The 115,343-nt window shown below is 41.6% G+C and carries 100 protein-coding genes, 1 tRNA gene, 11 pseudogenes and 1 riboswitch (1 of these 113 running past the window's edge); of the genes and pseudogenes, 79 read left to right on the top strand and 33 right to left on the bottom strand.

All coding sequences use genetic code 11. The features are described from left to right. Positions 1 to 644: the 3' end of an immunoglobulin-like domain-containing protein gene (locus PRIP_RS09915; RefSeq protein ID WP_036101034.1), read on the top strand. 1,546 nt of this gene lie to the left of the window's left edge; the window shows 644 of its 2,190 coding nt (coding positions 1,547-2,190); the start codon falls outside the window, past its left edge; its stop codon occupies positions 642 to 644. A gap of 243 nt (positions 645 to 887) precedes the next feature. Here the strand turns inward: PRIP_RS09915 and ltaS are convergent, their stop codons facing one another. After that, positions 888 to 2,873 carry a lipoteichoic acid synthase gene (gene ltaS / locus PRIP_RS09910; RefSeq protein ID WP_036101033.1) on the bottom strand — a complete coding sequence of 662 codons (1,986 nt, stop codon included), beginning with the start codon at positions 2,871 to 2,873 and terminating at the stop codon, positions 888 to 890. A gap of 326 nt (positions 2,874 to 3,199) precedes the next feature. Between ltaS and PRIP_RS09905 the strand changes: the two genes are divergently transcribed. The 11 genes from PRIP_RS09905 (at position 3,200) to PRIP_RS09855 (ending at position 20,707) form a co-directional block, all read left to right on the top strand. Beyond that, complete coding sequence (locus PRIP_RS09905; protein ID WP_036101049.1) at positions 3,200 to 3,862, top strand: class A sortase; 663 nt, start codon at positions 3,200 to 3,202, stop codon at positions 3,860 to 3,862. Positions 3,863 to 4,208: 346 nt separating this feature from the next. Further along, a complete protein-coding gene (locus PRIP_RS09900) occupies positions 4,209 to 4,391 on the top strand; it encodes a hypothetical protein (protein ID WP_036101032.1) in 183 nt (60 codons plus the stop codon). Between the two features lie 158 nt (positions 4,392 to 4,549). Then, on the top strand, positions 4,550 to 8,164 hold the full coding sequence (locus PRIP_RS16310; RefSeq protein ID WP_052008851.1) for an SdrD B-like domain-containing protein: 3,615 nt from the start codon (positions 4,550 to 4,552) through the stop codon (positions 8,162 to 8,164). Between the two features lie 586 nt (positions 8,165 to 8,750). Beyond that, complete coding sequence (locus PRIP_RS09890; RefSeq protein WP_036101031.1) at positions 8,751 to 9,482, top strand: MBL fold metallo-hydrolase; 732 nt, start codon at positions 8,751 to 8,753, stop codon at positions 9,480 to 9,482. A 14-nt stretch (positions 9,483 to 9,496) separates the two neighbouring features. Continuing rightward, positions 9,497 to 10,492 (top strand): lipoate--protein ligase, encoded by a 996-nt coding sequence (locus PRIP_RS09885; protein ID WP_036101030.1) that lies wholly within the window; start codon positions 9,497 to 9,499, stop codon positions 10,490 to 10,492. A 251-nt stretch (positions 10,493 to 10,743) separates the two neighbouring features. Beyond that, positions 10,744 to 12,675: a 1,4-alpha-glucan branching protein GlgB gene (gene glgB / locus PRIP_RS09880; RefSeq protein WP_241434148.1), complete on the top strand. Its 1,932-nt coding sequence runs from the start codon at positions 10,744 to 10,746 to the stop codon at positions 12,673 to 12,675. Positions 12,676 to 12,709: 34 nt separating this feature from the next. Then, positions 12,710 to 13,852 (top strand): glucose-1-phosphate adenylyltransferase, encoded by a 1,143-nt coding sequence (locus PRIP_RS09875; protein WP_036101029.1) that lies wholly within the window; start codon positions 12,710 to 12,712, stop codon positions 13,850 to 13,852. Next, positions 13,842 to 14,993 (top strand): glucose-1-phosphate adenylyltransferase subunit GlgD, encoded by a 1,152-nt coding sequence (glgD, locus tag PRIP_RS09870; protein WP_036101028.1) that lies wholly within the window; start codon positions 13,842 to 13,844, stop codon positions 14,991 to 14,993. The genes PRIP_RS09875 and glgD overlap by 11 nt, the downstream gene beginning before the upstream one ends. Next, positions 14,990 to 16,417 carry a glycogen synthase GlgA gene (gene glgA, locus PRIP_RS09865; protein ID WP_036101027.1) on the top strand — a complete coding sequence of 476 codons (1,428 nt, stop codon included), beginning with the start codon at positions 14,990 to 14,992 and terminating at the stop codon, positions 16,415 to 16,417. Before glgD ends, glgA begins: the two co-directional genes overlap by 4 nt. Positions 16,418 to 16,471: 54 nt before the next feature. Further along, positions 16,472 to 18,880, top strand: a complete 2,409-nt coding sequence (locus PRIP_RS09860; protein ID WP_036101026.1) for a glycogen/starch/alpha-glucan phosphorylase — start codon at positions 16,472 to 16,474, stop codon at positions 18,878 to 18,880. Positions 18,881 to 18,898: 18 nt separating this feature from the next. Further along, positions 18,899 to 20,707, top strand: a complete 1,809-nt coding sequence (locus PRIP_RS09855) for a glycoside hydrolase family 13 protein (protein ID WP_036101025.1) — start codon at positions 18,899 to 18,901, stop codon at positions 20,705 to 20,707. 46 nt (positions 20,708 to 20,753) lie between these two features. On the opposite strand, the gene PRIP_RS09850 is transcribed toward PRIP_RS09855, so the two are convergent. The 6 genes and pseudogenes from PRIP_RS09850 to PRIP_RS09825 form a co-directional block, all read right to left on the bottom strand. Next, positions 20,754 to 21,317, bottom strand: coding sequence for a hydrolase (locus PRIP_RS09850; RefSeq protein ID WP_077912975.1), 564 nt, complete (start codon positions 21,315 to 21,317; stop codon positions 20,754 to 20,756). Then, complete coding sequence (locus PRIP_RS09845; protein ID WP_036101023.1) at positions 21,317 to 22,543, bottom strand: multidrug efflux MFS transporter; 1,227 nt, start codon at positions 22,541 to 22,543, stop codon at positions 21,317 to 21,319. Before PRIP_RS09845 ends, PRIP_RS09850 begins: the two co-directional genes overlap by 1 nt. Positions 22,544 to 22,622: 79 nt before the next feature. Beyond that, a complete protein-coding gene (locus PRIP_RS09840) occupies positions 22,623 to 23,453 on the bottom strand; it encodes an AraC family transcriptional regulator (RefSeq protein WP_036101022.1) in 831 nt (276 codons plus the stop codon). After that, a complete protein-coding gene (locus tag PRIP_RS09835; protein ID WP_036086210.1) occupies positions 23,440 to 24,063 on the bottom strand; it encodes a TVP38/TMEM64 family protein in 624 nt (207 codons plus the stop codon). Before PRIP_RS09835 ends, PRIP_RS09840 begins: the two co-directional genes overlap by 14 nt. Positions 24,064 to 24,196: 133 nt before the next feature. Beyond that, positions 24,197 to 25,176: pseudogene (locus PRIP_RS09830) on the bottom strand (glycosyltransferase family 2 protein). Positions 25,177 to 25,190: 14 nt separating this feature from the next. Further along, positions 25,191 to 27,278, bottom strand: coding sequence for an ArnT family glycosyltransferase (locus PRIP_RS09825; protein WP_479494821.1), 2,088 nt, complete (start codon positions 27,276 to 27,278; stop codon positions 25,191 to 25,193). A gap of 255 nt (positions 27,279 to 27,533) precedes the next feature. On the opposite strand from PRIP_RS09825, the gene PRIP_RS09820 reads away from it, so the two are divergent. The 6 genes from PRIP_RS09820 (at position 27,534) to PRIP_RS09795 (ending at position 31,593) form a co-directional block, all read left to right on the top strand. Continuing rightward, a tRNA-Gly gene (locus PRIP_RS09820) sits at positions 27,534 to 27,604 on the top strand. A gap of 229 nt (positions 27,605 to 27,833) precedes the next feature. Further along, on the top strand, positions 27,834 to 28,958 hold the full coding sequence (gene queG / locus PRIP_RS09815) for a tRNA epoxyqueuosine(34) reductase QueG (RefSeq protein WP_149023810.1): 1,125 nt from the start codon (positions 27,834 to 27,836) through the stop codon (positions 28,956 to 28,958). A 5-nt stretch (positions 28,959 to 28,963) separates the two neighbouring features. Further along, a complete protein-coding gene (gene trmL, locus PRIP_RS09810; protein WP_036101021.1) occupies positions 28,964 to 29,473 on the top strand; it encodes a tRNA (uridine(34)/cytosine(34)/5-carboxymethylaminomethyluridine(34)-2'-O)-methyltransferase TrmL in 510 nt (169 codons plus the stop codon). Between the two features lie 12 nt (positions 29,474 to 29,485). Then, entirely contained in the window at positions 29,486 to 30,223 is a 738-nt protein-coding gene (gene nfsA / locus PRIP_RS09805) for an oxygen-insensitive NADPH nitroreductase (protein WP_036101020.1), read from the top strand. Positions 30,224 to 30,396: 173 nt separating this feature from the next. Then, positions 30,397 to 31,221, top strand: a complete 825-nt coding sequence (locus PRIP_RS09800; RefSeq protein WP_036101019.1) for a hypothetical protein — start codon at positions 30,397 to 30,399, stop codon at positions 31,219 to 31,221. Positions 31,222 to 31,245: 24 nt separating this feature from the next. After that, positions 31,246 to 31,593, top strand: coding sequence for a DUF3139 domain-containing protein (locus PRIP_RS09795; protein ID WP_036101018.1), 348 nt, complete (start codon positions 31,246 to 31,248; stop codon positions 31,591 to 31,593). A gap of 69 nt (positions 31,594 to 31,662) precedes the next feature. On the opposite strand, the gene PRIP_RS09790 is transcribed toward PRIP_RS09795, so the two are convergent. From PRIP_RS09790 to PRIP_RS09780, 3 genes are read right to left on the bottom strand one after another with little or no spacing between them, the layout of a single operon-like run. Beyond that, positions 31,663 to 32,136: a low molecular weight protein-tyrosine-phosphatase gene (locus PRIP_RS09790; protein WP_036101017.1), complete on the bottom strand. Its 474-nt coding sequence runs from the start codon at positions 32,134 to 32,136 to the stop codon at positions 31,663 to 31,665. A 1-nt stretch (position 32,137) separates the two neighbouring features. After that, positions 32,138 to 32,875 (bottom strand): SMI1/KNR4 family protein, encoded by a 738-nt coding sequence (locus PRIP_RS09785; RefSeq protein ID WP_036101016.1) that lies wholly within the window; start codon positions 32,873 to 32,875, stop codon positions 32,138 to 32,140. A 56-nt stretch (positions 32,876 to 32,931) separates the two neighbouring features. Continuing rightward, positions 32,932 to 33,360 carry an Rrf2 family transcriptional regulator gene (locus tag PRIP_RS09780; RefSeq protein WP_036101015.1) on the bottom strand — a complete coding sequence of 143 codons (429 nt, stop codon included), beginning with the start codon at positions 33,358 to 33,360 and terminating at the stop codon, positions 32,932 to 32,934. A gap of 189 nt (positions 33,361 to 33,549) precedes the next feature. Here PRIP_RS09780 and PRIP_RS09775 point away from each other — a divergent pair, with 189 nt between their 5' ends. From PRIP_RS09775 to PRIP_RS09730, 10 genes and pseudogenes are all read left to right on the top strand, one after another. Next, complete coding sequence (locus PRIP_RS09775; protein ID WP_036085977.1) at positions 33,550 to 34,023, top strand: Dps family protein; 474 nt, start codon at positions 33,550 to 33,552, stop codon at positions 34,021 to 34,023. Between the two features lie 62 nt (positions 34,024 to 34,085). Continuing rightward, positions 34,086 to 34,703: a hypothetical protein gene (locus PRIP_RS09770; RefSeq protein ID WP_036101014.1), complete on the top strand. Its 618-nt coding sequence runs from the start codon at positions 34,086 to 34,088 to the stop codon at positions 34,701 to 34,703. A 143-nt stretch (positions 34,704 to 34,846) separates the two neighbouring features. Beyond that, positions 34,847 to 35,149 carry a HesB/YadR/YfhF family protein gene (locus PRIP_RS09765; protein ID WP_036101013.1) on the top strand — a complete coding sequence of 101 codons (303 nt, stop codon included), beginning with the start codon at positions 34,847 to 34,849 and terminating at the stop codon, positions 35,147 to 35,149. Positions 35,150 to 35,273: 124 nt separating this feature from the next. Then, positions 35,274 to 36,395 carry an MBL fold metallo-hydrolase gene (locus PRIP_RS09760; RefSeq protein WP_149023806.1) on the top strand — a complete coding sequence of 374 codons (1,122 nt, stop codon included), beginning with the start codon at positions 35,274 to 35,276 and terminating at the stop codon, positions 36,393 to 36,395. 10 nt (positions 36,396 to 36,405) lie between these two features. Further along, the gene (locus tag PRIP_RS09755; protein WP_036101011.1) at positions 36,406 to 36,633 is read left to right on the top strand and encodes a DUF3006 domain-containing protein; all 228 of its coding nucleotides are present in this window, start codon (positions 36,406 to 36,408) and stop codon (positions 36,631 to 36,633) included. A gap of 81 nt (positions 36,634 to 36,714) precedes the next feature. After that, a riboswitch (SAM riboswitch) is annotated at positions 36,715 to 36,824 on the top strand. Positions 36,825 to 36,957: 133 nt separating this feature from the next. Beyond that, a complete protein-coding gene (locus PRIP_RS09750; protein WP_036101010.1) occupies positions 36,958 to 38,013 on the top strand; it encodes a methionine ABC transporter ATP-binding protein in 1,056 nt (351 codons plus the stop codon). Beyond that, positions 37,973 to 38,624, top strand: a pseudogene (locus PRIP_RS09745) (methionine ABC transporter permease). The gene PRIP_RS09750 and the pseudogene PRIP_RS09745 overlap by 41 nt, the downstream one beginning before the upstream one ends. 28 nt (positions 38,625 to 38,652) lie before the next feature. Continuing rightward, positions 38,653 to 39,507, top strand: a complete 855-nt coding sequence (locus PRIP_RS09740; protein ID WP_036101009.1) for a MetQ/NlpA family ABC transporter substrate-binding protein — start codon at positions 38,653 to 38,655, stop codon at positions 39,505 to 39,507. Beyond that, positions 39,503 to 40,723, top strand: a complete 1,221-nt coding sequence (locus tag PRIP_RS09735; RefSeq protein WP_036101008.1) for a M20 family metallopeptidase — start codon at positions 39,503 to 39,505, stop codon at positions 40,721 to 40,723. The genes PRIP_RS09740 and PRIP_RS09735 overlap by 5 nt, the downstream gene beginning before the upstream one ends. 138 nt (positions 40,724 to 40,861) lie before the next feature. Beyond that, entirely contained in the window at positions 40,862 to 42,514 is a 1,653-nt protein-coding gene (locus PRIP_RS09730; RefSeq protein ID WP_036101007.1) for a peptide ABC transporter substrate-binding protein, read from the top strand. A gap of 26 nt (positions 42,515 to 42,540) precedes the next feature. Here the strand turns inward: PRIP_RS09730 and PRIP_RS09725 are convergent. After that, positions 42,541 to 43,759, bottom strand: a pseudogene (locus PRIP_RS09725) (CynX/NimT family MFS transporter). Positions 43,760 to 43,776: 17 nt separating this feature from the next. Further along, positions 43,777 to 44,445 (bottom strand): FadR/GntR family transcriptional regulator, encoded by a 669-nt coding sequence (locus PRIP_RS09720; protein WP_036101006.1) that lies wholly within the window; start codon positions 44,443 to 44,445, stop codon positions 43,777 to 43,779. 162 nt (positions 44,446 to 44,607) lie between these two features. Here PRIP_RS09720 and PRIP_RS09715 point away from each other — a divergent pair, with 162 nt between their 5' ends. Continuing rightward, on the top strand, positions 44,608 to 45,666 hold the full coding sequence (locus tag PRIP_RS09715; protein ID WP_052008849.1) for an AI-2E family transporter: 1,059 nt from the start codon (positions 44,608 to 44,610) through the stop codon (positions 45,664 to 45,666). A 42-nt stretch (positions 45,667 to 45,708) separates the two neighbouring features. On the opposite strand, the gene PRIP_RS09710 is transcribed toward PRIP_RS09715, so the two are convergent. Together PRIP_RS09710 and PRIP_RS09705 are read right to left on the bottom strand one after the other, a co-directional pair. Then, entirely contained in the window at positions 45,709 to 46,596 is an 888-nt protein-coding gene (locus PRIP_RS09710) for an alpha/beta hydrolase (protein WP_036101005.1), read from the bottom strand. 6 nt (positions 46,597 to 46,602) lie between these two features. Beyond that, complete coding sequence (locus tag PRIP_RS09705) at positions 46,603 to 47,427, bottom strand: alpha/beta hydrolase (protein ID WP_036101004.1); 825 nt, start codon at positions 47,425 to 47,427, stop codon at positions 46,603 to 46,605. Between the two features lie 167 nt (positions 47,428 to 47,594). On the opposite strand from PRIP_RS09705, the gene PRIP_RS09700 reads away from it, so the two are divergent. The 3 genes from PRIP_RS09700 to PRIP_RS09690 all read left to right on the top strand — a co-directional run bounded on the left by PRIP_RS09700 (position 47,595) and on the right by PRIP_RS09690 (position 49,235). Further along, positions 47,595 to 48,053 (top strand): DUF4064 domain-containing protein, encoded by a 459-nt coding sequence (locus PRIP_RS09700; RefSeq protein WP_036101003.1) that lies wholly within the window; start codon positions 47,595 to 47,597, stop codon positions 48,051 to 48,053. Between the two features lie 291 nt (positions 48,054 to 48,344). Then, entirely contained in the window at positions 48,345 to 48,911 is a 567-nt protein-coding gene (locus tag PRIP_RS09695; protein ID WP_036101002.1) for a sugar O-acetyltransferase, read from the top strand. Between the two features lie 117 nt (positions 48,912 to 49,028). Next, complete coding sequence (locus tag PRIP_RS09690) at positions 49,029 to 49,235, top strand: hypothetical protein (protein ID WP_036101001.1); 207 nt, start codon at positions 49,029 to 49,031, stop codon at positions 49,233 to 49,235. A 69-nt stretch (positions 49,236 to 49,304) separates the two neighbouring features. On the opposite strand, the gene PRIP_RS09685 is transcribed toward PRIP_RS09690, so the two are convergent. Then, entirely contained in the window at positions 49,305 to 49,556 is a 252-nt protein-coding gene (locus tag PRIP_RS09685; protein ID WP_052008848.1) for a DUF3116 family protein, read from the bottom strand. A 669-nt stretch (positions 49,557 to 50,225) separates the two neighbouring features. Here PRIP_RS09685 and PRIP_RS09680 point away from each other — a divergent pair. The 9 genes and pseudogenes from PRIP_RS09680 (at position 50,226) to PRIP_RS09640 (ending at position 58,691) form a co-directional block, all read left to right on the top strand. Further along, a complete protein-coding gene (locus PRIP_RS09680) occupies positions 50,226 to 50,525 on the top strand; it encodes a lmo0954 family membrane protein (RefSeq protein ID WP_036101000.1) in 300 nt (99 codons plus the stop codon). A 29-nt stretch (positions 50,526 to 50,554) separates the two neighbouring features. Next, a pseudogene (locus PRIP_RS09675) lies at positions 50,555 to 51,425 on the top strand (PspA/IM30 family protein). 465 nt (positions 51,426 to 51,890) lie between these two features. Further along, a complete protein-coding gene (nagA, locus tag PRIP_RS09670) occupies positions 51,891 to 53,027 on the top strand; it encodes an N-acetylglucosamine-6-phosphate deacetylase (protein WP_036100999.1) in 1,137 nt (378 codons plus the stop codon). Between the two features lie 16 nt (positions 53,028 to 53,043). Continuing rightward, positions 53,044 to 53,748 (top strand): glucosamine-6-phosphate deaminase, encoded by a 705-nt coding sequence (locus PRIP_RS09665; RefSeq protein WP_036100998.1) that lies wholly within the window; start codon positions 53,044 to 53,046, stop codon positions 53,746 to 53,748. A 122-nt stretch (positions 53,749 to 53,870) separates the two neighbouring features. Next, positions 53,871 to 54,593, top strand: a complete 723-nt coding sequence (locus tag PRIP_RS09660; protein ID WP_036085941.1) for a GntR family transcriptional regulator — start codon at positions 53,871 to 53,873, stop codon at positions 54,591 to 54,593. Positions 54,594 to 54,714: 121 nt separating this feature from the next. Continuing rightward, on the top strand, positions 54,715 to 56,328 hold the full coding sequence (locus PRIP_RS09655) for a copper resistance CopC/CopD family protein (protein WP_159101535.1): 1,614 nt from the start codon (positions 54,715 to 54,717) through the stop codon (positions 56,326 to 56,328). Between the two features lie 3 nt (positions 56,329 to 56,331). Beyond that, positions 56,332 to 56,983, top strand: a pseudogene (locus tag PRIP_RS09650) (YcnI family copper-binding membrane protein). A 550-nt stretch (positions 56,984 to 57,533) separates the two neighbouring features. Then, positions 57,534 to 58,196 (top strand): MOSC domain-containing protein, encoded by a 663-nt coding sequence (locus tag PRIP_RS09645; RefSeq protein WP_036100997.1) that lies wholly within the window; start codon positions 57,534 to 57,536, stop codon positions 58,194 to 58,196. Positions 58,197 to 58,274: 78 nt separating this feature from the next. Then, on the top strand, positions 58,275 to 58,691 hold the full coding sequence (locus tag PRIP_RS09640) for a VOC family protein (RefSeq protein WP_036100996.1): 417 nt from the start codon (positions 58,275 to 58,277) through the stop codon (positions 58,689 to 58,691). Positions 58,692 to 58,731: 40 nt separating this feature from the next. On the opposite strand, the gene PRIP_RS09635 is transcribed toward PRIP_RS09640, so the two are convergent. Together PRIP_RS09635 and PRIP_RS09630 are read right to left on the bottom strand one after the other, a co-directional pair. Beyond that, entirely contained in the window at positions 58,732 to 59,445 is a 714-nt protein-coding gene (locus tag PRIP_RS09635) for a potassium channel family protein (protein WP_277620090.1), read from the bottom strand. Between the two features lie 92 nt (positions 59,446 to 59,537). After that, positions 59,538 to 60,455, bottom strand: coding sequence for a COX15/CtaA family protein (locus PRIP_RS09630; RefSeq protein ID WP_036100995.1), 918 nt, complete (start codon positions 60,453 to 60,455; stop codon positions 59,538 to 59,540). 318 nt (positions 60,456 to 60,773) lie between these two features. Here PRIP_RS09630 and cyoE point away from each other — a divergent pair, with 318 nt between their 5' ends. From cyoE to PRIP_RS09595, 7 genes and pseudogenes are all read left to right on the top strand, one after another. After that, complete coding sequence (cyoE, locus tag PRIP_RS09625) at positions 60,774 to 61,682, top strand: heme o synthase (RefSeq protein WP_036100994.1); 909 nt, start codon at positions 60,774 to 60,776, stop codon at positions 61,680 to 61,682. 126 nt (positions 61,683 to 61,808) lie between these two features. Beyond that, on the top strand, positions 61,809 to 62,861 hold the full coding sequence (locus PRIP_RS09620; RefSeq protein WP_036100993.1) for a CAP domain-containing protein: 1,053 nt from the start codon (positions 61,809 to 61,811) through the stop codon (positions 62,859 to 62,861). A 68-nt stretch (positions 62,862 to 62,929) separates the two neighbouring features. Continuing rightward, positions 62,930 to 63,379 (top strand): YlbF/YmcA family competence regulator, encoded by a 450-nt coding sequence (locus PRIP_RS09615; protein ID WP_036100992.1) that lies wholly within the window; start codon positions 62,930 to 62,932, stop codon positions 63,377 to 63,379. 18 nt (positions 63,380 to 63,397) lie between these two features. After that, complete coding sequence (locus tag PRIP_RS09610) at positions 63,398 to 63,679, top strand: DUF2129 domain-containing protein (RefSeq protein ID WP_036064215.1); 282 nt, start codon at positions 63,398 to 63,400, stop codon at positions 63,677 to 63,679. Between the two features lie 76 nt (positions 63,680 to 63,755). After that, complete coding sequence (gene rsmD, locus PRIP_RS09605) at positions 63,756 to 64,328, top strand: 16S rRNA (guanine(966)-N(2))-methyltransferase RsmD (RefSeq protein ID WP_036100991.1); 573 nt, start codon at positions 63,756 to 63,758, stop codon at positions 64,326 to 64,328. Beyond that, positions 64,321 to 64,812, top strand: coding sequence for a pantetheine-phosphate adenylyltransferase (gene coaD / locus PRIP_RS09600; protein ID WP_036100990.1), 492 nt, complete (start codon positions 64,321 to 64,323; stop codon positions 64,810 to 64,812). The genes rsmD and coaD overlap by 8 nt, the downstream gene beginning before the upstream one ends. Positions 64,813 to 64,817: 5 nt before the next feature. After that, positions 64,818 to 65,866: pseudogene (locus PRIP_RS09595) on the top strand (SepM family pheromone-processing serine protease). Positions 65,867 to 65,880: 14 nt separating this feature from the next. On the opposite strand, the pseudogene PRIP_RS09590 reads toward PRIP_RS09595, so the two are convergent. Beyond that, a pseudogene (locus PRIP_RS09590) lies at positions 65,881 to 67,079 on the bottom strand (nucleotidyltransferase). Between the two features lie 398 nt (positions 67,080 to 67,477). On the opposite strand from PRIP_RS09590, the gene PRIP_RS09585 reads away from it, so the two are divergent. From PRIP_RS09585 to PRIP_RS09575, 4 genes and pseudogenes are all read left to right on the top strand, one after another. Continuing rightward, entirely contained in the window at positions 67,478 to 68,005 is a 528-nt protein-coding gene (locus PRIP_RS09585) for a YceD family protein (RefSeq protein WP_036100989.1), read from the top strand. A gap of 96 nt (positions 68,006 to 68,101) precedes the next feature. Beyond that, positions 68,102 to 68,279, top strand: a pseudogene (gene rpmF / locus PRIP_RS16770) (50S ribosomal protein L32). 276 nt (positions 68,280 to 68,555) lie between these two features. Then, entirely contained in the window at positions 68,556 to 69,443 is an 888-nt protein-coding gene (locus PRIP_RS09580) for a 2-dehydropantoate 2-reductase (RefSeq protein WP_036100988.1), read from the top strand. Beyond that, positions 69,440 to 69,823 (top strand): DUF3397 domain-containing protein, encoded by a 384-nt coding sequence (locus PRIP_RS09575; protein WP_036100987.1) that lies wholly within the window; start codon positions 69,440 to 69,442, stop codon positions 69,821 to 69,823. The genes PRIP_RS09580 and PRIP_RS09575 overlap by 4 nt, the downstream gene beginning before the upstream one ends. A 3-nt stretch (positions 69,824 to 69,826) precedes the next feature. Here PRIP_RS09575 and PRIP_RS09570 read toward each other — a convergent pair whose 3' ends face one another. Continuing rightward, positions 69,827 to 71,557, bottom strand: coding sequence for an ABC transporter substrate-binding protein (locus tag PRIP_RS09570; protein ID WP_077912972.1), 1,731 nt, complete (start codon positions 71,555 to 71,557; stop codon positions 69,827 to 69,829). A 100-nt stretch (positions 71,558 to 71,657) separates the two neighbouring features. Between PRIP_RS09570 and PRIP_RS09565 the strand changes: the two genes are divergently transcribed. Then, positions 71,658 to 72,908 (top strand): MDR family MFS transporter, encoded by a 1,251-nt coding sequence (locus PRIP_RS09565; protein ID WP_036100986.1) that lies wholly within the window; start codon positions 71,658 to 71,660, stop codon positions 72,906 to 72,908. 46 nt (positions 72,909 to 72,954) lie between these two features. On the opposite strand, the gene PRIP_RS09560 is transcribed toward PRIP_RS09565, so the two are convergent. After that, positions 72,955 to 73,689 (bottom strand): ankyrin repeat domain-containing protein, encoded by a 735-nt coding sequence (locus PRIP_RS09560; protein WP_173400782.1) that lies wholly within the window; start codon positions 73,687 to 73,689, stop codon positions 72,955 to 72,957. Positions 73,690 to 73,956: 267 nt separating this feature from the next. On the opposite strand from PRIP_RS09560, the gene mraZ reads away from it, so the two are divergent. The 21 genes and pseudogenes from mraZ (at position 73,957) to PRIP_RS09455 (ending at position 95,988) form a co-directional block, all read left to right on the top strand. Then, positions 73,957 to 74,388, top strand: a complete 432-nt coding sequence (mraZ, locus tag PRIP_RS09555; RefSeq protein WP_036085917.1) for a division/cell wall cluster transcriptional repressor MraZ — start codon at positions 73,957 to 73,959, stop codon at positions 74,386 to 74,388. Between the two features lie 16 nt (positions 74,389 to 74,404). Beyond that, the gene (rsmH, locus tag PRIP_RS09550; protein ID WP_036100985.1) at positions 74,405 to 75,340 is read left to right on the top strand and encodes a 16S rRNA (cytosine(1402)-N(4))-methyltransferase RsmH; all 936 of its coding nucleotides are present in this window, start codon (positions 74,405 to 74,407) and stop codon (positions 75,338 to 75,340) included. An 11-nt stretch (positions 75,341 to 75,351) separates the two neighbouring features. Next, positions 75,352 to 75,723 carry a cell division protein FtsL gene (ftsL, locus tag PRIP_RS09545; RefSeq protein ID WP_036100984.1) on the top strand — a complete coding sequence of 124 codons (372 nt, stop codon included), beginning with the start codon at positions 75,352 to 75,354 and terminating at the stop codon, positions 75,721 to 75,723. Beyond that, on the top strand, positions 75,720 to 77,966 hold the full coding sequence (locus tag PRIP_RS09540) for a penicillin-binding protein (RefSeq protein ID WP_036100983.1): 2,247 nt from the start codon (positions 75,720 to 75,722) through the stop codon (positions 77,964 to 77,966). Before ftsL ends, PRIP_RS09540 begins: the two co-directional genes overlap by 4 nt. A 222-nt stretch (positions 77,967 to 78,188) precedes the next feature. Further along, positions 78,189 to 79,670: a UDP-N-acetylmuramoyl-L-alanyl-D-glutamate--2,6-diaminopimelate ligase gene (locus PRIP_RS09535; protein ID WP_036101038.1), complete on the top strand. Its 1,482-nt coding sequence runs from the start codon at positions 78,189 to 78,191 to the stop codon at positions 79,668 to 79,670. A 56-nt stretch (positions 79,671 to 79,726) separates the two neighbouring features. After that, the gene (gene mraY / locus PRIP_RS09530) at positions 79,727 to 80,704 is read left to right on the top strand and encodes a phospho-N-acetylmuramoyl-pentapeptide-transferase (protein WP_036100982.1); all 978 of its coding nucleotides are present in this window, start codon (positions 79,727 to 79,729) and stop codon (positions 80,702 to 80,704) included. Positions 80,705 to 80,737: 33 nt separating this feature from the next. Continuing rightward, positions 80,738 to 82,105, top strand: coding sequence for a UDP-N-acetylmuramoyl-L-alanine--D-glutamate ligase (gene murD / locus PRIP_RS09525; RefSeq protein ID WP_036100981.1), 1,368 nt, complete (start codon positions 80,738 to 80,740; stop codon positions 82,103 to 82,105). Beyond that, positions 82,102 to 83,196, top strand: a complete 1,095-nt coding sequence (gene murG, locus PRIP_RS09520; RefSeq protein ID WP_036100980.1) for an undecaprenyldiphospho-muramoylpentapeptide beta-N-acetylglucosaminyltransferase — start codon at positions 82,102 to 82,104, stop codon at positions 83,194 to 83,196. The genes murD and murG overlap by 4 nt, the downstream gene beginning before the upstream one ends. A 24-nt stretch (positions 83,197 to 83,220) precedes the next feature. Continuing rightward, the gene (locus tag PRIP_RS09515) at positions 83,221 to 84,003 is read left to right on the top strand and encodes a cell division protein FtsQ/DivIB (protein ID WP_036100979.1); all 783 of its coding nucleotides are present in this window, start codon (positions 83,221 to 83,223) and stop codon (positions 84,001 to 84,003) included. 345 nt (positions 84,004 to 84,348) lie between these two features. After that, a pseudogene (gene ftsA, locus PRIP_RS09510) lies at positions 84,349 to 85,625 on the top strand (cell division protein FtsA). Positions 85,626 to 85,672: 47 nt separating this feature from the next. Continuing rightward, entirely contained in the window at positions 85,673 to 86,827 is a 1,155-nt protein-coding gene (gene ftsZ, locus PRIP_RS09505; protein WP_036100978.1) for a cell division protein FtsZ, read from the top strand. Positions 86,828 to 86,857: 30 nt separating this feature from the next. Next, the gene (locus PRIP_RS09500; protein WP_036100977.1) at positions 86,858 to 87,535 is read left to right on the top strand and encodes a YggS family pyridoxal phosphate-dependent enzyme; all 678 of its coding nucleotides are present in this window, start codon (positions 86,858 to 86,860) and stop codon (positions 87,533 to 87,535) included. Positions 87,536 to 87,554: 19 nt separating this feature from the next. Next, positions 87,555 to 88,049, top strand: coding sequence for a cell division protein SepF (locus tag PRIP_RS09495; RefSeq protein ID WP_036100976.1), 495 nt, complete (start codon positions 87,555 to 87,557; stop codon positions 88,047 to 88,049). A gap of 14 nt (positions 88,050 to 88,063) precedes the next feature. After that, on the top strand, positions 88,064 to 88,351 hold the full coding sequence (locus tag PRIP_RS09490) for a YggT family protein (protein WP_052008846.1): 288 nt from the start codon (positions 88,064 to 88,066) through the stop codon (positions 88,349 to 88,351). A gap of 133 nt (positions 88,352 to 88,484) precedes the next feature. Then, complete coding sequence (locus PRIP_RS09485; protein WP_036100974.1) at positions 88,485 to 89,261, top strand: YlmH family RNA-binding protein; 777 nt, start codon at positions 88,485 to 88,487, stop codon at positions 89,259 to 89,261. A 143-nt stretch (positions 89,262 to 89,404) separates the two neighbouring features. After that, entirely contained in the window at positions 89,405 to 89,941 is a 537-nt protein-coding gene (locus PRIP_RS09480; RefSeq protein WP_036085903.1) for a DivIVA domain-containing protein, read from the top strand. Positions 89,942 to 90,100: 159 nt separating this feature from the next. Next, positions 90,101 to 90,352 carry a hypothetical protein gene (locus tag PRIP_RS17410; RefSeq protein WP_036100973.1) on the top strand — a complete coding sequence of 84 codons (252 nt, stop codon included), beginning with the start codon at positions 90,101 to 90,103 and terminating at the stop codon, positions 90,350 to 90,352. Positions 90,353 to 90,870: 518 nt separating this feature from the next. Beyond that, positions 90,871 to 93,630 carry an isoleucine--tRNA ligase gene (ileS, locus tag PRIP_RS09470; protein WP_036100972.1) on the top strand — a complete coding sequence of 920 codons (2,760 nt, stop codon included), beginning with the start codon at positions 90,871 to 90,873 and terminating at the stop codon, positions 93,628 to 93,630. A 75-nt stretch (positions 93,631 to 93,705) separates the two neighbouring features. Continuing rightward, complete coding sequence (dapF, locus tag PRIP_RS09465) at positions 93,706 to 94,692, top strand: diaminopimelate epimerase (RefSeq protein WP_036100971.1); 987 nt, start codon at positions 93,706 to 93,708, stop codon at positions 94,690 to 94,692. Between the two features lie 20 nt (positions 94,693 to 94,712). Then, positions 94,713 to 95,405: a phosphatase PAP2 family protein gene (locus PRIP_RS09460; RefSeq protein WP_036100970.1), complete on the top strand. Its 693-nt coding sequence runs from the start codon at positions 94,713 to 94,715 to the stop codon at positions 95,403 to 95,405. Between the two features lie 382 nt (positions 95,406 to 95,787). Next, positions 95,788 to 95,988: a cold-shock protein gene (locus PRIP_RS09455; protein ID WP_036064277.1), complete on the top strand. Its 201-nt coding sequence runs from the start codon at positions 95,788 to 95,790 to the stop codon at positions 95,986 to 95,988. Between the two features lie 67 nt (positions 95,989 to 96,055). Here the strand turns inward: PRIP_RS09455 and budA are convergent, their stop codons facing one another. The 10 genes and pseudogenes from budA to ilvD form a co-directional block, all read right to left on the bottom strand. Next, entirely contained in the window at positions 96,056 to 96,781 is a 726-nt protein-coding gene (gene budA / locus PRIP_RS09450; RefSeq protein ID WP_036100969.1) for an acetolactate decarboxylase, read from the bottom strand. 147 nt (positions 96,782 to 96,928) lie between these two features. Further along, positions 96,929 to 98,198, bottom strand: a pseudogene (gene ilvA / locus PRIP_RS09445) (threonine ammonia-lyase). 20 nt (positions 98,199 to 98,218) lie between these two features. Then, positions 98,219 to 98,800, bottom strand: a complete 582-nt coding sequence (gene leuD, locus PRIP_RS09440; RefSeq protein WP_036100968.1) for a 3-isopropylmalate dehydratase small subunit — start codon at positions 98,798 to 98,800, stop codon at positions 98,219 to 98,221. Continuing rightward, positions 98,778 to 100,175, bottom strand: a complete 1,398-nt coding sequence (gene leuC / locus PRIP_RS09435; protein ID WP_036100967.1) for a 3-isopropylmalate dehydratase large subunit — start codon at positions 100,173 to 100,175, stop codon at positions 98,778 to 98,780. The genes leuD and leuC overlap by 23 nt, the downstream gene beginning before the upstream one ends. 2 nt (positions 100,176 to 100,177) lie before the next feature. Beyond that, positions 100,178 to 101,248: a 3-isopropylmalate dehydrogenase gene (gene leuB / locus PRIP_RS09430; RefSeq protein WP_036100966.1), complete on the bottom strand. Its 1,071-nt coding sequence runs from the start codon at positions 101,246 to 101,248 to the stop codon at positions 100,178 to 100,180. Further along, positions 101,226 to 102,764 carry a 2-isopropylmalate synthase gene (locus PRIP_RS09425; protein WP_036100965.1) on the bottom strand — a complete coding sequence of 513 codons (1,539 nt, stop codon included), beginning with the start codon at positions 102,762 to 102,764 and terminating at the stop codon, positions 101,226 to 101,228. Before PRIP_RS09425 ends, leuB begins: the two co-directional genes overlap by 23 nt. 65 nt (positions 102,765 to 102,829) lie before the next feature. After that, positions 102,830 to 103,825 carry a ketol-acid reductoisomerase gene (gene ilvC / locus PRIP_RS09420; protein ID WP_036085892.1) on the bottom strand — a complete coding sequence of 332 codons (996 nt, stop codon included), beginning with the start codon at positions 103,823 to 103,825 and terminating at the stop codon, positions 102,830 to 102,832. Positions 103,826 to 103,890: 65 nt separating this feature from the next. After that, a complete protein-coding gene (ilvN, locus tag PRIP_RS09415) occupies positions 103,891 to 104,373 on the bottom strand; it encodes an acetolactate synthase small subunit (RefSeq protein WP_036085891.1) in 483 nt (160 codons plus the stop codon). Beyond that, positions 104,374 to 106,083, bottom strand: a complete 1,710-nt coding sequence (ilvB, locus tag PRIP_RS09410; protein WP_036100964.1) for a biosynthetic-type acetolactate synthase large subunit — start codon at positions 106,081 to 106,083, stop codon at positions 104,374 to 104,376. An 18-nt stretch (positions 106,084 to 106,101) separates the two neighbouring features. Continuing rightward, a complete protein-coding gene (gene ilvD, locus PRIP_RS09405) occupies positions 106,102 to 107,793 on the bottom strand; it encodes a dihydroxy-acid dehydratase (protein WP_036101036.1) in 1,692 nt (563 codons plus the stop codon). Positions 107,794 to 108,430: 637 nt separating this feature from the next. Here ilvD and PRIP_RS09400 point away from each other — a divergent pair. After that, positions 108,431 to 108,964, top strand: coding sequence for a GNAT family N-acetyltransferase (locus tag PRIP_RS09400; RefSeq protein ID WP_036101035.1), 534 nt, complete (start codon positions 108,431 to 108,433; stop codon positions 108,962 to 108,964). Next, the gene (locus tag PRIP_RS09395; RefSeq protein ID WP_149023804.1) at positions 108,931 to 109,410 is read left to right on the top strand and encodes a DUF6884 domain-containing protein; all 480 of its coding nucleotides are present in this window, start codon (positions 108,931 to 108,933) and stop codon (positions 109,408 to 109,410) included. The genes PRIP_RS09400 and PRIP_RS09395 overlap by 34 nt, the downstream gene beginning before the upstream one ends. Here PRIP_RS09395 and PRIP_RS17310 read toward each other — a convergent pair. The 3 genes from PRIP_RS17310 to zwf form a co-directional block, all read right to left on the bottom strand. After that, on the bottom strand, positions 109,407 to 109,547 hold the full coding sequence (locus PRIP_RS17310) for a hypothetical protein (protein WP_173400781.1): 141 nt from the start codon (positions 109,545 to 109,547) through the stop codon (positions 109,407 to 109,409). The genes PRIP_RS09395 and PRIP_RS17310 overlap by 4 nt on opposite strands. Positions 109,548 to 109,562: 15 nt before the next feature. Then, the gene (locus PRIP_RS09390) at positions 109,563 to 110,000 is read right to left on the bottom strand and encodes a YueI family protein (RefSeq protein ID WP_036100962.1); all 438 of its coding nucleotides are present in this window, start codon (positions 109,998 to 110,000) and stop codon (positions 109,563 to 109,565) included. 344 nt (positions 110,001 to 110,344) lie between these two features. Next, positions 110,345 to 111,814, bottom strand: coding sequence for a glucose-6-phosphate dehydrogenase (gene zwf, locus PRIP_RS09385; protein ID WP_036100961.1), 1,470 nt, complete (start codon positions 111,812 to 111,814; stop codon positions 110,345 to 110,347). Positions 111,815 to 112,150: 336 nt separating this feature from the next. Here zwf and rnz point away from each other — a divergent pair. The 3 genes and pseudogenes from rnz to dinB all read left to right on the top strand — a co-directional run bounded on the left by rnz (position 112,151) and on the right by dinB (position 115,071). After that, positions 112,151 to 113,066: pseudogene (gene rnz / locus PRIP_RS09380) on the top strand (ribonuclease Z). Between the two features lie 18 nt (positions 113,067 to 113,084). Continuing rightward, entirely contained in the window at positions 113,085 to 113,873 is a 789-nt protein-coding gene (locus PRIP_RS09375) for an SDR family NAD(P)-dependent oxidoreductase (protein ID WP_036100960.1), read from the top strand. A gap of 127 nt (positions 113,874 to 114,000) precedes the next feature. Continuing rightward, a complete protein-coding gene (dinB, locus tag PRIP_RS09370; RefSeq protein WP_036100959.1) occupies positions 114,001 to 115,071 on the top strand; it encodes a DNA polymerase IV in 1,071 nt (356 codons plus the stop codon). Positions 115,072 to 115,343: the final 272 nt, after the last annotated feature.

The following is a 115,343-nucleotide window of genomic DNA, read 5'->3' as shown; positions in this document are numbered from 1 at the left end:
ATGGTGGAGAATATCAATACTATGCAAGTGGTAAGATTTTATCTGCCAGTGATAATGTTACAATGGTAGCCTACGATGCAAAAGGCAAAGAACTTGATCGTGCGGTAGTGAGTGTAACTGCTCCACAAGGAACAATTGCTGTAGATGCGTATCAAGTAGGTGGCTCAGATGCATACATTCACGGTACAGCCACAGGTGATGTGAAGAAAGTCCAATTGATTGTCAATGGCGCTGAACAAGGGGTAGCATTTGTTCAAGCAGATGGCACATTTAAATATTATGCAAAAGCTGTAACCTCTCCTTCAGATCAAGCCGTAATAGTTGCACTTGATGAACGCGGACGTGAACTAGATCGTAAAACTGTCACATTAACCAACGCAACAGGTACTGTCAAAGCTGATACATTTACTGTTGGCGGTTCGGATCGTTATATTCACGGAACAGCGACAGGTGCAGTCACTAAAGTAGGTATAGAAGTCAATGGTGTAGTAGGTACATCACAAGCATTTGTTCAAGCAGATGGCACCTATAAATACTTTGCAGGTAGCCAAATCGGCTCATCTAGCGATGTTGTCTATGTAATAGGTTATGATGGAAAAAGCAAAGAAATTGCACGTACACCCTTATCACTTCAATCCAATTAAATCAATCAATAGCAAAGCCGTTTTGAACTAGGAATAACAATAAGAGAACGAGATTAATGGCTTTCTGAACTATAAAATACGTATCAAAAATCTGAAACTAGATTTTTGATACGTATTTTTCATAACGCTATATATCATCTTTAATAGATTCGTTTTTAGAGGAGTTAGACACCTATATTACTATTGCAAAAAAAGTAGAGACTCGGGATTGTCCAAGTCTCTACTAATCTTCGTATGTTTCATTTAATTTTCAGTAGTTGCCTCATCTGTGCTAGAACTATCGGTTGTTGTTGACTTGTTCTTGTTATTATAGTTATACTTCGAAGGATCGGTTTTCTTGAAGCCTTCTGGTGTGTAGAAACGAAGTAAGTCGCCTTGCAAGACTTCATCAGAGAGTTCGAGTTCTTTTGCAACATTGTCTTTCGTTGCTTTCATCTGGTCTGTTGTCGTCGTAATTTCTTCGCCTGTCTTCTGATTGTAGAACTTGCCGCCAATCATCGAGTAAGCAGGTGTAATGAAATCACCGTTTCGGAATGGAACGACTTGTTTCACATCTTTAGAAAGCAAATCACTGCCAAGTTGTACGTAATTCTTCGTATCTGTACCGAGCAAGTGTAGTAGGGTTGGTAAAACATCAATTTCACCACCATACGTATCTTTTATACCACCTTCAACGCCTGGAACGTGAATCATAAATGGAACACGTTGCGCTTGTGCATTTTGATAAGCATTATAATCTGTACCAAGGATTTTGCTCATTGCTTGTGCGTGGTTATCAGAAATACCGTAGTGATCACCATACATAACAATCACTGTATTGTCATACAAACCGCTATCTTTCAAATATTGCACGAAACTTTTCACAGCTTCATCCAAATAACGAGCAGTCTGGAAATAGGTATCCACTGAAGTGTCGCCCGTGTCAGCTGGTTGAATCGTTGCCTCATCAGAAGCAATCGGATACGGGAAGTGATTTGTTAACGTAATGAATTTCGCATAAAACGGTTGTTTCAATGTTTGTAGATATTTCTCAGACTCAAGGAAGAACGGTTTGTCTTTCAACCCATAGTTAGAAACGTCTTTATCATTCATATCATAGTAGCTAGCATCAAAGAAATGATTATAGCCGAACTGTTTGTAAATTTCGTCGCGATTCCAGAAACTCTTATAGTTCCCGTGGAAAACCGCTGAATCATAGCCTTGCTGGCCTAAAATAGCTGGCGCTGATTGATACGTATTCTTTCCTTTTGTTGAGAATGCCGAACCTTGTGGAAGACCGAATAATGAATTTTCCAGCATCATTTCGGCATCGGAAGTTTTCCCTTGCCCTGTCTGATGGAAGAAGTTCGTGAAGCTAATCGTGTTCTTATCTTTAAAGAATGAGTTAATAAAAGGTGTAACTTCTTGTCCATGTAGCTTATAGCCAATCAGGAATTGCTGGAAACTTTCTAAATGGATGTAAATAACGTTCTTACCTTTCGCTTTACCAAAATACTCTGGGTTTGGCTGCGCGTAATTCGATTTGGTATAGTTTAGCACAGCGTTGACATCGCTACTATCCGCAAGCGCACGCTGTGTTGAGTTTTGCGTGCTTTTAACAGCATCATAAATTTGGAAGTTCGTCATTCCAAGATATTTCACAATATAAGTACGGTCAAAAGTTCGCGTTAATAGTTCTGGACGATCGATTTCCGCAAGGCCTAAGTTCGCGAAGAACATGGCAACACCAAGCGTTAGAACACCAACTGTTTTACGAGCACGAATACGCGCTTCTTTATTTGGTTTTACAATGCGGAAAATAAGTAAGGCAATTAAAAAGAGTATATCCACAAAATAGAGAATATCGCTCCAGTGCATAAGCGCACCAAGACTACCACTTTGCTCTCCTAGACTACCAATTTCTCTAATATTCGGCAACGTAATAAAATCACTGAAAAAGCGATAATAAACCGCGTTTGCATACAGGCCAAATGAAAGTATAAAATCAATAACGATTATCCAAACAAAAGACCTTCTTCCTTTTGCAAATAAGGCTAGTCCCATGAAAAACACTGCAGAACTTAGCGGATTAATCAATAATAAAAATTGTTGCATGGGATTCTCAATTCCCAAATTAAATGCGACGTTATAAGCAATGTACGATTTTAGCCAAAATAGTATGACGGCTAGAATAAAAAATCCATAGTTCTTACTTAAGAAACCTAGGACCTTTTCTTTCCATGCGTTCATAATTCATCTCTCCTAACACTCTGTGTGAGTAAGTACTGTTTCATTTTTTAAGACAAAAAAGAATAAAAAAAACCGGGTTACTATGTAAAGAGCTTTTCGCTATTTCTAAACCCAAGTTAATCTAATAGTAACATAACTTTAACAAAAACGAAACTAAAAAACATGCGTCGCAAGCCTGAGTTATTTTTAAAACCTTGGTGTAGAAGGGATAAGACGGATATAGAATACGATGAGGCAGGCAGGCTTTTTTTTTTCGCGTAGTTTTATCGTTGCTTTTGGAAAGGTTCCTACTATATAATCGAGAGAGAACTGCAAGGGGGCTTAGTATATTGAAGAAAACAATAGCAATTATCATTTTAATTATCGGGCTACTGCTCGTGCTTTCACCATTTATCAAGAGTGGTGTTGTAAAATATTTAAGCGGACGTGATTCTGTAACGAATTATACTGCGGAAACGATTAATAAAAACAATAGTAAAGATGCCACATTTGACTTCGCGAGCGTAGAACTTCCATCAATGACTTCTGTTGTGAAAGGTGCAGCGAATTACAACAAAGATGCAGTCATTGGTTCCATTGCGATTCCAAGTGTTGATCTTGATTTAATGGTCTTAAAAGGAACGAATACGGCGAACTTATTAGCGGGTGCAACAACCATGCGTGAAGATCAGGTAATGGGTAAAGGAAATTATCCACTCGCAGGCCATCATATGAGAAACCAGTCGATGTTATTTGGCCCAATCATGGATGTCAAAGAAGGCGCCAAAGTGTACCTAACAGATTTAACGAATCTATACACATATGAAGTCACAAGTACAAAAATCGTGAAAGATACCGAAGTTGGTATTATCGATAACACCAAGGAGCCACAAATCACGCTGATTACATGTGATGTGGCAACAGAGACAAACAAGCGATTCGTGGCAATTGGCAAGCTGATATCGACGGAGAAACTAACCAAGGATAAAGAAGATAAGTATTTCAAATAATGGCATGAGAAAACGCCTTGTACGGAATGAGAATTCTGTGCAAGGCGTTTTTTTTGTGCATAAGCTACCTATATTAGAAAAATGTTCACAATTTTTCTGAAATAAAAGGCTCTTCGTGACGTATACTTTCCATCTACATAAAAAACTACATGCTAAGATAAAAATATTAGCGGCGCAAAAAAGAGTGGTTTTACAAAGGCATACATAAATCCGTAAGTAGTTAAAAAAATCAGATTATAATCCGATTTGCTAAGGGGGAAGACACATGATAAACGCATACCAACCTGATACAAGTTAGTCTTGAGAAAAGTCAGGTTAAAAATCAACTTAGAGAGGAGGCAAAACAATGAGTCAAGGCGGAAATTTAAATCCATTAGTCCCAATGACGGGAGGTGGTCCAATTATCGGTGCAGCAATGCTTCAAGGCTACCCGTTAATGGCAGCAACTATAGGCATAGGAATGGCGGTAGTGGTAGCTGTTCTTTTATTTGCAAATAATAAAAAGAAGCAGCACAATCACATATCATAACGCCAAACAAGTAATTGTGACGAAAAGTACAAAATAAAGTTTTAAAAAGTTTCAAGTTGCTGTTTTTATTTTGAACACAATTCAATAATGTAGACAATGAAATAGTTAAAATGATGTAGACTATTTCGATTTTAAATGATGAGGGGATGAATTTATTTATGAGTAAAAAAGGTATGAAAAAGTGGGGGATAGGAGCTATAACAGGTGTGTTAGTTCTAGGAAGCTTAACACCGATTATCCAACCCTACACAACAGTATCTGCAGCAGAAAATACAATCAAACAACTAAAAGCATCTGGTGAAGGCAGCATTAGTGATGTGATGTTCGAAGACTTAAATGGAAATGCCGTACAAGATAGCAATGAAACGACAGGCGTAGCGGGCATTAAAGTCGAACTTTACAGTGACCAAGGAATACTGATAGGAACGGCAACAACAGGAACAGACGGTAGATATACATTCTCAAACGTTCCAGACGGGACTTACTATTTACACGTAGACATGTCGACCTTACCTTCTGATGAAAAACTTTATACAACGAAGGGCATCAACGGTTCAGACGGTAACTCAAGCTATTTCACAATTTCTGGTGGCAATACCATCACAGGTTACCATTTCGGCTTTTATCCAGAACAAGGAGCTATTCAAAGCTTTGTCTATAATGATGCCAATGGGAATGGACAAAAAGATAGCGGAGAAGCAGGAATAAGCGGTGTTCATGTAGCATTGTACAGTGAAGTAGGAGCAAAAGTAGCCGACGCAACAACAGATAGCACAGGTGCTTATAGCTTTAACGCCATAAAACCTGGTAGATACTACGCAAAAGCTGATATTCCAGCTAACTACAAATATCAGTCAAGCACATACTTTGGAAGCGATGGCGCTACAAATTACTTCACAGTTGCGAGCGAACAGACACTTCGTAACGAGCTGAATTTAGGTTTAGTTGCAAAAAATAATTCTGCCATTAGTGGCCTAGTAACAGATGCAACAACGAGTACTGGAATCGCGAATATACGTGTAGAATTACATGATGTACAAGGCAATCTGATTACTACTGTGCAAACAGATTCTAGCGGCCGTTATGGTTTTGAAGGATTAGCAGCAGGAAATTACTATACAAAAGTAATCATTCCAAGTAACTACAATTTCGTAAGCAGCAACGGCTACGGCAGTGACGGCAACAGTAACTACATTAGCTTAACGGGTAGCAACACGGCATCTAGCTACTCCATTTCACTAAGAAAACAAGCGAATACAACGATTTCCGGTGTAATAAATACACCAAGTGGTCAAGGAGTGAGCGAAAATGTCTCCCTTTATAATGTAGACGGGACACTTGTGAAAACAGTGACAACAAGCACCCAAGGAAACTTCAGCTTTACTGGTATCGCAGCAGGAAACTACTATGTAAAAGCAACAATACCAGAAGGCTACACATTTGATTCTTCCCAAGGGTTTGGTAGCGACGGAAATAGTTACTACCTACAAGCAGACGGCACAACCAACATCTCCAATCTCCGTTTGACACTAGCACAAAAAACAGGTCAAATTCGTTCCACAGTCTTCAATGACTTAAACAAAAATGGTACGCAAGAAGTTGGTGAATCCGGTGTCGCTGGAGTATCTGTAACACTTTACAGCAATACGGGTGCAGTGATAGAAACAACAACGACAGATGCCAATGGTCTGTATAAATTTGAGACGGTTACACCAGGAACTTACTATGTCAGAGTGACGCCGCCAACAGGATATAAAAACTTAGCTAACACAGCATTTGGTAGTGACGGTGTTTCTGGCTACATCAGCGTAGCTGCACAACAAACACGTACAGATATGAATGCCGCGCTCATTTCAACAGCAATCGTAGCAACAGACTTAACACTTAATACAACAGATATCAATACAACAGTAAATGCAACAGGCAAAATTGATGCGACTGTACAGCCAACAGACACAACGAACAAAACATTAAGCTATACACCGGCCGACTCCAGTATCATTTCTGTAGATGCAAACGGAAACTGGACAGCGAAAAAAGCAGGAACAACAACGATTGCAGTGAAAACAACAGATGGCTCGAACATCACAAAAACAGTCAATGTGACAGTAACAGATCCAAATGCAGTATCAAGCATGAAGTGGATTTACCAAAATGGATGGGCTCCAGATACAAACATTGCGAATGGCGATAATATTACGGTGTCAAACACTTACAAAGACGGTTATGGAAATGATCAAATTGATGTAGCAATGTATAACAGTGCAGGAACGCAGTTAGACCAAGATCAATTCACCTACACGTTATCAAATCCTAGCTTGTTATCCGTGAGAAAAGCGACATGGCTCACTGTATTTGGACACACAGAACAAACAGGAAGCACTTTAGTAACAGTGAAAGACGCAAAAGGAAACACAGTGCGGACATTTACAATCAACATCACAGGACCAGCAAACATTCCAGCAACAGGAATCGACCTAACAACAGCAAATATTAATACAACAGTAGGTAAAACAGGTACCATCGCAGCGACAGTACAACCCGCGAATGCGACGAATAAAACACTAAGTTACACACCAGCCGATTCCAGCATCATCTCTGTAGATGCAAACGGCAATTGGACAGCGAAAAAAGCAGGAACAACAACGGTTCAAGTCAAAACAACAGACGGCACAAACATCACGAAAACTGTTAACGTAACAGTAACAGATCCAGTCGTACTAGCAACAGACATTAATCTAGCAACAACGAACATTAACACAACTGTCGGTACAACAGGTGCAATTAGTGCAACAGTCCAACCAAGTAACACAACGAACAAAACATTGACTTACACACCAACAGATTCCAGTATCATTTCTGTAGATGCAAACGGCAATTGGACAGCAAAAAAAGCAGGAACAACAACGATTGCAGTGAAAACAACAGATGGCTCGAACATCACGAAAACAGTCAATGTAACAGTAACAGATCCAGTTATACTAGCGACAGACATCACATTAGCAGCAACTAACATTACAGCAGACGTTAACGACACAGGTAAAGTTGATGCAACAGTACTGCCAACGAACGCAACCAATAAAAAACTAACCTACACATCGAATGACACAAACATCATTACAGTAGATGCAAATGGCAACTGGGTAGCTAAAAAAGGTGGCGGAACAACTATCACGGTGACTACAACAGATGGTAGTAACATCAGCAAAACAATCACGGTTAGAGTCAATGGCGAGAACATGATTGTCAACCCAGAGTTTAACGGATTAGGCCAATGGGGCGAAACCGCATATACAGGGGCAATAGGAACACAAGCAGATAACCTGTATAACTATAGTGGCGCAGTCGGTACTTGGACGACTGTAAGCAAAGGAATATTAGGCCCACAAATGGATATTAAACCAAATGGTAACGGCTCTGTTGACATGAAATCGGGCGCAAATCATGCAGGTTTACTGGCACAGACAGTAGCCACCATTCCAGGACACCAGTATAGCTTTAAATATGTAGCGACAGACGGTGGGCATGGCTATTACAACGCCACTGTTATATCTGGTTCGCAAATATCCACAGGGCAAACATTGGCAGCCGATAGAGGAACATTAACTGGTGGTTGGAAACAACCTACAGGAACACTGACTACACTAAATTTCACGGCCACCACAACAAGTACTACGGTATACTTTGTAGAGCTAGGCGGTTATGGTCTGCTAACTTCAGGTATTGTTAATTTCTCTAACATATCTTTAGTAGATGTTACAGGAATTAACTAGAAATTAGATTTATGGTGTGCAAAGAAGCGCAAGGACGATATAATTGTTCTTGCGCTTTTTTTGCGTATAGATTTAAGTTGAATTACTTTTATTTTGGTTAATTTACGAAATCAAATGTTAGATTGTTGAAAATAGAACAGCTAGAAGGTGAGAAACATATCCATTATTCGATAGAGAAATATTAGCTGTAGAAGCCGGTAATTTTAATGAAAAAATCGGTGGATAAATGAAACGTATTATAATCCACCTAGAAAAAAAGATTTAGAGGATGGTACAACATTTAAAATCACGTGGGAGAAAGATGGAGAAGTGGCGTCTGAACTGCTTGACTTAAAATGGAAACGAAGAATGTTTGTGAAACCATTGATTTAACAAAGTATAATAGCTTAAAATGATGGAACGTTTTATGCACACGCAAGTTTCTTATATTACGTTTCGGTTAGTGAGAGTATTCATATAAAGCGTCTACAAAATAAAGCGTATCTCCAGAAATGGTGTGCGCTTTTTTTAGTCGCAAAATCTGTTATCTGTGCTGATTTTAGTGTATGATAAACTAGTAAACCAATTCGAGAGAGGACGTGGGGTCATGAAGTTGACTGTGTTTGGTCATTGGGGCGGTTATCCGAAAGTGGATGAAGGGACGTCTAGTTACTTATTAGAAGAGGACGGATTTAAGTTATTGATTGATATTGGTGCTAGCGCCGTTTCTATTATGCAAAATTATGTGGACCCAAATACGATTGATGCGGCGATTATTTCGCATTATCATCCGGATCATGTGGCGGATGTCGGGATTTTGCAGCATTATCGGTTGATTGGTGGGATGAACGAAGATGTGCCCGTGTTGCCGATTTATGGACATGATGAAGATGCTCGTGGGTTTTCTTATTTATCTATGCCGAACGTGTCGGAAGGCATTGCGTATGATCCGAGCAAGGAGCTTAAGGTTGGCCCTTTTACGATTACGTTCTTAAAAACGGTGCATCCGGTTGTTTGTTATGCAATGCGAATTGAGGCGAACGGGAAGACATTTGTATTTACGGCGGATTCGGCGTATCAGGAGGCGTTTACTGCTTTTGCGAAGGATGCGGATTTGTTGATGACGGATACGAATTTCTATCAGGATTTGGCTGGGAAAAGTCAGATTCATATGGCGAGCACGGAAGTTGGCAAGCTTGCGCATGATGCGGGCGTGAAGACATTGTTGTTAACGCATTTACCGCAGTTTGGCGAGCTGGCGACATTGAAAGCTGAGGCTGCATCGGAATATAAAGGACAAATCGTATTGGCTGAAAAAGGCCTGATTATCGAGTTTTAAGGAGGAAGTAAGGCGTGTATTTTATAGATAATAAGAATGTGAAAGATCCAACGATTAATTTGGCGGTGGAAGAATTTATTTTGACGGAGCTTGATTTGGACGAGCCGGTGTTGCTTTTTTATATTAACCAGCCGTCGATTATTATTGGGCGCAACCAGAATACGATTGAAGAAATTAATACAGAATATGTTGCTAAAAATAATATTAAAGTCGTGCGACGCCTATCTGGTGGTGGTGCGGTGTACCATGATGAAGGGAACTTGAATTTCAGCTTTATTACGAAAGATGACGGCGATTCGTTCCACAACTTTGCCAAATTTACACAGCCAATTGTGGAAGCATTGAAAAAACAAGGCGTGAATGCAGAGTTGAAAGGTCGAAATGATCTTTTGATTGATGATTTTAAAGTGTCTGGGAACGCCCAATTTGCAACGAAAGGCAAGATGTTCTCGCATGGGACGTTGATGCTTGATTTGAACTTGGATAATGTCGTGGCCTCACTCAAAGTACGCAAGGATAAGATTGAGTCGAAAGGCATTAAATCGGTGCGTAGCCGCGTCGCTAACATTTCGGAATTTATGGAGCAAAAAATGACGACCGAAGCATTTCGGGATTTATTGCTGCTTGATTTGTTCAATGTGGAAAATGTGAAAGATGTTAAGGAATACGTGTTGACGGAGGCCGATTGGGAGAAGATTCTTGCCATCTCTAAGAAACGATATAATAACTGGGACTGGAATTATGGGAAGTCACCAAAGTTTAATTTAGAACGAACGAAACGTTTTCCAGTCGGTGGTATTGATGTGCACTTAGATGTTGTTAAAAGTGTGATAGCGGACGTGAAGATTTTTGGTGATTTCTTTGGTGTCGGCGATGTGACGGAGATTGAGGATAAGTTGCGCGGTGTGAATTATGACCGAAAAGCTATCGAAACGGCGTTGCAAGGTGTAGATATTAAGCACTATTTTGGAAATATTACGTTGGAAGATTTCCTAGATTTAATTTATTAAATAAGATGAAATGAGCGTGGGCCAAGTGGTTTGCGTTCTTTCTTTTTGATATGTAGCAGAGAACGTGATTATAAAAGAGCAAATGTTAATTTTATTACTAGAGGTATTATTTTCAAATGGAGTGAAAATCTGGTATATTAGATGTATGGAAAACAATGCTTTGTTTCCTGAAAACTTCTTCAGAATGCGGCATAAGCGGTGATAGCTTCGATAAGATGAATAGACAGACTATTCAAAAAGGGTGTGATGAAGTGAGCAATAAATTGCTGATTGGAAACATGTCAGAGGCGGATACATATTTATTTAATACTGGGAGTTACTTTCAAAGTTATCAGCTAATGGGATGTCAGTTTGCAAGAGATAAGGAAGGCAATGAGGGATTTTCGTTCCGTGTTTGGGCGCCGAATGCCAAGGGAATTGCGATTGTTGGCGATTTTTGTAATTGGGATACGGGTTTTTCATTGACATTGCTTGGGGAGACTGGAATTTGGGAAGGGTTTTCGACGGATGCGAAGCCGGGACAGCATTATAAGATTCTGGTGGAGGATGCGAAAGGTAATCGGAAATTGAAGATGGATCCGTATGGTTTTGCGTTTGAGTTGCGCCCTAAAGATGCGGCTGTGGTTACGAAGTTGCCTGATTTTAAGTGGACGGATGGGCGCTGGATGGCGAAACGGAAGCGAAGAAGTGTATACGCGTCGCCACTCAATATTTATGAGGTGCACGCAGGTTCGTGGCGGAAGCCAAAAGGTGACGGGGAGCAGGAGTTTTATAATTTTGCGGAATTGGCGGGGTTGTTGATTCCTTATGTTGTGGAGATGGGATATACACATATTGAGTTTATGCCATTGATGGAACACCCGTTAGACGCATCTTGGGGGTATCAGATTACGGGATATTATGCGCTTAGTGCGAGGTACGGGACGCTTGAGGAGTTCATGGGGTTTGTGGATGCGTGTCATGCGGCTAATATTGGCGTAATTATGGACTGGGTGCCGGGACATTTTTGTCGGAATGATAATGCGCTTGCTTATTTTGATGGTACGCCTCAGTTTGAGTATTGGAAATCGTTTCAGGCGGATAATGTTCGTTGGGGGACGCTGAATTTTGATTTATCGAAGGCAGAAGTGCATAGCTTTTTGATTTCGAACGCGCTGTTTTGGATTGAGATGTGTCACTTGGACGGATTGCGTGTGGATGCGGTGTCGAACATGATTTATTTGGATTATGATGACGGGTATTGGGAAGCGAATGAGGACGGAAACAATTTGAACAAGGCAGGCATTGCTTTTGTGCAAAAGTTGAACACGGAAGTATTTAGGCGGTATCCCGATATATTGATGATTGCAGAGGAAAGTACGGCATACCCGAATGTGACGAAGCCTGTGGAGGCAAATGGGCTTGGCTTTAATTACAAGTGGAACATGGGTTGGATGAACGATATTTTGGAGTTTTTTGAGATGGATCCATTGTTTCGTAAGGACCATTTTAATCTGGTGACATTTTCATTTATGTATATGTTTAAGGAAAATTATATTTTGGCATTGTCACATGATGAAGTGGTGCACGGTAAGAAGTCCATGATGCATAAGATGCCAGGTGATCGTTATAACCAGTTTGCAGGATTGCGGACGCTTGAGGCGTTTTTGATGACGCATCCGGGGAAAAAGTTGAACTTTATGGGTAATGAAATAGGACAGTTTTTGGAATGGAAGTTCGCGGAGGAGTTGGAATGGGCTGATTTGAATCAAGATTTGAATCACCAATATCAGTTTTTTGTGCGGACGTTAAATGCTTTGTATATGAGTCATAAGGCGCTTTTTGAACAAGATCATCAGCCAGAAGGAATGGCTATTTTAGACGCGGATAATCGGGATGAGTCGATTTTGACATTTATTCGTCAAGGTGTGAAACCGCGGGATTTCCTAGTAGTGGCTTGTAATTTTGTGCCAGTGGAGCGGCAGCGTGTGCGCATTGGCGTTCCATACGAGGGGATTTATGAGGAGTTACTGAATACGGAGGCGCGAGATTTCGGAGGAACATGGGATTTTGCACAACCGGAAATGAAAACGAGCATGGAAGGTCATAATGGCTTACCTTACAGTATTGAAGTTATTTTGCCAGCAATGAGTGTACTTATAATTAAGCCAAAGAGAATAAAAGGATATCATAAAGGGCGGTGAGAGGGTTTCGTTGTAATGACGAACCCAATGGATTATGAAAAATGACATGATTGCAATGATTTTAGCAGGTGGACAAGGTTCAAGGCTTGGAGATTTAACAAAAACAATGGCTAAACCAGCTGTTTCATTTGGGGGGAAATACCGTATTATCGATTTCTCATTGAGTAATTGCTCGAATTCGGGTATTGATACAGTTGGCGTTGTGACGCAATATCAGCCACTTGAGTTAAATGACCATATTGGGGACGGCTCGTATTTTGATTTAGATTATAAAAGTGGTGGTGTGACGATTTTACAACCGCATCTTAGTTTGGAAGGTGAGAAGTGGTTTAAAGGAACGGCGCATGCGATTCACCAAAATGTGGGCTTTATTGATAGCCATAATCCGGAATATGTTTTGATTTTGTCAGGTGACCATATTTACAAAATGGATTATGAAAAAATGTTAGATTACCATAAGGAAAAAAATGCGGCGCTCACGGTTGCTGTTATTGAAGTGCCAATCGAGGAAGCTTCACGGTTTGGCATTATGAATGTGGATAGCACAGATCGCATTATTGAGTTTGAAGAGAAGCCTGCAACGCCGAAGAGTAATTTGGCGTCGATGGGAATTTATATTTTTAAATGGAGTTTGTTGAAACAGTATTTGAAAGAAGCGCAGACGAAAGACATTGATATGAGTGACTTTGGTAAAAATATTGTGCCAGCGTATTTGAGCAATGGAGAGAATTTGTTTGCATATCGTTTTTCGGGTTATTGGAAAGATGTTGGAACGATTTCGAGTCTTTGGGAAGCGAATATGGAGTTTATTAATCCGTGTCATGAGTTGAATATTCGTGATCGCGAATGGCGTGTTTATTCGAAAAACCCGATTGCACCGCCACAGCATATTACGAAACAGGCGGATGTGAAAAATGCACTGATTGTGGATGGCTGCTATATTAATGGGCGTGTGAAACATTCGATTTTATCGCAAAATGTCAATGTTGGGGAAAATAGTGTGATTGAAGATAGTGTGGTCATGCCAAATGCGGTCATTGGGAAGAATGTAGTGCTAAAACGCGTTATTGTTGGCGAAAATGCACAGATAGCGGATAATGTTGAAATTATTGGTGAGGATGACATTGAAGTTGTTGGTCACTATGCGATGATTGGGGTGTCTGAAGATGAAGACTAATAAAATATGTGGAATCTTAAATCTATCGGAAAACAAAATGGGTTTGCAACCTTTGACTAGAAATCGGCCACTTGCGGCAATGCCATTTGCGTGCCGATATCGGTTAGTTGATTTTCCGCTTTCTAATATGACGAATGCTGGTATTAATACGATTGCGATGTTTTTAAATGAGAATAACCGATCGTTGTTTGACCATATTCGGAGTGGTAAAGAATGGGATTTGAATACGATGTATGGTGGTTTATTCGTGTTTGATGAGCGGAATTCGGATGATTTTTCGCAGGAGAATTATGATAATAGTTTGAACTTCTTGACAAAATCAGCGACGGAGTATGTGGTGATTATGGGAAGCAAGATGGTTTGTAATATTGATGTGAAATCGATTTTGCAGCACCATAAGCAGCAGGATGCGGATGTGACAGTGGTTTATAAGCGGTTGGTGAGTGCAATTGATGCGGAAGATCATGAACAGTTGGACGTTTTGACATTGGATGCCGCGGGTCATATTTCGGAAAGTACACCTATACCAAAAGGGGAGACTATTGAGGAGAATAGCGCGCTTAGTCTGGAGATATATTTATTGAAGCAAGAGTTATTATTGAAACTGATTGCAAATTATCGGGAAACAGGACGCGATTTTTCATTAGATGCGGTGATGGAGCAAGCTGTTGCGCATACGAATGCGAGTGGTTTTGAGTACACGGGCTATATGCGCCAAATTTATTCGACGAAATCATATTTTGAGGGCAATTTTGATATGCTGAATGACCGTAATTTGGCGGCGCTTTTCCAAGAAAATCAGAAAATCCACACAAAGGCCAAAAATGAAGTACCGACATTTTATGCGGAGGAATCGGATATTGTGGATTGTCTTGTAGCGAACGGTTGCTTATTACGTGGCTCGGCGGAGCATTCGCTGATTTTCCGGAATGTGCTTTTGGAAGAAGGCGCGCAGGTACGTCATTCGATGATTATGCAAGGTGCAAAAGTCGGTGCTGGGGCGCATTTGGAATATGTAATCGCGGATAAGAAGAGCGTTATTGCACCAGGTGTGAGATTGATTGGTACGAAAGATGAGCCGATTGTGGTTAGAAAAGATGAGCATATCGAATGCAACAAAGAGGCGGAGGTACAGCAATGAAAGTTTTGTTTGCAGCGGCGGAAGTCTTTCCTTTTGTGAAAGTCGGTGGTTTAGCGGACGTGGCTTACGCGTTGCCAAAAGAATTAGTGAAGCAAGGTGTAGATATTCGCGTAGTGTTACCATTTCATACGAAGATGGCGGATGAATTCAAGAATGAGATGGAGGATGTGACGCAATTTACGGTGGACGTTGGCTGGCGCAAACAGTTTTGTGGTGTGAAAACGTTGATGCGTGACGGTGTGACGTTTTACTTTATCGATAATTTGTATTATTTTAACCGTCCGAATGTGTACGGGGATTATGACGATGCGGAGCGTTATGCGTTTTTCTCGATGGCAGTTTGTGAAATGATGGAAAAAATTGATTTTATTCCGGACTGGATTCATGTGAATGACTGGCATACGGGGATTATTCCGCTGCTTCTGGCGGATAAGTATCACTGGATTGAGGCTTATCGTGGAATTAAGACGGTGCTTACGATTCATAATTTGCAGTTTCAAGGGATTTATTCACCGCGTGTGCTGGAGGAATTACTTGGGATTGGGATGCAGACGTGGCATGAGGACGGGATTAAATACTATGATGATGTGAACTTTATGAAGGGTGCGATTCAGTATGCAGACCGGATTACGACGGTGAGCCCGAGTTATGCGGAGGAGATTCAGACACCGATGTATGGAGAACGGCTTGACGGACTGCTTCGTGCAAATGCTTGGAAGTTGACGGGAATTTTGAATGGGATTGATCAGGATTTGAATGACCCAGAGAGTGACCCGCTTATTCCGAACCATTTTAGCGCGACGGATTTGTCTGGGAAAGCGGCGAACAAGGCGGCGATGCAGGCAAAGCTAGGCTTGCCGGTTCGCCCAGATGTTCCGCTCATTATTATGGTTTCCCGCCTGACGCATCAGAAAGGGTGCCATTTGCTTGTCGATAATCTGGACGCTCTATTGCAAAAAGATGTGCAGATTGCGATTCTTGGTTTGGGCGAACGTGAATTTGAAGAGGCATTCCCGTTTTTCGAATACATTTATCCAGAGAAAATGTCGGCGAATATGACGTTTGATATTGGTTTTGCGCAGCAGTTATATGCGGCGGCGGACATGTTGTTAATGCCTTCTTGGTTTGAGCCGTGCGGGATTTCGCAATTGATTGCGATGCGATACGGGACGCTTCCTGTCGTACATGAGACGGGCGGTTTGAAAGATACTGTGTCACCATACAATCAGTACACGGGTGAAGGAACTGGTTTTAGTTTTAACAATTATGATGCTGCGGTTTTTAGAAAAGTATTAGAAATGGCCATCAATGTTTATTCGAAAAGTCCTGACGTCTGGAATAAATTAGTAAAACAAGCTATGTCCAAAGATTTCAGCTGGAAAGTTTCAGCTGAAAAATACAAGGGTATTTACGAGGAATACTAGTTTTAAAAATGACAGATACAAATTTTACAAACCTTAGTTCGAGGAGGAATTAGATTGGAAATTAGTAAGGAACAGTTTAAAAAAGAATACAATCGCGCGCTTACGAGTCTTTATGCGACGGAAGTACACGATTTAACGCCATTGGAGCAATACATCACATTGGGTAGTGTGGTGAAAGAGTACACGGCTCAAAACTGGATGCAGACTAAGAGAGAATATCAACAGAATCAAGCGAAACAAGTTTACTATTTTTCCATCGAGTTTCTTCCAGGAAAATTATTAAAAAGTAATCTATTGAATCTCGGTATTTTGGACACGGTTCGTGAAGGATTGGCAGATTTAGGTGTTGATTTCACGCATTTAGAAGAAGTGGAATCAGATCAAGGTCTTGGAAATGGCGGTCTTGGACGTCTGGCGGCTTGTTTTATGGATTCGATGGCCACATGTGATGTTCCAGGAAATGGGAATGGTATTCGCTATCGTCATGGTTTGTTTAGGCAAAAATTTGTTAATGGGTATCAAGTCGAGTTACCAGATAACTGGTTGCGTCATGAAAATGTGTGGGAAACAAGGCGCGAAAATAAGGCAGAAACGGTACGATTTTATGGGCAAGTGCACTTAGAAGAGAATGAGGAAGGCCAAATTGTTCCTACTTATAGGAATACGCAAGATGTCTTGGCGGTGCCTTATGATACTGCGATGACTGGTTATGAAAATGATACGGTGAATAATTTACGACTTTGGTCAGCTGAAATTCCGGCGAGCGCGGAGGTGGACTATTCTTCGGAAGGTATGCGGAAGTCGATTCATAACATTTCTGATATGCTGTATCCAGATGATTCGAGTTATGATGGGCGGATGTTGCGTCTGAAGCAAGAGTACTTTTTCGTGTCGGCTGGTGTGCAAAGTATTTTACGTTACTATCGGAAGCTTGGTGTGCCAATGGAACATTTAGCGGAGAATATTTCGATTCATATTAATGATACACACCCAACGATGTGTATTCCTGAATTGATGAGACTTTTGCTAGACGAAGAGGGATTGACATGGGAAGCGGCTTGGGCGATTACGATGAAGACATGTTCTTATACAAACCATACGATTATGGCGGAGGCTTTGGAAAAATGGCCAGAACATATGGTTGCGGAGCTAGTTCCACGGATTTATCAAATTATTTGCGAAATCAATCGTCGCCATATTGAAAGTATGACCCTGCTTTATGGAGCGCAGTTTACTTGGCGTACGTCGATTATTCAAGATGGCATCATTCATATGGCGCATTTAGCAATTATTGGTAGCCATAGTATTAACGGTGTTGCTAAATTGCATACAGAAATTCTGAAGGAAAAAGCGTTGCATGATTTTTATTTAGCATTTCCAGCGCGATTTAATAATAAGACAAACGGAATCACGCATCGTCGTTGGTTGCTGCTAAGCAATGAAGGCTTGAGCGATTTAATTAGTGATTATATTGGTACGGAGTGGAAGAAGAAGCCAAACGAGCTTTACTTATTAAAGGCCTTTAAAGAGGACTCTGTTTTATTGGATAAATTGGAGCAGGTGAAGCTAGACAATAAGATGCGCCTAGCGGAGTATGTAAAAGAAACGATGGGAATTGAGATTGATCCGCATGCTGTATTTGATGTTCAAATTAAAAGACTTCACGCGTATAAACGCCAATTATTAAATGTCTTGCATATTTTATCGTTATATTTGAAATTAAAAGAAGGCCCTACGCCAGAGCAAGAAATGGTGCCGCGCGTCTTCATTTTTGGTGCAAAAGCAGCGCCTAGTTATTCATATGCCAAAGAAATTATTAAGCTTATAAACGCTGTTGCTGACTTAATCAATAACGATACGTCGATTAATAATAAAATCAAAGTGGTGTTCGTAGAGAATTACGGCGTGACACTAGCTGAAAAAATAATTCCAGCTGCAGACATCAGTGAACAGATTTCGCTTGTTACGAAAGAAGCATCAGGGACGAGTAATATGAAATTAATGTTAAATGGCGCGATTACGCTTGCAACGCTCGACGGGGCTAATGTTGAAATTCGCGATAAAGTCGGGGATGAGAACATGTTACTATTTGGTATGCAAGAAGCAGAATTGTATCATTTTTATGATTCGCATTCCTACCATTCGCACGATATTTATAATCATAACCCTCGCTTAAAACGTTGTCTTGACGCATTAGTAGATGGAACGATACCAAATATTGAGGCAGAGGGACAGGAGATTTTTGATTCATTGCTGAAATATAACGATGAATATTTTGTGCTGAAGGATTATGACTCATATGTTGCGGCACAGTCACGAATTGATAGTTTGTATACGGATCGCAAAAAATGGAATCAGATGTCGCTATTGAATATTGCGCATGCTGGGGAGTTTTCATCGGATTATACAATAATGCATTATGCGGATGAAATTTGGAATGTCCATCATAATAAAAACCTGTAACGAGAGGAAGTTAGGAGAATGGCAAAGGTAGTTGTATTTGATTCATGGAATGAGCGATATAAACGACCTTTCGGTGCAGTGAAGCAAGGCGCGACGGTAGATTTTAGAATCGACGTCGCGCTTCCTTACGTTTCAAAAGTAGAGCTCAAAATCCATAAAGACGGGATGGGTGAGCAAAGTCTTGAAATGAAGCACACGGAAAATGGCGTTTATGAAGTAGAATTCCAACCGTACGCAGAGACGGGCTTATATTTTTATTATTTTAAGATTCAGCAAAACTTTGATACGCAGACGAGAACGACGTATTATTTTAATAATCGGGATTTGCATGGTGGAGAAGGCTTTTTCACGGAGAACTATCATGATATGTGTACGTATCAGTTGACGTGTTTTGAGTATGCGGATCAGGCGCCAGAATGGTATCGGGACGCAGTTTTTTATCATATTTTTGTGGATCGGTTTTATAATGCGGATGATATGGTGCGTGAACCGAAGCCGGATTCGTTTATTTATGCGCGGAAAGAAGATACACCGTATTATATTAAGAACGACAAGGGAGAGATATTGCGCTGGGAATTTTACGGTGGCAACTTAGAGGGCATTACGCAAAAACTGACATATTTGAAGGAACTTGGGATTTCTGGTCTTTATTTAAGTCCAATTTTCGAAGCGAAGAGCAATCATAAATACGATACATCTGATTACAAAAAAATTGATCCGATGTTTGGCGATGAATCGATATTGACGGAACTAATTCAAAAAGCTGGAGAATTAGGCATGCGTATTATTTTGGACGGTGTATTTAATCATGTTGGGGAGGATAGTTTGTACTTTAATCGGTACGGTCATTTCGATTCTTTGGGTGCGTATCAAAGTGTCGATTCGCCGTATTATCACTGGTTTACATTTCAACATTTTCCGGAAAAATATGATGCGTGGTGGGGCGTGAGCAATTTGCCTGTGGTGAATAAGGAAAGCAAGTCATTTCAGGAGATGATTTACGCAGGAAAGGATAGCGTAATTGATTATTGGACCGAGCGGGGCGCTGCTGGCTGGCGTTTAGATGTTGCTGATGAGTTGCCGGACGCTTTTATTGCAGGGATTCGCCAGACGTTGATGAAATATCCAGACCGTGTATTGATTGGAGAAGTTTGGGAAGATGCGACGAACAAAATTGCCTATGATCAGCGGCGTCATTATTTAGAAGGTGGTATGTTGCAAGGTGTGATGAACTATCCGTTTCGCCAAGTCATTATTGATTTGCTAAATGGTCAAATAACGACGAAACAGGCGACGCTAAAAACGATGGGAATTAAAGAAAACTACCCCACAGAAGCATTGGCAGCGAATTTGAATAATATCGGGACACATGATACGGCGCGTATTTTGACAATGTTACATGAAGACAAAGCAAAATTGCGGTTGGCAATCTATATGTTGATGGTTTTGCCAGGTGTGCCTTGTATTTATTATGGCGATGAGGCAGGACTAACGGGCGGTGCCGACCCAGACAACCGTAAGTTCTATCCATGGGGACGCGAAGATGAGGAAATTAGTGGCTTTTTCCGTGAGGCGATTCAGTTGCGAAATACGACAGAAGCATTGCGAAAAGGAGACTACTATCCATTCTCATTAAATAATTTGTTTGGTGTGATTCGTTATATGACTGGTGATAGCTGGCATATGTTTATAGTAAATCCAACGAACGAGGCGCAAAAAGTAGACTTGGCGACTTGCTATCCAGAAAGCGGTAGATGGCAGGATATACTAAAATTCTTGAACATTCAAGGAAAGACAATCGCACCACACGACTTTTTCTACGTATAAAATAAGGCTACCAACTCCTGATTTTTGGGAATTGGTAGCCTTATTTTTATAGGTAAGAAATAATGTCGTCACTAGAGCGTACGCGACCGATGCGTGGAAAAATATTCGTGCGAACATAATCATGCATCTCTTTATCAGCGGCTCCCATAACGTCTTCTGCGAAAAATTGATTGTAACCTAATTGGAAAGCTTCGCGGGCAGTCATATCAACACCGATACCAGTAGATACGCCACCAAGAACAATCGTATCAATACCACGGCGACGTAACTGTACATCTAAATCTGTGCCATGAAACGCACCCCATTGGCGTTTTGTGAGTGTATACGTTCCAGGTATTTCGGCTAACTCAGGTACGATTTGGTCCCAGCCTTCTGGTAGCTCGATAGATTGTGTAGCGGGAACATCTGTGCTCGGATGTAACATATCCTTGCCGTCGAGTGTAGAAACACGAACAAGCACTACAAAGCCACCTTTTTCAGTGAATGCTTTCACTAATGCTTTTGCTCGTCCGATAATTTCTTCCGCTGTATACGGAGCGCAGTTACGGCTCAGAATCCCATTTTGTAAATCAATTAAAACTAGTGCTGTTTTTTCAACTTTTATTTGCATTATTTTTGCTCCTTTAATGTCTGATTCATGCGAATTTCTCTCGCATTTAATTTTTTATACACTTTAAAATACACCCATACTGCATTTGCCAAAAGTAGGGCACTCGTGATGAAGAAAACGTAGGAGATGCCGAGAGAAGAAGCGATTTGCCCACCTAAAATAGAACCTGTAAACACGCCTAAATAACTTGCAGAATTGGTAATTCCGAATACTCGACCGGTATACTCGGATGGCGTTAGTTTTTTGATGAGGATGTTGACGGAAGGATTGAGTCCTGCAACGGCCAGTCCAAGTACGAAGCGCAGGGCGATAAGTTCCCACGGGCTCTTGACGAAAGCTTGCGGAATAAAGACGATACCTGCGACGATGAGGGCAACAAAGATCACGCGTTGTGCGCCAATTTTGTCGGAAAGTTTGCCGAGGCGAGGCGCAGCAATAATACTCGCAAGTCCAGATGCAGAAAATGCTAAACCAGAAAGCAAGGCGATGTGCGAAGTCCCAGACGAAAGTTGTTGTATATAGACAGTAATAATTGGTTCTACAGAATACAGCGCTAGTGTTATCATGAAAAAAGTAATAAACATCGTGATGATAAAACTTTTATTGGGTAAAGCCTGCCAAACTTCTTTTGTTTTCATCACTTTTGTATCTGTTCGTTTGAAGTCTTCTTTCACAAACAAAGCGGTCAAAATAAAAGCTACGAACAATAATCCACCAGTAATGAAAAAGATATTTTGCAAGCCAAAATGTTCGGCAATGAAACCGCCAACTAATGGTCCCAGTAGCGAACCCGTAATCCCACCAGTAGATAGCGTTCCAAGCGCCCAACCTGCGTGCGATTTATCGGCTTGTGTCGCAATAAGTGCTGTACAAGCTGTCGCAAACCCAGTCACAACGCCTTGCAAAGTCCGTAGCGCGATTAATTCATACACATTGTGCGTAAATCCCATGCAACCAATAATAATCGCCATACCAAAACTAGCTCGGAGTAGCATCGGCTTTCTACCAAAACGATCCGCTGCCTGTCCCCAAATCGGTGAAAAAATAGCGGACATAATAAACGTAATTCCAAATGTTAGTCCAGAAAGTTGCGCCACTTCTCCTGCGTTCTCAATTCCCAAATGCTTTATGTAAAGCGGTAAAACCGGAGCAATTTGACTCATCCCGATGCTGGTCACAAATGTGCCAAACCAACAAACAATTAAGTTTCGTTTCCAAATCGGCATGCGTTCCATCTCCTTTTGTTATCTTAGACAATAACAACTTCATTATAAAGGGGAAATTGGCTATATTCCATGCACAATATTAAAAACCATGGATATTTTTATGATAATATTCGGTGGGACTCACTCCTTCTTGTTGCTTAAAAAGCCTGCTAAAATAAAATTCATCATGAAATCCGAGCTGATTCGCAAGCTCCTTTACTTTTTTCGTGCCATCCATCATGAGCTCCTTTGCTCGATCTATTTTGATTTTATTAAAGAAAGCGATGACTGAATAACCTGTCGTTTCTTTAAAAAGCCGCGATAAGTAAGTCGGTGATAGTTGAACCAAATCCGCTAATTCCTCCAATGTGACGCTTGTATGAAGATGCTGTCGCATATAATCAATGACTTTTTCGATTTTTAGACTGGTTGCGTAATTTTTATGTTGTTTTCGTACATTTTCTTCAATCGTTATGAGCAGTTGTTGCAGTAACGTTTTGCTCACGAATTCATAACCGGGCAACTTCGCGTGCCAATTAGCAACCAATTTTTCGAAAGTATCGCTGACGGAATAATAATCGTGTAGCACTGAAACAGGAGGGAGGCTAAGTAAAGCTGGTTCAGGCTGAATGGTCCAATTCGCATCTGTAAATCCGACCCGCGCATAACTGAAATGTACCGTTAAAAAAGAAGCCGGAGAGGCCTCGCTTGTTTCTAAAGAATGCCGCACATTTGGTGCAATATAAAAAAGCATTCCTTCATGAAAAGGTAGCACTTTACCTGCTGTTTCATATTTACCAGCGCCACCAGTCACTAAAACCAACTCATGATGTTGCAGTGTGCGTGTTATTTTTCGCGTCAAGGTCCTAAATTGTCGATATTTCCCGCCATTACAATAATGAATATGAAAAAATAGCTCATGAATGCTCATTATGTCCTCCTGTCTTTTTCGAACTCATCCAGCGTTCCAATCGCTTGCCGACAAACCATAAAATCACAACGATAATAACTAAAACAAGCAATTTCACCGGATGTTCAATCATATCTCGCAAATCATAACCGATATAACTAATCGCGAAAACCTTAATCACTTTCCCACCAATCAACGCCATCAAAAACTGGAAAAACCGAATTTCTGAAAGCCCAGCGACAACGTTCACCGCAGAAGAAGGCGTAAACGGCATAACAAGCAAAATAAAAATCGGGCCAAAACCATGCTCATCAATCCAATCCATCACTTTACGAACATGTTTATGATTCGTCAAAAAATGCAAAAATCGTGTCTGTCCAAACTTCCGAACAATCCAAAATACACATAAACTTCCTAATATCGCAGCAGAACACGAAATGGTGAACCCCCAAAACAAACCGTACGCGCTAACATTTACGATAACGAATAAAGAAAATGGTAAAAAGGGCAGAAAAGCTTCAATAAAGGGGAGAAAAAACGCTAATAAAGGACCAAATGCCCGATATGACTGCATCCACTGCATTATATTTTCATAAGAAAAAAACTCTTTCACCGAGTTATACATATCCATCATACGCGTTCCACCTGACTTCCATTACTTTTTTTATTATTTTCTCACAATACCCGTAAAAATGCAGTTCTAAGCTATTAGGCAACATAAAAGCAGTTTCCCGCCAGTACATACTGACGAAAAACTGCTTCTGTTATCCTTCATTCCGTTGTTGATTCAGCCAGCGCACGGTTTCTTGTTGCTCAAACCCATAACTTGCTTCGACGATATACAAAGGCCGATCCTTCACTTCATCGTAAATTCTGCCGATATATTCACCAATCATGCCTAAAATAATCAGAACAAATCCGCTAAACAGAAGCTGAATAATAATAATCGAAGACCAGCCGTTGACAGTTGTCGCTGTGAAGATTGTTTGGAAAAGCACAACTAGCATGTAGATGAAGCCGATGATAGATAACGCGACTCCCGCATAACTCGCTATTTTTAACGGCTGATGGGAAAAAGAGGTGAGGCCATCGAGTGATAGTTTTATCATTTTTTTCAGTGGGTATTTCGTTTCACCAGCCGCGCGTTCCTCCCGCTCATATTCTAAAGCTACTTGTTGAAAACCAAGCCAACTTACCAAGCCTCGAACGAATGGATTTTTCTCATTGATTTTTTTTTAGCTCGGTATACACTTTCTTATCCATAAGGCGGAAATCCCCGGTGTCAACGGGAATCTCCACATCTGTTAGTCGATGCAATGTTCGATAAAACATTTTAGCGCTCCATTTCTTGAAAAACGATTCGCCATTTCGCTTGATTCGCTTCGCATAAACAACATCGAAACCGTCTTGCCATTTTTGAATCATCTCGGGGATGAGTTCGGGTGGGTCTTGCAAATCTGCGTCAATGACCACAACAGCATCGCCGCTTGCATAATCCGTCCCCCGCGGTAATCGCGATTTGATGTCCGAAATTTCGTGAAAAAGCGAGACACTTCACGTGCTTATCTGCGAAACTAAGCGCTTGAACAAGTTGCAACGTTTTATCTTTGCTACCATCGTTCACAAAAAGGAGTTCGTAATCCATGGTTAGCGTCTCCATCACATCTTTTAGCCGTTTGTAAGTTTGCTCAATGACGGCTTCTTCATTATAAAGTGGGATGACTACAGAGATTTTTTTTGTCATTTGAGACCCTCCTTTTAGTTAAGTTTGTAAAGCGTGCCGCCTGATTGTCCACCAGGTCCGCCTTGCATTCTACCGCCGTCTTGTTTTGTTGATGCGCTTGTTGTTGCGTCTGTGGATGTTGTTTCGCCGCCCCATTTTGAGCTATCTACTTTTGTACCATTTTTCTCAATCCAAGTCACGACATCAGAACTACTGCCTTTATTGTTGGATGGGAGATAGAAATATTTAATTTTGCCATCTTTAATCATTTGTTTCAATTCTTTTACTGTCAAAATTGGATCTGTCCCGTTGAAGCCACCGAGTGCCATGACCGATTTACCGGTTTTAATAATGTATGGCGCTGCTGTGGAGGCATTGGTGGTACCGAATAGGAACTCTGTATCCGCGCTGTTTTTTTCCAAGTAGGAAATGAGCGTTTCATTGACGGAGGCATCTGAGAAAGCTCCACCACCACTTGTTTTTAATTGAGGTCCAGCCTCAGGAAGCGAGCTGTTACCGCCGTACATCATTGGCGTCAGTGCCCAATACATCGGTGCGAGTAGCAGTGCAATAAGTGAAGCGACTGCAACCCATGACGTCCACACGGGTTGTTTGGCTTTTATAATAAATAACGTTGCCGCCAAACCAAGCCCAAGGATACCGATGACACTCATGCCAGGGATTGAATATTGCGCGATAAAGAACATTTGCAAGCCAGTCGTAATCGCCACTGCACTAGGCAACAGATAACCCGGCACACCTGTGTTTTTACGATACAGATTTAAAAGTGCCATGAATCCTGCGCCCGTCAAAGCCGCAATCGCGGGAGCCAGCATAATTAAATAATAATGATGGAAGAATCCTGCAATACTGAAAAATCCCGCGACAGGAACGAGCCAAGCCGCCCAGAAAAACATTTCTTTTTGTGCTGTATCCCATTGGAAGAACCGTCGTGTCCGGCGCCAACTAGCGATAAAGATGGCCGCAATACCGAACAATGCCATTGGAAGGAGCCAACTAATTTGATCTCCAAGAGCTGTTTGGAAAAGTCGCAATGGCCCAGCTGTTCCAGTACCAAACATGCCAGTACTACCCATCATTTTAGAGCCGTTACCGCCGCCTTGACCACCAGGGCCACCGCCGTTTTTGCTATTTGAACCACCAGGTCCGCCACCGTGCATACCACCATTTGGAGGTGTTGGCGGTTGGCCTGACATATTATTTTGTCCGCTTTCTGCATTTGCATCTGGCGCAATGCTATAAGAACCAGAACGCGAGTTAGGAGGCGTCATTTGTGAATTATCACCACCAAAACCATTATTTTTACCGGTTTCTTGACCTAGAAGGCGCTCCATACCATTATAGCCAAATGCCAATTCCAAGACAGAGTTTGTTTGACTACTGCCAATATAAGGCCGCGAGCTGGCCGATGTATTATCGACAATGACTGCCCAAGAAACAGACACACCAAGCATCATCACTAAAGCAATAACGAGATGTACAATTTTTTTCTTCCAATTCAATTTTGCGGCGATGAGGTAGAAGAGTAAGAACGCTGGCACGACCATATACGCCTGTAACATTTTTACATTAAAACCAACGCCAATTAATACAAAAGCTAGTAATAAAAAGCCGATTTTGCCTTTTTTCACGGCTTTGAATAGCGCCCAAGCACCGAGTAATAATGTGAAAACAAGAATGCTATCAACATTATTTGTCCGACTAACCGCCACTGCAATCGGCGTCGTAGCCATTACAAGCGCTGCAATCCGAGCCGCCCAAGAGCCAAACGTCGGTTTTACTAAAAAATAAAGCAATAAGACCGAGCCAACCCCAGCAAGAGCTTGCGGTAAAATAACGCTCCAACCATGAATACCAAAAATAAGTGCACTAATCGTTTGTAGCCAGAGCGCAACAGGCGGCTTATCCACCGTTACAAACCCCGAAGGATCAAACGCTCCGTAGAAAAAATTCGACCAACTTTCCGTCATACTTGTCACCGCGGCTGTGTAGTAGGGGTTCACCGCATCATCGTTCCAAACACCCCAGAAATTTAAGAAAGCAGCAAGCACTGCAATCCCTATCAAAAACCAATCAATCCGTCGTTTCTTCACCATTTCCATCACTTCCTTCATTTGCTAATAAATCAAGTGTAGCTGGGAAATGTGAAAAAAGAATGAACAGGGTAGGAAATAAGTTTTAAAAATTACCTGCATTTAAGTTACCAAAGTTATGAAGTGTTATAAAAATTAGCGATAAAATGATAGAAATCTATCCGAATCACAAATAACTAAAAAAAAATTTCAAAAACCCCTTGCCAAACCTGCCTAGTAGTGATAATATATTAAATGTTGCTAGAACAACTTGTTCTAAACTATGCGGGTGTAGTTTAGTGGTAAAACTACAGCCTTCCAAGCTGTTGTCGTGAGTTCGATTCTCATCACCCGCTCTTAAATATGTTATCAACGCAGTGTTTCGAACTTTATAAGCGAAGCATTGCGTTTTATTATTTGAAAAGCTGAATCGGCTCGTTTAGCTCCGACAAAAACTGGAGCGCGAAACCAAACCACCCAGAACATGACGCTGGGCCTTTTTTATGTAACAATGACTTTTATGGAAGACAAAGATAGCGAAGACTAAATCTAAGAACCGAGGTGCAAACCTTGCAAAATATAGATATGAAGCAGTTAAAACAAGACATTATCCAATACGCGAACGAAATAGGTATTCAAAAAATAGGATTTGCTTCGGCTGATCCTTTTTTGGAGTTGAAGGCTAGGTTGGAAGTCGCCGTGAAAGAGGACGTGTTGACGGGGTTTGAGCACCCAAACATCGATGAGCGGGTGTATCCTGACCTTATTTTTGATGCACCGCGGTCGATTATTGCGATTGCACTGGCATATCCTTCGAAGATGAAAGAGGAGCCTGTGAGTCGTAAGGAAGCGCGTCGTGGTGTTTTTTCACGGGCATCGTGGGGGACGGATTATCATACGGTGTTGCGTGAGAAGTTGGCGAAATTAGAGACTTTTATTACGGAGCTTGTTCCGGAGGCGCGGTTTAAATCAATGGTCGATACGGGAGAGCTTTCGGACGTTGCGGTGGCTGAACGCGCAGGACTTGGTTGGCGGGGCAAGAATACGTTGCTTATTTCGCCGGAATTCGGTTCTTTTATTTATTTGGGTGAGATGGTGACGAATTTACCTTTGGCGCCGGATAAGCCGATGGGGGACTTGTGTGGGGATTGTAATAAGTGCGTCGAAGCTTGTCCTACTGGCAGTTTGCTCGGCGAAGGAAAGATGAACCCGAAGATTTGTTTGAGTTATTTGAGCCAGACGAAAGGCTTTTTGGATGAAAAATATCGCGATGTGTTGCATAATCGGTTATATGGTTGCGACACGTGTCAGGTGGTTTGCCCTTACAACCGCGGACATGACTTTCATTTCCATGAGGCGATGGAGCCAGATCCTGAACTTGTGAAGCCTGAATTAAAGCCACTTCTTTCGATTTCGAACAAAGAATTTAAGGCAAAATTCGGACCGATGGCAGGCTCGTGGCGCGGCAAAAAGCCCATTCAACGCAATGCGATTATTGTGTTGGCGCGCTATAAAGATAAGACCGCGGTGCCCGAGTTGATTCGGTGTATGACGGAAGACACGCGGCCAGTTATTCGTGGGACGGCAGCTTGGGCGCTTGGTAAAATTGGCGGAGAAGAAGCCAAAGAAGCGTTGCAAAAAGCACACGACGAGGACAAAGAAGTGCTCGCAGAAATTATGCGGGCGAAGAATTTAATAGGAATAAGGTGAACGGATTGGCAAATCATATAGTACTTTTTCAACCAGAAATCCCGGCAAATACGGGAAATATTTCGAGAACATGTGCGGGGACGGATACTTATTTGCATCTGATTCGCCCACTCGGTTTTTCGACGGACGACAAGATGTTAAAACGCGCGGGACTCGATTATTGGGATCATGTGAAGTTGGCATATTATGACTCGATTGAAGAGTTTTTTGAAAAGAATGCTGGCGGCGCATTTTATTTTATTACGAAATTTGGGCGTCATTTGTACAGCGATGTCGATTATCAAGACACAGACAAGGATTACTTCTTTATTTTTGGGAAGGAAACAACAGGTTTACCAGACGAGATTTTAGCGGCGCATGAAGACACGTGTTTGCGCATTCCGATGACAGACCATATTCGTTCGCTTAACTTGTCGAATACCGCGGCCATTTTGATTTACGAATGCTTGCGACAACAACAATTTGGCGAATTGGACCAAATGCCACATTATGATCGTAAAATTTTTAAAGACTAGGGGATGAGTCGTATGAACGAGACGATTGAAGGAATTTTAAGTCACTATTCGGTTCGGGAATTCACCGACCAAGCGCTGACAAAAGCAGAAATTGATTTACTTGTAAAAAGTGCCCAAGCGGCCTCCACATCTAGTTTTGTGCAGGCGTATTCCATTATTGGCGTATCAGACATGGCCTTGCGCGAATCGCTGTCTGAAATTGCAGGAAATCAGCCGTATATCATCAAAACAGGGCAATTCTTTGTTTTCGTGGCAGACTTATCACGGCACCACAAAATTGGCGAGGCGCGTGGCGTAGCAACAGACTCCTTATCATCGATGGAGCGCTTACTCGTAGCAACCATCGACGCGACGCTAGCAGCTCAAAACATGGCTATTGCAGCAGAATCTATGGGCTTAGGTATTTGCTACATCGGAGGCATCCGCAATGACTTGGCAAAAGTGGCCGAACTTCTACGTATTCCAGACTACGCAACGCCATTATTCGGCTTAACAGTCGGACATCCAACCGCCAATTCTGCACCAAAACCACGCCTATCATCCGAACTGGTCTACCACGAAAATCAGTACCAAGAAAAAACAATGGACGACTTCATCCAATACGACAACACCATCCGCGACTACTACAGCGCAAGAACTGGCGGAAACCGAGTAGAAGGCTGGACAGACCAAATCGAGCGCGGTTTAAAACATTCCACAAGACTTGATTTGAAAAGCTTCTTAGAAAGCAAAAAATTAGGTAAAAAATAATGGCATGGAAGACTAGTCTGAGGGCTAGTTTTTTATTTTGAGATTTTTAGGACTGTGGTTTAAAAGAAAGCGCATTCATGATATAATTATGTTACAGTTGAAATAAATTCGTTATTTTTCAGCTAATTATATATTTATTTTTTCGTAAAACAAACTAAGAGAGAGGGAATGAAATGAAAAAGTGGATTGTAGTAGTTTTTGCTTATTTCGCAATTGTTGTTTGTATGTTAGTGGCTCCACTAAATATTAGTGCTAAGGGAGAAGCTAACTATCAGAAAATTTATGAACAGGGAGTGTCTGAGGGGAAAATTAATACAGCAAACGTTAGTTTAGAACAGTGGATTGATGTAAACGAAAATGAGTACTATCCTGTGTATGAAGATGGATTAAAGGAGAAAGTTTATGATATATCAACCACGTATGCAGAATGGATAAAAATGAATAATTACGGGCAACCACCTGTGGCAGATGAATTTGTTGAAGAAGTACCTCAATCACTACTAAAGGGTGTTTACAAAGGGTACACAGTGAAAAAAGGAGATATCTTGATTTCTAATGGTACCTCATCAGCTGGTGTTCTAGGTCATGCCGCAATCGCAAATGGTAACGATTATATTTTGGATATACCAGGACCGGGAACAACGACAAGGCAATTAACAACCGTAAAATGGATGACAATATACGATTCGAAAGGATGGGTTAAAGTGTACCGAGTAAAAGATAGTTCTATTGCTAATGCAGCGGCTAACTGGGCTGATAGAAATTATTATTCTTCAACAGGCACAAAAAAACAAGACAAGTGGCCATCGTATAATGTGACTGGTAGTAGATACTCCAAAGATCCAACGTATTGTTCTAAGATTGTAATACAGGCATTTTATTTTGGAACAGGCAGTAAACCAGTTATCCGTGTATTTCCATCTTTGGCTCTTCCATATGATCTTCCGAGCTATTTTAACGGTGCTTATAGCCCTCAATTTGTAAAAGGATTTAATTAAAATCAAATTAGGGAGTTGAGTCAAATGAAGAAATATCGAAACTTGTGGATAACTATTGGTACCATCCTTGTACTTAGTTTTATAGGCTATATCTTTTTATTTATGATTCCAAAGCATAACGCAAATCAAGCAATAGAAAGTTATATGCAGGAACAAGGTGTTCCAGAAAATCAAATAGTATCTAGGAAAATAAAAAAGAATTGGACAATAGGAGGGTATACAGCTTTTGTAAAACTAAAAGATGATTCGAAAATGGATTATGAATATAATTATGATAAGAAATTCAAATTTCCCTATAAAGTCTATCTAATAGTATATAAAGATGGATCAAGCGAAGAAGACTCCGAAGTAAAGTATCCCCCATTAAAGTAAATTACTAATAGAAATAAAAAGGATACGAAATTTTTGTTCGAATTTCGTATCCTTTTTAGAACAATAAACTTATAATGAAAACTTTTCCCGAATCGCTTTTAAAAGCCCGTCGCACCCAGCACTAACAAGCCGCTCTGTTTCCGCGAAATTTCCCGTATAGTACGGATCAGGCACATCATGTTGCCCTTCATCAGGCGCAAAGTCCATCAATTTTTTCAACATAACATCACTTTCCAACGGCTTTAACGCCTCTAAATCCTGCATATTTGAGCCATCCATGCCAATGACATAATCGAAATCGGCGAAATCATCCTTATCAATCAACCGAGCCCGCATTTGCGAATAATCAATCCCATGCTTCGTCAAAACTTGCTGCGTACCGCGATGTGGCGGATTTCCCAAATTCCAATTTCCCGTCGCCGCAGAATCAATCCGAATCGCATCACTAAGCCCCGCCGCATCTACCTTCGCGCGAAACATACCCTCTGCCATCGGAGATCTGCAAATATTCCCTAAACATACAAACAATACACGAACAACCATCCTAATCCTCCCATTCTTTGCGCAATTCCGCAACCTTTTCAGGCCAAATATGTTGCGATTCCAACCATTCAAGCATCGCAGTTATACGACTTTCGTCCAATTTTCGCCGGAAATAAAAGATTTGATTTTCCAGCAATGTCACACCAATCTGCTGATACGGCGACTCCTCTGAATGCAACAAGCCATCAATCCGCGCCAAATACCACGATTTATCCTCGCAATCCTCCAGCAACTCAAGAATCTGCAACGTTTTCGCCACATTCGCAAGCGCCAACATCTGTTCCACCTTCACAAGCGGATAACGAGGCACCGACTCAACTGGAAACGGAGAAAAGTAAAGTGAATCCATAAACGCCGCAAAACTTTCCGCAACAACCAACGTCTGCAACGTCTCAAAATCCACATAAATCACACGCGGCGCATCCGTCTGATAATCAAGCCCGATATACCGATCCCCATCCCGATGAAAATACACTTGGCGTCCCGGCAAATCGACATCATCCTCCTGAGGAATCGCCATCTGCAACTCATCAAGTCCTGCAAGCGTATAAATTTCCGCATCTGCCAAACCATAAGACGTCGGTTCCGACACAGAAAAATGGTTTTTCGTCAAAAGCCCGCCATCATGAATCGATAACAATTCCTTATAAAGCGTCGGCAAAACCAGTTCATGCTCCTGTTCCCAAGCCGCAATCGAATGCTCCGAAACAGGCTTTCGTCCGCGTAACCAAACACTCATCACCTAAAGCCTCCTTACAAAAATCAGTTGCTAGTATCAAAACTGATTTCCCCTTTTTATTCTGCTATCTCCGCACGAATCGTGTCTACCACATCAGCCATTGTCCGATTCGCCAATACTTGCTCCATCGCTTTTTGCGCCTCAATCAGCGTCTGTTCCATGGCATCTTGAATATGCGCCCCAACCTGACAATTCGGATTGGGATTTTCATGAAATTGAAACAGCTCGCCATCTTCCACACTATCCACCGCTTGATACACTTCCAAAAGCGTAATTTTAGTAAGCGGTTTTAACAGTGTGGCACCTCCAGACCCAGCTTTCACAGCAATAAGCCCTGCATTTTTCAACTGTCCGCTAATTCGTCTAATCACCACAGGGTTCGTATTGACACTCGCAGCAATCCTCAAAGAGGTTAATGGTGGCTCTTCCATAGCAATTAGTGATAAAATATGGGTAGCAACAGTAAAACGGCTACTTATTTTCATCCAAATCAGCTCCTTTGTAACAATTGTAGTTACAAAATAGAAAGAAGTCAATAGACGCGCCTCGTGTTTAAAACAGCAGAATTGTGGTAAAAAAAGTTTGTGAGGCGACACACGATTGGACAAATCGTGAAATCTAGTTTATAATTATTATTATATAATAGTTATTATAAATAAGGAGGAGAATTATAAATGAAAACAATCAATTCAGTAGACACAAAGGAATTTTTAAACCATCAGGTGGCGAACTTAAGCGTATTTACGGTGAAAATTCATCAAATCCACTGGTTCATGCGTGGCCATAACTTCTTTACATTACATGAAAAAATGGACGATCTTTACAGCGAATTCGGCGAACAATTAGACGAAATCGCAGAACGTTTATTAGCAGTAGGTGGCGCTCCATTCTCCACACTAAAAGAGTTTTCCGAAAACGCAAGTGTAGAAGAAGCACCGTACACAAAACCAAAAACAATCGATCAATTCATGGAAGACCTTACAGGCACACTAGAATTGCTACGTGACGAATACCAACAAGGGATCGAGTTAACTGGCAAAGAAGGCGACGACGTAACACAAGACATGTTAATCGGCTTCAAAGCTTCCATCGACAAACACATTTGGATGTTCAAAGCATTCCTAGGAAAAGCACCACTTGAGAAATAAGTAGAACCAGATGCAGAGCCTGCTTTTTCGGGCTTTGCATCTTTTATATCGGAGGGAAAGACATGTCTACGGACAAGCACCATTTTATAGAACAATTCTCATTCCAAAATATCGCAACCATACGCGATGAAGGCGTCGCGCTTTTAGATATTTTTGAAGAAAATGAAGACAAGGTTTATGGCATTGATTTTCTGCCAAAAGCCATGATGAACGCCTATATATACGACAGCTATTTCAATGTGTACTATCGCTCTAAGCAAAAAGAGGACATAGCGGCACACAAAGTATACGAAGAACGCTTCTTAAAAGTAATACTAACAATTATGGGATACAGTCATGATACATATGTGGAGAGTGACGCACTGCTCAAAAAACATGGGACAGATATTGTGGCGATTCCTGCTGATGCGATGGGAACTGTTCATCTTGCAAAGCCAAGAAAGAACTGGCGCTATTTTCATCGGAGGACTCGCAACGAAAAGCCAGAAAAACAAATCGACTTGCTTCCTTTATTTCAACAAGCATTCCGTGATTATACATATGTTGCGATTTATTTATGTGATCTCCAAATCATTTTATTTTTCTCTGACTTATATGTTGTTTGCCTCATAGAAAACGAGGAGTCGCGCGAATTCTTGGAACATATTTGTAAAACAGAAGGCTTGTATCTACGTTCATAAATAACTGAAATTTCATAATATAAGTTTCAACGCAGCCAAACGGTGGTAAATAGAAATTATCTATTCTGTAAGCAAAAATAATGCGAAATGTATAGATATCTGCTATTCTTGCAGTAATTGAAAGAGGAAGAGGAGTGATGACAATGCAAATCGAAGTAAGCGATCAAGCACAACAATGGTTTAGAAATGAGTTTAACACGGGCGATGGAAACGGAATCAGACTATTCGCAAAATATGGTGGCTCAAATAGCTCGCTCCATCCAGGATTTTCGATTGGATTGGTGGCCGAGAAACCTACAGAAGTGGCATTGCAACACCAAATCGACGATATTTTATTCTACGTAGAAGACCACGATTACTGGTATTTCAAAGACCACGATTGGGTAATTGACTATAATCCTAAAAGCGAAGAAGTAACTTTTAAATTTTTCGAGAAAGTAAAATAAGTAAGGCTGACAGGTTCCAGAATTGGGGCCTGTTTTTTGAATGGAAATCACCCAAGTTGTGGCGCACCTATTTACTCCCCGCAACGATTCTGCTATTCTAAAGAGATAGAAACAGGGAGTTGAGATTTTGAAGAAATTAACATTATGGAGCATCGCGACGATTTTTATGTTGGCGCTACTTAGTGGATGCTCGAATAACACACCATCTTCAAGTATGACAGAAAGCACACTGAATGGTGCGAAATTCACGTTTTTTGATGTGGGGCAAGGCGATAGTACGCTAATTCAAGCCGATGACGGCACGACGATTTTAATTGATACAGGCCGTCATGATGATAATCGGATTTTGACGTATTTAGAGAAGGCGAATATTACAAAGATTGATTTGTTGCTTTTGACACATCCGCACTCCGATCATATTGGTAACGCGGACAAAGTCATTAAGCAGTATAAACCGAAAGAAATTTGGATGGATGGCCTTGTTTTTAACAGCTCGATTTATGAGCGGGTTATTGACGCGGCGCTGGCTTCGGATGCGAAGTATAAAGAACCACGACGCGGTGAGAAAGCGACATTTGGACCTTTTGGCATTCAAGTGTTGAGTCCAGACAAGCTTTCGGATAACGCGAATAACGATTCGATTGCGATTCGTTTAACATACAAAGATATGGCGGCGATTTTCACGGGAGATGCGGAGAAAGGGCGTGAACGTGAGATGGTGGACAGTGGCTTGAAACTGGACGCGCAGATTTTAGATTTGGGACATCATGGTTCCTCGACATCGAACCAGCCATACTTTTTAGATGCTGTGAAACCAGAAGTAGCCGTATATTCTGCAGAAAAAGGCAATTCTTACGGTCATCCGCACCGCGAAGTTATTCAATGGCTAAAAGACCGCGATATTAAGACATACGGCACCGATGTGGAAGGCACAGTAACTATTGAAACAGATGGTAAACAGCTTCACGTAGCAACAGAGAAATCAGGCACACCAGCTCCAGGAAACGATAACGGCAAGCAAAAAACAGAAGAACCTGGCGAATCCGTTCCAATGCCTGACAAAATCAACATCAATACAGCTACCGTCGAACAACTGCAATATTTACCAAGTATCGGCCCTGTTTTAGCTGATAAAATCATCGCTGAAAGACCTTACCGCAGCATCGACGACCTCAAAAAAATCAACGGCATCGGTCAAGGCATTGTACGGCAAATTAAAGCACAAGGCAAAGCAACCGTAAAGTAGGTGAATCAAGATGAAAAAAGCGATTTTAGACCGAGTAGAAGACGGAAAAGCGGTTTTTCTACTCGAACCGAACCAACAAACATGGACGATGCCACAAGCAGAATTACCAGCAGGCATTCACGAAGGCAGCTCTGTTATCATTCAAGGCAAAAAGATTACACTAGACACACAAGCCACCGTTGAAAATAAAGCAAGAATTGCCGCCAAGCTCGAGCAGTTGCGCAACAAGAAGCAATAAGCCACCAAGAAATTTTGAAAAAGTAGTTGACAGTATCCGAAATAAACGATATAGTTATAAAAAATAAATAACGACTTACACATTTTATCCAGAGAGGTGGAGGGATTTGGCCCTACGAAACCTCGGCAACAGATCAGATTTTGATACTGTGCCAATTCCAACAAGCATTATGTGTGCTTGATAGATAAGGTGGGACGACAAAGACTGCATTAATATGACTGTATAATTATTCGGTACATAGATGTTTGGATTAGAATCTCCTCTTATTGACTTAAGGGGAGATTTTTTTGTGTTAAGGTTCGGACAACTTGGGGGAGTGAGAAAATGATTGAATTTAAAGACGTAACAAAGACATTCAAAAGTGGTGGCAAAGAAATTACTGCACTAGACGGTGTCAGCTTAACCATTGAAAAAGGAGACATATTCGGCGTTGTTGGTTTGAGTGGTGCTGGTAAGAGTACTTTGATTCGCACAGTGAACTTGCTGGAGCGACCAACGACAGGTTCAGTAACAATTGCAGGAACGGATTTAGCTAGCTTAAGCTCGAAAGATTTACGCGCAGAACGAAAAAAAATCGGAATGATTTTCCAACATTTTAACTTGCTGAATTCAAAAACCGTATTCGATAATATCGCGGTACCGCTTGCATTAATACATACGAATCGCAAAGAGCGCGAGAAACGTGTCATGGAATTATTGGCATTCGTCGGTCTTGCCGATAAAGCCAAAAACTACCCAGATCAACTATCCGGCGGGCAAAAACAACGCATCGGCATCGCTCGAGCGTTAGCCACAAACCCTGATGTCCTGCTCTGCGACGAAGCTACGAGTGCTCTCGATCCAGAAACAACAGGTGCCATTTTAGAATTACTAAAAAAAATCAATAAAGAATACAATATTACAATTCTACTTATCACCCACGAAATGTCTGTTATTCGCGAAATATGTAACCGCGTAGCCGTGATGGAAGGTGGTAAAGTGATTGAAGAAGGTAACGTATTCGATATTTTTTCTAATCCAAAAAGTCAAACGGCTCGGAATTTCGTTAAAACAGTTATCAATGACGATATTCCAGCAAGCGTTTGGAAACTTATTCAGAATCATAACGCAACGGTTTGGAAATTTACTTTCGTTGGCGAATCTTCAGGAAATCCATTACTATCGAATATTGCAAAACAATTTGGTGTAAATGTCAGTGTTTTAAGTGGGAATATTTCTGAAATTCAAGATATTGCATTCGGATACATGATTGTCGAAGTCACAGGAGATGCTGCCGAAATCGCGAAAGCATACGAGTATGCAGCCACACAAAATGTCAAACTAGAGGAGGTGACTGTCGATGGAAGTTACAACGGAGCAGCTGCTAACAGCGTTTACTGAAACACTTTATATGGTCACTTGGTCACTCCTTTTCGCCTGCATCATCGGGATTCCACTCGGCGTACTTCTCGTTGTAACACGAAAAGGTCATATTTTACAGAACACAGTGATTTTCAATATTTTGAACCCCATTATTAACATTTTGCGATCCGTGCCGTTTTATTATTTTGCTGGTTGCGTTAATTCCGATTACTCGCTTTATCGTGGATTCATCGATAGGCGTGAAAGCAGCGATTGTACCACTTGTTTTCTATGCAGGACCATACATTGCCAGACTTGTGGAAAACTCGCTCTTAGAGGTTGATCAAGGCATTATCGAAGCTGCACAAGCAATGGGTGCAAACGCATGGCAAATCATTTGGCGCTTCATGTTGCCAGAAGGTTTAAGCTCACTCATCTTAACATTAACGACAGCAACAATCGGATTGGTTGGAGCCACCGCAATGGCAGGCGTTGTTGGAGCAGGTGGTATCGGGAATTTAGCTATCACTTACGGCTATCAACGCTACGACAATATCACAATGCTAGTCACAGTCATCATTCTTGTCGTCATCGTCCAAAGTGTCCAATCACTCGGAAACTTTATCTCACGCAAAATTCGCAGACGTTAAAAAATTATATAAAAGGGAGTTTTGGTTTATGAAAAAATTAATTTTAGTTTTAACCCTAGCATTATTAGCAGTTGTTGTTACAGCATGTGGTGGCAGCGATGAAAAAGCAAGCGGCGACGAGAAGAGCCTAGTTATTGGCGTAAGTGCTGGAGACCGTACATGGCCGGAAATTAAGAAAATAGCTGAAAAAGAAGGTATCAACATTGAACTAAAAGAATTCAGCGACTACGTATTACCAAACCGTGCTTTAGCGGATGGAGACCTAGATGCCAATGCATTTCAAACAATCGCTTATTTCGACGATTTCATTAAAGAAAACAAACTAGACTTAGAACCACTTGCATCAACAGTTATCGCACCAATGGGGATTTATTCGAACAAAGTAAAAGACATTAAAGATATTAAAAACGGTGCAACAATTGCAGTTCCAGATGATAGCACGAACTATGGCCGCGCATTACTACTTTTACAAGAAGCAGGTTTAATCAAGTTAGCTGATGATTTTGACGGTAAAGGCTCACCAGATGCAGTAAAAGAAAATCCGAAAAAACTAGACATCAAGCCAATGGTTGCCGGTCAAATCCCGCGCGCACTAGATGACGTGGATGCAGCTGCCATTAATAATGGCGTAGCAGTTGAAGCCAAACTGGATCCACTAAATGACTCTATTTTCCTAGAGTCCGACACAGCAAAACCATATATCAACATCATCGCTGTACGCAAAGGCGACACAAAACGCGAAGCTTTACAAAAAATCGTGAAAATTTACCATTCCGATGAAATGAAACAATTTATCGAAAAAACATATAAAGGTAGCTCAATCCCAGCATTCATTCCACTTGATGAGTTAGCGAAATATAAAGAAACCTGGTCGAAAAATTAAAAAGCAGGAGGTATCCGCACAATGGTACAAACAAAAATTCGATTTAGCAAAGACAATCCAAACGAATATTGATTCACATAAAGACTTTTATATAGAAGTAAGTCATGACATTCATGATCACCCTGAAATCGGAAATGAAGAATTCTACGCTAGCGAGAAATTGGCAGATATTTTGCAACAAGCAGGTTTTGAAGTAGAACTAGATGTTGCAGGCCACAAAACAGCATTTATCGCCCGTAAAAAAGCAAGTAAACCAGGAACGGCAGTCGCTTTCCTAGCAGAGTATGACGCTTTACCTGGCCTCGGTCACGCATGCGGCCATAACATTATCGGAACAACAAGTGTCGCGGCAGCCATTGCTCTGGCCGAAGTGATTGACGAAGTGGGCGGTGAAGTAATTGTGCTTGGAACGCCAGCCGAAGAAGGCGGGCCAAACGGCAGTGCCAAAGGAAGTTTTGTAAAACATGATTTGCTTCGAGGCATTGATGCGGCACTAATGATTCATCCATCCAATGATTCTGCGCTGACGACACCATCCTTAGCGGTTGATGTGTTAGAATTCGAGTTTTTCGGCAAGCCAGCCCATTCAGCCGCAAATCCAGAAGACGGTATTAATGCCCTTGATGGCCTGATTCAATTTTATAATGGTGTGAATGCTTTACGGCAACACGTCACATCTGATGTACGCATCCATGGCGTTATTTTAGACGGTGGTCAAGCGCCAAATATCGTTCCTGATTACACGAGAGCTCGTTTCTTCACACGCGCTGCCAAACGTCATCACCTGGACGAAGTAACGAAACGTGTGATTCAAGTAGCAGAAGGTGCGGCGATTCAAACTGGTACAACATTCAAAGTAACAAACATTCAAAACGGTGTGGATGATTTTCTAATCAACAAACAATTCAATCGCGTCTTTGCACGTATTGCCGAACAATTAGATGAGCCAGTAAAAACAGATAGCCGTGGCATTGGTTCTACAGACGCAGGAAACATCAGCCAAGTTCTACCAACGATTCATCCGTACATTAAAATCGGACCAAGCGATTTGGTTGGGCATACAGTTGAATTCCGTGAAGCCGCTAGATCGGAAGTCGGCGACCAAGCTCTTATTAAAGGCGCGAAACTCATCGCTTTAACGGCGCTGGAACTTTATACAGACCAAAAACTACTGGCTGACATCAAGAAAGAGTACGAAGAAACAAAACAAATTTAGTTTAGAAAGAGGCAAGTCTCGACTTGTCCCTTTTTTACGTTATAAATAAAACAATTCGGACAATTTAGAAATAAGTGTTTATTTCAGAGAGAAAATAATGTATGATAGACATATTCACACAAAAAAGGGGAGCTACAGATGAAAAAAAGATATAAACTAGGCACAATCTTGCTAGCAAGCGCACTCATTTTATCCGCATGTGGCGGTGGGGGAAAAGACACAACAAGTGAAGCCAGTGACAAACAAGTCCTGCGCGTCATTGAATCCACAGAAATTCCATTGATGGACACAACTCTAGCAACCGACGGCGTAAGCTTTACCGCAATGAATCAAGTATTTGAAGGGCTGTACACCTTAGACAAAAACGACCGAATTATTCCAGCAGCAGCAAGCGCAATGCCAAAAATAAGCGAAGACCAAAAAACATACACGATTCAAATTCGCGATAACGCTAAATGGTCAGATGGGTCCGAATTGACAGCGAATGACTTCATCTACGCATGGCGCAAAGTCGTAGATCCAACTTCAGGAGCCCAATATTCCTTCTTATACCGCGACATCGTCCAAAACGCGAGCGAAATCCTAGACGGTAAAAAAGACCCAACCGAACTCGGCGTCAAAGCACTGGACGACAAAACGCTCCAAATCAACCTAACGCAAGCAGTACCGTACTTCAATTCACTCCTAACATTCGGTCCATTCTACCCGCAAAAAGAAAGCTACGTGAAAAAAGAAGGCAAAGACTTTGCGAAAGATTCTGACCATATGATTTATAACGGTCCATTCACGATGAAAGACTGGTCTGGCACAAGCAAATCATGGAAGTTCGAAAAAAATGACGACTACTGGGATAAAAGCAATGTCAAATTAGACCGCATCGACGTACAAGTAGCCAAAGAGCCCGGTGCAGCAGTAAATCTCTACAATACAGGTAAAGTCGACCGAGCACCATTGACAGGCGACTATGCAAGCCAGTACAAAGATAACCAAGAGTTCATTGCAGAACCCGATTCCTACGTCTATTGGCTTAAATTCAATCAAAAGCGCGACGGCAAACCGACCGATGTAGCCAACCTCTATTTACGAAAAGCAATTGCCCAAGCAATCAATAAAGAAGCATTAGCTGACACAGTCATTGCAAACGGAGCCACACCAATCAACGGTGAAATTCCAAAAGGCTTTGCACAAAATCCAAACACAGGTAAAGACTTCCGCGAAGACAGTGGCGACCACCTAACTTACAATGTCAAAGCCGCTCAAGCCAATTTTGCAAAAGCGCAACAACAGCTCGGAAAAAAAGGTATCACACTTGAGCTTGTCGGCGATGACCAAGAGTTCGCGAAGAAGACCCTAGAATTCATCCAAAGCGAACTACAAACGAACTTAAAAGGCCTTACCATCACATTAAAAACAGTCCCATACAAAAATCGACTAGCACTAGACCAAACCCAAGACTACACCGTACAACTATCACGTTGGGCACCGGCTTACAAAGACCCAATGACTTACATCGCGAGCTGGCAAACAGACAACAACTATAATAACATGGACTACTCCAACCCAGCCTACGATAAACTAACAACAGACATCACGACAACATTAGCCACAAATCCAGAAGCTCGTTGGCAAGCCATGCTTCAAACCGAAAAAGTCCTGCTTGACGATGATGCAGCCATTGCACCACTATATCAAAACGCGACAGCAGTTCTGGAAAAACCATACGTAAAAGGCGTTGTTAAACATCTATTTGGCGCTCCGTATAGTTTCCGTTGGGCTTATATCACTAAATAAAGAAATCCGCCATCTGGCGGATTTCTTTATTTAGAAAATACTTTCTTATCCCGAGCTGCATCTAAACCAGTAATAAACAGTAGTAATGTAGCGAAAACCAAAATCCCTAACGGAATCGTGTAACCACTCGTCAAATCATGTAGAAACCCAAATAAAGTTGGCATTGCTGCGGCAAGCAAGTAACCAATCGATTGCGCCATACCAGACAAATCTGCAGCCTCAATTGCTGTTGTCGTTCGTAAATTAAAGAACATCATACAAACGCTAAATGCCGTTCCCGAAGCAATCCCGACTAGGAATACGGAAGCTGTGGTTAACCAGATATGCCCAGAGCCAAACATTAAGCCACTCGTTCCAGCGAGCAACAACAAGCACATCACAATCACAATCGGCTGCTGTGACTTCATTTTGCTAGCAATAATCGGTACAATAAACGTAAACGGTAAAATCCCAAGTTGCAAAATCGATAACATGAATCCCGCCTGCGCACTTGCAATCCCTTGATCAATTAAAATACCAGGTAACCAAGCTACCATCACATAAAAAACAGTAGACTGCATACCCATAAAAATTGTAATTTTCCAAGCGAGCGGTGACTTCCAGATATTCTTTTTTTTTAGGTTTCGTAGCGGCAGACACTGGAGCAGTTCTTGTATTGTATCTTAATTGCGGTAACCAAACTATGAGTGCAATAATCGCAAACACCGACCAAATAACAAGAGCTCCTTGCCAACCTAGACCTGCATTCACTGCAATGGGGACGCTAAGTCCAGAAGCCAGCATCGCCGAGACATTCATCGAAATTGAGTAAATTCCAGTCATTAAGCCCATTTTAAACGGGAATTCTTTTTTGATTAAGCTCGGTAATAACACATTACCCACTGCAATCGCAAGGCCAATCAAGAAGGTACCAAATAAAAGTACGGGAATTCCGCCGAATGGTCGAATCAGACTCCCAAATACCATAAAGCAAAGTGCCAAAAAGACAAGTAATTCCATGCCCCATTTTCGTGCTAGTTGCGATACAAATGGTGACAAACCTGCAAAAGCAAGTAAAGGGAGCGTCGTCAAGAACCCTGTCATTGTGTTCGAAAGTGGCAAATCAGCGCGCATATAGCTTAGCAGGGGACTAACTGCTGTAATTGGCGCTCGTAAATTCGATGCAACGAGTATAATGCCAATAATTAATAGTAACCGACTTCTCACTTTCACGCTTTTTTGTGTACGCACAAGCTCTTCCCCCATCTAGTTCATTCCCCTTTCTACGGCAAAATAATTTGTTTAAAGTGCGAAATATACATATCCACACAATGCACCGCAGAAGCCGCATCTTGATTCCGAATAGCCAAAATCAAGTCATTATGCCCAGCCGCGCTCGCATCGTTCATTTCTGTCGTACTCGTAATCGAAATTTGAATCTCTTCAAATAAATGCGCGTACATATCGATAAGTAAAGGATTATAAGAAGCAGCCGTAATCGCCTGATGTAACTGCCAATCCGATTCCACAAACTTCTCTAAATTATTCTCTGTCGTATATTGAAAACAAAGATCGCGAAACTTCTCCATCTCCGCCAAATCTTCCTCTGTGCGACGTAAACAAGCAAGCGAAACGGCTTCCCGATCCAGTGCATGCCTAACCTCTAAAATCTCCAAAACAGCCGCACTCTGAATCCGTTTTTGCAAAACCGCGTTTAATTCACTCGTTGTTAAAACAAATGTTCCATCACCTTGCTTCACTTCTAGTAAACCAACATGTGCCAGTGCACGAATTGCTTCCCGTAACGTATTGCGACTCACACCAAATTGCGCCATCAATTCCGCTTCCGTCGGTAATCGATCTCCGATTTCCCAAACACCACGCTTAATCATCTCTTCAATTTGGCTATATACTTGTTCTACCAACGATTTTTTTTCTAATTTATGTAGCATATTTTAAAACTCCTTTAAAGGTAGGATGATTGGTTCATAGGATATATTACGCGATTTTTAGAAAAAAGTAAAGAGGAAAATAAAATAAAAGGCCACATATTTTTTTCAGAAAAGAAGCAAAGTATGCTAGAATGGTAAAGAAAACGATTGGAGTGGTGTTCAGTGGAAGAACTATGGGAGAAATTTAAAGCAAATATAGGATTGCAGCGAGTTCTGATTTTCGCGCTACTCATTTTTGTCCTTTATTTAGTAAGGAGTATGATTGACTTAATCTTACTCACATTTATTTTTACATTTTTAATTACACGGTTGGAAAAAGTGATTTTGCGGTGGGTAAAGGTGCCAAGAAAGCTCATCGTGACGATATTATACATACTAATTGTCATATTCCTTTACATCGCGATAACACATTATTTGCCAATCATTATCGAGCAAATTATTTATACATTCAACGCAGTCATGAAATTTTACAATAACCCAGGAAACAACGATTTTATTAAATACGTTATGGGTCTTATTAACGACTCAAATATTAAAGCTTATATCAATTCTGGTTTGAAATTCATTATTGGCTCACTGAGCGGTATCGGAAGTATTGGTGCATCATTCTTCATGGCATTGATTCTAAGCCTGTTCTTCTCACTTGAGCAAGAACGTGTAGTCCAATTTTCAAGCAAGTTCTTAACAAGCAAAATCGGTCCAGTGTTCCGAGAAATTGCCTACTTTGGCAAAAAATTCGTCAGCACATTCGGAGTCGTACTAGAAGCACAATTCTTAATCGCGCTTGTCAATACGTTCTTAACGACAATTGCACTCATCGCGATGGGCTTCCCACAAGTGTTGACATTATCCATTATGGTTTTCCTTTTAGGACTAATACCAGTAGCTGGAGTCATCATTTCCTGCATTCCGCTATCCATTATTGCGTACTCGGTCGGCGGAATTACAGATGTTATCGTCATATTAATCACTGTTGTTATCGTGCACGCCATCGAAACCTATTTCTTAAATCCAAAACTAATGTCATCAAAAACCGATTTACCTGTATTCTACACATTCATCATCCTTATCTTCTCAGAACATTTCTTCGGCGTTTGGGGGTTAGTTGTAGGAATCCCAGTCGTTGTGTTCTTATTCGACGTTTTAGGCGTAAGAGGGGACGAGAGCGAACTAAATAACCGCAATTTTTGGGGGTTCAAAAAGAAACAAAAGAAAGCATAAAAAAGCGCTGAATCGTTCTGGATTCAGCGCTTTTCTTATACATCATGATGACGGCCACAAGAATTCACTCACAGCCGCGTCGACATCTTTATTTTCGTGTAATTTACTGTGCTGTGCTTGTTTCCCTGTAAACGTAAGTTCCTTATAACTCGCCACCTGATCAAAAATAAATTTCCCAGATAAGGCACTTGCTAGCGAAACACTCGTGTCACTCTTCGTACCATCTTCTACATCACCAGCAATGTTTAAAACTTCAAGTGTTGTAGGAATTACTTTTTTATTTGTCATGAAATTAGCAAAACGTTCTGTTTGCATCGCAGGTCCAGTTTCGGTTAAATCATAAGCCGTCTTACCATCTTTACCTATTTCTAGTCCATTAAAAGGGGAGCCCATTGCGACGAATTTTTTGACAGTAGGGAAGTCGGGTTTATTCCCAACCTCTTCTAAATATCCCGTCCAGTCCACGCCACCCATCGAATGACCGACGACATTAACAGTAGGAATATGATATTCGCTTTTTAATTTGCGCATGACATTTTGTAACCAGACGGTCTGGTTTGTCAGGGAACTTTTATTATCTTCAAACAGTACTTGAATCAGCGGGTTCTTTGCGAATTTATCCCACTCACCAGTTACATTTACGACACCCTCAGGCGTAACAGACACGACAAAAGAACGCGTTGCCTCCCCATTACTCGCTAGACGATTCATCATGTGGCCCATCGAATTCTTCGTCCCAGAATATCCATGAAGAAACAATGTCGGTACATCGATTGTTTTCACTTTCTCAGAATCATTCACCGCGGCTGCTTTCTTCACTGTTGCTGTTTTTTTCGTATCCTCTTTCGCCGCTTCATGCGCACCGAATATAAAACTAAAACCAATAAAAAATAGAGCAATGACTGCAATGACCGTTAAAATTTTCTTCATGTGTAACTACTCCTTAAATCCCCATAAAAATTTAGCGACATAATGATCGACAACAGGGAGTTCATGCATATTACTATGTTTAGCAGTGGGACCAGTAAGCGTGTGTGCTTCCACTTCTTGGTTTGCAAACAATGTTTTTCCATACATAACACTGTCAATCTTCACTTCTCCATCACTGTTGGAACCGTCTTCGAGATTACCACCGATAATCATGATTTGCGTCGAGCTATTGAGCTTGTCTTCCATTTGTTTGGCAAATTTCGTATGAATCATGCTTGCGTTATCCAAATCTACTTCTTGATCCCCGTTTACATATTCTTCAGGATAGAATGGAACCGCCAAAAAGACAATCTTCTGAACTTCTGGATAGTTAGGATTATTAGCGTAAGAAGCAAGATAAGAAACCCATGCACCACCACCCATCGAATGACCAACCGCATTGAATTTTGTAATTTTATACGTATCTTCTAAATATCGCAAAACCTTCTTCGTCCAGAGTGATTGCTGTGTGACCGTCGCCCGGTTATCCGCAAAAACAATATTGATTAGCGGGTTATCTTTATCTTTTGGATACGTCCCCTTTACTGAGATATCTCCAGTGGGGCTTACTTTCACCGTCAAAGCATCTGTCGCCCAATCATACTTCTGATCAAAACGGCGAATCATCCCATGCAACGATCGATCTGTCCCGCGATACCCATGAATAAAAATAGTCGGTGTCGCACCTTGATTCACTTTCGGGTAGTTCCCGTGTAATTGAATCAAAATTAGGACCGACGCCGTTACAAAAATAGCAGATAAAAACCCCATCCATAAACTTTTTTTCCACATAGTCTATATCCTCTTTTCCAAAATAACAACATTTCTATGTAAATTATACAAGTTTTTAAAGGAAAACGCATCTTCTAGCATATTTTAAATAGTACTTTATTTTTACAGTAGGGTAAATTTATAGTATACTTAAAGACAAACACGTAGGAAATGAGGGAAGTTTTAATATGATTAAACGTACAGCAGAGGTAGTTCTATCTGTTATTGGGATGCTGTTTGGTATGGTGACACTGTTTGGTTTTACAGCTATTGGTTTTATTTTAGATAAAGCTATTAACAAGTCGGGCGGAGCGGAAACCTTTACTGAAGATTATTACAAGCAACTAAAAGAATCCGGTATTCCAGTATCGGAAGTGCCTAGTGCGAAACAAATACTCGATATGGTACATACATATGCCATTTTGGCCTTGATTGCAGCCATTATATTCACGGTTTTAGTAATTATAGGACTTGTTTGTATCACGGGGAACAAGAAGCCTGTTTTAGCTGGTTTCATGTTTTTAATTTCAGGTATTCTTGTAACAATCGGTGGCTTTGTTGTCGCAGGATTTGTACCTGGTTTACTGCTTGTCATTGCAGCGATTCTAAGTTTTGTCCGGAAGCCAAAAGATTCGTTTGGGATATAAGAAAGAAACCGTGCTTTTAGAGCCCCATAGGGTAGAATAGTATGGAGTGTGAAAGCGAGTAAACGTATCATGCAAAAAAGCAATATGTCTGAAATTTATTTCAACAGGCAGATTGCTTTTTTTATTAATACTATTTAATTTTTGGCAGTTGCGATGAATATTGAGATTCATCTAGCTATTTTAACAGTATCTGTAATATATCTCCTAGCTCTGATAAAAGTGTAAAAATGCTCTTATATAGACGGGATAGTAGCAATTAATTTTATCGAAACAAGAGAGGAGTGTGTTTTTATGAACGAAAAAGAAAAAATGATGGCTGGGTTACCTTATGATTCTAGGGATGCAGAATTAATTGGGCGATATAAACTAGCGAGAAATTATTTACTTACACTTAATAATACATCTAATATTGACGATAAAGAACAAATATTAAAGATGCTTTTAGGTGCTGTTGGGAATGGTGCATGGATAGAGACGCCCTTTATGTGCGACTATGGTAATAACATTAAAATTGGCGCAAATACATTTATAAACTATAATTGTGTTTTCATCGATGATAACTTGATAACAATTGGTGAGAACTGCTTGCTTGGCCCAAACGTTCAACTTTATACTTCAGAACACCCTATTGATGCCAAAAGTAGAATTATTGATTTCAAAACACATACTCGATATATCACAACTACCAAACCAATTACTATTGGTGACAATGTTTGGATTGGCGGAAATGTTGTCATATTACCTGGAGTAACAATTGGAGATAACGTAACTATTGGCGCTGGATCAGTTGTGACAAAATCAATTCCATCTGACAGACTAGCTGTTGGGAACCCTGCAAAAGTGGTAAGAGAAATTTAATGTCATATATGTTTTGCATAAGTTTTTTTAGCAAGTGCTCTTGTAAAGCTGTTTATCTTTGTTTTGGAGTGGGAAATAGAACAACATACGAGAAGATATTTGAAGGGGAGTTGCGAAATGAAAAATAAGAGGAATTGGTTATTGATTGGCTCTATCGTCGGAGCAGTCGGTGGCATCGTCACATACACCATCTTAAATCAGCGAACATTGGATCCATTTGAAGAGGGCAAAGAAGATATGGAGGACCTAGAAGGGGATAACATGGTTTCAGAAGGTGCAATGACAAGCATTAATTATGAAAATCGAAAACAAGAAAAGAAATGAGATTGATTACACCAATTTATTGAGACCTGCCGCCAAACATCTTCAGTTGGCGACAGGCTTTTTTTCATCTCAGTGACGTCTTTTCTCTATTAATTTTTGTCCCTTTGGTGTGATTTGGTAGCTGGTATCATCCAAATGGTATACGCGAAAAACATAACCGTAGCTTTCCAATGTGTAGAGGACTAAAAGTATGATATCTTTACTTAAATCTGTTTTTCTCTCTATTTGTGAACTTGCTTTGTTGAAATTTGTTAATGATAAACCACCGTCTTCCAAACTTTCTAAAATGGTGGTTAAATATTTGTCTATACTGCTATTCATTCCCCTTCACCTCTATTTCAGTTCATCCCATAAAACCGTAACCTTTACACATTGGAGATCCCTTTTTAATATGTGAATAATCACCTCCCATGACAAGTGGAATAAATTGTTTTTGTTTTATCACCTCCCAACCAGAGTATAACCTTTGTAAATAAAAAATAAAAATCTGAATCGATAGAATTTGTCATAAATAAATCAAAATAAGAAATAAACGGATAGTTACTCAGATTATAGAAAACGATTTTTTTATGCAAGAGATTCCTTGAATTTATTAATATTAGCATATCGAAAAATGATTATTTTCTAAACGCAGATGGATCTTCACTTCGGTCATGCTTATGTTTGAAAATAAAAATAGTTATAAATGAAATAGTTTAAACAAGAAGGTATGTATACGAATATATTGACCGAAGATTGGGGAGAGCGGCATCTTCAATACTATGAGAGATACATATAGTGTAGCATCGGAATAGAGCTTTTAACGGCGAAGTTGGGTATTTGCCTATACACTGAGTTGCTTTTTCGAGATGAAAATTATAGAATTTGGGAGTAAGAGAAAGTTTTTTGTAGTAGGACTCGAGTTGTAGTAAAAGTTCAAACCCTAGTAGCTTACCGAAGTTACGTATATCTTTTATGATAGTTGTATAGTAAAGCGAGGAGGACAAAGTCATGAGAGGAATTATAATTGGAATATTAGTCGCAGCACTTATTATTGCAATCATTGTTTTCCTGTGGCCTGCAATTATGGCAGCGATTGGAGCTGTACTCGGTTTTTGGGCCTGGAGGCAGTTAATGATAGCAAATACGACCTCTGAGAAAATTCTATACGGTGTACTTATTGGCGTTGGCGCACTAGTTATTTTATCTAATTTACAAGGTGTTATAACGGTGGTGATCATTGCTGCAATTGTCTATTTCTTAATGAGAAATAAGCGCAAACCTAGCAATCCGAATACATTTGACTATTAATATAGACGAAACAATTGGAGGAATAAACAATGACAAACTTTTTTAATAAATTTAAAACAGCGGTTACGAACGACTGGGAAACAATGAAAGAAAAGCGCGATGAGAAGAAACGTAATTCTGTATCCTACTACATGGACCAGACGAAGAAAGAAATGAAGGATATCGAACGGGCAGTAGACAAACAACGCGAACTGAAATCTTTATTCTATAAAGAATGCACAGAAATCGAGAAATACATCGAAAAACGCGAGCATCAAGCAGGAATCGCAGAGGAAGCTGGCGAAACAAAACTGGCTAACTTTGCAAAAGAAGAAGTAGCACAATATAAAGAGCAGTTAACAACAACACAATCTCATTATGATAATGCATCAGATCAACTAGATAAATTGGAATTACGAATGCACGAAATGCGCTTGAAATGGAAGAACTTGAAAACACAATATTTAGCAGAAACAGCGGAGAAGAATGCAACAGAAACAGCAGAAAAAATGGATAAAGTTATCCATGATATGAGCTGGGGCAGTGTATCAGACTATCACGAAGCACAAAAACAACGTGACTTAGCCGATACTGCGAAGAAACAGGCCGATATGACAAGCGAACTATCACAAACATTCGATGAATTAATGGCAGAACTTGAGAAGAAGACAGCAAAAGGCAAAGAAACACTCAAAGGTAAAACTCAAGATTTCACGAAAATGGTCGATGAAATTATCGAGCGCGAGAAACAGAACTTCAAGAAAAAAAGACAATGCCTCCATGGAAGAAATGTTAGAGGAACTAGAACGCGATGCAAAAAAACAAACAAAAGAAGAACAGCCATCTGAAGAAAAAGAAGTTTTAATACCAGAGCTTGAGAACAAAGAAGAGAAAGCTAAAGATAACAGCCCACAAGCATAAATAAAAGATTAGGATGTAGCGGATAGACACGTTGCATCCTTTTTGTTGGGAGTGTTATGAACGAAGTGAATTACAGTCCCAATATAAGCGTGAGCGCAGCGAGGGGTTAATCCCTCACGAGTGTTATGAACGAAGTGAATTACAGTCCCAATATAAGCGTGAGCGCAGCGAGGGGTTAATCCCCCACGAGTGTTCGACGCCAGACTTCCTTTCACTAACCGCTTCCCCCAACCTATCCAAAGACCCACACGCCCTACCCGTCACAATTTAGGGAACTAATCCTCAGAACTATTTTTTAGTGTAGCCATTTTCGCCAATCTCGTGCGTTTATGTCTCTTATTTTTACCTAGTTAAGAGGTTATTTTATCAAAAAATGGGGTAAAAGTAGAAATGTAAAGTGGTTGCAATTTGTAAAAAATGTTGTATAATAATTGGTATAGACCGATTGTAGAAGGGATGATTTAAATGACTTCAAAAGTAATCAAGAATGCGGTAATCTACACAGGGGATTCCGTGATCGAGAATGGTTTTGTTCGATTCGATAAAGCAGTAACAGAAGTAGGCGACATGTCTAACTATCAAGAAAGTGCGAATGAAGAACTACTAGATGCCAAAGGACAAAAGCTTGTACCAGGCTTTATTGATGTCCACTCGCATGGTGGTTATAGTTTTGACGCGATGGATGCTGATCCTGAAAAGCTAAGAAAACAAGTGAGAGGTATGCTAAACGAAGGAATTACGACCTATTTTCCAACAACGATGACACAGTCCAGTGAAAACATTGAGAAGGCGCTTAGGGTCATTGATGAAGTAGCAAAAGACGAGCCACTTATTGGTGGAATTCATTTGGAAGGACCATTTGTTTCGCCGGTGTTTAAAGGAGCGCAACCAGAACAATATATTACAGCACCAGATTTAGAATTATTTAAAACATGGTTTGATGCCAGTGGAGGCCGTATTAAGTTAGTAACATATGCGCCAGAACATAGCACGTCACCAGCTTTTGAAGATTTATGTTTGGAATTAGGTGTCGTACCTTCTGTAGGACATTCGAATGCTGTTCGTGCTGAATTGATTCATAGCAAGGCAAGCCATGCGACACATATGTATAACGCTTGTCGTCCACTTCACCATCGTGAGCCGGGAGTTGTTGGTCATGTTATGCTAGAACCAAGCATTCATGCAGAATTAATTGTGGATGGTATTCATGTACATCCAGATATGATTAAATTAGCTTACAATGTCAAAGGTCCAAAACGGATCAATATTATCACTGATGCGATGCGTGCTAAGGGTATGCCAGATGGCGACTACGAACTTGGTGGTCAAAAAGTATACGTGAAAGACCGTCAAGCACGTTTAGAAGACGGAACACTTGCAGGAAGTGTATTGCGCTATGATGACGCATTCCGCAATATGATTAAATTCTCTGGTTGTTCACTAGAAGACGCCGTATTAATGTCATCTGTGAACCAAGCAGAAGAGTTCAAATTAACAACAAAAGGTGGCATTGCAGTAGGTAAAGATGCCGACTTTAACCTTTTGGATGATGCGCTTGAAATCCAAGCCACATATTCATTTGGAACCAAGCATAGTAAATAGTAGGAGGAAATCATTCATGAACATTATTATAAAAGAAAATAAAGCAGAAGCATCCAAAGAGGCTTTCCAAATTTTTGAGAAAGCAATCAAAGCAGGCGAAGCGAAAACATTAGGTTTAGCCACAGGAAGCACGCCTACAGATCTGTATAAAGAGTTCGTTAATAGCGATTTGGATACTTCGGATATTGTGTCTGTCAATTTAGACGAGTATGTTGGTCTTGCGGCTGATGATCCAAATAGCTACCATTTCTACATGAACGACGTGTTGTTCTCGAAAAAGAAATTTAAAGAAAGCTATTTGCCAGATGGTTTAGCGAAAGATGCTGATGCAGAATGTGCGCGTTATGAGCAAGTGTTAGCGGATCATCCGATTGATATTCAAGTATTAGGAATTGGTACAAATGCACATATCGGTTTTAATGAGCCAGGTACACCATTTGAAACACCAACGCATAAAGTACTTTTGACAGAATCAACACGTGAGTCAAATAAAATTTATTTCGAACGAGAAGAAGATGTGCCAACACACGCGTATTCGATGGGAATTAAATCGATTATGGGTGCGAAAAAAATAGTTTTATTAGCGTTTGGCGAAAACAAAGCCCAAGCTATTAAAGATACTGTAGAAGGCAAAGTAGACGAAAGTGTTCCTGCTTCTGTTTTACAAAACCATCCCGATGTAACGATTATTGTCGATAAAGCAGCGGCATCCCTTTTATAAGAAAATAAAGAAATCATGCACCAAACTATTTTTGTTCACAGAGCGATAATGGTTTGGTGTGTTGTGGTTAGGCGTACTTTTGTGGTATAATTCATTCCAATAAAAAAGAAGGTGCGAGGCAAATGATAGATAAGTCGTCGGGAATACCGATTTATATTCAGATTCAAAGTGAAATTAAACAGAAAATAGAAGATGGCACTTGGCAAGTCGGTAAAGCCATTCCAGCAGAGCGGCAGTTAGCAGAGATGTTCCATGTGAGCCGAATGACAGTACGACAAGCGATTCAAGGGCTTGTGGATGATACGATTTTGCAGCGGCGCGTCGGAGCGGGAACATTTATTGCTGAGAAGAAGATGACGGAACATTTAGAAGCGGTTACGAGTTTCACGAATTTGATGATTCATGAGGGGAAAGTCCCTTCTTCTCGGATTGTGTCGTATGGGATTCGTCCAGCGAGTACGCAAGAACGGGAAGCATTGCAATTACCGGAAAATAGCAATGTGATGCGCATCGAACGGATTCGATATGGTGACAAAATTCCGATTCTTTTTGAAATTGTTGTTGTGCCGGAGAATATTGCGTCTTTATTGACGAAAGAGGACATTATGGAGTCGCTTTATGAGGCGATTTTATCAAAACTCGGTCAAAATATCGGCGAAGCGGAACAAATTATGGAAGCAGCGCTTGTTTCGGAAAAGGTAGCGCCATATTTAGATGTGAAAATGGGATCACCGGTGATGAAATTACGTCAGATTACCTTTTTGCAGGATGGTAGACCGTTTGAATTTACGCGTTCGCAATATGTGGGGAATAGGTTTCAATTTGTGGCACGAGTGAAGCAGTAGAATAAAGGGAAGTCGGCAGTTTAGATGCGGGCTTCTTTTAGTTTGAGCAGATTTATTTTTTGAGGACGGGAGGAATGGTATTGTAGAAGGTAGGAATTCTAGTGGGATGGGGGGGATGAATGTGCGGTCGGTATATGTTTGGTTTATTGTATTGCTTGCAGGAGGGTTACTTTATTTTGTGCCGGGGACGATTGTTGAGGCGCATGCGTATTTGCAAAGTTCGACCCCTGCGGATCAGTCTGAACTAGAAGTGGCGCCGAAGAATGTCGCCTTAACATTTACGGAGATGATTCAAAATGAGTATCCATCGATTATTGTTCGGGATTCGAAAGGGAACCGTGTGGAGAAGGGGAAAGCATTTATTCATTCGGAAAATGATCATGTAGTGGAAGTAGCGCTGCAAAATGACTTGCCAGATGATGTATATAGTGCGGAATGGCGTGTGGTCTCAGCGGATGGGCATCCAGTTTCGGGTGTGATTTCATTTAAAGTTGGAAAAACAAGTCAGGCGTTTGTAACGACGAGTGCCGCGGGTGACACGACGGCATCTTGGCCGAGTACGGTGATGAAAGGTATTCTATACATAGGTTTTAGCCTAATCGCTGGGATTATTTTATTTTTCTTGGCGCTGTATCATGGAGAAGTTAGTGAGAGAATGCGACGGAAGACATGTTGGTTGCTTTGCACTGGGCTTGGATTAGTGGCGCTTGGATTATTGCTTTTTTTACCGGTGCAGGTGCAAATTTACACTGGTGGGGATGTTTGGAATCTTGATGCGATGCTGGCAATTGTTCGGAAGGCGAGCATCGGGCATTTGTGGCTAATACAGATTGCCATGTTTGTGTTACTTGTTGTGAGTTTTGCCGTGATGTTGCGCAAAGAATGGCTTGGGCGTGTCTGGATGTGGACGTTTCCGGCGGTGTTTTTTGCGACCGTTTTGTTTGTGAAGGCGATGCAAGGGCATGCTGCGGGAAGTGCGAATAAAAGTGTGGCAATTCCGATGGATTTGGTGCATTTGGTTTGTGCGTCTGCTTGGGTCGGCGGGATTATTGTTTTGTTCGTAATGCTGGCAAAAGAAGAATCGGCTAGCCTTGTTTGGAATCGATTTAGTCCTTTTGCGGCAGTGTTTGTAGCAGGAATTATCGTGAGTGGTTTATTGATGAGCGTGATTAATCTTGGCTCGATGGTAAGTTTGTTTACAACAGAGTACGGGCATGTTATAATCCTGAAAATAGCTTTGTTTGCTCTCATGGGTGGACTTGGCTTGGTGCATTATTTATATATGCGCAATACTGGGAAGCTTGTTTCCGGGAAGACAGTGATTGCTGAATTCTGTATTGGTTTGGTGTTGCTTGGTGTTGCAGCGGTGCTTACAAATGTGCAGACGCCACCGCCGAAGCCGCCAGAAGCTTTTTCGGAAAAGTCAGCAACGAAAACGGGATTCGTATCTTTGAAAATCATGCCTACTGTGGTTGGGGATAATACGTTTTTGGTTGTGTTTACAGATTCGAATGGGCAGGTGCGGACGGACTTTCAGAAGGTGATGTTGACAGCGATTCCGCGTGGAAATAAGAAATCCAGTACGTTTGAGGCGAAGAAGAATGGACAAAATCAATATGTGGCGAATGGTTTGTATTTGAATGCGCCAGGTCGTTGGAAGCTAGAAGTTCACGCATTGACGGAGGATTTTACACCAATTGACGAAGCATTTACAGTAATGATAAAGGGGAGTTAGAAAATGAAAAAAGTAATCACGAGTTTGGTGGGTATTTTATTTTTAGTTGCGATGCCAGTTATTGCTAGCGCGCATGTGACAGTGGCACCAACGGAATCAACAACGGGAGCTTGGGAGACATATACAGTGAAAGTGCCGGTGGAAAAGGCTAGTGCGACGACGAAATTGGTCGTGAAGATGCCTGCAGGTGTGGAATTTCAGTCATATGAGCCTGTACCGGGATGGAATGTTATGGTGAATAAGGATAATGGAACTGTCACTTGGACGGCGACAGGGAGTGGCATTTTGAATGGGCAATTTCAGCGATTTAGTTTTGTAGCACAGAATCCAGAGAAAAGTGGTTCGGTCAATTGGGGATGCGTATCAGTATTATGCGGACGGCTCGATTGTGGAATGGACGGGAGATGCTTCGGCAGACTATCCGCACTCGACAACGACACTTTCAAAGGCTACATCGGAGAGTGCAACGGATTCCCACGGTAAGAAAACAGAAACAACGACAGATGCAACCGAAACGGCAAAAGATAATAGTGTATCAGCAGTGCAATGGGTAACGTTAGGTGTTTCAATCGTTGCATTACTAATCGCGATCTGGTCATTAATTCGCAAACGCAAAAATTTAAAAAAGAAATACAAATACATGAAGCCATGGTAAAGTCAGACTGTAGAAAAATTATATTTTAAATAAAAAACAGTTTATGCTTTCAAACCTCAGCGTATCAAAAATTGCTTAGTTTCTGGATATGGACTATCTCTTCACTCTGATTAGGTTTATACTAGAACTGTGTACTTATGCACATCAAACATTTCCAATAAAAATGAGTCTTTGTCTGCAGTGAGATGAGTATGGGTAATTTTGTAATATAATCATTTCTTTTTTTCAGAATTTGGGTTGTTAGTGCCATCAAAACATGTAAAAAAACATGCGAAAACTGTTTTTTCGTGGATTTAGTGTAGAGCGCATGTAATATTTTGCTTCTAATTTTTATCGAATTGTATGTTTTTTTAACTGGAAATGAAGCGGGGAGCCGTTTTGATGTGCAACTTATGCTAATTGCAAGGCTGTTGCGAGCGTAAATCACCTTTATTTAGATAATTGTCTGAATTGTGAAGGTCACGACGAATAAAATGTAAATATACGACGTCAGAGCTTGAAAGTTTCGGCGTTTTTTTTGTTAAATTGAAAGCATCAGAGGGGTGAATACATGGTTGGGAAAATTGTAGGGCTAGCAATTGGTGAACCAAAAGAAATGGCAATTGGTAGAAATCGGACAATGATGACGGGAATTATGAAGCAACAAGTTCCAAAAGCAATGCTGACGCAATACGGCTTTGTCAATGACGCATCGCATGATTTAAAACATCATGGTGGCGTGGATCGGACGGTCTGTATTTATCCGGCGGAGCATTATGCAAGATGGAATGAACAATTTCAGATTACATTGCCAGATGCTGCATTTGGTGAGAATTTAACGGTCACTGGCTTGCTAGAAAAAGATGTTTGTATTGGTGATGTTTTTCGAGTTGGTGGAGCGATTATTCAAGTTACGGAAGCCAGAAATCCATGTAGTACAATTGGGAAACGTAATGAGTTATCTGAATTATTCAAAGAGGTAAGGAACACGGGCTATACTGGATATCTTTGCCGAACAATTGAAGTCGGTGAAATTCAATTGGGTGATGAATTAATCTGTCTGGAACGTCCAGATGATCTTGTGACAGTTGCTTTTTGTCATGATAAAGTTTTGCACGGACAAGGTACGGTAGATGATTTAATTCGTATTTTAGAAGTGGAGGCGTTGGCGGAACGTTATCGGTTTGATGTGGAGACACGCCTAATTAATCTTGTAGATGGCATTGTACTGTAGGCTACTTCTTTTTACGTGGCTTTTGTTATAGTCACCTAGAATGGAAGCGCTATAAACTAATCGAAAGTAGGAATGAACATGACTCTAGGGGTATATATTAATTTGAAAACAGAAGCGCGTGAGGCAATCGCTTTTTACGGGGCGATTTTTGGGTCAACTTGTGAGGACTTAATGACTTACGGTTCCATTGATCATGGCGATGAGTTTCCGATGGATGAGGCGACGAAAGAATTAGTAATGAATGCAAGTATTCAAATCGAAGGACAGACGGTGATGTTCTCTGATACGCCAGCATTTATGTCAGAACTTATTCGTGGCAATAATGTCACACTTGTGTTGGAGACAACAGATGGCGATAAGTTGACGCGCTATTTTGATGCGTTGTCTGAGGGGGCGACCAAAATTATGCCGTTACAACAAACGTTTTGGTCAGAAAAGTTTGGACAATTAACAGATAAATACGGTGTTGGTTGGTCCTTTAATTTAACGAAATAACAAACAAAAAAGCAGGCTGTGAGCTAGAAACGCAGTCTGCTTATTTTAATTCTTTTTTGGAATGGAGAAAAGTTTCGATGATGGTTATCTCGGACTCTGTGAGTGGGCCAACTTGTTCGATGCTTTTGGTTACTTTAGAAATTTTTTCGGAGCTATCTAGTTGTTTTCGTTTGCTTGTCATATAGGTGCGGATGGTGGAAATAAGGGCGCCAATGAAGCCGATTCCAAATAGCATGAGGAAAATCGCAAGTGTTCGGCCGATAGTAGTAACTGGCACGATATCTCCGTAGCCGACTGTTGTTGTAGTGACGATGGAAAACCATAAGGCGTCAGGATAATCCTTTATGCCGGGTTCAATGAAAATAAGTGGAATTGGAATCACAATTAATGTAATAACGAGTGCATTGACCATACGATTAAAGCCATTGGTGCGCAAAAAACTATACAAAGGCACGACATAACGTTTTCCCATAGCGGTTAGGCGCAGAATTCGGAATAAACCAACGATACGTGCGAGACGGAATAGATTATATAATGGTAAAATGGCAATCAGTTCGAATAAATGTGTTTTGATGTACTCCTTCTTATCTTTTGCTCGAATCAGTCTTGCAAAATAATCGACAACGAAAACAGCCCAAATAAGGCCATTAAGAATGTTCACGGCTTTTGTTTGAATTGGGATTGTCAAGACGGAAATCAAGATTAGCAAAAACATGAAGAGCTCATATATAATTGTTCGAAGCGGTGCTTTCAACGTTTAATCGCCTACTTTCTTTTTGTACATAATCTTCATTCTAACATAAAAAACAGCCAAATTCACAAATGAGTTTGACTGTTCTTTCTCAATTATTTTATTTTGAGACGATTTTGTTTGCTACGGCTGGCGAGTAGGCAAAGGTAAGTCATTAGAGCAAACATCATCGTGATGATAAGACTGTGTGCTAAAGCAACGTATAAATTGATATTTGTAATGACTGACAGGATGCCGGTTAAGGCCTGCGCGGCTACGAAAATAATTTCAAGAACCATCGCGTACTTTAATACACGGTAATGGCTGTACTCGCGGAAAACAATCCAAGTAACGTATAAAATCCAAACAACGAGAATGAGTGCTGCTAATCGGTGTAAATATTGAACGTAATCTTGAACGGATGTTGGCATCACGAACGAACCGTTTTCAAACGGCCATGCAGGAACAGCTAGACTCGCTTTTTCGTGGCGAACGAGGGCTCCAGTGTAGACTGCAATGTAGGTATAAATTGTTAGTAAATAGAGATTGACCTTTAGCTTTGTACCAATGACCATGTTGCGAGCATCGAACTTATTATCTACTTCGAAAATGAGCAGACAGAGGAGTACGATAGCCGCGTAACAAATAATAGAAATACCGAAATGTAAGGCCATGATGTAGGGATTTTGTCCCCACATAACAGCAGCGGCGCCCATAAATGCCTGTAAGACAAGGAAAGCAACAGCGATGATTGCAAGTGGCTTTGTTTCGCGACGATCTTTAATATAAATCCACGCACAAATTGCCAAAACGATAACGAAAATCGAGCTAATTCCTGTCGTTAGCCGGTGCATAACTTCGATTATTTTTTGTGGAGTGATGTCTGTTAGGCGGACAAATTGACCGTTACATAGTGGCCAAGTATTGCCACATCCATCAGCTGAACCGGTTTTTGTCACGAGTGCGCCACCGAACACAACAAATGTCATGCAGAGAATTGTCAGGACGGACCAGACTTTTAGAAATTTTTTCATGTTTTTCTTGTTTCCCCCTTAGATATGTATTAATTCAAAACTGAGCAATGTTTTTGTGTATAGGCATGCGTTTTTTAATTGCACAACTATTATTCTAACCTGTTTATTGGCGTAAGTAAAGGGTGTGGCTTGTGAAAATGGAGGTGATTAAAAGTTGTGGAAAGGGTTTTTCTTGTATAAATGAAGCTCAAATGGTTGACAATTAGGGTGTTTATTTCCGATAATGGGTAAGATGAGATTTATAGAAAGATTGTGAAAAAACAAGCAATCTTATGTGAAGAATTTCTAATGCGCACAGAATTTAAGGGGGAAATACGAGTGAATCAAATGGAAAAGACAGCAAAGGTTGATGTTGCTGCTAAGTTCACTGTGAAAGATTTTACGGAGCTTGTGAAGATAGGGATTGTTAATTCTAACACGATTACTGCCTTCACGGGAATGTGGCTTGCTTTTCAGTTAACAGGTGTTTCATTTATGCAGAATTTGGACGTGCTGATTTTTACGATTTTAGGATCGGGGATGGTCGTAGCGGCGTCCGGAGCGTTTAATAACGTGATTGACCGCGATATCGATGGTATCATGGAACGAACGAAAAATAGACCGACAATGACCGGCAAAATTTCTGGTAAACGAGCGTTACTTATTGCTGCAGCGCTTGGTGTTGTCGGGGAAGCATTATTGTTTATGACGACTTGGCAAGCGGGTACAATTGGTTTAATCGGGATCTTCTTATATGTTGTTGTTTACTCGATGTGGGCAAAGCGTAAACTTGTGAGCAATACAGTTATTGGTAGTTTTTCTGGGGCTGTACCGCCGCTTATTGGATGGTTTGCAGTTGAGCCTAGCTTTAGCGCTGTGCCGATTATGTTGTTCTTAGTTATGTTTTGTTGGCAACCACCGCATTTTTATGCAATTGCGATTAAGCGGAAAGAAGAATATGCGGCAGCGGGAATTCCGATGCTTCCAGTTGTAAAAGGTATTGAACGGACGAAATGGAGTACGTTGTTTTGGGTGGTGTTACTGACAATCTTGCCATTTTTCATGTGGGAATTAGGTTTGGTATACGTGATTCTGGCAACGGTATTAAATGTAATTTGGTTAGCTATTTGTTTCTATGGATTCAAAATGGAAGACAGCATGAAGTGGGCACGTATTAGTTTTGTATACTCGATTAATTATATGACGATTTTATTCGTATCTATGGTTATTATTGGCGTGTTCTTATAATTGTTTGGAACCTGATCTGCTTTATGATCAGGTTTTTCTATTGTAATATAATTTGTTTTTCTACTAGTATTTTTGGGGAAAAGCCGATACAATAGAGTATGGTAGCATGAAGGAGTGCAGAAATATATGCGATTTATTTTACGTACATTGGCTGTCGTAGTGATTTGTTTATTTATTGGTTACTACACAGATTTATTTTTTGAGAAGCCTACAGAGGTCAATTCTGTTGATGATAAAGCAGTGCAACAAGGAAATGTGGATGAAAATAAGACGGACGATGGTAAGGCAAAAGTGGAGAATCAAGAAAGTCTGGCTGTTTATGTGAATAAAGATGTGGCGGTTTTGGAGAAGCGGTACGGTGCTCCTAAACGGAAAGATGCGACGCCATATGGGTATCAGAATTATATTTTTCATCGGTCGGACGGGCAATATATGCAGGTCGGTGTGCTGCATAATCGGGTGCAGACGATTTATGCGCTCGGTGAGGACTTGCCGCTAAAACCGTTTGATATTGGTATGGATACAGAGAAAGTATTTTTGAATATGAAATTACAGTCGGAAATTACGTTTAATTACCAAGATAATTATTATCGTTTTGAGTTGTCAGAAGATGAGCTCAATATCCGTCCGCTGATTAGTTTAGGTGGCGGGGTGTATGCGCAAGTTAATTTCGATAAGTTTGAGTCGAAAGTGATTAGTATCCGGTATTTTAATAAGTTAGCGTTGATTAAGATGCATCCGTATGAAATGACGTATCAAGGCGATATTTTTAAGGATAAGGTGACGGACGCGCAGTGGGACGCGATTGATAAGGCGTCGGATCAGCAAGTATTTGATATTACAAATATTTTCCGAAAGCGTTATGATGCGGGAGCACTGGTTTGGAATGAGCGCGTGGCAGAAGTGGCATTTGGGCACAGTGTGGATATGCAGCAGAACAATTACTTTGACCATGATTCGCCGAAATATGGTTCGCTTGCTGATCGGATGAACCGGGCGGGCATTGATTATCAGAAGGTAGCCGAGAATATTGCGTCTAATTATTTAGATGGCCCAGCGGCTGTAGAAGGCTGGTTGAACTCGGCTGGGCACCGTAAGAATCTGCTTGATAAGAGCTTTACGGATATTGGTTCTGGAACTTATCGGAAGTTTTACACGCAGAACTTCTTGCAAAAATAAGGCGCTTTTTGTGAAATCGTGTTATAATGAACCGTGTTATCGATTTACGATGGAAAGAAGGTGGCAAGATGCTTGCTACGATGGAAAATTTGGCATTGTTAGATTTGTCAGATGATCTTGCATCGATGATTTTAGAGTCGGCGGAGGCGGAGCGTTACCGTGTATGTCTTTCCCAAATGACGAATAGTTTACAAACACAGCAGCGTATCGAACGCTTAGCAAAAATAAAAGAGCAGTATGATGAAGTGCAACGTTTTGGGCGCTATCATCCAGACTATAAAGAAGTGAATCGCTTGGCTCGTCAGTATAAGCGCGAAGTGGATATGGATGAACATGTCGCAGCGTTTCGGCAAGCAGAGATGGATTTACAAAGCTTACTCGATGAAATCAGTTTCATTTTGGCAGGAGCCGTCTCGGAAAATATTAAAGTTCCTACGGGAAATCCGTTTTTTGAAACGAAATCGGCTTGTTCCACTGGGGGATGTGGCAGTGGCGGCGGTTGTGGCTGCTCTGCTTAAAGAAAGGGGAAATAAGCAATGGAGAATGAACGCCAATCGATTATCATTTGGATGAATCATTTGAAGCAAGTGCGTTCTTTAAAGCGTTTTGGAAATGTGCATTATGTTTCTCGAAAATTGAAATATGCGGTGCTTTATTGCGATATGGTGGACGTGGAAGAGATTTCAGCCAAGTTATCGCGATTCCACTATGTGAAACGTGTGGAATTATCGTATCGGCCGTTCTTAAACACCGAATACGAATCGAAGAAAGACATGAAGTTTCGTGACCGCATGGAAGACGTACAAATTAGTATTTAATAATTGTCGCGGCATGATTCGACCTCGGTTTTTGAGGTTGGGTTATGCTGTTTTATGTTTTAAGGAGGGTACATAAATGCGAGTGATTGCAGGGAGCAGGAAGGGCCATTCACTAAAGGCTGTTCCAGGAACGAATACAAGGCCAACGACGGATAAAATTAAAGAGTCGCTGTTTTCGATGATTGGGCCGTTTTTTGATGGTGAGAAGGTACTCGATTTGTTTGCTGGAAGTGGCGGATTAGGGATAGAAGCGCTGAGCCGTGGGGCTTCGGAGTGTGTGTTTATTGATCAGGCACAGGTGGCGATTAAGACGGTGCATTGGAATGTGTCGGCGTGTCATTTGGAGGACCAAGCGCATATTTTTCGAAATGAGGCAAAACGAGCGCTGAAAGTTTTGGCAAAAAATGAATGGGCGTTTGATTTGGTTTTTCTCGATCCGCCGTACAAGAAACAGCAGCTGGAGCAGTTGATGGAGTCTTTGGACGCGCTTGGGCTTGTGAATGAGGACGCGCTTGTTGTGTGTGAGCACGATGCGGATGCGGTATTGCCAGAAGCGATTGCAGGATTCAAGAAGTTTCGCGAGGAGCGTTATGGTATTACAGTACTTTCGCTATTTGAATATGTGAAGGAAGTGTCTGGAAATGAATAAGATTGCGGTTTGTCCGGGAAGTTTTGATCCGATTACGAATGGGCATTTGGATATTATTAAGCGTGCTGCAAAAGTTTTTGATGTGTTGTATGTGGCAGTTTTGAATAATTCGTCGAAGAAGTCGTTGTTTGATGTGGAGGAGCGGATTTATTTGATGGAGCAGGTGACGAAGCATTTGCCAAATGTTCGCGTGGAGAGCGCTTCTGGGTTGCTTGTGGACTATGCGAAGGAAAAGGAAGCCGACGTGATTGTGCGCGGATTGCGTGCGATTAGTGATTTTGAATATGAAATGCAGATTACATCGATGAACCGTGTGTTGGATGATCATATCGAGACGTTTTTCATTATGACGAGTTCGCAGTATTCGTTTTTAAGTTCGAGTATTGTGAAAGAAGTTGCGCAGTACAATGGTAATATTGCTGAATTGGTGCCGCCAGTCGTGCATCAGGCATTGCTAGATAAACTAGGAATACAGGAGAAATAAGCATGATTAGACGAAATTGGAAAAAACTTTTAGCTGGGCTTATTGTTTTAGTTTTGGTAGTAGCGTTCTTTGTACCGCTTCCATACTATGTGACGAGGCCTGGTAGTGCAGATAAATTAGATCCGTTTGTGTCAGTGGAAGGGTATTCGAGTAATGGCAAGGGTGTGTTTCGGTTAGTGACGATTGCTATGGGACAGGCTAATATTTATTCTTACTTAGCGGCGAAAGTGTTGCCGTATCAGGAGCTTGAGAAAGAATCCGATGTTCGTGGGGAAAATGAAACGGATGAGGAATACAATGTTCGTCAATTATCACTCATGAACCAATCGAAAAACAATGCGATTCAAGTAGCGTATAAAGCGGCGGGAAAATCGGTGAAAGTGGAGTACCGCGGTGTTTATGTACTTAGCGTCATGCCGGATGCACCAGCTGCGAAATACCTTGCCGCTGGAGATTTGATTACGGCAATTGACGGAAAATCCTTTGCGTCTAGCGCTGAATTTATTAAATACGTACGTAGCAAAAAGGTCGGAGATAAAGTGGAAGTGAGCTACAAACATGAAGGTAAATCGGAGAAAGCGTCGATTGAATTGATTGATATTGATAAAAAAGGGACACCCGGAATTGGCATTTCACTCGTCGATGATCAGAAGCTAGTAACCGACCCGAAAATCAAGATTGATTCTGATAAAATTGGTGGGCCTTCTGCGGGTCTCATGTTTACATTAGAAATTTATAATCATTTCGGTGATACGGACTGGACGAAAGGACGTAACATCGCGGGCACAGGAACGATCGATGTTGACGGAAATGTCGGCAGAATTGGCGGGATTGACCAAAAAATTGTCGCGGCAGATCGTGCGGATGCAGAAATTTTCTTCGCGCCAGATGATACAGTAACTGCAGAGCTAAAAAAAAAGTGGAACCGGGCGCTGTAAGCAATTACGAAGAAGCAGTGAAAACAGCCAAAGCTATCGATTCGAAAATGAAAGTGGTTCCTGTGAAGACGTTCCAAGATGCGCTGGATTACTTAAAAACATTGAAAGAAAAATAAAGATAAAAAAATCCTTAGTCGCGTTGATTAAGGATTTTTCGGTAGATAGGAGTTTGGAAGTCTCGTTGTATTTGGTCGGACAATGTTGGTGCAAGAGAATAGAGTTGGGTTGCACGAATGTCGTTTTGAATAAGGGCAGGGTTAGCCTTGGACATTGTACTCACGAGTGGTAATGGTATTTCTTTTTTGATATGGCTTAAATAGCGTTGACCAGTTGATGACATGCCAAGAATACGGATGTAATTCTGAGGTGGGGCTTCTGTTTTTTGCTGTTGCATGATGATTTGTAAGGCAGTTCGCTGGATGCGCGACTTGCTGTAGCGCTTGGTGACCGTCCAAATCAAGAAATCCTCGAAGTTATCGGCATGCAGGGCGGCTTTTTGTAGTCGATTTTCGATCCCTTCTGTGATGCCGCGAATTTGTTGAAGCTGTTCGGTTGATGAGGTGATAAGTTGGTATTTTAATAATGGCCAGAAATGATGCCATGCCGCGAAATCATGTGTGTTTTGATAGTTTTGTAAGAGGCGATATGTGGTTTCAGGAACATATTGCTGAACAGCTATTAAATCACCTTTTAAAAGTATGTGACGAATTGATGTGGCGCTTGCGACGGTGTGGTGGGACGGTGAATCGTCGTGGTAGGCTGCATTTTGGCGTTTCATTGTTGCATGGTGATTGGAACTTGTTGACTGAGTGCGGCAAGTGCGTAGTGAAAGCCTAAAATATTATTAGGTTGTGTTAAATCAAGCTCTAAATCGGGCGCTAGCTCGTGAATTGCCAAATTCCACGCTGTAGCATAGCTATGTCTCTTATCGTCCAAATATCGACGGATAGCTACCTTAAACGCATTGCTTTGCCCAGAGATTATGCCAGCTGCATTTGAAAAACTTTTTACATCACCATTTTCGCTTCCGAAAAAAATTGAGGAAACCCCGAGCGCCGCCAAAATTTCCACAGCACCATTCGCAAAAATTGCCGCTTGTTGTGTTGCGAAATAAAAAGGAAGCTCAACGACTAAATCAATGCCAGCATCGACAGCCATTTTTGTTCGCTCCCATTTTGGCAGTAAAGCAGGTTCACCGCGCTGCAAGAAAGAACCGCTCATCACCGCAATGATGACCTCTGCGCCAGTTTGCTTTTTAGCTTCGTTCAGATGTAGTAAATGTCCATTATGAAAGGGATTGTACTCCACAATAAGTCCTGTTGCTTTCATTATTCATCACTCCATGTCACAATAATACTAAGTGCATCGACAAATACACATTTTCGTCGTAAAAAAATCCGTTCCGGCGCTTCTACGCAATTGCTACACATAACTTTTCGCATGGTCGGGGAAACGACTCTCTCCTTGTTTTCAGTCATTATGTACAAGTCATAAACGCCACGCAGGTACTCATTTTTGCGTAGGCACTAAGCATTTGTCAATACACTTAGGTTTGGCAAACTCAGTCGAATTTGGAGGTAAAAGTAGAGTTTTTTCGTCTGCCGCTTCGAATATCTATACCATACCACAAAATCGCGCATGATAACATAGTTCGTTAGAGAAATAGGGATTGACAAAAGGCTTAGAAAAGTCTATAATATTTTTTGTTGCGCTTGGAGTGATAAACTATGAAATGGTCATTAATTCAGCTACAGAAATATCGTGGCAAAAGGATACCTTTGGAACAAGAAATGGATGTAACGACTTACTTGAAGGAACATAATCATGATGTCAGAGATGCAAGTCTTGTGCGGGTAACTGGAGATATTGCGGTTCGTCAAGATAGTGTTGTGATTCGCCTCGTTTTGGATGGAACTTTTACATTGCCGTGTGCGAGAACATTTGAAGATGTTATTTATCCATATCATATCGAATCGGTGGAAACGTATGTGGATAAAGAGGAGAACGTGCTCGATGAAATGCACCACATGATGGATGGTGACAAGATTGATGCGTTGCCAGTAGTGGAAGAACTGCTTTTGTTAGAAATTCCGATGCAAGTTTACAGCGATAATGTAGAAAATGCGTTGTCAGAAGGTAAGGATTGGAATGTCATAACAGAAGAAGAACTGGAGCAACAAGCAATACAAGAAGAACCAAAAGTTGATCCTCGTCTTGCGGGATTAGCTGATTTCTTTGATAAGAAAGAGGACTAATTCTAAGAGCTGGAATATATTTTAAGAGAAGAGATTTTCTTAAATGGATTGTGATTAATGGAGATATCCGTTATATCACGAAGGAGGTGTATGGAAATGGCAGTACCTTTTAGAAGAACATCCAAAACAAAAAAAACGCAAGCGTCGTACGCACTTCAAATTACAAGTGCCTGGTATGGTAGAATGCCCGAATTGTGGCGAGTACAAACTTTCTCACCGTGTTTGTCCTGAATGTGGTCAATATAACGGTAAAGAAGTAGTAGAAAGCAACTAATTGCGTGAACAAACAGGCGATACGTACGTCTGTCAAATAAAAAACCAGAAGATGCCATGGATCTTCTGGTTTTTTGTTTTTCCTAGGGGTGTAGATCATAAGCGTAGTAACTCGGCGACAAGCGCTCAATTGGTGTGAAGCAGGATTTTTCGTCTTACCCAAAAATAATTAAATGGTCGGGTGGTTTAACTTTTTTCTATTAAGTTCATTAAAAAATGCAAAATAGAGGGCAGTTTGTTAGAATAGATATATCGTGATTGGGAAGAGGTGAAGCTTGTGGCTTACAGGATTGGTATTATTGGTGCGGGTGCTTTGGGGCTTTTGTATGCTGGGTTGTTAAGTGCGAAAGTGTATACGCGTACTGTGGAACAGGCGGATTTGATTAGCGCGCGTGGTGGTGTTACGGTAATTCAGGATGGATGTGAGGCACGTGTTTCTGTCCAAGCAATGCCAGTTCAAGAGGCGGATTTTGAGACGCTTGATTTGGTGATTTTCACGGTGAAGTCGTATCAGTTGCCGGATTTGGCGGAGATGGTTCGGGAGATTCCGACGCAGATGCCGCTGTTGTTTTTGCAAAATGGAATTGGGCACTTGGAGTGGTTGGAGAGCTTAGGGCATGAGACGATTTTGGTCGGAACTTGTGAACATGGGGCTGGAAAATTGGACGGAGCTAGTGTGGAATGGCGTGGTGTAGGACGGACGAATTGGGCAGTTTTTCGTGGCAATTTGGAGGCTGGATTGCGTGATTTCTTGACGGGACAAACCGGGTTTCCTTTTGTCGAAAAGTCTGATTTTGAAGCGATGTTGTATGATAAGCTACTAATAAATGCTGTGGTGAATTCGCTGACGGCTGTTTTGGGCGTGCGCAATGGTGCGTTGATACATAATGTATTTTTTTATGGGTTATTTGAAAAATTTGGTCGCGAGGTTGCGGATGTGTTGATGCGTGATGAGCAGTGGCTTGAACGGCTAACTGGGGTTTGCGAGGCTACGGCGATGAATTATTCTTCGATGGCGACGGATGTGATGGAGAAGCGGCGAACGGAGATTGATAGCATTTTAGGGACAGTGATTCGTTTGGGGAAACAGCAAGGGAAGGACGCGCTGATTTCGGAGATTTTATATGCTCAAGTGAAAGGGCTAGAAGGAGAGTACTTACAGTGAATTGGTTGACGAATGTGACGGCGCTTGTTATTGTGGCGCCTGTGCTTATTTTTACGATAACATTTATGGTGACGCAATACATGACGAAAAGAACGCCAAAAGCGGTGAAACGAAGTGCGGATGTGACGACGTTTTTCCTGATTTTGGCGGTGCATTTCTTCATGATTATTTTGTTTGATCGCTCGTTTTTGTTGTATATTTTATTGTTGTTATTCTTGGTGGGAATTGCCTTTGTAGCGCTGTACGCGAAGTCGCAAGGAGAAATTAATTTTCGCAAAGTAATTCGTGGTTACTGGCGCATTTGTTTCTTTACGTTTGCAATTTTGTATTTGTTATTGTTCGTTTATGGCATTATCAAAAGTATTTTTCTCGTTTTGTGAGGTTTATTTGATCCACAATGATTTGAAATTGAGGTGGCCGTAGAGATGTTTTTCTTCGGTTTGAATCATGGAATGAATTTGTTGGTGTTTGGTGATGTGTTCCATGAATAAGAGCAAGTGATTATCGCGGATGTAGCTTTCGACTTGGTCATATACGGCGTAACGGTCTTTCTGATTTTTGAATTGTCTTGCTTGTTGCAGCAATGTCTCGATATGCGCGAGGTCCTCTTTGGCTAAATAGCGTTGTGGTGCTAAATTTGGATTGCTATAAAAGTCCATGAAGGCTACTTCGATGTCATAAGACGGAACATCGCCACCCATGCTCATATCGATGTCATCGAACAACATTTTATCGTAAAATTGGGAGCTTAAATCAATAATACGCAATTGGAGTTGAATGCCGAATTTGGCGGCGTGTGCGACGAGCCATTTTCCTTGTTGGACTGTTTTTACGTGTGAGAAGACAGCAAATTGTAGCGGTTCGCCGTTATAGTTTGCTTTTTTTAATAGGGTTTTGATTTTGCGCTGGTCTCGTTGTTGGGGTTTGGAGTTCCGGATGAAGTAGCTGGAGGCTTCGACGTTTTCGATGTCTTCCAATGCTTGTAACATATCTTTTGGATTTAAAGCGTGAAACATAGCTTCGCGAAAAGCGGGGTGGCGTGCGAATAGACAATGTTCGAAATGGAAGGTGATGATATTGACACCATAGTCTTTTGCGGCATAGTCGGTGTAGTCCTCGCTTTCTTCGTTACCAAGGTGCGTAATGACTGCCATCGGTCTTCGCTGATTTTCAACGAGCCAAAATTCAATCCGATCAAGCAGTGGCCGTTCTAGGAAATAATTATCAAAGGCTTCTAGTACGAGCTTTTTTGGTGTTCGTTCGACGATTTTGAAAGCACCGGTACTAACCCATTTATATTCATCAAAAGGAACATCATACGGTAAAATGACGAGGGCGCCTAAACAAAGGTAGCGGATAAAAAATGGATTAGGTTTACGAAGTTGGATTGTAATTTTGTAATTGGATGGGCGTTCGATTTGTTGGATATCGTTTAGTTGCCAGTAAGCCACGGTGCCTTTTTGCATCGCTTTTTCAAGAGTGTGTTGGACGTCTTGGCTCGTTAAGGTGCGGCCGTGATGGAAGCGGATGCCTTTTCGTAAGTAGAATGTCCACGTAGTATGATTGTTCTCGGATGTCCAGTAGTGCGAGATGCACGGTTTTATTGTTTGATTCGTAGCGTCGAATTGGACGAGCGGATCGCCGAGTTGGGTCAGCAAGGAACTTTCCATATTGATGGCGGTATGCAACGGGTCTAAAACGCTGAATGGGCGGGCGATGATGGAGCGAAGTACGTCTTGGTCATTGTCTTTACTTTGCAGACCGAAAAGTTCGTTGATTTGGCTTGAAACGGCATTAAACCAGTCGCGCGGAATATTGAGTTGTAGCAAAATGAGCAATTTATCTAAGTTTTCCTGTTCTACTGCGATACGAATAAATTGATCGATTTCGTCTTGGAAGTCTTGCGAGAAAGTAAGCTTCGACATGTTGCCACGCCCAATTCCGGGTTCATAGACACACAAAGATTGCGCCTGATATTGCTTTAGCTTACGTTTCGCATTTTTCGTGCTGCATTTCCACAAATCGGCGAGCTGCTGTAACATAAAAGGAACACTGTTCGCTGTTTGTCGCTCGAATAAAAACGCGCGCATTTCGTAGTACTGCATATCTTGCATTGGAATAACCTCCTAACACTAAAAGGGGACAAAAAAAATTATAAGTATCCCTTTTTCCTCTTTTTAAAACTAGTTATACTATGTTTAGGAGGTGAAGTCAATGTTTAAAGAGTTACACCCGAACATTAAAGCGCGGATTGCGATTTCGTTTTTAAGTAAGTTAGCCAGTTCAATGATTTTTCCGTTTATGGCAATCTATTTTTCGAAAGAGATTAATGTGGGGATTGCAGGTATTTTGTTGATGCTCAATATTGTAGTTCAGTTTGTAGCTAGTATTTATGGAGGGCATTTAGCGGATCATATCGGACGACGCAAGCTGATGGTTTGGGGCGAATGGATGAAGGTTGTTGGCTTTGCGGTAATGCTTTTGGTGAATTCGCCGTTGTTTGCTTCACCTTGGATTACATTTTTAGCATTGCTGCTTATTGCCGTTTCACAAGGCATGGCGGTTCCAGCAAGTGATGCGATGTTGATTGATGTTAGCACGCGCGAGGTCAGGGCGTTTATGTATTCGATTAATTACTGGGCGAATAATTTGTCGGTTACGATTGGCGTTGTCATTGGTGGTTGGCTCTTCCAAAGCTATTTATTTGAAATGTTGATTGCATTGCTAGTGCTTTCGTTAATTACAACTTGGCTGACGATTGCTTTGATTTCAGAAACGCTTGATTTCAGTACGATACAGGCGACAGATACGATTGGTTTGAAAAGTTTGCTGCGAAGTTATCGGAAAATTATGTATGATTTTCGTTTTTTACTTTTTACGCTTGGTGGCATTGCGGTGTTATCGATTGAGTTTCAGCGGAATAACTTTATTTCTGTTCGGCTGGCCGATGTTTTTCCGCCAGGTTTGTATTCTCTATTCGGTTTTTCGGATATATTTTTTGACGGTATAAAATTGCTTAGCGTGTTGACGCTTGTGAATACGTTGATGATTGTCTTGTTCACAGCACCATTTGCAAAATGGATTCGCCATCGTGAGTTGCAAAAATGGATGTATGTAGGATTTGGTCTTTTTGCGATTGGGTTTGCCATTTGTGCGGTGACGGATAGTATTTGGGTATTATTTGGTGCGACAGTCGTATTATCGGTTGGGGAATTGCTCTATGTGCCAACGCGTCAGACGATTTTGGCAGACATTGTGGATGAGCGAATGCGCGGGACGTATATGGCATTTAACGGCTTTGTATTTCAAATTGGAAAATTAATCGGTGCTGGGAGTTTAATTTTCGCGCCGTACATTGGGAAGTATGGGATGGGCGTGTTTATCTTGCTGTGCGGTGCCGTTGGAATTATGCTAACGTCAATAGCTCTTAAGCCAAAAACGGTCAGTGTGAAGCAAGAGTTATAATGAAAGAGACATTTACCACAGAAAAATGGTAGATGTCTCTTTTGTGCTATTTGGCACCGTGTGATATTAATAAATCTGCGATGGCCTTATAGCCGTGTCGTTTCGCATGGGCTAGTGGGGTGACGCCGTTTGCATCAGAAATATTAGGATCAGCACCGTTTTCTAGCAGGGCTTGAACGATGTGCTGTTGCGTTTTGCCGCCGTTTGATAAGACGATGGCTTCTAAAAGTGCTGTCCAGCCGGGTTTGTTAATATGGTTCACATCAATCGTTTTTTCTTTTAATAGAAGTTCGACGTTTGCCAAATGGCCTTTTTCAGCAGCGGGAATCAGTGCTGTGCCGCCGTAGCGATTGGTTAATGTATAGTCTGGGTGGTGTGATAAAATACGCTTGAGAATTTCTGTGCGTCCTTCTGCGCCAGCATAAAGAAATGGGCTATCTTGTATGCGGTCTTGTAAGTTCACATTGGCACCGTGATCTAAGAAAAGTTGCGCCATTTCGATGTTGTTATGGTGTGTTGCGACGAGTAAGCCGCTCTCGCCTTTGTTATTAACTACATCGACTTTGGCACCTTGTTCGAGAAGGGTTTTGATTGCTGTTGTATTTTGTGTCGCGATCGCTTGTAGTAAGTCTTGATTTAATTCGTTATTATTTGCCACTGATTTTTCCTCCACTTCTTGTTTTTTCGCTTCTTCTTTTGGTGGGGGTATGTTTGCGCTTGACGAGCAGGCAGTGAGTGTCAGAATGAGGAGTGCTAACGTTGATAATAGCCATTTTCGCATCCTTATTCCTCCTTTCATACATATTATTGCACATGAAAATAAACTCCACATTAATTGACGCTTAAATTGCAGAAAAGTTGTAGTATTTTTTTCATTCGATTCATTTCCTCCCACCTTGTCACCACTTTTTGAAAAACATTGATATAGCAGGGGTTCTAGTGGGTTATCCAGGACCTGATTTATATTTTTTTTTGCATTTTTTTAGTTTTGGGTGGTGTGAAGTGGGGAGTTGTGGTAAAGTAGAAAATAAGAAAGTGGGGATGGACTATGTTCATGGGCGAATATCAACATAACATTGATATAAAGGGTCGTTTAATTGTACCATCGAAGTTCCGTGAACAATTAGGGGATCAATTTGTCATCACCCGAGGGCTTGATAAATGTCTTTTCGCTTATCCGCTTGATGAGTGGAAGAAAGTAGAAGAGAAAATCCAGACACTCCCACTAACTAAAAAGGATGCTCGTTCTTTTACTCGGTTTTTCTTTTCAGGGGCGTCAGAGTGTGAGCTTGATAAGCAGGGGCGGATGAATATTCCGTCGAACCTTACGAGCTATGCAGCACTTGAGAAGGAAACAGTGATTGTCGGGGTCGCGAGTCGTATTGAAATTTGGAGTAAGTCGGAATGGGATGCGTTCTATGATGATGCGCAGGAATCATTTGCTGATATTGCCGAAAATATGATTGGCTTTGATATTTAAAAGGAGGGCAACAACCATGTTCCAACATGAAACAGTTTTATTAAAGGAAACCGTGGATAATCTGAATATAAAGCCGGATGGTGTGTATGTCGACTGTACGTTAGGTGGTGCGGGGCATAGTGCGTATTTGCTGAGTCAGCTTTCGGAATCAGGGCATTTATTTGCATTTGATCAAGATAGCAAAGCGCTAGCACATGCCAAAGAGCGATTGAGTGATTATGCAGGACAAGTGACGTTTATCAAAAGCAACTTTAGATATATTAAAGAAGCATTACTAGAAGTTGGTGTAACAGAGGTGGATGGCATCTTATATGATTTAGGTGTGTCATCGCCGCAACTAGATGAGCGGGAACGCGGGTTTAGTTATCATCAAGACGCGCCGCTAGATATGCGCATGGATCAAGACGCGCCGCTAACAGCACGAGATGTTGTGAATGATTGGCCGTACGAAGACTTGGTTCGTATCTTCTTCCGATATGGTGAAGAGAAGTTTTCCAAGCAAGTAGCGCGCGAGATTGAACGCAGACGTGAAGTAGCACCAATCGAGACGACAGGTGAGTTGGTAGATTGCATTAAAGCTGCGATTCCTGCACCAGCTAGAAGGAAAGGTGGACATCCTGCCAAACGCGTTTTTCAGGCGATTCGAATTGCTGTGAACGATGAGTTAGGTGCGGTGGAAGATTCTCTGAAAGACGCGATGGAGTTACTAAAACCAGGCGGACGAATCAGTGTCATCACTTTCCACTCATTAGAAGATCGCATCACGAAGCAAATTTTTACCGAACAAGCAAAAGGTCCAGAACTGCCGCCAGGGTTGCCGATTATTCCAGATGAATATAAGCCAAAAATGAAGCTAGTAACAAGAAAACCGATTCTTCCATCCGAGAAAGAACTTGCAGAAAACAACCGTGCGAGGTCAGCAAAGCTTAGAGTGGTAGAACGTAATATTTAGGAGTGACGTAAATGAGTAATAATGTAGCCTACAAAACAAACGCAGAACCAAAACGCGTACATAGAGAAGCTCCCCAACCACAACCTAAAAAAGAGATTTTAAAGCGTGGCAGAATAACGCTAGGCGAGAAGTTGATTGTTTCGATTTTTGTTGTTGTGATTGCGGTATTTGCTTTTAAAATCATTAGTGTACAAGCGCAAATATATAGTGTGAACCAAAGTATTCAAGAGCAACAAACAAATGTTGACAAGCAAGTGAAAGCAAACGAAGATTTGTCTTCTGAAGTGGCAGATCTTAGCCGCTACGAACGTGTATGGCAAAAAGCGAAAGAACTTGGTTTGAAACTTGATCCAGATAATGTGAAAGTAGTGGAAGGCAAATGAAAAAAAGAGTAGGAAACATGCGAAGAGGAGCCCTGGTCTTATTTATCATCTTTGGCGTTATTTTTCTGTCGGTTATCGGACGCTTCTTTTACATGCAAGTCGTTGGCGATGTCAATGGCGTTCCTCTTGCTGCCAAGGCGGCGCAACAGCATTTACGAAGCAGTGTCATTGAAGCAAATCGCGGCTCTATTTTAGATCAAAAGGGCGAAGTGATTGCAAAAGACACTGCTTCTTATACATTAGCGGCAGTTCTTGATCCGAAACAATCGCAAGGTACAAAAACGCCTCATCACGTGGTGGATAAGGAAAAAACAGCGAAAGTATTAGCAAAATACTTGTCATTAAAAGAAGCCGATGTTTTGAAGAAATTAAAAACAAAAGATTTATTCCAAGTCGAATTTGGGAAAGCTGGGAAGAACTTATCTGCGGAAGTGAAAGATAAGATTGAGGCGGAGAAATTGCCGGGTCTCATTTTCACAAAACAAGCGCAGCGGTTTTATCCGAATGGTGTTTTTGCATCGCATCTAGTTGGTTACGCGCAGCAAGAAGAAGGTAAGGATGGCGTGACTAAGTTAATCGGCAAGATGGGAATTGAAAAGGCGTATAATTCGATTTTGACTGGTAAGAACGGAAAAATAAATTATGATGCGGATAAATATGGTTATATTTTGCCGAATACGAAAAGTGCGGTTGAAAAAGCGCAAGACGGTAGCAATATATACTTGACGCTTGATAAGAAAATCCAGACATTCTTGGAGGACACGCTAAATACGGTAGATGCGAAATACAATCCGAAAAATATGATGGCGGTCGTAATGAATCCGAAAACGGGTGAAATTTTGGCGATGAGTCAGCGTGATACATTTAATCCGACGACAAAAGAAGGATTATCGAAAGAATGGGCGGACTTGCCTGTGGAAACAACGTATGAACCAGGATCAGTTATGAAAATCTTCTCGTTAGCATCGGCAATTGATCTTGGCGTTTACAACCCAAATGCTTATTACCAATCGGGAACATACAATGTTGGTAATATTCCAATTCATGACCATAACGCTGGTGTTGGTTGGGGCTCCATTACGTACCGCGAAGGTGTGGAGCGTTCAAGTAATGTTGCATTCGCGAAGTTGCTTGCGGGTATGGGGCCTGACAAATTCAAAACGTACTTGCAAAACTTTGGCTTTGGCAAAAAAACAGGTATCGATTTGCCAGATGAAGCGTCTGGAAAGATTTTGTATGACCATAAAATCGAACAGGTAACAACCGTGTTTGGTCAGGGTACGACGGTTTCGATGATGCAAATGTTGCAAGGTGCGACAGCGATTGCGAGTGATGGCAAGATGAAGCGGCCATACGTGGTATCAAAAATTGTCAATCCGAACACAGGCGAGACTGTTGAGACAAAACCAGCTGTAACGGGGCAACCAATTAGTGCTACGACAGCAAAAAAAACACGCGAAGAACTACGCAATGTTATCACTGGTGAAGTTGGAACCGGGAAGTTGTACGCGATTGAAGGCTACGACATTGCAGGGAAAACAGGTACATCGCAAATCCCAAATCCGAAGGGTGGCGGCTACATGACGGGAAACAATAATTATATTTTCTCCTTCATGGGAATGGCGCCAGCAAACGATCCGGAGCTTGTGATGTATGTGACGATGCAACAACCGCAATTATCTGGTAGTGAAACAGGAGGCAAGGCTGTCTCGGAAGTTTTTAACCCAGTAATGAAAAATAGCCTACAATATTTAAATATCAAATCCGCTGATACGGCAAAATTAAAAACGGCGACTATGGACAGCGTGACAGGCAAAACACCAGAAGAAGTCAAGAAAGAGTTGACGGCTAAAAAACTAGTGCCAGTCGTGATTGGAAATGGGAAGAAAATCGTACAACAACTGCCACAACCAGGAGAGAGAATTTTAGAGGGGCAGCGTGTTATTCTAATGACAGAAGGCGATATGACGATTCCAGACATGCGTGACTGGGCGAAAAACGATGTCTTAAAAGTTTCGGAAATCACTGGTGTACCTTTTGATGTCACTGGGAGTGGCTATGTTCTAAAACAGAGCGCTTCGGCAGGATCCGTCATTAACGATAAGTCCAAAATCACAATCACGTTAGCAACGCCAGACAAAATACCAAACTTCAATAAAGCACCGGTTGCTGGTGAGAGCAAAAAAGACTCCACAGACACTTCTGTAGAAGAGGCGACTGGACTAAACGCATTATTAAATTAGCAATAGAAAATAGTGCGCGCTCTATGATTTTTTTGCAGGGCGCGCTTATTTTATACAACGTGTTTTTTGTGTCCTACGCATTGTATTCGTTGCGTGTTTTTGCTAATATAGTAGAAGAAGATTTGCCAGCCACACAAAGTAGGTTTGATACACCCTTTTGGATTTTTTAAGAAGGTGGTGCTATCGTTTTTTGGCGTTGAGGCAAAGGAAGGGAAGTTCATGATGGAATTAGAGAAGTTATTACGAGCGATTCCGTATTGTCAGCTCGCACAGGCCGACGAAAATACGCTACATATGGAAATAAAGAACATCGAACAAGATAGCCGGCAAGTGCAGGCTGGAACGCTATTTATTTGTGTGGATGGTGAAGTTGTGGACGGTCACGACTATGCGCAGAAGGCGGTAGCGAGTGGTGCGACGGTGATTGTGGCTGAACGCATGTTAGACGTTGCGGTGCCAATTGTTTTAGTACAGGATGGCAAACGAGCGATGGCAAGGCTTGCTGCTACGCTTTACGAGGACCCGACAGCAGAAATGAATTTGATTGGCATCACCGGAACGAACGGAAAAACAACGGTGAGCCACCTTATCGAATTCATTTTGGCAGACTACGGTGCAACAACAGGACTTATTGGCACGATGTATCGCAAGATTGGGACAGAAATTTTGGAAACGAAAAACACCACACCAGACAGCTTGACATTGCAAAAAACGTTCCGACAAATGCGTGATGCAAAAGTAACAACGGCAGTCATGGAAGTGTCATCGCATGCGCTTGTACAAGGACGCGTATACGGCTCTGACTACGATGTGGCGGTGTATACGAACTTGTCACAAGATCATCTGGACTACCACAACACGATGGAAGAATACGCCCATGCTAAAAGCTTACTTTTCGCCCAATTAGGTAATCAATACAACGGTAAAACAAAGACGGCGATTATTAATAAAGATGACGCATACGCGGACTTCATGATGGAAGCAACAAGCGCCCATGTCCTAACGTACGGCATTGATAAGGCGGCGACTTTTCGAGCGGCCAATATCGAAATCAGCAGTAAAGGAACACGATTCGATCTTCAGTTTAGAGGCGAAACCTTCCCAGTACAATTACAGCTTATCGGCAAATTCAACGTCTATAACGCGCTTGCTGCCATTGGTGCAGTGTATGCGACAGAAGAGGCGCCAAACACGATAACAGACATCATTGCTTCCCTCGAAAAAGTAACTGGCGTAGCTGGACGTTTTGAATTAGTTGATGCAGGCCAGCAGTTCCCAGTTATTGTTGATTACGCCCACACACCAGATGGCCTAGAAAATGTCTTGAAAACGGTTGGCGAATTTGCTAAAGGTCGAATTTTTGTTGTCGTTGGTTGTGGTGGCGATCGGGATAAAGGTAAGCGTCCATTGATGGCTCAAATTGCTGTGAAATATGCGACCGACCCTATATTCACTTCCGATAATCCGAGGACGGAAAACCCAACGCAAATTATCGAAGACATGTTAACAGGTGTTCGAGGCGCGAATTATACTGTAAAAGAAGCACGTCATGAAGCGATTACTTATGCGGTTGAAATGGCGAAACAAGATGATGTCATTTTGATTGCAGGTAAAGGGCATGAGACATATCAGATTATTGGCGATGTTGTTCATGATTTTGATGATAGAAAAGAAGCCCGAGCGGCAATTTTAGCAAAAAGATAAACATTTTAGTGCACAGATAAATCTTGTTTGTGACAAAGAGATAGGAGCGAAAAAGCGTGTCATTATATTGGATAGTTACAACATTTGCGATGGCCTTCATTATTACTGTAGTCGGGGTACCATTATTTATCCCGTTTTTACAGCGATTGAAATTTGGCCAAAGCATCCGCGAAGAAGGCCCACAAAGCCATCAAAAAAAATCAGGAACGCCGACGATGGGAGGACTTGTTTTTCTTATCGCGATGATTCTAAGCTTCATCATCATGGTATCCATCGGTGGTTGGTTTGGTAGTGAGGCATTGCTTCTCCTTATCCCGCTTGTTTTATTCGGTGCACTTGGTTTCTTAGACGACTACATTAAAGTCGTTAAGAAACAAAACTTAGGTTTAACATCGAAACAAAAATTTTTAGGACAAGTTGTTATTTCGGTCTTGTTCTATCTTATTTATCATTTCAACGAGTATCCAGAGACGCTTAACATCCCGTTCACAGGTATTGAAATTAATCTTGGTTGGTTCTTCCTGATCTTCGTGATTTTCTGGATGGTCGGTTTCTCCAATGCGGTGAACTTAACAGATGGGTTAGACGGATTAGTTTCTGGTCTTTCTGTCATTGCTTTTGGAACGCTTGCGATTATTGCGAATTATCAAGACCAGGGTGTCGTCGCGATGTTCTGTATGGCGATTGTTGGTGCGATGTTAGGTTTCCTTATTTTCAACAAGAATCCTGCGAAAATTTTTATGGGGGATACAGGTTCTTTAGCACTCGGTGGTGCCATTGCGGCGATTTCGATTATGCTACATCAAGAATGGATGCTGTTACTTATCGGTCTTGTTTTCGTTATCGAAACAGCTTCGGTGATTATCCAAGTATTTTATTTCAAAATAACAAATGGGAAGCGATTGTTTAAGATGAGTCCTATTCATCACCATTTCGAACACGTTGATATTGGGTGGTCAGAATGGCGAATCGTCTTTACTTTTTGGGGTGCTGGTCTTGTTTGCTCGATTCTTGCACTGCTAATTATTCTTTAAAAAAATGGGAACTGTAAAACTGGGGGAGTAAAAATGAAAAACATTATGCAATATAAGCATCGTAAAGTACTTGTATTGGGCTTGGCAAGAAGTGGCGTGAGTGCAGCATCTTTGCTACATAAGCTTGGTGCATTCGTTACTGTCAACGATCAAAAGCCATTCAGCGAGAATCCAGAAGCACAAGGATTATTAGAACAAGGCATTAAAGTCATTTGTGGTTCGCATCCAGTCGAATTACTAGACGAAGGCTTCGAACTGGTTGTTAAAAATCCTGGTATCCCGTATGACAATCCAATGATTAAAAAAGCGCAAGGCTTGCTCATTCCGATTATTACAGAAGTCGAGCTAGCCTACCAAATCTCAGACGCCCCAATCATCGGCATCACGGGAACAAATGGAAAAACAACAACGACAACAATCGTGCACCATATGTTAAATGAAATGAAACCAAACAAAGCATTGCTCGCTGGAAATATTGGTTTCCCAGGTTCAGAAGTTGCCGAAAAGGCGACTGCAGATCAATATATCGCTATGGAATTATCATCCTTCCAGTTGATGGGAATTCGTACATTTTGTCCAAAGATTTCGGTCATCACGAACATTTACGAAGCACATATCGATTACCATAAAACGCGCGAAGACTATGTAAAAGCTAAATGGCGCATCCAAGAAAATCAAACGAAAAATGAGTTTCTCGTTATCAATTGGGATCAAGACGAACTGCGTAATATGACAAAACGCACGAAAGCAAAAGTCATCCCGTTTTCACCAACACAAAAATTAGGCGAAGGTGCTTATGTCAAAGACGGCAACATCATGTTTTATGATGAAGTTATCGGCAAACGCGAAGACATCTTACTTCCTGGTGAGCATAACTTGGAAAACATTTTGGCATCGATTGCCGTTGCGAAAATTTGCGAAGTGACCAATGAACAAATCATGCGCGTCTTAGAAACATTTAAAGGCGTGGAGCATCGGACACAGTTTGTCAAAGAACTAAACGGTCGCAAGTTCTACAATGACTCGAAAGCAACGAACATTTTGGCGACACAAAGTGCACTTAGCGGTTTTAATCAACCAGTCGTACTACTTGCTGGCGGCTTGGATCGTGGAATTGAATTCGACGAACTAAAACCGTTTTTCAAAAACGTCAAAACACTGATTGTCTTTGGCGAAACAGCAGATAAAGTCGGTCGTGTCGGAAAAGAAGCTGGTGTGGATGTTCATAAAGTCCATGACGTTACAGCAGCGGTCCCATTAGCATACGATTTATCCGAACCAGGCAACATTATTCTCTTATCGCCAGCATGTGCAAGTTGGGATCAGTATCGAACGTTCGAAGTTCGCGGTCGCGCCTTTATGGATGCCATCGATGAACTACCAGATGAGGTGGAAAAATGAAATTTATCATAAGCGGAGGTGGCACAGGAGGACATATTTATCCAGCCCTTGCCTTAATCCGAGCAATCCAAAAGAGAGACCCAGATGCAGAATTTTTATATATTGGTACTGAAAAAGGGCTGGAGTCCGACCTTGTCCGACGCGAAAATATTCCCTTTGAAGCGATTGAAATAACTGGTTTTAAACGTTCGTTATCGATGGAAAACATCAAAACAATTACGCGCTTTTTCAAAGGTGTAACTCGGAGTAAGGAACTAATTCGCAACTTTAAACCAGATGCAGTTATCGGTACGGGTGGTTATGTTTGTGGCCCGGTCGTTTACGCCGCAGCAAAGCTAAACATTCCGACTGTTATCCACGAACAAAATAGTGTCGCTGGCTTAACGAATAAATTTTTAAGCCGCTATGCGGATCGTGTGGCCATATGCTTTGAAGAAGTGAGTGATTCGTTTGCCGCTGAGAAAATTGTTTTCACGGGAAATCCGCGTGCTTCTGAAGTAATTGATATTGAATCAGGTGATGTTTTAGCCGAATTTGGTTTGGAACCAGACAAGCCGACTGTTCTTGTTTTTGGTGGTAGTCGTGGTGCTCGTGGAATTAATGAAGCAGTGGAGTCGAATTTGATGAAGTTCAGTAAGCGACCGTATCAATTGCTTTATGTGACTGGCGAAGTGCACTACAACAAAATCCAAGATAAACTAGTAAACATGGATTTAAACGCTAATATTAGCGTCCAGCCTTTCATCTATGACATGCCAAAAGTACTTAATGTCAGCACACTAGTCGTATCGCGAGCTGGTGCAACATCGCTCGCTGAATTTACCGCACTAGGCGTCCCGAGTATCTTAATTCCAAGCCCTTATGTCACGGCGAATCACCAAGAAAAAAATGCCGAATCACTAGCGAAAAAAGATGCAGCAGTCATCATTTCCGAAGCAACACTCACACCACATATTTTGCTAGATGTTATCGATGGCATCATGGACAATCCAGAAAAACTCGCAAAAATGCAATACGAAGCAAAACAACTCGGCGTCCCAGATGCAGCAGATAAGCTAGTAGACGCTATCCTAGACATCATTCCGAAATAATACAAAAGTGAGGAGGACAAATAAATGGCGAATAAAAAAATAGTGTCCATCGAAAGCAGAATCCCAGAACTAAAAAAATATCGCAAAAAGAAACTTGTTCGCCATATGTCGATTATTATTAGCATCTTTGTTCTTCTCATTTTAATTACGCTGTACTTCCTATCACCACTGAGCAAAGTACAACGCATTTACGTTGACGGCAACAAACAAGTAGACGAGCAAACTGTGCTAAAAGAAGGACATCTCAACCTAGATGAGTTCGTATTCGGTTTGAGCAAAGCCAAAAGCGCTGATGCACTCGAACAAAATCCGCTTATAAAAAAAGCCACCGTTGAGCTAAAAGGTTTAAACACATTACGCGTCCATATCACCGAAAACAAAACCATAGGTTACCAAGAAAAAGACGGTAAATATTACGATGTGCTAGAAACAGGAAAACTTTTAAAAACACAACCAAAAGAATTCCCAATCGGTAACAACCCTATTTTTAGCAATTTTAAAAATGGAACCGTCCTAAAAGACATGGTTAACCAACTTATGGGCTTACCAGAAGGTGTATTGCTTTCTATTTCTGAGATTCATTTCGCACCAACCAAAAGCGATGACGAACACATCAAGTTATACATGAATGACGGTAATGAAGTATCCGCAACAATTAATACTTTCGCTGAAAAAATGTCGCATTATCCATCCATCGTGGCTCAACTACAAGCAGGCCAAAAAGGCATTATTGATTTAGAAATAGGCTCTTATTTCCGAACCTATTTGAAAGATAAAGAAGAAAAAGCAGCCAGCAAGAAAAACTAGGCGAATATGTAGGAAAAACAACATCTATTTAAACGATAAAACTGTAGAACGAGAACGTATATTCCTCTTTTTCGAATGAAATTAAAAAAAATCAAAATATTTGCCGGAATTTATCCTTTGTGCTTTTATTACTAGGTTTCTTGGTGTAGACTGTAACTAGGTATTGTGATAACAACTTTACATTTTTATGCAATTTTAATAATTGCTATCTTGTTTGTCTAAAGGGGAATCTTAATTGACAAACGCCATGAATTGAAAACATAAATGACTGATAGATAACTTACTACTGAAATTTTTACAAGTAGTTATATAAAAGGTGAGACAATATAAAGGAGGTGCCGATAAGTGGAAGAAAACGAGATTTTTGTAAGCTTAGACATTGGAACATCGTCTGTAAAAGTAATTATTGCTGAGATGGCCAACGACAGACTCAATATTATCGGTGTGGGAAACGTCCTGTCACAAGGTGTGAAACGTGGCGTCATTATTGACATTGATAAGACAGTGGATTCAATTAAGAAAGCAATCGAACAAGCAGAACGAATGGTAGGAGTACATATTTCGCAAGTTATTGTAGGAATTGTTTCCAGCCAAGTGCAGTTAGAAACTTGCCAAGGGATTGTTGCGGTGAGTAGCGAAAATCGTGATATTACTGACGAAGATGTCTGGAATGTCATGGATGCGGCGCAAGTTGTGCCATTATCACCAGAACGAGAAATCATAAGTATTATTCCAGAACAATACGTTGTGGATGGTTTAGAGGGAGTGACAGACCCAAGAGGCATGCGAGGTGTGCGCCTTGAAATGGAAGGAACATTGATTACCGGTTCAAAAACAATCTTACATAATACGCTTCGTTGCGTAGAACGTGCGGGTTTAGAAATTACCGATATCGTACTCCAACCACTTGCAGAGGGCTCTATTTCACTGACAGAAGACGATAAAGAATTTGGTACAGCACTCGTTAACATTGGCGCCGGAACGACAACCATCAGTGTCTTTGAACAAGGCAAGCTAACGTATACGACTGTGTTGCCAGTCGGTGGTGATCATGTCACAAAAGATTTATCGCTTGGTTTAAATACCTCTACAGCAACTGCTGAAAAAGTAAAATTAGAACATGGTTATGCTTTTTATGACGATGCTTCTTCGGATGTCGCATTTGGCATTGATGTTATCGGCAGCGACCAACAACAGCATTTCACGCAACTTGAAGTTGCCGATATCGTAGAGGCACGCATGGAAGAAATCTTCATGTTAACGATAGAAGAATTGAATCGTATTGGTAAATCACACCTTCCAGGAGGCTATGTGTTAACTGGTGGTTCCATGGCTATTCCAGGTGCAATTGATCTTGCTGGCAAAGTTTTTCAAGCCCATGTAAGGTTGGCAATTCCAGATTATATCGGTGTTCGTGAACCAAGTTTTACGACGGCAGTTGGCTTGATTAAACACGCCTACCAAACCGCCGAAAAAGAAGGCAGAAGCCTAGGCACGGCTCCAGAAGAACCGATTGCAGAAGACAGTTACAACCAGAAACCAAAGCAAAAACCTAAGAAAACGGAAGAAGAAAAAGTTACCACAAAAAATGAAAAAATTTCTTCGGTGCGTTTTTTGATTAGAAACAAGTGTTTTTCGGTAATTAAGGTAAAATTAGGAGGCAAAAAATATGTTAGAGTTTGACACGAGTGCAGAAAGTTTAGCAACGATTAAAGTAATTGGTGTCGGTGGTGGCGGAAATAATGCTGTTAACCGAATGATTGAGCATGGTGTCCAAGGTGTTGATTTTATTGCAGTCAATACGGATGCACAAGCTTTAAATCTATCCAAAGCCGAAGTTCATTTACAAATTGGTACGAAATTAACACGCGGATTAGGCGCTGGCGCTGTTCCTGAAATTGGAAAAAAAGCTGCTGAGGAAAGTCGCGAAATGATTGAAGAAGCGTTAAAAGGTGCCGATATGGTATTCGTTACAGCTGGTATGGGTGGCGGAACTGGCACGGGTGCTGCCCCAGTGATTGCTACGATTGCAAAAGAAATGGGCGCATTAACAGTAGGTGTTGTTACACGGCCATTTGGTTTTGAAGGACCGAAACGTACGAAACAAGCCGCTATTGGTACGGAAGCAATGAAGGAAGCGGTGGATACATTAATCGTGATTCCAAATGATCGTTTACTACAAATCGTAGATAAAAATACGCCGATGTTAGAAGCTTTCCGTGAAGCCGATAATGTTTTACGTCAAGGGGTTCAGGGTATATCTGACTTAATTGCTGTTCCTGGTTTAATCAACTTAGATTTCGCTGATGTGAAAACAATTATGACGAACAGAGGCTCTGCCTTGATGGGAATTGGTATTGGAACAGGTGAAAATCGAGCCGCAGATGCAGCTAAAAAAGCGATTTCATCTCCACTACTAGAGACATCGATTGACGGTGCGAAAGGTGTTTTGATGAACATTACTGGCGGTTCTAATTTGAGTCTCTATGAAGTTCAAGAAGCAGCAGAAATCGTGTCTTCCGCGTCAGACGAAGATGTAAACATGATTTTCGGTTCTGTTATCAATGATGAACTGCAAGATGAGCTAATTGTGACAGTCATTGCAACAGGTTTTGACGAAGCGGCTCAAGCGAAACAAAAAGCGCAACCGCAAAGTCGTCCTAACCCAGCCATCCAAGTGAATCGTCCGGGTTACGCAGTAAAAGAAGATGCAGCGCCAGCCCAAGATGAGCAACCAAACCAACCGCAACATGTAGAAGAACCACGCCAGAACTTAGATGTTGACGTACCAGCATTCATCCGTAATCGCAACCGTCGCAACTAAAAAAGACTATTTAAAATTAGGTGATATGAGATGAGCTATAACGACAATTTGCAAAAAATCGAAACAAGGATTGCCAAAGCAGCAAAAGCAAGCGGACGGGAAAGAAGTGATGTCCATCTTGTTGCCGTAACTAAAACGGTCGATGTGGCGGCAATGAAAAAGCTATATGATTTAGGCGTTCGCCATTTTGGTGAAAATCGTGCCGATGTTTTTACTGAAAAAGTGGCAGCATTGGCAGATAAGACTGATATTGTTTGGCATTTTATTGGTTCGCTGCAAACACGAAAAGTCCGAGCCATCCTTCCACATACAAGCTTTTTACACTCATTGGATCGCAAATCGCTAGCCGATGAGATTGAAAAGCGAGCAACAGAAAAAGTGGCTTGTTTTTTACAAGTCAATATTTCAGAAGAAGAGACAAAGCATGGTTTTAGCGCAGAAGAAGCGCTGGCTTTTGTCCAATCACAAAACTACCAGCATGTCGAAATTGTTGGATTAATGACGATGGCTCCAAACACCGATGATGAACAGACTTTGCATCACGTTTTTCAAGGATTGAAAGCATTGCAACTAGAAATAGAGAAACTTGGAATCACAAACGTTCCGTGTCGCGAGTTATCGATGGGAATGACGAATGATTTCGAAACTGCAGTAGAAGACGGCGCAACATTTATCAGAGTAGGTAGAGCTTTAGTAGAGGAAAACTAAATGTGGAGGTGTAAATCAGATGGGATTAAAAGATAAATTTAAATCTTATTTTTTCTTAGACGAGGAAGGCGATGAATATTACGAAGAAACACAACAACCTGTTGAACCAAAACAACAACAGCAGTACATTCGTGAAGTCCCCGCTGAGAAAAAGATGAAAAAAACAACGACTAAAAATTATTTTACAAATCAAAATGATGCGGTAGATGAGCAAAAAGTTGTAAGTATGAATGGCGCGCAGTTTTCAAGTCAAATGGTATTAGTAGAACCGCGTGTTTACGCAGAAGCACAAGAACTTTCGGACTTTTTGAAGGAGTATAAGACGGTCGTTGTTAATTTACAGCGTATTAGTCATGATCAGGCTATCCGTATTGTAGACTTTTTAAGTGGAACAGTGTATGCTTTAGGTGGAGATATCCAACGCATTGGTAATAACATTTTCCTTTGTACACCGGAGAACGTCGAAGTGGATGGCGCGATTTCGGAAATGTTGGAAGAACAAGATTTTATGTAAATGAGGTGTAACACATTTTAGCATATCAAATTGCACATTACGTTTTCGTCGTATTAGATTACTTCCCGTATGTACTGTTCGTTTATATTTTGATGTCATGGTTTCCAGGCGCGTATGAAACAGCATTTGGTCGCTTTTTGTCCAAGATTTGTGAGCCTGTTTTAGCACCGTTCCGAAGAATTATTCCGCCGATTGGTGGAGTGCTTGACTTATCGCCAATCATTGCCTTTTTTGCAATTCGAATGGCAACGTTTGGTTTACAGTACTTAGTATATAATTATATACTGCCGATTATTGTGTAAATAAGGATACCGAAATGAAGCTTATCTGTTTTGGCAGATAGATTTGTCTTCGGTATTTTTTAGTGGTATTAAAAGCTGGGAAGCCATGCTATAATAGTGCAAGAACTAGTTAACTTAAAGGGAGTAAGGGCTTATGGAAGGAATTTATCAACATTTTAGAGCAGAAGAACATGCGTTTATTGATGCTACCTTGGAATGGATTGTGCAAGTCGAAGATCAGTATACGCCGCATTTAACAGACTTTATGGATCCGCGGCAACGCTATATTTTGGAGACGGTTGTTGGTGGTTACGAGCATGTAAAAGTGAAATTCTGGGGTGGTGTGAACCATGCAGAACGCAGACGGGCGCTTATTTATCCTGACTATTATGAGCCAACGGATGCCGATTTTAATATTACGCTATTCGATATTCGCTATCCGGTGAAGTTTACGACGCTAACACACCAGAAAATTCTGGGCACGATGATGTCGCTAGGAATGAAGCGCGATATTTTTGGCGATATTTTGACACAAGCCGAATTATGGCAGTTTTTTGTAATGGCAGAAATGAAAGACTATGTTAGTTTGCAACTTGATAAAATAGGGAAAGTGAATGTCATGTTGGAAGAAATACCGTTAATCGATTCTCTGCCTGTTCATTTGGACTGGGAGTTCACCAGCACGACGATTACTAGTTTGCGTTTAGACCTTGTTGTAGCAACCGCGCATAACATTTCTCGCCAAAAAGCAAAACAACTCGTTCAAGCTAAGTTAGTGAAAGTTAACTGGAAAACGGTAGAAAATCCAGATTTTGAATGTGAGGAAAAAGATATTATTTCCGTTCGTGGATTTGGCCGTGTGAAACTTGGTGAAATCAATGGACACACAAAAAAAGACAAGATTCGCATCGAAATCGGCCATCTAAAGTAATTTTTATACTTTTAAGACGAAAATACTTGCGAGAAAGCTGGAATTTTATTATAGTAGTAGACAGGTATATATCAAAATTTATGGTATAATAGAAGGGCTAGCCTAGAATTTGCTTAGGCTTTGACCATATGGAGGTGTTGAACATGCCATTATCACCGCTGGATATACATAATAAAGAGTTTAGCCGTGGTTTTAGAGGTTATGAAGAGGACGAGGTGAACGAATTCCTCGATCAGATTATTAAAGATTATGAACAACTCATTAAAGAGAAGAAACGCTTAGAGGAGACACTATCTTCCAGAGACGATCGTCTAGGGCATTTCACAAACATTGAAGAGACGCTGAACAAATCGCTCATAGTTGCGCAAGAAGCGGCAAACCAGGTGATTGATAATGCAGACAAAGAAGCGAAGCTAATCGTACGCGAAGCAGAGAAAGATGCAGACCGTATTTTAAGCGATTCCTTATCGAAAGCACGTAAAATCGCGATTGAAATTGAAGATTTGAAACGTCAATCGAAAGTTTTCAGAGAACGTTTACGCCTGCTAGTAGAGACGCAAATGGATTTGATTAAGAGTGATGATTGGCAACAGCTAATGGAATATGAAGTTGACGCGACGGAATTAAAATCTGCTGACCCAGTGAAAGTAGAAGAAGAACTAAATATCGAGAAGCTATAATAGAGACAAGTACAAGTTCCACCCAAATTCTATTTTTTAAGCGAGTTGTGGCCGGTGTAAGCACAGCAATAGAATGGAACATTAGAAATCACTCTGAAGCTCTTTTTCCGAACAGCCAGAACATGGCTAACTAAGAAACAGCGTACGTCGGCGTTAACGATGGAACGAAGTGGGCAAAGATACAAAATCAATGTCAACAAGGGTGGTACCGCGATAAATAAACTCGTCCCTTTTTTAGGGGATGGGTTTTTTGTTTTGGAAAACGAAAAGCTGAACGGGCTCGTCCAGCTCCGAAAAAAACTGGAGCGGCCGCAAAAAAAGTCCTCTTTTGACTTTTTTGGAGGGCGTGAAGTTTTCGAGGAGCTAGCCCGTGAAGCTGGATCCCACGAAAAGCTGAACACGCCCGTTTAGCCCTGACAGAAACTGGAGCGGTCGCAGGAAAAGTCCTCTTTTGACTTTTTCGGAGGGCGTGAAGTTTCCGAAGGGCTGGCGTGTGAAGCTGGATCCGAAGTCGCTGAACATGACGCCAACCTCCAAAAGCATAAACATTGTTTATCAGCACAAAGCCTTTAAAAGGAAGGCAGTTTCATTTCATTCAACTGCATATTGAGGTTCTAACTCAGCAAAATACGCTTCGCAAGAACCACAACAAAGCTGGATCCCACGAAAAGCTGAACACGCCCGTTTAGCCCTGACAGAGCTTGGAGCAGACGTAGTAAAAACCCTCTTTTGGTTTTTGCGGAGGCTGTGAAAGCTTCGAAGGGCTGGCGTGTGAAGCTGGATCCGGAGGCGCTGAACATGACGCCAACCTACAAAAGCACAAAAATTATTTTTCATCACAAGCCCTCAAAAGGAAGGCAGTTTCATTTCATTCAAATCAACAAAATACACTTTTCAAAAATCTTTAAATAAAAAGGAGACAAAAACCAATGGAATACAAAGACACACTACTCATGCCAAAAACAGAATTCCCAATGCGAGGTAACCTGCCAAACAAAGAACCAGAATGGCAAACAAAATGGGAAGAAATGAACCTTTACGATGAAATTCAACAAAAAAACGCAGACAAGCCAACATTTATCTTACATGATGGCCCGCCATACGCAAATGGTGAATTGCACATGGGACACGCGATGAACAAAGTTATCAAAGACATCATCGTTCGTCAAAAATCAATGAGCGGTTTCCGTTCTCCCTACGTACCTGGCTGGGATACACACGGCTTGCCAATCGAACAAGCATTAGCGAACAAAGGCGTTAAACGTAAAGAAATGACTGTTGCCCAGTTTCGTAAACTATGTGCAGAGTATGCTTACAAACAAGTCGATATCCAACGCGCAGGCTTCAAACGTCTAGGCGTAACTGGTGAATGGGCGAATCCATACATCACGCTACAACCAGAATACGAAGCAGAACAAATCAAAGTTTTTGGTGAAATGGCGAAAAAAGGCTACATTTATAAAGGTAAAAAACCTGTCTACTGGTCACCATCCAGTGAGTCTGCTCTAGCAGAAGCAGAAATCGAATACCAAGATAAGAAATCCGCATCTATCTTTGTCGCTTTTAAAGTAACCGATGGTAAAGGCGTATTAGATGCAGATACAAACATCGTTATTTGGACAACAACGCCATGGACAATGCCTGCCAATATGGGTATTACGGTGAACCCAGATTTAGAATACGTAGTTGTTGATGTGAATGGCTCGAAATATGTCGTAGCAGAAAGCTTACTAAACAGTCTGCGCGAAACATTAGGCTGGGAAGATGCAGAAGTTATCAAAACCGTTCGTGGTTCTGAACTTGATCGCGTTGTTACGAAACACCCATTCTATGACCGCGATTCTTTAGTGATGAACGGGGAGCATGCAACAGCAGATGCTGGAACAGGTGCCGTTCATACAGCTCCAGGACATGGAGAAGACGATTTCCTTATTGGGCAAAAATATGGTCTTGAAGTTTTGGCTCCATTAGATGATCGTGGTGTTTTCACAGAAGAAGCACCAGGATTTGAAGGTGTATTTTATGATACAGCAAACAAAATGGTAACGGAAAAACTAGAAGAAGTCGGCGCGTTACTAAAAATGGAATTCATTACGCATTCGTATCCACATGATTGGCGTACGAAGAAACCTGTTATTTTCCGTGCTACAGCGCAATGGTTTGCTTCTATTGACAAATTCCGTCAAGAACTGCTAGACGCTGTACAAAAAGTAACTTGGACACCTGCATGGGGCGAAACACGTTTGTTCAACATGGTTCGTGATCGCGGCGACTGGGTTATCTCACGTCAACGTGTATGGGGCGTTCCGCTACCGATTTTCTATGCAGAGAACGGGGAAGCAATTATTACAGACGAAACGATTCATCATGTATCCGAATTGTTCCGCGAACATGGTTCAGACGTCTGGTTTGAACGAGAAGCGAAAGATTTATTACCAGAAGGATTTACACATGAAGGTAGTCCAAATGGTGAATTTACAAAAGAAAATGATATTATGGATGTTTGGTTTGATTCAGGAACGAGTCATCAAGCGGTGTTAGAGGCGCGTCCTTACTTGAATCGTCCAGCAGATCTTTACATGGAAGGATCTGACCAATACCGTGGTTGGTTTAACTCTTCCTTAACGACAAGCGTTGCAATTACTGGCGAATCTCCCTATCGTAATGTGTTGAGTCATGGTTTTGCATTAGATGGTGATGGTCGTAAAATGAGTAAATCACTAGGAAACACAATGCTTCCGGGTAAAGTGATTAACCAACTTGGCGCGGATATCGTGCGTTTATGGGTTGCTTCTGTTGATTATCAAGCGGACGTTCGTATCAGTGATAATATCTTGAAACAAGTATCGGAAGTTTACCGTAAAATCCGTAATACGATGCGTTTCTTACTAGGAAACTTGGCAGATTTCACGCCAGCTGATAATGCAGTGGCTTACGAAGATTTACGTGAAGTTGATCAATATTTACTAATCAAATTAGATGAGTTAGTAAAAAATGTTCGTGCTAACTATGATAAATACGAGTTTTCGGCGATATATCACCAAATCAATAACTTCTGTACGGTAGAACTTAGCCAGTTTTACATGGACTTTGCGAAAGATGTTGTGTATATTGAAGCAGCGGATAGCAAAGATCGTCGTGCGATGCAAACAGTGTTCTATGAAGCTGTTGTGACGCTTACGAAGTTATTAGCGCCAATTTTGCCACATACTGCGGACGAAGTTTGGTCGCATCTTGGAAATCAAGCAGAAGCGAGTGTGCATTTGTCAGAAATGCCAGAAGTGAAGCATTATCAAGGCACAGAAGTGATTACGGGGAAATGGGATCAGTTCATGCAAATTCGTGATGTTGTCCAAAAAGCATTGGAAGAGGCGCGTAATGAGAAAATAATTGGTAAATCGATGCTTGCAAAAGTGACATTATTCGCAGATGATGAGGCGAAGCAATTGTTTGACTCACTAGAAGGTGACTTTGCGCAATTATTGATCGTATCAGACTTTGAATTAGTTGCAGGTCTTGATGCGGCGCCCGAGAGTGCCGTGAAAGAGCAGCATGTAGCAGTTGCCGTGACGGTTGCAGAAGGTGAAACGTGCGAACGTTGTCGTGTTGTGAAGAAAGATGTTGGCACAGATGCTAAACATCCAACCTTGTGTAAACGTTGTGCGGAAATTGTAACGGAAAATTATTAATAGTTGAAACGCGTGAGCATGATAGGATTAACTCCTTCGTGCTCATGATGTTTTTTAGAATTGGAGGGACCTTGTATGGCACATATCGATTTTATAAAAGTCCATGGTTCGCAAAATGATTTTTTTCTGATTGATGAAGTGACCAATGGTATTTCGACTTGGAAAGATACGGATCGGGCGGCGCTTGCTGAACGTATTTGTAATCGTGATGAGAAGCTTGGTGGTGCGGATGGGATTTTATTCGTCTCAGAAGCCTCAGACGGCACCTCAATCGGTCGTATGCGAGTTTTTAATGCAGATGGGTCTGAAGCATCAATGTGCGGGAATGGGCTACGCACAGTGGCTCGTTACTTATTAGAAAAAGAGGATGTGTCAGAAGCAACTGTAGAAACGATGAAAGCAACATTGCACGTATCGAAAGCTGCTGAAATTGGCAATGATATTCCGACATATCAAGTGGAAATTTCGCCTGTTTTGTTTGAACCAGAAGCCTTGCCGTTAAACTGGCCTGAATCTAGGCTTTATGATGAGGTAATTCCTGCATTGGATGATACGCTCCATTTTTCAGCGGTAGCAGTACCCAACCCGCACTTGATTACATTTGTAGATCAGGACGTGCTGGATTCGGACAAACAAGAAACACTTTCTACTTATTTAAATGGAGAAAATCCTTATTTTACAGATGGTGTGAATGTGAGTTTTGTGAAAAATATTACAGAAGACACGATTTATGTGCGAACGTTCGAGCGTGGTGTTGGTTTCACGAACGCGTGTGGAACGGCGATGTCGGCCTCAAGTCTGATGAAAAAGCTGCTTCATAATGATACACTGGAAACGCCTGTGAACGTTTATAACAATGGTGGTCGCGTGCAAGTGACAGCTACTAAAGATAGTGAAGATGCGATACATTTGCAACTTATCGGCAATGCCACCTTTGTTTATCATGGAAAACTTGCTATCACAGCAACAACAATGAACCTTCTTGAGAAAAGTGAAACAGGAGAACAAGCCAAATATCAAGCAATGGTAGAAGAAGTACAAGCATTTTTACAAAAAAAATAAGTGATGTGAGGAGCACATGTATGAACACAAACAAAAAGAAAGCAATTCCGCTATTCGTAATCGGTGGTTTTGCCCTACTAATTTTTATCATCGTGGCACTGGCTGTTAATTCAGAGCCGCGCTGGGTTGCCAAATTTGACTTAAATTGGATTAGCCGGATTCAAACAAATATTTCCGCTTCCAAAACAAGCTTGATTGAGACTTTGACAACTATCGGAAGCGCGGAAACCGCTATTATTTTAACTGTTATCGTTGTCGTTATTTTATTCTTTATGCGTAAGTTTGTTGTAGGCTTATGGTTTGGCGGGACTGTACTTGTATGTGCGGTTTTACTGAACACAATCTTAAAAGATATTTTTCAAAGACCACGCCCTAACTTTGATCGATTGATTGCTGAGACTGGTTTTAGCTTTCCGAGTGGCCATGCAACAGGGAGCACTGTTTTTTACGGCTTAGCAGCGATGTTCTTAATTTTTACAGTAAGACAAATGTGGGCGAAAATTGTGATTGGCGTTGTTGGCTTAGGCTGGATTTTCTTCATCATGTATTCCCGCGTTTATTTAGGCGTGCATTACCCCACAGATGTATTTGGTGGCTTCCTTTTCGGAATTGCTTCCATCTTCATCTCATTAGGTGTATATTTCCTAGTACGCGAACCACTGCATAACTTATTAGTGAAATGGCGTATTAGAGATCGTAGTGTCATAAAATAGTTAACAAAACCGCGATAGGCTAATATGCCAACCGCGGTTTTTTCGTAGTGAAATATTGTGAAATAAGGCACTTCTTATGTCCTGAAAATATTCTTTAACATAGGTAAATATTACTTGCATTTTTAGAATGAAAGCGTTAAAATAGGTGTATCAATAAAAATTAATATTGCCCTTTTTGTGCATTGTTGGGATGCTGTGGGTTTGGCAAGAGTTTATTCACATGTTATAAAGGATATTGGTTCTTTGTATGATGAGTATCTTTTATAATATGTGAATTTTTATATGAAAACAAAGGTAAGCTTGTTGTTTAGCAGTTTCCCAGTAAGTTTTGTATTTGTAAAAGGAACATATTAAGAAAAAAATTTTTGGAGGTTTTTGACACATGCAAGAAGGTACAGTAAAATGGTTCAATGGCGAAAAAGGTTTTGGATTTATTGAAGTTGAAGGCGGCGACGATGTATTCGTACACTTCAGCGCAATTCAAGGAGAAGGTTTCAAAACACTTGACGAAGGTCAAAAAGTTGAGTTTGAAATCGTTGAAGGACAACGCGGACCTCAAGCTGATAACGTAACTAAGCTTTAATTTGGTAGCAAGAGTACGCGAATAAAGATTGAGTGACTGTCATTTTTGGCGGTTACTCAATCTTTTTTTAATCATCTTTTTCAATCGATTCAATTTGGGTGTCTATTTCTGGATTTTCTAAATTGCTCTTTAAATAATCAGTATTTTGAGGTAATTCAATTTCAATTCCAGTTTGTCGCGAGATTTCAATACGGCCTTCCAGGATTTCATAATCAAAAACGTGTCCGCCAACTTTCCGTAAATCATCAATGAAATGCAGATGGTACCCAGGCACGTATACACCTTGAAGATACGTAGGAGACCAAAAACCAACAATGGTTCCTGTGATGTATTCCAGCTCATAGGTACACTGATCATTCGAAATTTCCATGAGTGGAAGAAAAGGGCGCGACTGCTTCTGCACAGTTCGAGTATGGACGATACGGAAATTTCCCGTCATTTTAACCGAATAAAAAAGATTAGGTCCTTGCGTTAAGGATGCGATACGTGTTTCTAACGCTTCTTTTGTCATCAATTGATTTACATCAAATTTAAAATCCGCTTCAAAAAATGTGACCATCGCGTAAGGCGTCGTATCGCTCTCTTCCATGCGATACGCTTCCCCATCTGCCCGTATTTGATAGGCAACCCCATCTAAAATCACCAGTTCGCCATCAAGAGAATCAAGTGTCCCAATCCCTAAATCTCCATGCGTTAACAATTCTTTAAATGTTGTAGAGCCACCATAAAGCCCACCAAGCAATGCCGCTAATGTAGCATGCTGAAAAAGTCTGTTTTTACTTGAATCGGTCATTTGAAATCACTTCTTTCACCAGTTTTTTTGTGAAGCACGAGCATCTACCTATTCTGTTTGTAACAGTATACACGTTTGGAGTAATGAAATAAAGTAATATATTACACAAAAAAAGACCTGCCACGTGGACAGCATCTTTTTAAGTCATTATACAAGAAGCGTATAGAGCATTTGATTGTCGTTAATGGGCATGAAGCTTGGATCAAAAACGGCAATTCGCTCTAATAATTTCTCATAATCATTTGGATTTTGAAGCAGGACGCCGATGATAACGGGACCTTGATTCCGATTTACTTTTTTTGTGTATTCGAATTTTGTAATATCATCGTAGGGACCAAGGACATCGTTTACGAATTCGCGCAAAGCGCCCCGGGCGTTGTGGGAAGTTCACGATAAAGTAATGTTTTAAGCCTTCAAATACGAGAGAACGCTCTTCAATCTCTTGCATACGGTTGATGTCATTGTTACCGCCGCTGACAATGCAAATAACGTTTTTACCTTTGATCTGTTGGCGGAAATGGTTGAGGGCTGCGACTGACAGAGCACCTGCAGGCTCGGCGACAATGGCTTGTTTTGTGTACATGTCTAAGATAGTGGAGCATACTTCGCCTTCATCGACTTCGGTTACTTCATCAACGAGCTTCGCGCAGTGTTGGTAGGTTAGTTGGCCGACTTGTTTTACCGCAGCGCCGTCTACGAACTTATCGATTTTCGGAAGATTGACGACCTTGCCAGCAAGTAATGATTTAGCCATCGAAGGCGCACCAGCGGGTTCTACACCAATAATCGTCGTCTCGGGGCTCACAGCTTTAACGTACGATGCCACGCCAGAAACCAAACCACCACCGCCAATGGCTGCAAAAACGAAATCGCAGGAATCTGCATCTAAATCATCGAGCATTTCCACGGCAACCGTGCCTTGTCCAGCAATGATATTCGCATCATCAAACGGGGCAATAAACGTTTTGTTATGCTCCGCGCTGAATTTCTTCGCAGAGTACGCCGAAGCATCAAATGTATCACCAGTCAGACGAACTTCCACAAATTCACCACCGAAAAATTTCACTTGCGACACTTTTTGTTGGGGCGTTGTAGTGGGCATGAAAATCGTTGCAGGCACGCCAAGCTTTTGACATGTAAAGGCGACTCCTTGTGCATGGTTTCCTGCGCTGGCACATGTAACACCATTTTTTAATTGGTCGTGGGTTAATTGAGCGATGGCATAGTAGGCACCGCGTAATTTGAACGAACGAACCCATTGCAAATCTTCCCGTTTTAAGTAGACATTGCAGTCATATTTTTGCGATAAATAATAGTCTTTTTCAAGAGGTGTGTGTTTGACGATTGATTTTAGCGTATCATGAGCGTCAAGCACGTCTTGTTTACTGACTAAAGCATCGACATCAACCATTTCCATAATTTCCTCACATCCTTTGTTTAATAAGCGCGCGCTTGGTTTTCATATGCGGTAATCATTGCTTCATGTTCCATAGTTTGGGCGATATCGTCAAGCCCTTTCATGAATTTTTCTTTCCACGTTGCATCAATCTCAAAATCATAAGTGCCAACAGAGCTAATAACTTGCTGTTTCGGCAAATCAACGGCGATTTCTTCAGAAGCTGGAATTCCCGCCAACTTCTCACGCGCTTCTTTTGGCAAACTGATTGGCAAAATACCATTTTTCGTGCAGTTCATGTAAAAAATATCGCTGTACCCACCGGCAATAATAATGCGGAAACGGTAGTCAAGCAGGGCCCATGGTGCGTGTTCACGGCTAGAGCCACAACCGAAGTTCTCGCCTGTAATCAGGATGGTTGCTTCTTGACGGTCGGGTGCATTGAGTGGGAAATCAGGATTTAAGGAACGATCAGGAAGGTAGCGCCATTCGTCAAAGAGAAATTCGCCAAATCCTGTTCGTTCGATGCGTTTTAGAAATTGTTTTGGGATAATTTGATCGGTATCTATATTGTCATTCATTAGGGCGACTGTGCGTCCTTTATGCAACACCATTGCTTCCATTTTGCCACACTCCTTTGCGAATATCGATAAAGCGACCGTGAATCGCTGCTGCTGCAGCCATTGCCGGGCTTACTAAGTGAGTTCGTGCGCCTTTTCCTTGTCGTCCTTCAAAATTACGATTGGACGTGGAGGCACAGTGCACGCCTTCTGGTACTTGGTCGGGGTTCATGCCTAGACACATCGAACAACCAGGCTCACGCCATTCAAAACCTGCGTCGATGAAAATTTGGTCCAACCCGATACGTTCAGCGGCAAGCCGGACTTGGCGGGAACCAGGAACAACCATGGCACGAATACCATCGGCGACTTGCTTGCCTTTGACGATTTGTGCGGCTTCTTCGAGATCGGAAAGACGTGAATTCGTGCAAGAGCCAATGAAAACGTAGCCTAAATCGATGTCCGATGCGGTTTGTCCAGGTTCTAGTCCCATGTATTGATACGCGCGCTTATCATTGCCATTTTCGATAGCAGGGAAGGCTTGTGTGACTGGGACGCCCATGCCAGGGTTGGTTCCCCACGTGACATATGGTGCTAGCTCAGAAACATCGATTTCGATGTCACGATCATATGTTGCGTCTGCATCGCTTGGTAGTGTTTTCCAATCGGCGACAGCTTCTTCCCAATTGGTTGGTGCGTATTCGCGACCTTTGATGTAGGTGAATGTTGTTTCGTCGGGAGCCATCATGCCCATTTTAGCGCCACCTTCGATAGACATGTTACAGATGGTCATGCGTTCTTCCATCGTCATATTGCGAACGGCTTCTCCGTAGTATTCGACGGCATATCCGCTACCAAATGAGACGCCGTATGTTGCGATTAGGTGGAGAATGATGTCTTTGGCGTACACACCTTTTGGAAGGGTACCGTTAATTTTGACACCCATTGATTTTGGTTTTTGTTGCCAGATGGACTGCGTAGCAAGGACATGTTCAACTTCACTGGAGCCAATACCAAAAGCCATTGCCCCAAAAGCGCCATGTGTTGCTGTATGTGAGTCACCACATACAATTGTTTTGCCCGGCTGTGTTAGCCCGGTTTCAGGTCCTACCATGTGTACGATACCTTGGCGTTCACTGCCGACATCAGCAAGTGTTACGCCGAACTCTTCACAGTTTTTGCGAAGGGCATCGATTTGTTTTTTTGCAACGACGTCGTGAATGTTGAAAATATCTTCGGTTGGGACGTTATGATCCATTGTTGCAAATGTACGATCTGTGCGGCGGACTTTTCTTCCTTCCATTCGCAATCCTTCAAATGCTTGAGGGGAGGTAACTTCATGTACCAAATGCAGGTCGATGTATAATAATTGCGGTTCACCTTCTTTTCCAAATATGACGTGACGATCCCACAATTTATCGAACATTGTTTTAGCCATTGTTATTCTCCTCCTTTAACTCGTTTTTTAACTTCTTTTGTAAAATCAGTAGTCGATGTATTGCCACCGAGGTCTTTCGTCAGGAAACCGGCTGCCATCGTATCTGCGGCTGCTTGATCTAAATAATCTGCTGCTTCAAAAAGTTGAAATGATTGCCGCAGCATCATCGAAATCGATGAAATCATGGACATCGGGTTCGCAATGTCTTGGCCTGCGATGTCTGGCGCTGAGCCGTGAATTGGTTCGTATAGCGAAGGTCCTGATTCTGGATGGCTAGCAGAAGGCAACATGCCGAGCGAACCGGTAAGAACAGAGGCCTCGTCGCTTAAAATGTCGCCAAACATATTTTCTGTCACGATAACGTCAAATGTGGTAGGGCGCTGAATGAGAATCATCGCTGCAGCATCTACGTAGAGATGTTCTAAGGTCACTTCTGGATAGCGCATTGCTACTTGTTCAACGACTTGGCGCCATAGCTTACTAGAAGCAAGGACATTGGCTTTGTCGACAGACGTAACTTTATGGCGTCTTGTTTTCGCTAATTCAAATGCTTGGACTGCAATGCGTTCGATTTCGGCGGCTGTATATGTTAATGTGTCCACCGCGCCGTTTTCGTCCCAATGTTTTGGTTCGCCGAAATAAATGCCGCCAGTCAGTTCGCGAACGACGATAAAATCAGTTCCTTCAACAATCTCCCGTTTTAAAGGCGAAAGGTGCGTGATGCTCGCTGGTACTTGAATAGGACGGATATTAGCAAACAAACCGAGCGCTTTGCGAAGAGCAAGCAGTCCTTGTTCTGGACGTTTTGGCGCGTCATCCCATTTGGGCCCACCAATCGCGCCAAGCAAAATGGCATCTGCATTTTGGCATGCGGCAAGTGTTGTATCTGGTAGTGGGTCGGAATGTGCGTCAATGCCGGCACCGCCGAATGGATGTATTTCGATTGTGAAATCGAGCTGGAATTTTGTGGCGAGGGTTTCGAGTATTTCTAAACCGCTTGCCATGATTTCTGGTCCAATCCCGTCGCCAGGAAGGCTGTTATGGAGTAGCTCACTTGACTGGTACCTCCTCATTCGTGGATTGTTGTTTTGTAGCCGAGGCTTTGGCGCTTGCGTGTAGATAAGACTTGGCGGATGCAGTTAAAACATCGTTATCAATACCAATTCCGTGGTAGGTTTCGCCTTGGTTATCTTGAACGACAACATGTACTTCAGCTTGGGCGTCGTGTCCAGCTGTAATGGCTTGAATGCGGTAATCTGTTAATGTCACATCTTGTTCTAGGAGGCGGTTAATCGTATTGTAAATCGCTTCAATACTACCAGCACCAGTCGCCGCATCTTCTAATACCGTACCATCTTCGGTATGAATGCGGATAATTGCGCCTTGCACACCACCAGTCACATATTGTACTTGTAGATGATTCAACTCGACCTCTTGTTCGGAACTTTGACCAAGAATCAACGCGTGCAAATCGTCTTCCGTCACGTCTTTTTTCACATCGGCCAAATGTTTGAAGCGTTTGAAAGCATCATTTTTCTCTTCGTCGGTCAGTGTATAACCGAGCTCTTCCATGCGAGTCACAAAAGCATGACGTCCAGAAAGTTTACCGAGTGGCAAGGAGTTTTTCTCGACACCGACAAGGGCAGGCGTAATAATTTCGTAAGTCGTAGGCTCTTTTAGCACACCGTCTTGGTGAATACCAGATTCATGCGCGTAGGCATTGCCACCGATAATCGCTTTGTTACGCGGAACAGGCATCCCAGAAAGGCGACTAATCAAGTCACTCGTTTTCTTCGTCTGATTCAAAATAATGCCTGATTCCGATTTATAGTAATCATTGCGAATATGCAAGGCAACCGCAACTTCTTCAAGCGCTGTATTCCCAGCACGTTCGCCAATCCCGTTAATCGTTCCTTCAACACGTCGTGCCCCGTTTTCAATCGCCGAAAGCGCATTGGCAACCGACATACCGAGATCATCGTGACAATGCGTCGAAAAAATGACTTCATCAAAACGCGGAATATTTTCACGCAAGTAGCGGAAAAGCGCACCAAACTCCGTCGGGTTCGTAAAACCAACCGTATCTGGAATATTAATCACCGTTGCACCAGCATCAATCGCAGCCTGCACAGCTTGTACCAAGAACGCAGGATCCGTACGCGTCGCATCTTCGGGTGAGAACTGCACGATTGGGAAAAGCTTACGCGCGTGGGCCACATGATGGCTAATCGACTGCAAAACTTCGGCTCGGCTCATTTTTAACTTATGTTTCATATGTACATCACTAGTAGCAAGAAAAACATGAACTTGAGCGTTTGCTGCGTCACGAAGCGCTTCATAGGCACGATCAATATCGCGTTCCACCGAGCGTGCTAAACCACAAACCGTTGCATTTTTAATCACACTAGCAATTTCTTTTACAGAATGGAAGTCACCATCAGATGCAATCGGGAATCCTGCTTCGATAACATCGATACCGTACGTTTCCAACTGTTTGGCAATTTGAATTTTTTCTTGCTGGTTAAAGTTGACGCCAGGCGTTTGTTCCCCATCACGAAGCGTCGTATCAAAAAATTGAATATAAGCCATGTTTTTTCACCTCATATTAGAAAAGGGGACAGGCGAGTTTTGCGTATCCCCAATTTCTCTTCCTATTAGTTTTGTGGTTTGACGAATGGCATCATTTCGCGTAGCGCTGCACCAACTTGTTCGATTTGATGACCTTTTTGCTCTGCACGCAAGCGATGGAATTCTTTAAAACCATTTTTATTATCATCAATAAATGCTTTGGCAAATGTACCATCTTGAATATCTGTAAGTACTTCTTTCATTGCTTTTTTCGTATCGGATGTGACAACACGCGGACCTGACACGTAATCACCGTATTCAGCTGTGTTGGAAATCGAGTGACGCATTTTTTCCATGCCACCTTCGTACATCAAGTCAACGATTAGTTTTAACTCATGTAATACTTCGAAGTAAGCAAGTTCTGGTTGGTAGCCAGCTTCTACTAATGTTTCGAATCCAGCTTGTACTAAGTGTGTTGTACCACCGCATAATACGGCTTGTTCGCCGAATAGATCAGTTTCTGTTTCTTCTTTAAATGTTGTTTCGATAACACCAGCACGCGTTGCGCCAATGCCTTTTGCGTAAGATAAAGCGACATCTGTTGCATTTCCCGTTGCATCTTGATAAACCGCAAATAATCCAGGAACCGCGCCACCTTCGACAAATGTACGGCGAACTAAATGACCAGGGCCTTTCGGAGCTACTAAGAACACATCCACGTCAGCCGGTGGTTTAATTACGTCAAAATGAATATTAAAACCATGTGCAAAAGCTAAGGCATTGCCAGCTTCTAAATTAGGTTTGATTTCTGCCTCGTACGTATCGCCTTGTGTTTCATCTGGTAAAAGAATCATCACGACATCTGCCGCTTTCGTTGCATCAGCCACAGATAATACTTCAAAACCATCATTGCGAGCAGCTTCTGCTGATTTTCCTTCGCGAATCCCGATAATGACATTATTGCCGTTGTCACGTAAGTTTTGCGAATGGGCGTGTCCTTGCGAACCGTATCCGATAACTGCTACTTTCTTACCTTCTAACGCGCTTTTTTGTACTGCATCTTCATAATATACTTTTGTCATTTTTCCTAACCTCCATAGATTTATCTTTTTATATTTCTCAGAAAAAGGATTTCTGGGATTCACAATTATTTAGCGCTTCTTGTAAAGCCTGTGACACCAGTTCGTGCCATCTGTTTAATGCCGTAAGGGCGAATGCTGTCCACAAAGGCGTTGACTTTCTCACTTGTTCCTGCGACTTGGACAACGACGCTGTTTTTACCAACATCAATGACAGTTGCTCGGAACGGTTCGATGATAGAGTTGATTTCAGCACGAGTTGCGGCAGGGGCGTTGACTTTTACTAATGCAAGCTCGCGTTCCATATGCGGATCATCGGTAATATCGCTTACTTTCAATACATCGATTTGTTTGTTTAGCTGCTTCGTCACTTGTTCAATCTCATACAGGGAGTCGACATGCACGACGATGGTGATACGAGAAACATTGGCAATTTCTGTCCAGCCAACGGAAATGCTATCAATATTATACTGCCGTCTGGAAATAACGCCTGTGATTCTGTTGAGGACCCCGCTTGAATTATTAACTGTTGCTGTAATGATTCGTCGCATTTATTCCACTCCTTCCATTTGATGATTCGCTTTACCTGGTGGAATCATCGGCAACACGAGCTCATTTTGTGAAATCACACAATCAATAACCATTGGACCAGGGTAAGCAAAAGCTTCCGCTAAATCAGCTTCTAGTGTCGTCGGGTCCGTCAGGCGAACTGCTTTTACACCATAAGCTTCGGAAAGTTTCACAAAATCAGGCTGGCTTTGGAAAATCGAATGGGAGTAACGTTCGTTATGGAACTTCTCTTGCCATTGGCGTACCATGCCGAGTGTGCTATTATTTAAAATCACGACTTTTAGATTAATCATATAATCATTTAAAATAGCAAGTTCTTGATTGGTCATTTGGAAACCACCGTCTCCAACAAAAGCAACAACGGTTTGTTCAGGATAAGCAAGCTGTGCACCAATGGCAGCAGGGAAGCCAAAGCCCATCGTTCCAAGTCCGCCACTCGTCATAATTTGGTGGTCATGACTAAATGGATAAAATTGTGCAACCCACATTTGGTGCTGGCCAACATCGGTCGCGACTAATGCTTTACCTGCTGTGATATCACCGATGATTTCAATGACTTTTTGCGGTTTGATTTCGGTTTTTGCATCGCGATTATACGTGAACGGATGGCGCTCTTTGCGAGTCATATTTAGTTTGTACCAGTGACTCGTATCTGCTTTTTCAGGAATTTCGATATCAAGCAATTGTGTCAGCGTTTCTTTAATATCTGCAACAATCGGGATTTTCGTTGTTAATACTTTGCCAATCTCCGCAGGATCAATATCAATATGTGCAATAACGGCGTTTTTTGCGAACTCTTTTGGGACACCTACAACCCGATCATCGAACCGAGAACCGAAGTTAATCAGCAAATCTGGGTCGGTGAGCGCCATGTTCGCAGCATAGGAACCATGCATTCCACCCATTCCGAGGAAGAGGGGGTGATTCTGCGGGAAACTACCAAGTCCAAGTAGTGTATTAACGACTGGGATTTGATACTTTTCTGCAAAATCAAGCAACTCTGCCGTAGCACGAGCATGATTCACACCCGCACCTGCCAAAATAACAGGTTTGCTTGCTTCGGCCAAGGCTTGCATCAATTTTTCAAGCTGCATTCTGTTTGGCATCACAGTAGGTTGGTAGCCCGGTAAATGGATAGTGTCATCGTTGACTTTATCAGTCGAAGCAATGGAGATGTCTTTCGGTAAGTCGATAACAACAGGGCCTTTACGTCCAGTCGTAGCGATATGGAAAGCTTCTTTAATAATTTTCGGAATATCTTTTACATCGCGAACTTGGTAGTTGTATTTCGTAATTGGAATCGTTAAACCAATCATGTCGGCTTCTTGGAACGCATCTTTTCCTATACCTGGTGTAGCAACTTGCCCGGTGAAAACAACGAGTGGAATCGAGTCGCTCATCGCATCAGCAATCCCTGTTAGTGCGTTTGTAGCACCAGGGCCACTAGTTACGACGACAACTCCAGCTTTCCCAGTTACACGCGCATAACCTTCAGCAGCATGCACCGCGCCTTGTTCGTGACGCGTTAAGATATGCGGAATATCACAGTCATAAAAAGCATCGTACAAAGGAAGTACGGCACCACCTGGATAACCAAAAATCATATCCACGTCCTGCGCTTTTAAAGCTTGAATTAATAGTTCAGCACCATTGTTCGTTGTCGTTGCTGTTTGCTTTTCTACTTTCATCATTCTTTTCACCTCTCCTTATTATTCTAGGAATTCGTCTGGAAGTTTCATTACGCCACCGGTATGGGCAGATGTTACAAGTGCAGCGTAGCGTGCCAGATAACCTTTTTTTATTTTCGGAACAAATTTAGGAATGTTGGCGCGTCGTGCTTCTAGGACATCCGGCGCGACTTCTACGTTTAGCGTCCGGTTTGGAAGATCGATCACGATTGTATCGCCATCTTCAATGAGTGCAATCGGACCACCTGCTGCGGCTTCTGGTGAGATATGCCCAATCGCGATACCACGCGTTGCTCCAGAGAAACGACCGTCTGTAATGAGTGCGACGTCTTTTCCTAAACCGCGTCCTACGATGGAAGAAGTAGGGGCCAACATTTCTGGCATTCCTGGGCCACCTCGAGGACCTTCATAGCGAATCACGACAACATGACCTTCGCGAACGGTATGATTATCAATTGCTTCAACTGCTGCGTCATGAGAATCAAAGCAAATCGCTTTTCCAGTAAACACGGATACAGAAGGGTCAACACCGCCGACTTTGATAGCCGAACCTTTTGGTGCGATATTTCCGAATAGAATGGAGAGACCGCCTGTTTTTGTATAGGGATTTTCTTTAGGATGGATAACATCGGTATTGTTAATTTTGGCGTCTTCTACGTTTTCGCGGATTGTTTTGCCAGTAACGGTGATTCGGTCGGGATGAATTGCGTCGCCAAGATCAACGAGTTCTTTCATAATAGCTGGAACGCCGCCTGCTTCGTGGACGTCATGCATCGAATAAGCAGAGGATGGAGCAATTTTGGATAGGTAGGGAACACGACTTGCGATTTCGTTAATCCGCTCTAGGTCATAATCGATTTCGGCTTCATTAGCAAGGGCCAGAACGTGAAGCACGGTGTTAGTAGAACCTCCCATTGCCATATCAAGTGCAAAAGCGTCATCAATCGCATCACGTGTAATAATATCGCGAGGACGAATATCTTTTTTCACAAGATCCATCAAATGGAAAGCCGATTCACGAATCAAATCACGACGCGCTTCGGATACAGCAAGCGTTGTCCCGTTGAAAGGAACCGCCATACCAAGCACTTCCATCAAGCAGTTCATCGAATTTGCCGTAAACATACCAGCACAAGAACCACATGTCGGACACGCATTTGCTTCCATGTCTAAAAATTCTTCTTGGCTCATGCTACCTTCTTTAAAAGCACCAACCGCTTCGAACATAGAAGAAAGCGTCAAAGCTTTACCAGTAGCAGAAAGACCAGCTTTCATCGGACCACCGGAACAAAAAATAGCAGGTACATTCGTTCTAACAGAGGCAAGTAACATGCCAGGTGTAATTTTGTCACAGTTCGGAATATACATAACACCATCGAACCAGTGGGCGTTAATCACGGTTTCGGCAGCATCAGCAATGACTTCACGGCTCGGCAGGGAGTAACGCATCCCGATATGTCCCATTGCAATCCCGTCATCGACACCAATCGTATTGAACTCAAAAGGAATACCACCAGCTTCACGAATCGCTTCTTTCGCAATATCCGCAAGCTCTCGCAAATGCACATGGCCTGGAACGATATCGATATAAGAGTTACAAATGGCGATAAATGGTTTGTCCATATCACCTGGACTTTTTATTTGACCTGTGGCGTGTAGAAGACTCCGAGCTGGAGCTTGTTCGACCCCTTTTTTAATTTTATCACTGCGCATAAGCATGTACCCCGTTTCTTTAATTATAATTGTTGGTCGAAGCTGAATTTTTAGAATATAATCACTAGCATGACCTTTTGTCTGAAAAATAAGCGGCAAATCAAGTGCTTGGCAACAAAAAAGCACCCCATTTTTTTGAGTAAAAAAATGGGATGCCTAGATAAGAATCCCATTTAATGATAAACAGGATCTAAACGACTGCTTGTTTTAAACAGTGTTCCAGACCCTTGCTAGAGTAATAAAATTGTAATGACGTAATTTCGGTTAAAAGTTTTCATAAGTCATTAGCCCCTCTTTTTATCAAAATATGAGATACTTAAAAATTCGATTATGTAGCCCGTTTTAAGTATGTCGGAAATAACGTTGCTTGTAATAACATTAATTATAGCTTTTGAGGGGAAAATGTCAACTGTTTTTTGAAAATTTATTGCTTTTGTCATTTCATTGAAAAACGAGAATACATAGCTAAATTGATTGATAAAACTACGTGTAAGCGGATACAAATATAATGAAAAAAGATTTGAAAAAATTAGTATGTGGTAATAATAACAGGTTGTATTCCGCAAAATAATTGCGCAATGCGGCAGAATTTGATAGTTTTAGAGTAAGATAAATGAATGGAAAGTCGGGTTTTGTCATGGGAAAATTAGAAACGAAACGGCTACTGTTGTTAGAGTATAGTTTGGAGTGGATTCAAGCGACGATTCTAGGAGTAGATGAACTAGAACGTGTATCGGGCTACGAGGTGTCCAGAGACTGGCCAGGTATTGATTTCTTTTTTTATCTACCTTATGTGTTAGAAAACGTCAAAAAAGAGCCAGAAATGACGAAATGGACGCATTTGATAGTTTTGAAAGCTGAAAACAAAGTTATTGGTGAAATTGGCGGGCAGGGCAAGCCAGAGGAAACAGGGGAGATTGAGCTTGGCTATAGTATCGTGCCAGAATATCAAAACCAAGGGTATGTGTCAGAAGCTTTGATGGAATTGCTTGCATGGCTACAAGTTCAGCCAGAGATTAAACGGATTTTTGCAAGAAGTTTTGAAACGAATACGCATTCAATCCAAGTGTTAAAAAAAGCAGGGTTCGTGTATCAGCCAAATCAAGACAAAGTCGAATCGCGAGGTCGGATTGTGTTGTGGGAATATCCGATGAATCAAGGTGTATCATGATTATTATTCCATCTGGAAAGCCGAAAATTTGGGATAGGCAAAGCGATTTAGGTGCGGTGAAGGCGAGTGAGGCGTATACTGGGAACTTCCATCAGCTCTGCAAGGCGTATGCGGAAACGTTTGATGGAGAGTATCTCATTTTATCGCCGAAATATGGTTTTTTAAAGCCGGATTCGCTTGTTTTAGGAACATATGATGTCAGGTTTACGGCACGCGGCGTAACCGCAGAGACGATTGGGCTAGAACTGTTAACACAACAATGGCAGGTGCTTGGAATCCAACAAGCATCGATTACGATGTTAGGTGGGCAGAAATTTAAGCCCTTACTACAGAAAATAACTGGTGGAAAACAAGTTTTTTTATTTCCACTTCACGGTTCAAAAGGTATCGGCGACATGCAAAAAAGGCTCCGCACAGCGCTGGACACTGGCGAGCCTTTCAATTAGCCGATGGTTGAAATAATTAATAAAGCAACACCGATGAGGAGAAACATCACGCCCATGTCGGTGTTTTTTCGTATGAAAAAATAAATCGTTTGCAAGAAAACAAGGATGGCAAGCGCAATAACGATTGTATGGAGCATAAAGTGTCACATCCTTTATTCTTTAAAAATGGCTCTAATTTTGTCGAGCAGAGTCACTTTTCCCGTAGTGTCTTCTGCGATTATTGGTGTTTCATGAAGCTGCGTATCTTCGCGGTTAATTTCGTAATCCTCCGTTAAAACAAGACCAACTGGCGTATCATCGTCTTCACGCGCAACGATGGAGAAGGGCAGTTTATGTTTTTCTGCGAGCATAATATACGCGCGCAAAATTTCGTAGGAAATGGAACCGTTAAGCAGTAATTTAGCTTTCGGGTGGTCCTTCATTTCTTGCTCGAGTTCTTTTGTGCAATATTTTTCGAATACTTCTTGTTTGCTCATTTGGATTTCGATTCGTTCTCGAAATGTGCCGAGATACTTCTTGCGCTCGGCTGGATTGATTTCTTTCGCACCATGAATTCCGCGATCGATATAATCGTCAATGCTTTCTGGCATATTGATTCTCCTTTATGGTTTGTTCTATTTTATTGTAACATGGATTTGTGAAAAAGGGAACGATGATCGGGTGAGAGATGGTTTTGGCTTTGGAGAATTTGAGAGGACTAAAAAAGCAAGAGTGGCTTTTTAGACGAGCACGCTTGCTTTTTTGGATTTAGTTGTTGGTTAGCGGTGGGAAACAATGTTTGTATTAGCTGGGTTTGGCGTCATACTTGACGCCTCCGGATCCAGCTTCACGGGCTAGCTCCTCGAAAACTTCACGCCCTCCGCAAAAAGCAAGAGCGGCTTTTTACTGCGGCCGCTCCAGTTTTTTTCGGAGCTGAACGAGCCCGTTCAGCTTTTCATTCAAACCACTCAAACCCATCCTGTGCCACCAATTTATCGGCTTCTTTAGGTCCCATTGTGCCCGATGCGTAGTTCGGGAAGTGTTCTTTCGTGTTGGACCATACGTTAGCTACTTTGTCGACGAAGTTCCATGATAGGGAGACTTCATCCCAATGAGAGAAGTAGGTTGCGTCGCCGTTTAGGCAGTCTTGAATTAGTTTTTCATAGGCTTCTGGTGTGTTCATGCCATCTGGTGATGAGTGAGCGTAATTTAAATTGATTGGCATGGTTAGCATTCCTTGGCCTGGTTCTTTGACATTCATGTGTAGTGTGATACCTTCGTCTGGTTGGATATGTATCACAAGTACATTTCCTGCAAGCGATTGTTGGCCACCAAATAGATTCATTGGTACACTTTTGAATTGAATAGCGATTTGTGTAGTTTTTTTCGCTAAACGTTTCCCGGTGCGGATATAAAATGGTACGCCGCTCCAACGGAAATTGTCAATCATTAGCTTGGCTGCTACGAATGTTTCGGTATTAGAATCTGGATCTACATTTTCAGCTTGACGATAGCCTTCTAATTGTTCGCCGTCAACAGTACCTGGGCCATATTGACCGCGTACGAAATATTTATAGACATCTTCGCCTTCAATGACACGTAACGAACGAAGCGCACGTACTTTTTCATGGCGAATTTCTTGAGTTGTTAGCTTAATTGGTGGTTCCATGGCAAGCAATGATACGATTTGTAAAATATGATTTTGTACCATATCACGCAAAGCGCCACTTTCTTCGTAATAACGGCCACGATCTTCTACACCAAGCGTTTCACTAAGTGTTACTTGGACGTTGTCAATATAGCGATTATTCCAAAGCGACTCAATAATAGAATTCGCAAAACGGATAACAGAAATATTTTGAATCATCTCTTTGCCTAAATAATGGTCAATACGGTAAATTTCATTCTCCGCAAAAGCTTGACGTAGCGATTCATTTAATTCTTGGGCACTCGCTAAATCACGACCAAATGGTTTTTCAATAATTAAACGACTAAAGCCATCATTATCGACAAAACCTTCTGACTTTAATCGACTAGCAATTGTTCCAAAGAAATTAGGTGCCATTGCTAGATAGAACAGACGGTTTCCTTGCAGTTCATACTTTTTGTCGAGCTCATCAGAGAGATTTTTTAGTTGCACATACGATTCCTGGTTCGTTACATCATGTGATTGATAGTAGAAATGAGAAGCAAAATCTTGCGGATCAAAACCCTCTTTTTCAATTCCCTTTAAAGATTCTACTACTTTTTCGCGGAAGAAATCATTTGTCCACGGACGACGAGCAGTACCAATCACTGCAAAATTCTCTTTCAAAAATCCCTTTGTAAAGAGATGATATAGCGAAGGGTAAAGTTTACGATTTGCCAAATCTCCCGTACCGCCAAAAATAGTTATTAAAGCCACTTGTTCTTTCACTTCTGTCATACGTACTTACCCTCTTTCTTAAATATATGGACATACTCTGAATACATCGGCAAGCGCTCGATTTATGTAAAGCTATCAGTACCTCCTGCTTTAAAAAAACTAACATAGAGTTCAGCAGGTGTACGGCTTTATTTCGAGTATTGTCATAAATGAGGCGTATAAAACACAATGCAATCATAGTCATCCTCATTATTCCTTACTATTTTAGCGGTTAGATTTGGTTTGTGCAACTGATTGAGCCCAAAATAAATTTTTAGTGGGGCGGGAAGTTCAATAAATTTGGCAAATATGATACTATTAGTGATGAGAAGTTGACGAGAGGATTGTGAGACAAAGATGGAATTGATTTTTCTTGGGACAGGGGCTGGAGTTCCTTCCAAAGGCCGCAATGTTTCGGCGATTGCGCTCACGATGCTAAATGAGCGAAACAGTATTTGGCTGTTCGATTGTGGGGAAGCTACGCAACACCAAATTTTACGTAGCTCGATTAAACTGAGTAAGCTAGAAAAAAATTTTTATCACACATTTGCATGGAGATCATATTTTTGGCTTACCAGGTTTGCTTAGTAGTCGTTCTTTTCAAGGTGGGGAAACGGCACTTACGGTTTATGGACCTGTGGGGCTGGCGAATTATATCCGGACGAGCTTGGCGGTTAGTGGCACACATTTAAAATATTCGCTGGAAATTGTGGAAATAGAAGATGAGCTCGTGTTTGAAGACGCAACATTTAAAGTGACTTGTAAGGAATTAGAACATGGTATTTTGAGTTATGGCTACCGAATAGAGGAAGCGGATAAGACGGGAGCGCTTGATGCTGCTGGTCTTGCTGCACTTGGCGTGAAACCAGGACCGATTTTTAAAGAGTTGAAGGAAGGAAAGACGGTGACGTTAGAAGATGGGACTGTCGTTAGTGGCAGCGCGTTTATTGGGCCTTCAAAAAAGGGTCGTGTCATTGCGATTTTTGGTGATACGAAAGTGACGCCGAACGAATTGGCAGTTGCACATCATGCGGATGTTGTTGTTCACGAAGCCACGTTTGCTGCAAATATGGGAGACATGGCGGGTGAATACATGCATTCGACAACGCTAGAAGCTGCAACACTTGCGAAGGATGCGGGGGCAAAGCAATTGATTATTACGCATATTAGCTCGCGATATAGTCGGGATGATAATCAAAGCTTGGTAGAGGAATGCCGCCCTATTTTTCCTAACACAGCAATAGCAACAGATTTCGCCATATTTGAACTATAAAAAAGGAGCCTGAAAAAAATGAATCATTTTTTAAAAGATAAAACGGTGCTAATTACAGGGGCATCTAATGGCCTTGGCGCGGAGCTAGCAAGACAGGTTGCAGCACAAGGTGCACATACGATTTTAACAGCGCGTAGTACGGAGAAATTGGCAAGTTTAACAACGCAGATTCAAGCAGATTTTGGCGTGATTAGCACGTATCATAAAATGGACATGACCAATTTTGCGGAAATTGAAGAAGTGGCGGGAAAGCTGGCGAATACAAACATTGATGTGCTCGTGAATTGCGCTGGTTTTGGTATTTTTGAGGAGGCTGTCACAACTGATTTTGGTACGGTAGAGCGCATGTTTGACACGAACGTATTGGGTCTGATGCGCCTAACCCAGTTGGTTTTACCGAAAATGCTAGCTAGAGAAGCGGGACATATTATTAATATCGCCTCTCAAGCTGGAAAAATTGCAACACCCAAATCTTCTGCGTATTCTGCAACGAAATTCGCTGTATTAGGCTATTCTAACGCTTTACGCATGGAAGTAAAGACTTCTAATATACACGTTACAACGGTGAATCCAGGACCGATTGCGACGAACTTTTTTGATATTGCAGATGCATCAGGTGACTATTTAAAAAATGTTGGTTTTCTCGTTTTAAAACCGGAAGATGTAGCCGCGAAAACAGTTGCCATTATGGGAAAAAACAAGCGTGAAATCAACTTACCATTCGCGATGAATATCATCTCTAGGTTGTACCAAGTGATGCCTCGCGTGATTGAATTCTTCGGAAAAAGTGCCTTCGGAAAGAAATGAAGTTGAAAAGAGTTTAGGTTTCTCCTAGCTCTTTTTATTTTTGCTCGTAAGATACTTGAAATTTTGTCCTATATTAGGTATAATAAAAAAATAGAACAAATGTTCGTTATCGAAAGGCGATGGAGACATGGATAAGACGCGTAAAATAATTCATATTGATATGGATGCTTTTTTTGCTTCGGTGGAAGAGCGTGATCATCCAGAATATCGCGGAAAGGCGTTAATTATAGGCGGGGACCCAAATAAGCGTGGTGTTGTGTCTACGTGTTCGTATGAAGCAAGGAAGTTTGGTGTTCATTCAGCGATGCCCACGAAACAAGCGTATAAGCTGTGCCCGCATGCGATTTTTGTTCATGGCAATATGGAACATTATCGGGAAGTTTCAATGCAAATACGTGAAATTTTTTATCGCTATACCGATTTAGTAGAGCCGATGTCGCTAGATGAGGCTTATTTAGATGTGACAGAGAACAAACGGGGAATTAAGTCTGCAATAAAGGTGGCGATGGAGATTCAGTATGCCATTTATCATGAGATTGGATTAACCGCGTCCGCGGGTGTGTCGTATAATAAATTTATTGCTAAGATTGCCTCAGATTTTAAGAAGCCAGCTGGAATGACGGTTGTTTTGCCAGAAGAGGCAGAGGCTTTTTTGGAGCGCTTACCTGTAACGAAATTTCACGGTGTTGGGAAGGTCACTGCTGAGAAGCTTCATCGCTTAGGTATTGAAACGGGAGCCGATTTAAAGGCTTGGAATGAATGGGATTTAATACGGGAATTGAATAAGCAAGGATACCGACTATATCGTGCTGTGAGGGGCTTATCAGATTCGAAAGTAAACCCGCACCGAGAGCGTAAATCAGTGGGCAGGGAGACAACGTTTGCGAATAATATTTTTGATGAACGTTTAATGCAAGATACGTTATTTTTATTCGCGCAGAAAATCGAAGCTTCTTTGGAGAAGATAGGGAAGCAGGGAAAGACGGTCGTTTTGAAATTGCGATATAGTGATTTTAATACAGTGACTAGGCGATTATCGTTAATGGAATATACGAAGGATGCGCAGATTATTTTTCAGGCAGGTCTAAGTCTTTTGAATGATGTTTACAGTGGTGAAGATAGTGTCAGATTAGTCGGGCTGACAATGACGAATTTGAGACCGCTTCAATTTGAAAATTTGAAATTAGAAGGATTTTAAGAGGTTGGGACAAAACTCAAGATAAAGCAAAACCGCCGAGCCATTTACTTTGGGTAAGACGAAAAATTTTGCTATACACAAATCGAGCGAAAGCGTTTGTATTCAGGGAGTTTGGTGGAAGCCGGAAGCGCAGCATACTGGTGTATGTGATGACTGAAAGCAGGGAGGGAGTCGTATCCCCGACCATGCGAGAAGTTAAGCGTAGCGTATGCGAAGTAGAACCGGAAGTCCGCCAAACTCCCTGAATGCGAGCGCTTGTCGCCGATTTATTT

Origin of the sequence: Paenilisteria riparia FSL S10-1204 (assembly GCF_000525995.1) — a bacterium.
Classification (GTDB): domain Bacteria; phylum Bacillota; class Bacilli; order Lactobacillales; family Listeriaceae; genus Listeria_A; species Listeria_A riparia.
Note: the sequence above shows the minus strand (reverse complement) of the source record. Positions and strands in the feature narration are given on the sequence as shown.

Excerpts from the sequence above, each read along its gene's own strand:
- ltaS (WP_036101033.1), bottom strand. The coding sequence starts at position 2,873 with ATGAACGCATGGAAAGAAAAGGTCCTAGGTTTCTTAAGTAAGAACTAT.
- PRIP_RS09900 (WP_036101032.1), top strand. The coding sequence starts at position 4,209 with ATGAGTCAAGGCGGAAATTTAAATCCATTAGTCCCAATGACGGGAGGT.
- PRIP_RS16310 (WP_052008851.1), top strand. The coding sequence starts at position 4,550 with ATGAGTAAAAAAGGTATGAAAAAGTGGGGGATAGGAGCTATAACAGGT.
- PRIP_RS09890 (WP_036101031.1), top strand. The coding sequence starts at position 8,751 with ATGAAGTTGACTGTGTTTGGTCATTGGGGCGGTTATCCGAAAGTGGAT.
- PRIP_RS09875 (WP_036101029.1), top strand. The coding sequence starts at position 12,710 with ATGAAAAATGACATGATTGCAATGATTTTAGCAGGTGGACAAGGTTCA.
- glgD (WP_036101028.1), top strand. The coding sequence starts at position 13,842 with ATGAAGACTAATAAAATATGTGGAATCTTAAATCTATCGGAAAACAAA.
- glgA (WP_036101027.1), top strand. The coding sequence starts at position 14,990 with ATGAAAGTTTTGTTTGCAGCGGCGGAAGTCTTTCCTTTTGTGAAAGTC.
- PRIP_RS09855 (WP_036101025.1), top strand. The coding sequence starts at position 18,899 with ATGGCAAAGGTAGTTGTATTTGATTCATGGAATGAGCGATATAAACGA.
- PRIP_RS09850 (WP_077912975.1), bottom strand. The coding sequence starts at position 21,317 with ATGCAAATAAAAGTTGAAAAAACAGCACTAGTTTTAATTGATTTACAA.
- PRIP_RS09845 (WP_036101023.1), bottom strand. The coding sequence starts at position 22,543 with ATGCCGATTTGGAAACGAAACTTAATTGTTTGTTGGTTTGGCACATTT.
- PRIP_RS09840 (WP_036101022.1), bottom strand. The coding sequence starts at position 23,453 with ATGAGCATTCATGAGCTATTTTTTCATATTCATTATTGTAATGGCGGG.
- PRIP_RS09835 (WP_036086210.1), bottom strand. The coding sequence starts at position 24,063 with ATGGATATGTATAACTCGGTGAAAGAGTTTTTTTCTTATGAAAATATA.
- PRIP_RS09825 (WP_479494821.1), bottom strand. The coding sequence starts at position 27,278 with ATGGAAATGGTGAAGAAACGACGGATTGATTGGTTTTTGATAGGGATT.
- queG (WP_149023810.1), top strand. The coding sequence starts at position 27,834 with ATGAAGCAGTTAAAACAAGACATTATCCAATACGCGAACGAAATAGGT.
- nfsA (WP_036101020.1), top strand. The coding sequence starts at position 29,486 with ATGAACGAGACGATTGAAGGAATTTTAAGTCACTATTCGGTTCGGGAA.
- PRIP_RS09800 (WP_036101019.1), top strand. The coding sequence starts at position 30,397 with ATGAAAAAGTGGATTGTAGTAGTTTTTGCTTATTTCGCAATTGTTGTT.
- PRIP_RS09795 (WP_036101018.1), top strand. The coding sequence starts at position 31,246 with ATGAAGAAATATCGAAACTTGTGGATAACTATTGGTACCATCCTTGTA.
- PRIP_RS09790 (WP_036101017.1), bottom strand. The coding sequence starts at position 32,136 with ATGGTTGTTCGTGTATTGTTTGTATGTTTAGGGAATATTTGCAGATCT.
- PRIP_RS09785 (WP_036101016.1), bottom strand. The coding sequence starts at position 32,875 with ATGAGTGTTTGGTTACGCGGACGAAAGCCTGTTTCGGAGCATTCGATT.
- PRIP_RS09780 (WP_036101015.1), bottom strand. The coding sequence starts at position 33,360 with ATGAAAATAAGTAGCCGTTTTACTGTTGCTACCCATATTTTATCACTA.
- PRIP_RS09775 (WP_036085977.1), top strand. The coding sequence starts at position 33,550 with ATGAAAACAATCAATTCAGTAGACACAAAGGAATTTTTAAACCATCAG.
- PRIP_RS09770 (WP_036101014.1), top strand. The coding sequence starts at position 34,086 with ATGTCTACGGACAAGCACCATTTTATAGAACAATTCTCATTCCAAAAT.
- PRIP_RS09765 (WP_036101013.1), top strand. The coding sequence starts at position 34,847 with ATGCAAATCGAAGTAAGCGATCAAGCACAACAATGGTTTAGAAATGAG.
- PRIP_RS09755 (WP_036101011.1), top strand. The coding sequence starts at position 36,406 with ATGAAAAAAGCGATTTTAGACCGAGTAGAAGACGGAAAAGCGGTTTTT.
- PRIP_RS09750 (WP_036101010.1), top strand. The coding sequence starts at position 36,958 with ATGATTGAATTTAAAGACGTAACAAAGACATTCAAAAGTGGTGGCAAA.
- PRIP_RS09740 (WP_036101009.1), top strand. The coding sequence starts at position 38,653 with ATGAAAAAATTAATTTTAGTTTTAACCCTAGCATTATTAGCAGTTGTT.
- PRIP_RS09730 (WP_036101007.1), top strand. The coding sequence starts at position 40,862 with ATGAAAAAAAGATATAAACTAGGCACAATCTTGCTAGCAAGCGCACTC.
- PRIP_RS09720 (WP_036101006.1), bottom strand. The coding sequence starts at position 44,445 with ATGCTACATAAATTAGAAAAAAAATCGTTGGTAGAACAAGTATATAGC.
- PRIP_RS09710 (WP_036101005.1), bottom strand. The coding sequence starts at position 46,596 with ATGAAGAAAATTTTAACGGTCATTGCAGTCATTGCTCTATTTTTTATT.
- PRIP_RS09705 (WP_036101004.1), bottom strand. The coding sequence starts at position 47,427 with ATGTGGAAAAAAAGTTTATGGATGGGGTTTTTATCTGCTATTTTTGTA.
- PRIP_RS09700 (WP_036101003.1), top strand. The coding sequence starts at position 47,595 with ATGATTAAACGTACAGCAGAGGTAGTTCTATCTGTTATTGGGATGCTG.
- PRIP_RS09695 (WP_036101002.1), top strand. The coding sequence starts at position 48,345 with ATGAACGAAAAAGAAAAAATGATGGCTGGGTTACCTTATGATTCTAGG.
- PRIP_RS09690 (WP_036101001.1), top strand. The coding sequence starts at position 49,029 with ATGAAAAATAAGAGGAATTGGTTATTGATTGGCTCTATCGTCGGAGCA.
- PRIP_RS09685 (WP_052008848.1), bottom strand. The coding sequence starts at position 49,556 with ATGAATAGCAGTATAGACAAATATTTAACCACCATTTTAGAAAGTTTG.
- PRIP_RS09680 (WP_036101000.1), top strand. The coding sequence starts at position 50,226 with ATGAGAGGAATTATAATTGGAATATTAGTCGCAGCACTTATTATTGCA.
- nagA (WP_036100999.1), top strand. The coding sequence starts at position 51,891 with ATGACTTCAAAAGTAATCAAGAATGCGGTAATCTACACAGGGGATTCC.
- PRIP_RS09665 (WP_036100998.1), top strand. The coding sequence starts at position 53,044 with ATGAACATTATTATAAAAGAAAATAAAGCAGAAGCATCCAAAGAGGCT.
- PRIP_RS09660 (WP_036085941.1), top strand. The coding sequence starts at position 53,871 with ATGATAGATAAGTCGTCGGGAATACCGATTTATATTCAGATTCAAAGT.
- PRIP_RS09645 (WP_036100997.1), top strand. The coding sequence starts at position 57,534 with ATGGTTGGGAAAATTGTAGGGCTAGCAATTGGTGAACCAAAAGAAATG.
- PRIP_RS09640 (WP_036100996.1), top strand. The coding sequence starts at position 58,275 with ATGACTCTAGGGGTATATATTAATTTGAAAACAGAAGCGCGTGAGGCA.
- PRIP_RS09630 (WP_036100995.1), bottom strand. The coding sequence starts at position 60,455 with ATGAAAAAATTTCTAAAAGTCTGGTCCGTCCTGACAATTCTCTGCATG.
- PRIP_RS09620 (WP_036100993.1), top strand. The coding sequence starts at position 61,809 with ATGCGATTTATTTTACGTACATTGGCTGTCGTAGTGATTTGTTTATTT.
- PRIP_RS09615 (WP_036100992.1), top strand. The coding sequence starts at position 62,930 with ATGCTTGCTACGATGGAAAATTTGGCATTGTTAGATTTGTCAGATGAT.
- PRIP_RS09610 (WP_036064215.1), top strand. The coding sequence starts at position 63,398 with ATGGAGAATGAACGCCAATCGATTATCATTTGGATGAATCATTTGAAG.
- rsmD (WP_036100991.1), top strand. The coding sequence starts at position 63,756 with ATGCGAGTGATTGCAGGGAGCAGGAAGGGCCATTCACTAAAGGCTGTT.
- coaD (WP_036100990.1), top strand. The coding sequence starts at position 64,321 with ATGAATAAGATTGCGGTTTGTCCGGGAAGTTTTGATCCGATTACGAAT.
- PRIP_RS09585 (WP_036100989.1), top strand. The coding sequence starts at position 67,478 with ATGAAATGGTCATTAATTCAGCTACAGAAATATCGTGGCAAAAGGATA.
- PRIP_RS09570 (WP_077912972.1), bottom strand. The coding sequence starts at position 71,557 with ATGCAAGATATGCAGTACTACGAAATGCGCGCGTTTTTATTCGAGCGA.
- PRIP_RS09565 (WP_036100986.1), top strand. The coding sequence starts at position 71,658 with ATGTTTAAAGAGTTACACCCGAACATTAAAGCGCGGATTGCGATTTCG.
- PRIP_RS09560 (WP_173400782.1), bottom strand. The coding sequence starts at position 73,689 with ATGCGAAAATGGCTATTATCAACGTTAGCACTCCTCATTCTGACACTC.
- mraZ (WP_036085917.1), top strand. The coding sequence starts at position 73,957 with ATGTTCATGGGCGAATATCAACATAACATTGATATAAAGGGTCGTTTA.
- rsmH (WP_036100985.1), top strand. The coding sequence starts at position 74,405 with ATGTTCCAACATGAAACAGTTTTATTAAAGGAAACCGTGGATAATCTG.
- ftsL (WP_036100984.1), top strand. The coding sequence starts at position 75,352 with ATGAGTAATAATGTAGCCTACAAAACAAACGCAGAACCAAAACGCGTA.
- PRIP_RS09540 (WP_036100983.1), top strand. The coding sequence starts at position 75,720 with ATGAAAAAAAGAGTAGGAAACATGCGAAGAGGAGCCCTGGTCTTATTT.
- PRIP_RS09535 (WP_036101038.1), top strand. The coding sequence starts at position 78,189 with ATGGAATTAGAGAAGTTATTACGAGCGATTCCGTATTGTCAGCTCGCA.
- murD (WP_036100981.1), top strand. The coding sequence starts at position 80,738 with ATGAAAAACATTATGCAATATAAGCATCGTAAAGTACTTGTATTGGGC.
- murG (WP_036100980.1), top strand. The coding sequence starts at position 82,102 with ATGAAATTTATCATAAGCGGAGGTGGCACAGGAGGACATATTTATCCA.
- PRIP_RS09515 (WP_036100979.1), top strand. The coding sequence starts at position 83,221 with ATGGCGAATAAAAAAATAGTGTCCATCGAAAGCAGAATCCCAGAACTA.
- ftsZ (WP_036100978.1), top strand. The coding sequence starts at position 85,673 with ATGTTAGAGTTTGACACGAGTGCAGAAAGTTTAGCAACGATTAAAGTA.
- PRIP_RS09500 (WP_036100977.1), top strand. The coding sequence starts at position 86,858 with ATGAGCTATAACGACAATTTGCAAAAAATCGAAACAAGGATTGCCAAA.
- PRIP_RS09495 (WP_036100976.1), top strand. The coding sequence starts at position 87,555 with ATGGGATTAAAAGATAAATTTAAATCTTATTTTTTCTTAGACGAGGAA.
- PRIP_RS09485 (WP_036100974.1), top strand. The coding sequence starts at position 88,485 with ATGGAAGGAATTTATCAACATTTTAGAGCAGAAGAACATGCGTTTATT.
- PRIP_RS09480 (WP_036085903.1), top strand. The coding sequence starts at position 89,405 with ATGCCATTATCACCGCTGGATATACATAATAAAGAGTTTAGCCGTGGT.
- PRIP_RS17410 (WP_036100973.1), top strand. The coding sequence starts at position 90,101 with ATGGAACGAAGTGGGCAAAGATACAAAATCAATGTCAACAAGGGTGGT.
- ileS (WP_036100972.1), top strand. The coding sequence starts at position 90,871 with ATGGAATACAAAGACACACTACTCATGCCAAAAACAGAATTCCCAATG.
- dapF (WP_036100971.1), top strand. The coding sequence starts at position 93,706 with ATGGCACATATCGATTTTATAAAAGTCCATGGTTCGCAAAATGATTTT.
- PRIP_RS09460 (WP_036100970.1), top strand. The coding sequence starts at position 94,713 with ATGAACACAAACAAAAAGAAAGCAATTCCGCTATTCGTAATCGGTGGT.
- PRIP_RS09455 (WP_036064277.1), top strand. The coding sequence starts at position 95,788 with ATGCAAGAAGGTACAGTAAAATGGTTCAATGGCGAAAAAGGTTTTGGA.
- budA (WP_036100969.1), bottom strand. The coding sequence starts at position 96,781 with ATGACCGATTCAAGTAAAAACAGACTTTTTCAGCATGCTACATTAGCG.
- leuD (WP_036100968.1), bottom strand. The coding sequence starts at position 98,800 with ATGGAAGCAATGGTGTTGCATAAAGGACGCACAGTCGCCCTAATGAAT.
- leuC (WP_036100967.1), bottom strand. The coding sequence starts at position 100,175 with ATGGCTAAAACAATGTTCGATAAATTGTGGGATCGTCACGTCATATTT.
- leuB (WP_036100966.1), bottom strand. The coding sequence starts at position 101,248 with ATGAGGAGGTACCAGTCAAGTGAGCTACTCCATAACAGCCTTCCTGGC.
- PRIP_RS09425 (WP_036100965.1), bottom strand. The coding sequence starts at position 102,764 with ATGGCTTATATTCAATTTTTTGATACGACGCTTCGTGATGGGGAACAA.
- ilvC (WP_036085892.1), bottom strand. The coding sequence starts at position 103,825 with ATGACAAAAGTATATTATGAAGATGCAGTACAAAAAAGCGCGTTAGAA.
- ilvN (WP_036085891.1), bottom strand. The coding sequence starts at position 104,373 with ATGCGACGAATCATTACAGCAACAGTTAATAATTCAAGCGGGGTCCTC.
- ilvB (WP_036100964.1), bottom strand. The coding sequence starts at position 106,083 with ATGATGAAAGTAGAAAAGCAAACAGCAACGACAACGAACAATGGTGCT.
- ilvD (WP_036101036.1), bottom strand. The coding sequence starts at position 107,793 with ATGCGCAGTGATAAAATTAAAAAAGGGGTCGAACAAGCTCCAGCTCGG.
- PRIP_RS09400 (WP_036101035.1), top strand. The coding sequence starts at position 108,431 with ATGGGAAAATTAGAAACGAAACGGCTACTGTTGTTAGAGTATAGTTTG.
- PRIP_RS17310 (WP_173400781.1), bottom strand. The coding sequence starts at position 109,547 with ATGCTCCATACAATCGTTATTGCGCTTGCCATCCTTGTTTTCTTGCAA.
- PRIP_RS09390 (WP_036100962.1), bottom strand. The coding sequence starts at position 110,000 with ATGCCAGAAAGCATTGACGATTATATCGATCGCGGAATTCATGGTGCG.
- zwf (WP_036100961.1), bottom strand. The coding sequence starts at position 111,814 with ATGACAGAAGTGAAAGAACAAGTGGCTTTAATAACTATTTTTGGCGGT.
- PRIP_RS09375 (WP_036100960.1), top strand. The coding sequence starts at position 113,085 with ATGAATCATTTTTTAAAAGATAAAACGGTGCTAATTACAGGGGCATCT.
- dinB (WP_036100959.1), top strand. The coding sequence starts at position 114,001 with ATGGATAAGACGCGTAAAATAATTCATATTGATATGGATGCTTTTTTT.